This window comes from Pseudoalteromonas prydzensis (assembly GCF_001661495.1).
Classification (GTDB): domain Bacteria; phylum Pseudomonadota; class Gammaproteobacteria; order Enterobacterales; family Alteromonadaceae; genus Pseudoalteromonas; species Pseudoalteromonas prydzensis.
In genome coordinates this window covers 519,043-634,385 of record NZ_BDDT01000002.1, presented here as the reverse complement: position 1 = coordinate 634,385, position 115,343 = coordinate 519,043, and the positions used below count along the sequence as shown (strand labels likewise).

At 41.1% G+C, this 115,343-nt stretch carries 93 protein-coding genes and 2 pseudogenes (1 of these 95 running past the window's edge); 44 read left to right on the top strand and 51 right to left on the bottom strand.

Annotated features, from left to right (window positions below):
- Positions 1 to 797: the 3' portion of a flagellar assembly protein A gene (locus tag A7968_RS07150; RefSeq protein WP_064665867.1), read on the top strand. The gene continues 829 nt to the left of window position 1, outside the view; the window shows 797 of its 1,626 coding nt (coding positions 830-1,626); its start codon lies off the left edge, out of view; it ends in the stop codon at positions 795 to 797.
- Here A7968_RS07150 and rnt read toward each other — a convergent pair.
- Positions 781 to 1,476 (bottom strand): ribonuclease T, encoded by a 696-nt coding sequence (gene rnt / locus A7968_RS07145; protein ID WP_064665866.1) that lies wholly within the window; start codon positions 1,474 to 1,476, stop codon positions 781 to 783. The two genes, A7968_RS07150 and rnt, sit on opposite strands and share 17 nt — an antisense overlap.
- Positions 1,477 to 1,699: 223 nt before the next feature.
- Here rnt and A7968_RS07140 point away from each other — a divergent pair, with 223 nt between their 5' ends.
- The gene (locus A7968_RS07140; RefSeq protein WP_064665940.1) at positions 1,700 to 2,575 is read left to right on the top strand and encodes a flagellar protein MotY; all 876 of its coding nucleotides are present in this window, start codon (positions 1,700 to 1,702) and stop codon (positions 2,573 to 2,575) included.
- Between the two features lie 30 nt (positions 2,576 to 2,605).
- Here A7968_RS07140 and A7968_RS07135 read toward each other — a convergent pair whose 3' ends face one another.
- A complete protein-coding gene (locus A7968_RS07135; RefSeq protein ID WP_064665865.1) occupies positions 2,606 to 3,508 on the bottom strand; it encodes a DMT family transporter in 903 nt (300 codons plus the stop codon).
- Between the two features lie 385 nt (positions 3,509 to 3,893).
- On the opposite strand from A7968_RS07135, the gene A7968_RS07130 reads away from it, so the two are divergent.
- Positions 3,894 to 5,093: an aromatic amino acid transport family protein gene (locus tag A7968_RS07130; RefSeq protein ID WP_084448070.1), complete on the top strand. Its 1,200-nt coding sequence runs from the start codon at positions 3,894 to 3,896 to the stop codon at positions 5,091 to 5,093.
- A 126-nt stretch (positions 5,094 to 5,219) separates the two neighbouring features.
- Here the strand turns inward: A7968_RS07130 and A7968_RS07125 are convergent, their stop codons facing one another.
- On the bottom strand, positions 5,220 to 8,228 hold the full coding sequence (locus A7968_RS07125) for a bifunctional diguanylate cyclase/phosphodiesterase (RefSeq protein WP_192540387.1): 3,009 nt from the start codon (positions 8,226 to 8,228) through the stop codon (positions 5,220 to 5,222).
- A gap of 362 nt (positions 8,229 to 8,590) precedes the next feature.
- Between A7968_RS07125 and A7968_RS07120 the strand changes: the two genes are divergently transcribed.
- Entirely contained in the window at positions 8,591 to 9,748 is a 1,158-nt protein-coding gene (locus A7968_RS07120; RefSeq protein WP_064665864.1) for a chorismate mutase, read from the top strand.
- A gap of 82 nt (positions 9,749 to 9,830) precedes the next feature.
- Here the strand turns inward: A7968_RS07120 and tyrA are convergent, their stop codons facing one another.
- The 6 genes from tyrA to ffh form a co-directional block, all read right to left on the bottom strand.
- The gene (tyrA, locus tag A7968_RS07115; protein ID WP_064665863.1) at positions 9,831 to 10,964 is read right to left on the bottom strand and encodes a bifunctional chorismate mutase/prephenate dehydrogenase; all 1,134 of its coding nucleotides are present in this window, start codon (positions 10,962 to 10,964) and stop codon (positions 9,831 to 9,833) included.
- A 371-nt stretch (positions 10,965 to 11,335) separates the two neighbouring features.
- On the bottom strand, positions 11,336 to 11,695 hold the full coding sequence (rplS, locus tag A7968_RS07110) for a 50S ribosomal protein L19 (protein ID WP_002962189.1): 360 nt from the start codon (positions 11,693 to 11,695) through the stop codon (positions 11,336 to 11,338).
- Between the two features lie 33 nt (positions 11,696 to 11,728).
- Complete coding sequence (gene trmD / locus A7968_RS07105) at positions 11,729 to 12,496, bottom strand: tRNA (guanosine(37)-N1)-methyltransferase TrmD (RefSeq protein WP_064665862.1); 768 nt, start codon at positions 12,494 to 12,496, stop codon at positions 11,729 to 11,731.
- Complete coding sequence (gene rimM / locus A7968_RS07100) at positions 12,496 to 13,032, bottom strand: ribosome maturation factor RimM (RefSeq protein ID WP_064665861.1); 537 nt, start codon at positions 13,030 to 13,032, stop codon at positions 12,496 to 12,498. The genes trmD and rimM overlap by 1 nt, the downstream gene beginning before the upstream one ends.
- Positions 13,033 to 13,049: 17 nt before the next feature.
- A complete protein-coding gene (gene rpsP, locus A7968_RS07095; RefSeq protein ID WP_016708927.1) occupies positions 13,050 to 13,298 on the bottom strand; it encodes a 30S ribosomal protein S16 in 249 nt (82 codons plus the stop codon).
- A gap of 259 nt (positions 13,299 to 13,557) precedes the next feature.
- Positions 13,558 to 14,937, bottom strand: a complete 1,380-nt coding sequence (gene ffh, locus A7968_RS07090; protein ID WP_064665860.1) for a signal recognition particle protein — start codon at positions 14,935 to 14,937, stop codon at positions 13,558 to 13,560.
- Between the two features lie 271 nt (positions 14,938 to 15,208).
- Here ffh and A7968_RS07085 point away from each other — a divergent pair, with 271 nt between their 5' ends.
- Complete coding sequence (locus tag A7968_RS07085; protein WP_064665859.1) at positions 15,209 to 16,015, top strand: cytochrome C assembly family protein; 807 nt, start codon at positions 15,209 to 15,211, stop codon at positions 16,013 to 16,015.
- A gap of 61 nt (positions 16,016 to 16,076) precedes the next feature.
- Positions 16,077 to 17,345 (top strand): HlyC/CorC family transporter, encoded by a 1,269-nt coding sequence (locus A7968_RS07080; protein ID WP_157586670.1) that lies wholly within the window; start codon positions 16,077 to 16,079, stop codon positions 17,343 to 17,345.
- Positions 17,346 to 17,634: 289 nt separating this feature from the next.
- Here the strand turns inward: A7968_RS07080 and A7968_RS07075 are convergent, their stop codons facing one another.
- Both A7968_RS07075 and gshA read right to left on the bottom strand, forming a co-directional pair.
- The gene (locus A7968_RS07075; protein ID WP_064665857.1) at positions 17,635 to 18,243 is read right to left on the bottom strand and encodes a transglycosylase SLT domain-containing protein; all 609 of its coding nucleotides are present in this window, start codon (positions 18,241 to 18,243) and stop codon (positions 17,635 to 17,637) included.
- 126 nt (positions 18,244 to 18,369) lie between these two features.
- The gene (gene gshA / locus A7968_RS07070) at positions 18,370 to 19,947 is read right to left on the bottom strand and encodes a glutamate--cysteine ligase (RefSeq protein WP_064665856.1); all 1,578 of its coding nucleotides are present in this window, start codon (positions 19,945 to 19,947) and stop codon (positions 18,370 to 18,372) included.
- Positions 19,948 to 20,414: 467 nt separating this feature from the next.
- Here gshA and A7968_RS07065 point away from each other — a divergent pair, with 467 nt between their 5' ends.
- Positions 20,415 to 21,962: a methyl-accepting chemotaxis protein gene (locus A7968_RS07065; protein ID WP_064665855.1), complete on the top strand. Its 1,548-nt coding sequence runs from the start codon at positions 20,415 to 20,417 to the stop codon at positions 21,960 to 21,962.
- 68 nt (positions 21,963 to 22,030) lie between these two features.
- Here the strand turns inward: A7968_RS07065 and clpB are convergent, their stop codons facing one another.
- The 3 genes from clpB to rluD all read right to left on the bottom strand — a co-directional run bounded on the left by clpB (position 22,031) and on the right by rluD (position 26,420).
- Positions 22,031 to 24,607, bottom strand: a complete 2,577-nt coding sequence (gene clpB / locus A7968_RS07060) for an ATP-dependent chaperone ClpB (protein WP_064665854.1) — start codon at positions 24,605 to 24,607, stop codon at positions 22,031 to 22,033.
- A 97-nt stretch (positions 24,608 to 24,704) separates the two neighbouring features.
- On the bottom strand, positions 24,705 to 25,430 hold the full coding sequence (gene pgeF, locus A7968_RS07055) for a peptidoglycan editing factor PgeF (RefSeq protein WP_064665853.1): 726 nt from the start codon (positions 25,428 to 25,430) through the stop codon (positions 24,705 to 24,707).
- A gap of 12 nt (positions 25,431 to 25,442) precedes the next feature.
- The gene (gene rluD, locus A7968_RS07050) at positions 25,443 to 26,420 is read right to left on the bottom strand and encodes a 23S rRNA pseudouridine(1911/1915/1917) synthase RluD (protein WP_064665852.1); all 978 of its coding nucleotides are present in this window, start codon (positions 26,418 to 26,420) and stop codon (positions 25,443 to 25,445) included.
- Positions 26,421 to 26,561: 141 nt separating this feature from the next.
- Here rluD and A7968_RS07045 point away from each other — a divergent pair, with 141 nt between their 5' ends.
- The gene (locus A7968_RS07045; protein WP_064665851.1) at positions 26,562 to 27,323 is read left to right on the top strand and encodes an outer membrane protein assembly factor BamD; all 762 of its coding nucleotides are present in this window, start codon (positions 26,562 to 26,564) and stop codon (positions 27,321 to 27,323) included.
- An 82-nt stretch (positions 27,324 to 27,405) separates the two neighbouring features.
- Here A7968_RS07045 and glnB read toward each other — a convergent pair whose 3' ends face one another.
- The gene (glnB, locus tag A7968_RS07040; RefSeq protein ID WP_064665850.1) at positions 27,406 to 27,744 is read right to left on the bottom strand and encodes a nitrogen regulatory protein P-II; all 339 of its coding nucleotides are present in this window, start codon (positions 27,742 to 27,744) and stop codon (positions 27,406 to 27,408) included.
- Between the two features lie 195 nt (positions 27,745 to 27,939).
- On the opposite strand from glnB, the gene A7968_RS07035 reads away from it, so the two are divergent.
- Entirely contained in the window at positions 27,940 to 28,485 is a 546-nt protein-coding gene (locus A7968_RS07035) for a GspH/FimT family pseudopilin (protein ID WP_064665849.1), read from the top strand.
- A 74-nt stretch (positions 28,486 to 28,559) separates the two neighbouring features.
- A complete protein-coding gene (locus A7968_RS07030) occupies positions 28,560 to 29,096 on the top strand; it encodes a GspH/FimT family pseudopilin (RefSeq protein ID WP_064665848.1) in 537 nt (178 codons plus the stop codon).
- Between the two features lie 16 nt (positions 29,097 to 29,112).
- Here A7968_RS07030 and A7968_RS07025 read toward each other — a convergent pair whose 3' ends face one another.
- From A7968_RS07025 to murJ, 14 genes are all read right to left on the bottom strand, one after another.
- The gene (locus A7968_RS07025) at positions 29,113 to 29,529 is read right to left on the bottom strand and encodes a type IV pilin protein (RefSeq protein WP_064665937.1); all 417 of its coding nucleotides are present in this window, start codon (positions 29,527 to 29,529) and stop codon (positions 29,113 to 29,115) included.
- Positions 29,530 to 29,627: 98 nt separating this feature from the next.
- Positions 29,628 to 32,780: a pilus assembly protein gene (locus tag A7968_RS07020; RefSeq protein WP_064665847.1), complete on the bottom strand. Its 3,153-nt coding sequence runs from the start codon at positions 32,778 to 32,780 to the stop codon at positions 29,628 to 29,630.
- 515 nt (positions 32,781 to 33,295) lie between these two features.
- The gene (locus tag A7968_RS07015) at positions 33,296 to 36,382 is read right to left on the bottom strand and encodes a pilus assembly protein (RefSeq protein WP_064665846.1); all 3,087 of its coding nucleotides are present in this window, start codon (positions 36,380 to 36,382) and stop codon (positions 33,296 to 33,298) included.
- Between the two features lie 13 nt (positions 36,383 to 36,395).
- Positions 36,396 to 36,878: a pilus assembly PilX family protein gene (locus A7968_RS07010; protein ID WP_064665845.1), complete on the bottom strand. Its 483-nt coding sequence runs from the start codon at positions 36,876 to 36,878 to the stop codon at positions 36,396 to 36,398.
- Positions 36,866 to 37,852: a PilW family protein gene (locus tag A7968_RS07005; RefSeq protein WP_064665844.1), complete on the bottom strand. Its 987-nt coding sequence runs from the start codon at positions 37,850 to 37,852 to the stop codon at positions 36,866 to 36,868. Before A7968_RS07005 ends, A7968_RS07010 begins: the two co-directional genes overlap by 13 nt.
- A gap of 1 nt (position 37,853) precedes the next feature.
- Positions 37,854 to 38,414 (bottom strand): type IV pilus modification protein PilV, encoded by a 561-nt coding sequence (gene pilV / locus A7968_RS07000; protein ID WP_064665843.1) that lies wholly within the window; start codon positions 38,412 to 38,414, stop codon positions 37,854 to 37,856.
- Between the two features lie 108 nt (positions 38,415 to 38,522).
- A complete protein-coding gene (locus A7968_RS06995; protein WP_064665842.1) occupies positions 38,523 to 39,224 on the bottom strand; it encodes a LytR/AlgR family response regulator transcription factor in 702 nt (233 codons plus the stop codon).
- Entirely contained in the window at positions 39,221 to 40,261 is a 1,041-nt protein-coding gene (locus A7968_RS06990; RefSeq protein ID WP_064665841.1) for a sensor histidine kinase, read from the bottom strand. The genes A7968_RS06995 and A7968_RS06990 overlap by 4 nt, the downstream gene beginning before the upstream one ends.
- 38 nt (positions 40,262 to 40,299) lie before the next feature.
- Positions 40,300 to 41,229, bottom strand: coding sequence for a 4-hydroxy-3-methylbut-2-enyl diphosphate reductase (gene ispH / locus A7968_RS06985; RefSeq protein ID WP_064665840.1), 930 nt, complete (start codon positions 41,227 to 41,229; stop codon positions 40,300 to 40,302).
- Positions 41,229 to 41,669: an FKBP-type peptidyl-prolyl cis-trans isomerase gene (gene fkpB, locus A7968_RS06980; protein ID WP_064665839.1), complete on the bottom strand. Its 441-nt coding sequence runs from the start codon at positions 41,667 to 41,669 to the stop codon at positions 41,229 to 41,231. The genes ispH and fkpB overlap by 1 nt, the downstream gene beginning before the upstream one ends.
- Positions 41,666 to 42,166 carry a signal peptidase II gene (lspA, locus tag A7968_RS06975; protein WP_064665838.1) on the bottom strand — a complete coding sequence of 167 codons (501 nt, stop codon included), beginning with the start codon at positions 42,164 to 42,166 and terminating at the stop codon, positions 41,666 to 41,668. Before lspA ends, fkpB begins: the two co-directional genes overlap by 4 nt.
- A 9-nt stretch (positions 42,167 to 42,175) precedes the next feature.
- Complete coding sequence (gene ileS / locus A7968_RS06970) at positions 42,176 to 45,004, bottom strand: isoleucine--tRNA ligase (protein WP_064665837.1); 2,829 nt, start codon at positions 45,002 to 45,004, stop codon at positions 42,176 to 42,178.
- A gap of 25 nt (positions 45,005 to 45,029) precedes the next feature.
- Positions 45,030 to 45,956 carry a bifunctional riboflavin kinase/FAD synthetase gene (gene ribF, locus A7968_RS06965; RefSeq protein ID WP_064665836.1) on the bottom strand — a complete coding sequence of 309 codons (927 nt, stop codon included), beginning with the start codon at positions 45,954 to 45,956 and terminating at the stop codon, positions 45,030 to 45,032.
- A 118-nt stretch (positions 45,957 to 46,074) separates the two neighbouring features.
- A complete protein-coding gene (gene murJ / locus A7968_RS06960) occupies positions 46,075 to 47,604 on the bottom strand; it encodes a murein biosynthesis integral membrane protein MurJ (protein WP_064665835.1) in 1,530 nt (509 codons plus the stop codon).
- A gap of 295 nt (positions 47,605 to 47,899) precedes the next feature.
- On the opposite strand from murJ, the gene rpsT reads away from it, so the two are divergent.
- On the top strand, positions 47,900 to 48,160 hold the full coding sequence (gene rpsT / locus A7968_RS06955) for a 30S ribosomal protein S20 (RefSeq protein WP_016708897.1): 261 nt from the start codon (positions 47,900 to 47,902) through the stop codon (positions 48,158 to 48,160).
- 65 nt (positions 48,161 to 48,225) lie between these two features.
- On the opposite strand, the gene A7968_RS06950 is transcribed toward rpsT, so the two are convergent.
- Positions 48,226 to 48,609, bottom strand: coding sequence for a response regulator (locus A7968_RS06950; RefSeq protein ID WP_064665834.1), 384 nt, complete (start codon positions 48,607 to 48,609; stop codon positions 48,226 to 48,228).
- A gap of 99 nt (positions 48,610 to 48,708) precedes the next feature.
- On the opposite strand from A7968_RS06950, the gene A7968_RS06945 reads away from it, so the two are divergent.
- The 3 genes and pseudogenes from A7968_RS06945 to A7968_RS22865 form a co-directional block, all read left to right on the top strand.
- A complete protein-coding gene (locus tag A7968_RS06945) occupies positions 48,709 to 49,161 on the top strand; it encodes a hypothetical protein (RefSeq protein WP_064665833.1) in 453 nt (150 codons plus the stop codon).
- Positions 49,162 to 49,260: 99 nt separating this feature from the next.
- Positions 49,261 to 49,506, top strand: coding sequence for a hypothetical protein (locus A7968_RS23525; protein WP_064665936.1), 246 nt, complete (start codon positions 49,261 to 49,263; stop codon positions 49,504 to 49,506).
- A gap of 93 nt (positions 49,507 to 49,599) precedes the next feature.
- Positions 49,600 to 49,752, top strand: a pseudogene (locus A7968_RS22865) (Smr/MutS family protein); the annotation flags it as partial.
- Positions 49,753 to 49,786: 34 nt separating this feature from the next.
- Here A7968_RS22865 and A7968_RS23705 read toward each other — a convergent pair.
- On the bottom strand, positions 49,787 to 49,918 hold the full coding sequence (locus tag A7968_RS23705; RefSeq protein ID WP_263973403.1) for a hypothetical protein: 132 nt from the start codon (positions 49,916 to 49,918) through the stop codon (positions 49,787 to 49,789).
- Positions 49,919 to 50,005: 87 nt separating this feature from the next.
- The gene (locus tag A7968_RS06935; protein ID WP_064665832.1) at positions 50,006 to 50,926 is read right to left on the bottom strand and encodes a 2-hydroxyacid dehydrogenase; all 921 of its coding nucleotides are present in this window, start codon (positions 50,924 to 50,926) and stop codon (positions 50,006 to 50,008) included.
- A gap of 177 nt (positions 50,927 to 51,103) precedes the next feature.
- Here A7968_RS06935 and olsF point away from each other — a divergent pair, with 177 nt between their 5' ends.
- The gene (gene olsF, locus A7968_RS06930; RefSeq protein WP_064665831.1) at positions 51,104 to 52,822 is read left to right on the top strand and encodes a bifunctional ornithine lipid synthase OlsF; all 1,719 of its coding nucleotides are present in this window, start codon (positions 51,104 to 51,106) and stop codon (positions 52,820 to 52,822) included.
- 28 nt (positions 52,823 to 52,850) lie between these two features.
- Here olsF and A7968_RS06925 read toward each other — a convergent pair whose 3' ends face one another.
- From A7968_RS06925 to A7968_RS06910, 4 genes are all read right to left on the bottom strand, one after another.
- Positions 52,851 to 53,330, bottom strand: a complete 480-nt coding sequence (locus tag A7968_RS06925; protein ID WP_064665830.1) for a GNAT family N-acetyltransferase — start codon at positions 53,328 to 53,330, stop codon at positions 52,851 to 52,853.
- Positions 53,331 to 53,352: 22 nt separating this feature from the next.
- The gene (locus A7968_RS06920; RefSeq protein ID WP_227008894.1) at positions 53,353 to 53,784 is read right to left on the bottom strand and encodes a GNAT family N-acetyltransferase; all 432 of its coding nucleotides are present in this window, start codon (positions 53,782 to 53,784) and stop codon (positions 53,353 to 53,355) included.
- 150 nt (positions 53,785 to 53,934) lie between these two features.
- Entirely contained in the window at positions 53,935 to 55,125 is a 1,191-nt protein-coding gene (dapE, locus tag A7968_RS06915) for a succinyl-diaminopimelate desuccinylase (RefSeq protein ID WP_064665828.1), read from the bottom strand.
- 72 nt (positions 55,126 to 55,197) lie between these two features.
- Positions 55,198 to 56,616: an MATE family efflux transporter gene (locus A7968_RS06910; RefSeq protein WP_064665827.1), complete on the bottom strand. Its 1,419-nt coding sequence runs from the start codon at positions 56,614 to 56,616 to the stop codon at positions 55,198 to 55,200.
- Between the two features lie 241 nt (positions 56,617 to 56,857).
- On the opposite strand from A7968_RS06910, the gene A7968_RS06905 reads away from it, so the two are divergent.
- A complete protein-coding gene (locus tag A7968_RS06905; protein WP_064665826.1) occupies positions 56,858 to 57,511 on the top strand; it encodes an OmpW/AlkL family protein in 654 nt (217 codons plus the stop codon).
- Positions 57,512 to 57,549: 38 nt separating this feature from the next.
- On the opposite strand, the gene A7968_RS06900 is transcribed toward A7968_RS06905, so the two are convergent.
- The gene (locus A7968_RS06900; RefSeq protein WP_064665825.1) at positions 57,550 to 58,086 is read right to left on the bottom strand and encodes a thioesterase family protein; all 537 of its coding nucleotides are present in this window, start codon (positions 58,084 to 58,086) and stop codon (positions 57,550 to 57,552) included.
- Between the two features lie 109 nt (positions 58,087 to 58,195).
- Between A7968_RS06900 and A7968_RS06895 the strand changes: the two genes are divergently transcribed.
- Positions 58,196 to 58,690 carry a hypothetical protein gene (locus tag A7968_RS06895; protein WP_064665824.1) on the top strand — a complete coding sequence of 165 codons (495 nt, stop codon included), beginning with the start codon at positions 58,196 to 58,198 and terminating at the stop codon, positions 58,688 to 58,690.
- A 26-nt stretch (positions 58,691 to 58,716) separates the two neighbouring features.
- Here the strand turns inward: A7968_RS06895 and tyrR are convergent, their stop codons facing one another.
- Positions 58,717 to 60,273 carry a transcriptional regulator TyrR gene (tyrR, locus tag A7968_RS06890; protein ID WP_064665823.1) on the bottom strand — a complete coding sequence of 519 codons (1,557 nt, stop codon included), beginning with the start codon at positions 60,271 to 60,273 and terminating at the stop codon, positions 58,717 to 58,719.
- 256 nt (positions 60,274 to 60,529) lie between these two features.
- Here tyrR and A7968_RS06885 point away from each other — a divergent pair, with 256 nt between their 5' ends.
- From A7968_RS06885 to A7968_RS06820, 14 genes and pseudogenes are all read left to right on the top strand, one after another.
- On the top strand, positions 60,530 to 62,752 hold the full coding sequence (locus tag A7968_RS06885) for a CapA family protein (protein ID WP_227008893.1): 2,223 nt from the start codon (positions 60,530 to 60,532) through the stop codon (positions 62,750 to 62,752).
- Positions 62,753 to 62,774: 22 nt separating this feature from the next.
- Entirely contained in the window at positions 62,775 to 64,760 is a 1,986-nt protein-coding gene (locus A7968_RS06880) for a hypothetical protein (protein WP_064665822.1), read from the top strand.
- Positions 64,760 to 67,876: a poly-gamma-glutamate biosynthesis protein PgsC/CapC gene (locus A7968_RS06875; protein ID WP_064665821.1), complete on the top strand. Its 3,117-nt coding sequence runs from the start codon at positions 64,760 to 64,762 to the stop codon at positions 67,874 to 67,876. Before A7968_RS06880 ends, A7968_RS06875 begins: the two co-directional genes overlap by 1 nt.
- The gene (locus A7968_RS06870) at positions 67,863 to 70,133 is read left to right on the top strand and encodes a hypothetical protein (RefSeq protein ID WP_064665820.1); all 2,271 of its coding nucleotides are present in this window, start codon (positions 67,863 to 67,865) and stop codon (positions 70,131 to 70,133) included. Before A7968_RS06875 ends, A7968_RS06870 begins: the two co-directional genes overlap by 14 nt.
- A complete protein-coding gene (locus A7968_RS06865; protein WP_064665819.1) occupies positions 70,120 to 70,890 on the top strand; it encodes a hypothetical protein in 771 nt (256 codons plus the stop codon). The genes A7968_RS06870 and A7968_RS06865 overlap by 14 nt, the downstream gene beginning before the upstream one ends.
- Positions 70,875 to 75,176, top strand: coding sequence for a hypothetical protein (locus A7968_RS06860; protein ID WP_064665818.1), 4,302 nt, complete (start codon positions 70,875 to 70,877; stop codon positions 75,174 to 75,176). The genes A7968_RS06865 and A7968_RS06860 overlap by 16 nt, the downstream gene beginning before the upstream one ends.
- 1 nt (position 75,177) lies before the next feature.
- The gene (locus A7968_RS06855; RefSeq protein ID WP_064665817.1) at positions 75,178 to 79,290 is read left to right on the top strand and encodes a hypothetical protein; all 4,113 of its coding nucleotides are present in this window, start codon (positions 75,178 to 75,180) and stop codon (positions 79,288 to 79,290) included.
- Between the two features lie 313 nt (positions 79,291 to 79,603).
- Complete coding sequence (locus tag A7968_RS06850) at positions 79,604 to 80,827, top strand: DUF642 domain-containing protein (RefSeq protein ID WP_064665816.1); 1,224 nt, start codon at positions 79,604 to 79,606, stop codon at positions 80,825 to 80,827.
- Between the two features lie 441 nt (positions 80,828 to 81,268).
- On the top strand, positions 81,269 to 82,699 hold the full coding sequence (locus A7968_RS06845; protein ID WP_064665815.1) for a peptide MFS transporter: 1,431 nt from the start codon (positions 81,269 to 81,271) through the stop codon (positions 82,697 to 82,699).
- 213 nt (positions 82,700 to 82,912) lie between these two features.
- Positions 82,913 to 83,707: pseudogene (locus A7968_RS06840) on the top strand (bifunctional UDP-sugar hydrolase/5'-nucleotidase); the annotation flags it as partial.
- Between the two features lie 420 nt (positions 83,708 to 84,127).
- Complete coding sequence (hppD, locus tag A7968_RS06835) at positions 84,128 to 85,174, top strand: 4-hydroxyphenylpyruvate dioxygenase (protein WP_064665813.1); 1,047 nt, start codon at positions 84,128 to 84,130, stop codon at positions 85,172 to 85,174.
- 141 nt (positions 85,175 to 85,315) lie between these two features.
- A complete protein-coding gene (gene fahA, locus A7968_RS06830; protein WP_064665812.1) occupies positions 85,316 to 86,629 on the top strand; it encodes a fumarylacetoacetase in 1,314 nt (437 codons plus the stop codon).
- Between the two features lie 142 nt (positions 86,630 to 86,771).
- A complete protein-coding gene (locus tag A7968_RS06825) occupies positions 86,772 to 87,923 on the top strand; it encodes a M23 family metallopeptidase (RefSeq protein WP_064665811.1) in 1,152 nt (383 codons plus the stop codon).
- Entirely contained in the window at positions 87,913 to 88,404 is a 492-nt protein-coding gene (locus tag A7968_RS06820; protein ID WP_064665810.1) for a bactofilin family protein, read from the top strand. The genes A7968_RS06825 and A7968_RS06820 overlap by 11 nt, the downstream gene beginning before the upstream one ends.
- 1 nt (position 88,405) lies before the next feature.
- Here the strand turns inward: A7968_RS06820 and A7968_RS06815 are convergent, their stop codons facing one another.
- Positions 88,406 to 88,879, bottom strand: coding sequence for a hotdog fold domain-containing protein (locus tag A7968_RS06815; RefSeq protein ID WP_064665809.1), 474 nt, complete (start codon positions 88,877 to 88,879; stop codon positions 88,406 to 88,408).
- Between the two features lie 159 nt (positions 88,880 to 89,038).
- Between A7968_RS06815 and A7968_RS06810 the strand changes: the two genes are divergently transcribed.
- The 4 genes from A7968_RS06810 to A7968_RS06795 all read left to right on the top strand — a co-directional run bounded on the left by A7968_RS06810 (position 89,039) and on the right by A7968_RS06795 (position 93,494).
- On the top strand, positions 89,039 to 90,214 hold the full coding sequence (locus A7968_RS06810) for a multidrug effflux MFS transporter (protein WP_064665808.1): 1,176 nt from the start codon (positions 89,039 to 89,041) through the stop codon (positions 90,212 to 90,214).
- Positions 90,215 to 90,440: 226 nt separating this feature from the next.
- Positions 90,441 to 92,279, top strand: a complete 1,839-nt coding sequence (locus A7968_RS06805) for a S8 family serine peptidase (RefSeq protein ID WP_064665807.1) — start codon at positions 90,441 to 90,443, stop codon at positions 92,277 to 92,279.
- A 96-nt stretch (positions 92,280 to 92,375) separates the two neighbouring features.
- The gene (locus tag A7968_RS06800) at positions 92,376 to 93,011 is read left to right on the top strand and encodes a LysE family translocator (RefSeq protein ID WP_064665806.1); all 636 of its coding nucleotides are present in this window, start codon (positions 92,376 to 92,378) and stop codon (positions 93,009 to 93,011) included.
- Between the two features lie 18 nt (positions 93,012 to 93,029).
- The gene (locus tag A7968_RS06795; RefSeq protein ID WP_064665805.1) at positions 93,030 to 93,494 is read left to right on the top strand and encodes a methylglyoxal synthase; all 465 of its coding nucleotides are present in this window, start codon (positions 93,030 to 93,032) and stop codon (positions 93,492 to 93,494) included.
- Between the two features lie 13 nt (positions 93,495 to 93,507).
- On the opposite strand, the gene yegD is transcribed toward A7968_RS06795, so the two are convergent.
- From yegD to A7968_RS06765, 6 genes are all read right to left on the bottom strand, one after another.
- The gene (yegD, locus tag A7968_RS06790) at positions 93,508 to 94,875 is read right to left on the bottom strand and encodes a molecular chaperone (protein WP_064665804.1); all 1,368 of its coding nucleotides are present in this window, start codon (positions 94,873 to 94,875) and stop codon (positions 93,508 to 93,510) included.
- Between the two features lie 63 nt (positions 94,876 to 94,938).
- Positions 94,939 to 95,787: a DNA ligase gene (locus tag A7968_RS06785; protein ID WP_064665803.1), complete on the bottom strand. Its 849-nt coding sequence runs from the start codon at positions 95,785 to 95,787 to the stop codon at positions 94,939 to 94,941.
- A 34-nt stretch (positions 95,788 to 95,821) separates the two neighbouring features.
- Positions 95,822 to 96,478, bottom strand: a complete 657-nt coding sequence (locus tag A7968_RS06780; RefSeq protein WP_064665802.1) for an HAD family hydrolase — start codon at positions 96,476 to 96,478, stop codon at positions 95,822 to 95,824.
- Positions 96,479 to 96,538: 60 nt separating this feature from the next.
- Positions 96,539 to 96,838: a hypothetical protein gene (locus A7968_RS06775; protein WP_064665801.1), complete on the bottom strand. Its 300-nt coding sequence runs from the start codon at positions 96,836 to 96,838 to the stop codon at positions 96,539 to 96,541.
- Between the two features lie 120 nt (positions 96,839 to 96,958).
- A complete protein-coding gene (locus tag A7968_RS06770) occupies positions 96,959 to 99,250 on the bottom strand; it encodes a TonB-dependent receptor (protein ID WP_064665800.1) in 2,292 nt (763 codons plus the stop codon).
- Between the two features lie 378 nt (positions 99,251 to 99,628).
- Positions 99,629 to 101,332, bottom strand: a complete 1,704-nt coding sequence (locus tag A7968_RS06765) for a mechanosensitive ion channel family protein (protein ID WP_064665799.1) — start codon at positions 101,330 to 101,332, stop codon at positions 99,629 to 99,631.
- A 185-nt stretch (positions 101,333 to 101,517) separates the two neighbouring features.
- Between A7968_RS06765 and A7968_RS06760 the strand changes: the two genes are divergently transcribed.
- Positions 101,518 to 102,066 carry an HdeD family acid-resistance protein gene (locus A7968_RS06760; RefSeq protein WP_064665798.1) on the top strand — a complete coding sequence of 183 codons (549 nt, stop codon included), beginning with the start codon at positions 101,518 to 101,520 and terminating at the stop codon, positions 102,064 to 102,066.
- A gap of 66 nt (positions 102,067 to 102,132) precedes the next feature.
- Here the strand turns inward: A7968_RS06760 and A7968_RS06755 are convergent, their stop codons facing one another.
- Positions 102,133 to 103,002 carry a mechanosensitive ion channel family protein gene (locus tag A7968_RS06755; RefSeq protein ID WP_064665797.1) on the bottom strand — a complete coding sequence of 290 codons (870 nt, stop codon included), beginning with the start codon at positions 103,000 to 103,002 and terminating at the stop codon, positions 102,133 to 102,135.
- A gap of 180 nt (positions 103,003 to 103,182) precedes the next feature.
- Here A7968_RS06755 and A7968_RS06750 point away from each other — a divergent pair, with 180 nt between their 5' ends.
- The 6 genes from A7968_RS06750 (at position 103,183) to A7968_RS06725 (ending at position 110,491) form a co-directional block, all read left to right on the top strand.
- Positions 103,183 to 103,392: a hypothetical protein gene (locus A7968_RS06750; RefSeq protein WP_064665796.1), complete on the top strand. Its 210-nt coding sequence runs from the start codon at positions 103,183 to 103,185 to the stop codon at positions 103,390 to 103,392.
- Positions 103,393 to 103,651: 259 nt separating this feature from the next.
- Positions 103,652 to 105,784, top strand: a complete 2,133-nt coding sequence (locus tag A7968_RS06745) for a M3 family metallopeptidase (protein WP_064665795.1) — start codon at positions 103,652 to 103,654, stop codon at positions 105,782 to 105,784.
- Positions 105,785 to 105,923: 139 nt separating this feature from the next.
- A complete protein-coding gene (locus tag A7968_RS06740) occupies positions 105,924 to 107,351 on the top strand; it encodes an amidohydrolase family protein (protein WP_064665794.1) in 1,428 nt (475 codons plus the stop codon).
- Between the two features lie 94 nt (positions 107,352 to 107,445).
- A complete protein-coding gene (locus A7968_RS06735) occupies positions 107,446 to 108,285 on the top strand; it encodes a carboxylate/amino acid/amine transporter (protein ID WP_064665793.1) in 840 nt (279 codons plus the stop codon).
- Between the two features lie 74 nt (positions 108,286 to 108,359).
- Entirely contained in the window at positions 108,360 to 109,685 is a 1,326-nt protein-coding gene (locus A7968_RS06730) for a glycerophosphodiester phosphodiesterase family protein (RefSeq protein WP_064665792.1), read from the top strand.
- 71 nt (positions 109,686 to 109,756) lie between these two features.
- A complete protein-coding gene (locus A7968_RS06725; RefSeq protein ID WP_064665791.1) occupies positions 109,757 to 110,491 on the top strand; it encodes a dienelactone hydrolase family protein in 735 nt (244 codons plus the stop codon).
- Positions 110,492 to 110,517: 26 nt separating this feature from the next.
- Here the strand turns inward: A7968_RS06725 and A7968_RS06720 are convergent, their stop codons facing one another.
- The gene (locus A7968_RS06720; protein WP_064665790.1) at positions 110,518 to 111,441 is read right to left on the bottom strand and encodes a LysR family transcriptional regulator; all 924 of its coding nucleotides are present in this window, start codon (positions 111,439 to 111,441) and stop codon (positions 110,518 to 110,520) included.
- A gap of 143 nt (positions 111,442 to 111,584) precedes the next feature.
- On the opposite strand from A7968_RS06720, the gene A7968_RS06715 reads away from it, so the two are divergent.
- On the top strand, positions 111,585 to 112,268 hold the full coding sequence (locus A7968_RS06715; protein ID WP_064665789.1) for a type 1 glutamine amidotransferase domain-containing protein: 684 nt from the start codon (positions 111,585 to 111,587) through the stop codon (positions 112,266 to 112,268).
- Between the two features lie 105 nt (positions 112,269 to 112,373).
- A complete protein-coding gene (locus A7968_RS06710) occupies positions 112,374 to 112,958 on the top strand; it encodes a rhomboid family intramembrane serine protease (protein WP_064665788.1) in 585 nt (194 codons plus the stop codon).
- 1 nt (position 112,959) lies between these two features.
- On the opposite strand, the gene A7968_RS06705 is transcribed toward A7968_RS06710, so the two are convergent.
- From A7968_RS06705 to A7968_RS06690, 4 genes are all read right to left on the bottom strand, one after another.
- The gene (locus tag A7968_RS06705) at positions 112,960 to 113,997 is read right to left on the bottom strand and encodes an endonuclease/exonuclease/phosphatase family protein (RefSeq protein WP_193330416.1); all 1,038 of its coding nucleotides are present in this window, start codon (positions 113,995 to 113,997) and stop codon (positions 112,960 to 112,962) included.
- A gap of 10 nt (positions 113,998 to 114,007) precedes the next feature.
- Entirely contained in the window at positions 114,008 to 114,460 is a 453-nt protein-coding gene (locus A7968_RS06700; RefSeq protein ID WP_064665787.1) for a low molecular weight protein-tyrosine-phosphatase, read from the bottom strand.
- 49 nt (positions 114,461 to 114,509) lie between these two features.
- Entirely contained in the window at positions 114,510 to 114,725 is a 216-nt protein-coding gene (locus A7968_RS06695; RefSeq protein WP_064665786.1) for a TIGR02450 family Trp-rich protein, read from the bottom strand.
- 105 nt (positions 114,726 to 114,830) lie between these two features.
- A complete protein-coding gene (locus A7968_RS06690) occupies positions 114,831 to 115,334 on the bottom strand; it encodes a hypothetical protein (protein WP_064665785.1) in 504 nt (167 codons plus the stop codon).
- Positions 115,335 to 115,343 lie beyond the last annotated feature (9 nt).

The following is a 115,343-nucleotide window of genomic DNA, read 5'->3' as shown; positions in this document are numbered from 1 at the left end:
ATGGTAGTGTGATCATCAGCGGTGATATCAAAGATGGCATGCGCGTGCATGCCAGCGGTGATGTTACTGTGTTAGGTTTTGTTGAATCCGGCGAAATAAACAGCGCCAGTGCCGTTACAGTCATGCTTGGTGCGATTGGTCGAAAACGTGAAAATGATGAGGCGTTCACTTGTACAATCAAAGCTGCCCGTACTATTTCTATCGGCTACGCCCAATATTGCCATATCCAAAGTGAGCAAGACTTATTTATTGAACGCCAAGCGCTGCATTGTAATTTAAGTGCACGTCGGTTAATTCGCGTCGGCAAAGCCAATGATCCGCGCGGTAAAATTATCGGTGGCAATATTTTAGATGCAATGCGAATTGAAACCGGTGAGCTAGGTGCGCCGTCTGGCACTAAAACACGCGTTTCCATCGCACAAAATTGGCATGATTTGCGCCAAAAACAATTACAAATTGCTGACTTTGAAAAACTTTTAGCCACTAAATCAGCGGCATTAAAGCAAGCTCGTAAAAAAGCGGTAAAAATTCCAGTACCAGCAAAGCGGCAGTTGTTTTTAGATAAGATAGGGGCAAGTGAGCAGCAAATTGATATACGTATCGCTAACACTAAACGTAAAAAGTATTTAGTTAAACAAAGGATCGCGCAGCTTTTAGCGACAAGTCGCTTAAAAATTAATGAGCTAATGCATCCTGGTGTGGAGCTTAAAATCGCAAAAGATTCAAAACATTTTTCACGTATTTATCCGCCCCACTCAGTGAAAATGAGCGAAGGTAAAATTACTCAGTCGTTTTAGCGGCTGAGTCTTCGCTGTCATCATTTTGGTCTATTTCTTCAGGCACTTCTTCAGCCAGCGGCCAGCCACCTAGTTGCTGCCAGCGATTAACGATTAAGCAATATAGCTCTGCGGTGCGCTCTGTATCATACAAAGCTGAATGCGCTTGTTTGTTGTCAAATTCAATTCCCGCTGCACGGCATGCCTTTGCCAGTACCGTTTGGCCAAGCGCTAAGCCCGCCAAAGAGGTGGTATCAAAGCTTACAAAAGGATGAAATGGCGTGCGCTTAATATTATTACGTTCGATAGCAGCATTTAAAAACCCGTGATCAAACGCGGCATTATGAGCAACAACCACAGAACGCTGACACCCCGCTGCTTTTTGTGCCTTACGCACTACTTTGCAAATTTCTTTGATCGCTTCTTCTTCTGAAACTGCACCACGTAATGGTGAGAAAGGATCGATACCATTAAAATCGATTGCAGCTTGTTCAATGTTTGCACCCTCAAATGGCTCAACATGAAAGTGCACAGTATGATCAATACTGAGTAAGCCTTCGTCATCCATTTTTAATACTGACACCGCAATTTCTAACAGCGCGTCGGTTGCTTTATTAAAGCCCGCCGTTTCAACGTCAATAACCACCGGAAAAAAGCCACGAAAGCGTTTTGCGAAAAGAGTTTGTTCAGTATTTGCCATAGTATTCTAGGTTTGCCAGTATTAGCTGGTTATTATGACAAAATTGATGCCCTCTCGGCTAGGGGCTTTCAGGATTAATTATTTCATAAATTGTAGGCATATAAATTGCTTTAATTTAAATTAGCGTCACAATTGCAGTTGCTAGACGTGTTTGATGTTTAGCCCGCCAATTAATTGGCTCTGCTTAGTTTGATTAAAGTAAACCCTGTTGGAGAGTTCCGTGGTGAAGTTGTCATTGTTATCTATAAGCCTCACAGCAATTGGTCTATTAACTTATAATGCCAATGCCGCCATGCGTCAGTACACTGCAACAGCGGATAACTCACAATGGCAAATGGTCACAACGACTCGCTTACAATGTCAGTTAAATCATGAAGTTCCCTACTATGGCGAAGCTATTTTTAGTGCCACTGCCAGTAAAAACAAAAACGTGCTATTTAATTTAGATATGGTTGTGCGCCCCGATAATTACAGTATTGCAGGTTTAAAAGCCGTGCCACCACCATGGCGAGCAGGCTTACCTGCACGTGATATTGCTAATATGAAATTACTTCGCAAATTTGACGGTGAACTTGGTAATAATACCGCTTGGGAAATGTTGACCGAGCTTGAAAAAGGCTATCAACCCACCTTTTATTATCAAGACTGGCAAAATAGTGCCGATAAAATTGCCGTCGGATTATCTAGCATTAACTTTAAACAAGCCTATTGGGCATTTTTACAGTGCCGCGATGCATTATTACCATACAGTTTTGAAGATATCTCGTTCACAGTAATGAACTACCAGCCGAACACCAGTAAGCTAACCAAGTCATCGCAACAACGCTTAGATAAAATTGCCGAATATTTAAAATACGATACCAGTATTGCCGCGATTTCCATTGCATCGTATACAGACAGCTACGGCGGACGTTGGAATAACTTAGAGCTCTCTAAAAAACGTGCATTAGCAATTAAAGAATATATGGTGAGCTTAGGCATTGATGAAAGTAAAGTGGAAACCGAAGGGTTTGGCGAAAAACGCCATGTAGCAACTAACGACAATATATTAGGCCGCGATAAAAACCGCCGCTTAGTGATCCAAATAGAAAAAATGTAGCCAGTACTTGCTAGCTACATTTTACCAATATTAAGGGTTAAGTTTAGTAAACTTAGCCTTTTTTTTTAACCAACCATCACCAAACTGAAATACCGCTAAACTCAGTAAGATAATACCAGCCCCTATAAACAATTGCTGATCTACGGCTTCATTATTTAGCCATGCGCCTAAACCTAGCGCAAAACTTGGGGTGATCAAGGTCGTCAAAGCGACCGTACTTGCCGGTAATTTTTGTAACACATGAAAATAAGCCAATGCACCTACCAGTGAACCAAATACCCCTAAATAGCCAATTGACCATAACGATTTTGCACTCCAGGCACTGCTGTTAAGCTCACCATCGACCAGCCACCAAGTAATAAAAAACAACGGCGTCACAAATACCAATGCACCGAATGTGGTTGCCATTGGATGAATGGCAATTTTTACTCGCTTGATCATGACGCCACTTAAACTAAAAAAGCACACGGCCATAAATACGTAGGCTAAGCCTTGTATCTGCATTAATGAGCCTTGCATGTGTTTTTCACTTACCAAGAATAACCCCAATAATGCAAACGCTAACGCAATTAGTTTAACAACGCTGAATTTTGGCTCGTTGAGTAGTCGCTGTGCTAATAGACCAGATAAAATAGGCGCTAAGCCAAACATCAAAGAAATAAGCCCTGAAGGGACTGTTTTAGCAGCCATATAACTCAATAACATGCCACCATAAATGCCTATGCTTGAGTAACCATACAAAAAGCACGCGCGACGATGCCAAGGAACGCGGATATTAGCAATTGCTACAACCAATGCAGCCAACACTAAACCTATCGACATACGTAATAACACTGCGAGCGTTGGCGAGACCGACTCACTACTCCAGACAATGCCCAATGGGGTGGTTGACCAAATTAAAACCATTAAAAAATACGATGCTTTCACGCTCACACGCTTATTCCTTTAGCAAGGCGGCGATAACAAAGAGGAAGGAGTACAACACTAACCGCTTTGAAATCGCGGTTAGTAAAAACAACTTAACCGCAGCGCAGCAATGGACGCACAACTGATAGATTCAGCCATGGGCGCATTGTTAGGGCTCGGTTTATGTGTTGCATATAAATAGAATTTTTAATAATAAAGTGAAGTTATAGAAATAGCAGACCTGCACAATAAGTCAACACATTGAATGATTTTTATAGTAAAAACAGCCTTCACTAGCCTAGCTTGTAAATCATAAGTTACATTTATTTTCTTTGATTTATAACAAAACTATTTAAGTTTGTGCCAACTAGTTATATCTTGCCTGCCTCTCACGAAGTTTTAGGGGCAAAAAGTGCTTAAAAATAAAACAATCGGCAGCATGTTAATTGTTGCAGGTACCACTATCGGCGCAGGGATGCTAGCACTACCAATCGCATCTGCTGGGCTGGGTTTTACAACCGCATTAGCGTTAATTATTTCAACATGGGCGTTAATGACTTATACCGCGTTATTAATGCTTGAACTACATCAACATGCTGATCGCGATGCCACGCTAAATACATTAGCAAAATCATGGCTTGGTAAGCGTGGCCAATATTTGGCTAACTTTTCAGTGATGTTTTTATTCTATGCGCTTTGTGCGGCTTATATTGCAGGCGGTGGTGCGCAGCTACAAGAAAAAATAAACACTGGTTTTCACCTCGATATCGCTCCACAAGTCGGCTCTGTCATTTTAGCTATTGTAATTGGCACCGTTGTGACATTAGGCACCAGTAAAGTCGATAAGCTAAATCGGGTGCTATTTAGCATTAAAATTGTAGTATTGGCGAGCTTATTTTATATGTTAACGCCTTATGTTCACGGTCAACACTTACTCGAAATGCCGATTGAACAAGGGCTTATTCTATCCGCTATTCCTGTGGTATTTACCTCATTTGGTTTTCATGGCTCTATTCCATCGATTGTTAAGTATGTGGGCCTTGATATTAAAACATTGCGTCGTGTGATGATCACTGGTGCTGCCCTGCCCTTAGTAATTTATATTTTTTGGCAATTAATTAGCCAAGGTATGATGAGCCAAGCCGAATTACTAACAAGTACTGGCCTACCGGGTTTTGTAGCAAGCATTGCCAATATTGCCAACAACTCAGCGGTCGCCACTGCGGTTAACTTGTTTGCTGATCTAGCACTAGCCACTTCTTTTTTAGGGGTAAGCTTAGGGTTATTTGATTTTTTTGCAGATGCCTTTAAAAAAGGTAATGGCAATAAAGATAGGATCAAAACAGCGCTGATCACTTTTATTCCACCATTAGGGTTTGCACTCTTTTATCCACAAGGCTTTATAATGGCTTTAGGGTACGCAGCTATCGCCTTGGTGATACTGGCTGTATTTTTACCCGTTGCGATGGTTTATAAGCAACGTAACAGCGATAAAAGCGGCTATACAGTGCGAGGTGGCAATATTGGCTTAGCAGTTGCTGCGCTTTGTGGTGTGCTTATTATCGGCGCTCAGGGCCTACAAATGGCCGGCTTTATCCCTGCTATTGGTTAATACCAACCGACTTAAATATTTAACCATTCTAGCGAGCTAAATAAAGCGCTAACTGCGTTATAAATTTTTCCTGTAGAACAAAAAAAGGCACCCAGGTGCCTTTTTTATTGCTCAATGAACGTAATATTATGGGGAGAGTTCAACCCGATCATTGAGCTTTTCAAACAAGCTTGATAACTCACTCTCGGCAATCGGCGCACTGTAATAATAGCCTTGCACGATATAGCAATTATTGTTTTGTAAAAACTCCACTTGCTCTATGGTCTCAACACCTTCTGCAACAACATTTAATTTTAGCTTTTGTGCCATCGCTATAATTGCAGCTGTGATCTCCATGTCATTAGGATCATCAGGAATATCTTTAACAAACGAGCGATCAACTTTTAAAATATCGACAGGGAAACGCTTTAAGTAACTCAATGACGAATAACCGGTCCCAAAGTCATCAATTGAAATTGATACGCCAAGTGCTTTGAGCTGGTGCAACTGCGCTATTGCCGCCTCTACATTGCCCATCAACATGCTTTCTGTCAATTCAAGGTGCAGGCATTTAGCTGGCACTCTGGTTTTCTTAATGATCGATGCTAATAGCGGCACAAGTTTGGCATCTTTAAATTGTCGTGCTGACAGGTTAATAGAAATATTATTCTCTCGCCCTTGCAGCGCTAATCGAGCCGCAAACTCGCAGGCTTCTTGGAGTACCCACGCACCTAACTCAACAATTAAACCCGTCGCCTCAGCGATAGGAATAAACTTGGTTGGAGGGATCATCCCCTCTGTTGGGTGGAACCAACGGATCAAGGCTTCATAGCCCACTACATGCTGAGTGCGACTATCAACTTGCGGTTGGTAGTAAAGAGCAAACTGCTGCGCCTTAATGGCTAAACGTAGCTCATTCTCAATAAACAAGCGTTCATTAGCTGCAGCGTTAAGCTCTTGGCTATAAAAGTGGTAAGTATTACGTCCTTTTGCTTTTGCCTCATACATTGCTAGATCAGCATGTTTTAGTAGCTGATCTTCTTCTTTACTATCGTACGGTGCCATAGTAATACCAATGCTGGCACTAATAATAACCTCGTTATTACCAAGCATAATGGGGGCATTTAAGGTTTGTTGGATGGTATTCGCTACATCCATGGCGTGTTCTTGGCGTTCAATTCCGCTTAGTAGCACGGCAAATTCATCACCACCTAAACGGGCAATTGTGTCTTCAGCGCGAAGTCGTTTCTTTAAGCGATCCGCCACCTCAACCAATAACTGATCACCGGCATCATGACCAAGCGTATCGTTAATACGTTTAAACTCGTCTAAGTCAAAATAGAATAAGGCAAACGCATAATGGCCGCGCTCCGCAAGCGCCATGGATTTGCGTAACTGCATTCTAAAGAAGGTACGATTAGCAAGCCCAGTTAAGGTATCAAAATAGGCTAATTGCTCCATTTTACGTTGGCTTTCTTTTACAAACGAAATATCTTGCGCAGAAGCAACATAACTGGTGATGCTGCCACCTTCTTCACGAATAGGTGAAATACTCAACGACACCCAGATTGGTTTTTTATCTAAACCTTGGATCAAGGTATCGCCGCGCCAATAATTTCGACTACGTAAATCAATATCAATGTCATCAACTAATATCGCCATTTCGCTGGCAATAATGCTTAATAATGGCGACTGCATAAAGTGATTTTCATCAAAGCCAGTCATTTCAAGCATTTTTGGATTGACGTATTCAATAACAAAGTGTTGATCGGTGATCACCACCCCAGTACCTGAGAAAGCCACCGCTTTTGATAATCGATTAGCGGCTTTTTCAGCAATTTCTTTTTCGGTAATACGTTGGTTTAAACCATCAATAAGCTTACGTATTTCAATCGCCATATCGCGAAAAGAGCCATTTAAAGTACCAATTTCATCTTTATTTTCTTTTGGAAACTCGATTTGCAAGTGGCCTTTACCAAAGCTAGTTACCGCATGCACAAGTGAATGAATACGACGAAGCACCAATTGATACAATGCTTGATGTAGCAATAGCGCCACCAAAATAGCGTATAAAATAAACAGCCCAAAAAACTTTACTTTTAGCTCTTCAAGGGCAGAAAGTGCTGATGAGCGTTTTTTATAAATGCCAATATACCAATCTAAATGTTGAACTTTACGAATATTTATAATGTGGGTTTCACCATCTTGCACAAAAGAGTCTGCGTATTCCGGCAAGTTCATTTTTATGGTTTGCTTGATCAATTCTTGCAGATCGCCATTAACAAAATCATGGCTGCGCAGTGGCTTATTTGCTTGGCCGTAGACTTCATACAGGTTTTTAGTCAAATTTGGATGAGCAAGTAATTGCCCTTGGCTATCAAACACAAACAAGTGCTGTTCGTTATCGCCAATTGGCAATTGTGAGATCAATGAATCTAGCGCTAAATCACTGCCTGTCACCCCTAAAAATTCATTTTCAATATAAATTGGCACCAGCACGCTAACCAGCCACTTATGCCAAATTTTATCGTAATAAACTTTAGACCAGACTGCTGAGCGGGTGGGGTTAAGCGCTTCTTGCGCATAATTAAAACTTTGGTTATCGATAAATGTATGTGAACCCGCAACATTCAAGGCCCAATTAGGAGGCGCAATACGGATAAAGTTATCTTTGGTAATTAAATAGAAGTTAAAGAAATCTTGGATCAAAGTAGGCGCGACTATTTTCCAAAGCGATTCGGAATCATTAATCAGTTTTTTATAAAAAGGTGAATACTTGTCTTGTTGCATAAAAGCCGCTGATAAACCGTCTTCAGAAGCGCTACGGATACTGCCATCAGGCTCAAAACTCAGTTGCGCACTGTGATTGCTCACCAATTGCGATGAATTATGGAATAACTGACCAGAAACTACATTATTGGCTTGCTCGGCAATATTAATTTTAGTTTTCACTAAATTATTAAATTGCCGGATCAAACGCTCACTGGAATGTTTGAGCATTTCATGCTCTTCAAATACCAGCTGTTTTTCTTCTGATTTGAGCATCAACACCGCAGCGCAAATCCCAGCAATTAAACAGATAGCTGAAATCAGCAATGAGAGTTTCATACTTAACGAATTTACACCAAAACGTGATGGTGGGCGTCTATACACCACAGGACAACCTTATTTTTTAATAATTATTTTTATTTAAATTCACCTACAGAAATATACCAGATCCCTATTTAGATTTATAAATTTTTCGTTAATATTGCTTGAAAAAAACCAATATCGAAAATAAACCATCTTTTCATGGTCATAAAACCCGCTAGAGTGTTGACTTTATAGCCCACTCTCCATACATTAAGGCTATGAATATAAAATTCTCGCAGTTACACTTTTCATTTTTTAGCTTCTTTAGATAGGAGAGGCTTACCTGTTTGCGAGATTAAATCAACCGAATAGCAAAGCCTCCCAACTGGGAGGCTTTTTTGTTTTTATTACCCAAAAGGTAATTTTTTGGAATGAGGAACCCAAAAATGACAAATGATGTACTAAATTCACTCAGACACGATATCAATGAAATCGACTCTGACTTATTGGTTTTATTGGCTAAGCGTCGGCGAATTAGCCATGGCGTAGTAGAGTATAAAATCGCTAATAATAAACCAATACGAGACGAAGCCCGTGAGCTCGCTTTATTAGAGAAATTAATTGGCTACGGTAAATCACTCGGCCTAGATGCCTATTATGTGAATAATGTTTTTCAAACAATTTTAGAAGATTCAGTACTAAACCAACAAGCTATGCTACAAAAGAACTTGAACCCTGATGCAATGAGTGAAACGCATCGCGTGGCGTATTTAGGTGGTCAAGGTTCTTATAGCCAACTTGCTTGCCATAAATATTTTAGTCGTCGCCCTGGTAAACTTGTTGAAATGGGTTGCTCCAGCTTTGAGCAGATCACCGGTAAAGTTGAGAATGGCCAAGCTGACTTTGGTTTATTACCGATTGAAAACACCAGTTCCGGTAGTATTAACGAAGTATTTGATTTATTACAACACGCGCAAGTATCTATTGTCGGTGAAGTAACCCACAGTGTAGAACACTGCTTACTCGCTACACCGGATACTGAGCTGAGTCAGATCAGCAAAATTTTTGCTCACCCACAACCATTTGCACAATGTAGCCGCTTTTTACAAGGCTTAGGCGATATTCAACACGAAACCTGTGATTCAACATCAAGTGCACTGCAATCAGCGCTTGATACCCCTAACAGCGCGGCAATTGGCTCAGCACAAGCGGGTAAAAATGTCGGGTTAGAAGTGATTAAATCAGGGCTTGCCAATCAGCGCGAAAACCACAGCCGTTTTATTGTTGTCGCACGTAAGCCATTACATGTATCAAAACAAATCCCAACTAAAACGAGTTTAATCATGGCGACTAAGCAGCAAGCTGGTTCTTTAGCTGATGCATTGATGATTTTCAAAGAGCATAATATTAACTTAGTAAAACTAGAATCACGTCCTGTTCCTGGCAATCCATGGGAAGAAGTGTTTTATGTTGATTTAGAAGCGAACCTAGTTGATAACCATGTTAAGCAAGCATTGGAAGAGCTTAAAGAGCACACTCAATATGTGCGCGTGTTAGGTTGTTACCAAAGCGAATCTCTGCAGGCCGTGAGTGTAGAAAGTTAAACACTAAATAAAATATAAAAAGGGCTAAAATTAGCCCTTTTTTATTGTCTGTTTTTAGCGTGTCTTTTTCACACTACTATTATCAATCAAGTACTTTGGCGTCATTGGCTTTATTTAATAAACTGCGGCTTTGCGTTAAAAAGTGCGCGGTAGAATCAGAGAAGTACGCTTTCGCATCTGCAAACGAATCAATCAAAGCAGCTTTATCTCCAGCCTTAAGTTTTGCTAAAGTACTTGCAAACGTATCTTGATACTGCGCTAGTAGCTCTTCGACATTATCGAATTGTGCCAGCATGATGTCTGAGTAAAGCTCTGGTGATTGTGCGAACAAGCGGCCAACCATCATCAACTCTAATTGATATATAGGTGATGAGCAACTGCGTAGCTCTTCAAGAGTGTGGCTTTGCTTTGCTAAAAACTGGCCATATACAAACGTGGTTAAATGGCGCATCACCTGAATAATTTGCATCGCTTCGTCGTGCTTTTTCGCATCGAGTTCAACAAGCTGACAGCCCCACACTTGCAACTGGGATAACAAGCCTTGTGCTACCTCATGGTTACGGCCTTCACAGACCACCACAGTTTGTTTTACCCAATGAGAGATATCTGGACCAAACATCGGATGCAAGCCAACTACGGGCCCCTTATGCACCGCTTTTAATACTTTTAACGGCGCTTGCTTAACCGATGTAATATCAACTAATAAGCACTCATCATCGAGCTTAGGTAAGGCAGTGACCACTGTTTCTAAGGCATTAATAGGCACACTGATCATCACCAGTTTCGCACCTGCTAATATTTCTTGCGCGTTACTTTGCTGTTCTTTGTCGAGTATTCTAACTTCATACCCTGAGCGAATAAATTGCTGAGCAAATAACTGCCCCATCGCGCCTTGACCACCCACAATAACGATAGGTGATAATTGCGGTGCACTACATGCAAGTTTCGCTTGTTGGTTTTGGTATGCTTCACGCATCATACGACGTAGGATATCTTCGACTAATTCAGGGTTAACACCTTGGTTGATTGCTTCTTGGCGACGAGCAGCTAATAACGTAGCTTCACGATCAGGTGCATGCAGTGGCGCCCCAGTTTGTTGTTTAATTGCGCCGATCTGCTCAGTAATACTATTACGTCTAGCCAACAGAGCAACCAACTGGGCATCGCATTCATCAATGCCCCCTCTTAACTTATCTAACTCTTTTATATCCGCCACGCGACTACCACCTTGAAAACTGCAATTTCGTACATTTAAATTTACATAAAAGTAAACTAATCAATACGATAAATACTAACAGGATCAGGTAGCTGTTAAAAGGCTAAATAAGTAAAAGAATCAGGGTTTGAGTTTTAAGTACTGAGCCATATCCTTTAAGGATGACTGAAGTTAAATTCGATATATGTGTAGTACTTTTTAGAATATTGCTTGTGGGCTTCGCTGAGTTCTAATCAAGCTATGGTGATCACTAGAGCTCGATCTTTTAACTTTACTCTTTCACCTCGCTAACTTCTCTTCTCATAAAAACCAAAACGGGTTGCAACCCGAAGGCTGCAACCCGTTTTTTTTGCGTTGCTAAACAGCGCGTATTAGTTAAGTTTTTCTCTAATACGTGCAGATTTACCAGAACGCTCACGTAGATAGTAAAGTTTCGCACGGCGAACTGCACCGCGACGCTTAACTGCTACGCTATCGATAAGAGGGCTGTGCGTTTGGAATACACGCTCAACACCTTCACCGTTCGAGATTTTACGAACTGTGAATGCTGAGTGAAGACCACGATTACGCTTAGCGATTACAACACCTTCAAAGGCCTGTAGACGCTCTTTAGCACCTTCTTTTACTTTTACCTGTACAACCACTGTATCACCAGGGCCAAATGCAGGTACGTCTGTTTTAAGCTGCTCATCTTCAAGCGCTTTAATAATATTTTGGTTTACTTTTGCCATTATGTTTCTCACTTTCCTAGGTGTAACTGTCTTCTAGCCACAAGCTTTTTGGTACTCTTGCTGAAATTTCGCGAGTAATACCGCTTGCTCCTCAGTCAGAGCTAGGTTATGCAACAAGTCAGGACGTCGTAACCAAGTTCTGCCTAATGACTGCATTAGCCGCCATTTTGCTATCTCTTGGTGGTTACCGCTGAGTAATACAGCAGGAACCTGTTTGTCGTCCAATGTTTCTGGCCGTGTATAGTGAGGACAATCTAGCAAGCCATCCGAAAATGAGTCTTGCTCTGCTGATTGGTTGTGTCCTAATACACCTGGCACTAATCGCGCTACTGCGTCAATTAGTGTCATGGCTGGTAGTTCACCACCACTCAAAATAAAATCACCAATTGACCATTCTTCGTCAACGTATGACTCTATTATTCTCTCGTCTATACCTTCATAGCGACCGGCAATTAAAATCAGTTTTTCGGAGTTTGCGAGTTCGCTCGCCCCTTGCTGATCTAATTTGCGCCCTTGCGGGGACATATAAATTACTTTTGCACCATCACCTGCCGCCTGTTTGGCGTCAAGAATGGCTTGTTTCAATGGTTCAACCATCATTAACATACCTGGACCGCCCCCGTAAGGACGATCATCAACGGTTCTATGCTTATCAGTAGCATAGTCACGTGGGTTCCAGCAGTTAAAATCGATTAAACCATTTTTTACTGCGCGACCAGTTACACCTTGCGTTGTAATGGCATCAAACATGTCCGGGAAAAGGCTAATCACCCCTACCCACAACGAACTCGTTTGACTCATTAAAAGCCAGGATCCCAGTCTACGGTAATTTCTCTCGCATCGTGTTTAACTTCTTTAATAACTGAATCAGTTAAAAATGGAATTAAACGCTCTGCTTGGCCAAATGCATCTTTATTATTTGCTTTCACAACTAATACGTCATTTGAGCCTGTCTCCATCAGGTCATCAACGATGCCTAAGTCATAACCTTTATCAGTTATAACCGACATACCAATGAGATCTCGCCAATAGAACTCGCCTTGCGGCAGTTCTGGTAATTGCGCTGCATCCACAGAAATTTCTGCATGGGTATAAGCCATTGCTTCGTCTCGGTCGTTTACTTGCGCAATTTTAGCGATAAAGCCTTTGTTGTGGCGACGCCAGTCGACCACTTCTAAGGTCTGCCATTTACCTTGTTGCCCTATCAACCACGGGCTGAAATCGAAGATCCCTTGGGGATCATCAGTAAATGAATGTACCTTAAGCCAGCCCTTTATACCATACGGGGCACCGAGCTTTCCTACGACAATTATTGATGAGGTGTTCTCTTGACTCATGGTTACACTTACGCCTATTAAGCCGCTTTACGAGCGTCTTTTACTAACTTACTTACGCGATCTGAAAGAGATGCGCCCTGACCTACCCAGTGTTCTACACGAGATAAATCTAAACGTACTTTTTCTTCTTGACCACTAGCAATTGGGTTAAAAAAGCCTACTTTCTCGATGAAGCGACCGTCACGCGAGAAACGGCTATCCGCAACCACAATTTGATAGAAAGGGCGTTTTTTAGCGCCACCACGTTGCAAACGAATAGTTACCATACCGTCCTCTAAATAGATTGACTGTTTTCATTAATAAGATTTACTCCCCAGTATGGGGAGCTGGGGAATTGTACGAGTTTTTAGCAACAATGCAAGTAAGAAGTGACTCGAAATGAGTGTTAAGTTGATTAAACTATGATCTACGCGTTAATTCAGGCTATATAGTGCTTTCAATGCATAATTTATCCACAAAAAAAGAGGCTATTTGCCTCTTTTTTCATTAACTAAATGACGCTTTCATCGAATGTTAGCCAAAAACTTAGAATTTAGGGCCACCGCCACCCATCATTCCTGGCGGTAACATGCCTTTCATGCCACGCATCATTTTTTGCATACCGCCTTTGCCTTTCATTTTTTTCATCATCTTTTGCATTTGCGTAAACTGTTTTAGCAATTTATTGATCTCTTGTACTTGCGTACCAGAGCCTGCTGCAATACGTTTTTTACGCGAGCCTTTAATGATCTCTGGACGCGCACGTTCTTTTTTGGTCATTGAACTGATGATCGCTTCCATTTGAATAAAGGTTTTATCACCCATTTGCCCTTTTACTGCATCAGGCAAGTTGGCCATACCTGGAAGTTTATCAAGCATTGACATCATGCCACCCATGTTTTTCATTTGCTTTAGCTGCTCGGCAAAATCATCTAGGGTAAAGCCATCACCTTTAAATACTTTTTCAGCAACTTTTGCAGCTTGCTCTTTATCGACTTTCATTTCGACTTCTTCGATCAATGAAAGTACATCACCCATGCCAAGTATGCGCGATGCGATACGATCGGGGTGGAAAGGTTCTAACGCATCAGTGCGCTCACCCACACCCATAAACTTAATTGGCTTGCCGGTAATATGGCGAATAGATAAGGCAGCACCACCACGGGCATCACCATCTGTCTTGGTGAGGATCACACCTGTGAGCGGTAATGCTTCATCGAATGCTTTGGCTGTATTCGCCGCATCTTGACCTGTCATTGCATCAACGACAAATAAGGTTTCGATTGGGTTGATTGCATGATGCAGATTTTTTATTTCGTCCATCATGTCACTATCAACATGTAAACGACCTGCGGTATCAACTAATACAACGTCGATAAATTTCTTTTTGGCATGAGAAATAGCCGCTGTTGCAATATCAACAGGCTGTTGTGAAATATCACTTGGGAAAAACTCAACGCCAACTTCATCGGCCAGTGTTTCTAACTGTTTGATCGCTGCAGGGCGATAAACGTCGGCACTAACAACTAGTACTGATTTCTTTTTGCGCTCTTTTAAAAACTTAGCAAGCTTAGCTACACTGGTCGTTTTACCCGCGCCTTGCAGGCCCGCCATCATTACAACGGCTGGCGGTTGTGCATTTAAGCTCAGCTCTTCATTTGCTTCGCCCATGGCCTTTTCAAGTTCTTCGCGAACAATTTTTATGAATACTTGCCCTGGGCTTAGGCTTTTAGTGACTTCAATACCTACTGCGCGCTCTTTAACTTGTTTAACAAACTCGCGAACAACAGGCAAAGCAACGTCGGCTTCTAAAAAGGCCATACGCACTTCGCGTAGCGTGTCTTTTATATTGTCTTCTGTAAGGCGCCCACGGCCGCTAATATTTTTTAAGGTTTTACCTAATCGTTCTTGGAGGTTCTCAAACATGTAAAGGTTCCGATCAAACGTGATATACCAATTTTCCCATCAAGGTTATTACTGCAAGTTTACCACTTGGCGTAAATAGCGCGATTTCTAGAATCAGTATTATTAAAATTTTAATTAAAAACAGTATACCGTAAATGGTGGCGCACAATACAGTGTTCAAGTGCGCTGTTTGAGTTTCTTTTTACAAACTCTATGCAATTGCCTTGCTATAAAATACAATGTCCTTACTCTAACAAGGAATATTTGACTCAAATTGAGTGGCCCAAGCACTATGCTGATTATTAGTTTAACTATTATTGCCAGTTTATTTTATATCTTAGCAACGTCTCACGTGTTGTCTCGGTTATTTCACCAACAAGGGCCGAGCCAAAAGCTGACGATTATTCTCAGTACAGTGGCGATCTTAGCGCACATGTTATTATTGGTGAATTCAGTATTTCGCACCGATGGCCAAGATTTAAGTATTGTTAATGTGGCACTACTAACCTGCTGGGTAATTGTAGTGTCGGTCACTACTGTGTCATTAAAGTTTCCTGCAACCTTACTCCTGCCTGTGGTGTATGGCTTTGCAGCCTTACTTACTATAGCCAGCTTATTTATTCCACATCATATTTTATTGCAAAGTATTAATGTCGAAATCGGCTTAGTCACTCATATTTCACTTTCATTACTTGCCTACTGCGTATTAATTATTGCTACTTTATATGGCGTGCAATTTTACTTTATCGACAAACGTTTAAAGCGCAAAGATTTAGCCATAGTACACAGCCACCTGCCACCTTTAATGGTAGTTGAGCGTCAGCTTTATCACTTATTAACGTTAGGCACCGTGTTATTGACGATGGCGCTGTTATCTGGGTTTGTGTTCCTAGATGGCATGTTTGCAACAGAGTTTATTCATAAAACCGTTTTATCACTGATTGCTTGGGCCATGTTCGCAACTGTAACTGTAGGTCACTTAACGCAAGGCTGGCGTGGTAAACCCGTTGTACTAGCTATCATGGCTGCTGCTTTTGTTTTAACGTTGGCTTATTTTGGTAGCCGTTTTGTGCAAGAGGTGATCCTGAATAAGTTTTAACTTGACTCAGGCAGCTCACTCCCGCTTAATACACATTGGTTAAATAAAAAAGGATCCTTCTTTGGACAGCATCTCTACAAGTGTTTTGTTTATAATACTTGGAATACTTATACTTTGTTCTGCATATTTTTCTGGTTCTGAAACAGGCATTATGTCAATTAACAGAATCCGCTTACGTCACCTTGCTAAAGAAAACCATCGCGCAGCAAAGCGTGTCAACAAACTGTTGAGCCGCCCTGATAGACTGATAGGCCTTATCCTAATCGGTAATAACTTGGTAAACATTGCTGCCGCACAGGTTGCAACCATCATAGGTATTCGCTTATACGGTGATTTAGGTATCGCTATTGCTACCGGTGCATTGACCCTAGTAGTATTAATTTTTGCTGAAGTAACGCCAAAAACGTTAGCCGCCCTTTACCCTGAGCGAGTTGCCTTTCCAAGTTCGATAGTACTTAAAGGATTACTCAAAATTCTGTTTCCATTTGTCGTCATTGTAAACTGGATGACCAACGGGATATTACGGTTATTTGGTATTAGTGCTGCACAAATTGAAGAGCACAGCATGAGTAAAGAAGAATTAAAAACCGTGCTGAATGAATCTGGTGCACTGATCCCCGCTCGCCACCAAAGTATGTTGACCTCTATTTTAGATTTAGAACAAGTCACCGTTGAAGATATTATGATCCCACGTAATGAAATAGTGGCGATTGATATTAACGATGACTGGAAGCTGATCAGTAAGCAGTTAACTCACGCACAACATACACGTGTATTACTTTACCGTGATCAAATTGATGATGCGGTTGGTTTTATTCATTCGCGTGATGCGCTGCGGTTATTAACGAAAGAGCAGTTTGATAAGCCATCACTACTTCGCGCAGTGCGTGAGATTTATTTTATCCCTGAAGGCACGTCATTAAATACCCAGCTATTTAAATTTCAACAATCGAAAGAACGTATTGGTCTAGTAGTTGATGAATATGGTGATATTCAAGGGCTTGTAACCTTAGAAGATATCCTAGAGGAAGTGGTCGGTGACTTTACTACCACACAAACTCGTACGCCAAGCGAAGAAGTCGTTCCACAAGATGATGGTTCATTTTTAGTTGATGGCGGCGCGAACGTACGTGATCTGAATAAAGAAATGGATTGGGAATTCCCACTTGATGGGCCAAAAACATTAAGCGGTTTGATTGTCGAGTACTTAGAGGATATTCCAGATGCGAATTTAAGTTTACGTATTGCAGGTTACCCTATCGAAGTAGTTGAAGTGAAAGAAAACATGATCAAACTAGTTCGTATCCAAGCCAATAAACGTAGAATATAAATCTTTAAGTAGAGTAGTACTTCACTACTCTACTACTACCCCTCATCATTTACTTTCTGCAATTGTCTGCTGCTATTACTCATTTAATCTTAAATATTAAGTTATTATATACCCTACTAATTTTATAGTTTATAAGAAAAGTTTTATTACTGAACTCAGTCGCCCCTATAAAAGAAAATATCACCACCCCATTTCCACAACGCGATATGCATATACATCAATTTCCTGGAAAATAAACCGAATACTAAAAAGCCCGCAATGCGGGCTGTTCAAATAATCAGAGTTCAGGTTAACTAAATAACCTTTCTAGCCAACTTTTATCTAGATCTGCTTCGCACTTTTTAAGTTGTGCACCATAGCGACTGGCGCGGTTTTTAACTTTATTTGCCACCGCCATTAGCCATTGTTTCTTTTTATAGGTGCCACGTTTGTAGCCGCCCCAACCCTCATGATAATTAAGGTATTGCGCATAAGCATCCCACTTCGACACACCATTTACTTTATGGGTTTTATAGACAAACCACCCCATAAAGTCGATCGCATCATCAAAATCATCTCGATCTGCACCGCTGTTACCCGTCTCACGAATGTAATCAGCCCAAGTGGGAGTTTTCGCTTGTGAGTAACCATAGGCTGAACTTGCTCTGCCAGTGGGAATGATCCATAAAAAATATTCCATAGGAGGCGCAGCATCATGTCTAAAAGAACTTTCTTGGTACATCATGCTCATTAGTACATGTTTAGGCGACCCCCACTTTTCTTGAGCATCTCTTGCGTCATAATACCAATCATTTTTTTCTTCAAAAATCTTACATATATCATTAGGTTGCTTTGGAGGAGCAGTTGCGCAGCCTGTTAACGCAGCCCCCAGCGATAAAATAATTAAACTTTTTTTCATTTTTTTTGATTCTCGCTGAACTTTTTATAAAAGCGTAAGTCCTACTTTATGAATGCGCAGTTTAGCATTGTTTATCCCTGAAGAATCTTTACGCAGCCAACTTGGGCTGCGTTTTTTTTTGCCTGTTTAGTTTGCGTTAAAATACGCATCTAAAAACGCATTAAATGTCACATTATCAGCTGCTTTCAAGGTTTGCTCAGCAACAAAGGATTGCTCGGCCTGCTGCTTTAAGTAACTATCTGAGTACACATGATAAGGTGTATCCACGTGACTTTGCTGATAGTTTCTTGCAAGTGCTAATGCAAAATGACCATTATCAAGACCCGACTCTTTAAGTTGCTTAACATACCGCCCAGAATACGTTAACTCAGGATCTGCAACCCATTGGCTTAATCGCGTGATGGTTTCACTGTAGTAACTCACCCCATACGCTTCATCCATATATGCTGCAACATGGTTTAACTGGCTAAAAATATCTGAGCCCCACGTAGCTAAGCTACATGCTTCTCCAGAACGATTTAACATCACCTGCACGGCACGGCCATCACTGACTACGGTATCTAAATTCTCAGTGCTGCGTTGTTGCGAATCCCAATCCATCGTTGGTGAGTCTTTTAATAAGCAATAAGTTAAAAACACATCTAAAAAGTGAATTTGCTCAATATCGATTCCTGTCGCTGTAAATGGGTTTACATCCAAAGCACGAATTTCGATGTACTCAATGCCCCCACGTAGTAATGCATCTGTTGGCGTTTCGCCACTGTTCGCATTACGTTTCGGGCGAATTGGCGAGTAAAATTCATTTTCAATCTGTAACACATTCTTATTCAGTTGCTTTGGCTGGGCATCTCTATAATCCGCAAGCTGACCATAAATATCAGACGGTGAATTGATTGCCGCTTTTAGCCCCGCAATGTACTCTTCTAATGAGTTGTACATTACTTTTAATGAAGACTGGGCGCTATTAGTGTAGCCTAAATTACCTAAGCGTAACGCGGTGCCAGTTTCAAGATACAGTGTGCCTTTACCAAGTTTCTTAAAAGGAAGGTCGGTACTGCGGCCTTGTAAAAAAGAATTACATAATGCCGGTGAAGCGCCAAATAAATAGCTGATCAGCCACAGTTCACGCTTAAAGTTACGGATCAAACCTAAATAGCCTGACGAAATAAAATCTTGTAATGGCCCTGTATCGCCTTTAATCGTTTGTAGGCTTTGCCAAAAAGTAGTTGGAAATGAAATATTAAAATGCACGCCAGCGATTGCTTGCATCATACTACCATAACGGTTTTTAAGGCCTTCACGGTACAGTGTTTTCATACGACCAATATTAGAGTCGCCAAACTGAGCTAATGCGATGTCATCTTGATGCTCGATAAAACACGGCATACTAATGGGCCATAATAATTCATCACCCATTTGCGAAAGGGTGAACTTTTGCAAATCATGTAGCTGATTTAACGTTTCTTCAGCTGAGCCGCTAACAGGCGTAATAAACTCTAATAATGACTCTGAAAAATCAGTGGTGATATGCCCATTCGTTAATGCACAACCAACCCCTTTTGGATGCGGCTGTTGTGAAATCGTACCATTGGGTTGGATCCTTAACGCTTCCCTTTCAATACCACGTTGAATGCCTTTAATTGCGAATTTATGCTGTTCTGGGGCGAGCGCTGTTAACGCTTTAGTTAAATCATGTGTTGTCAAAAATGCTTCCTCGAGCCACGTGGCTTAATCCTAAGTCAATGGGGGCAAATTGATAATACTCAAGGTTTAATAATGGCATAACTGAAATTTCCACTATTTACCATGAAGGTCACCGTGTATTTATTAAGCACACTCGCTGCGGGCAGCTTAGTCCATACCCATATGTTTACTAATCTTGCCATTGTGAGCGCTAATATACAATTGCTTTAATTGCACTACAGTGATGCAATTTAATAGGATTCGCCTGCAGCCAACAATAATCAATTCATAGCACTAGACCGATGATAGCAATTTATATATTCAGTTATTAAAAGATTGTTCATCAGCATTTTTATATTTCTTTGTTTTAGATCATAAAAAAGTAAATTAACAATCGTTTTATAGCCGATAGCACTGAAGCTGCTATCTTTACATTGGTATGAACTTTATAATTATCACTAATAATAAAGCATGTTTAAGGACTACCTATGCGTCGGGGTCAGCAACTACTAAACGAAGAAGTTACTTTTTCACAGCAACAAGAACTTGTCTCTACCACGGACTTACGCGGTGTTATCACTTATGCAAATAAGGAATTTTGTACCATCGCAGGCTACAGTTTAGAAGAGCTGGTTGGCAAAAATCATAATATTGTCCGTCACCCTGATATGCCTAAAGCGGCATTTAAAGAATTGTGGGAAAAACTTAAACAAGGGCACTCGTGGCGCGGCATGGTTAAAAACCGTTGTAAAGATGGCCGTTACTATTGGGTTGATGCATTTGTTACGCCTATTTTTGAACATGGTCAACTGGTTGGCTATCAGTCCGTACGGACAAAACCCAGCGAACAACAAAAACGCCAAGCACAACAGCTATACGCTAAAATAAATGCAGGAAAATCCCTGTCATCTTGGCGTGAATGGGTGACGATACGCCAAACTCTGGCACTACTGATAGCTCTACTTGGTTTAGGACTGTTGGCCGCGTTTGTATCTGTTACTGCTGCACTGATCGCGGCGTTATTTTGCTTAGCTGTTGTTGCCTTAAATTACGACGAATTAATCGTAACGCCAAGTGCCTTAAAACAGCAAAAGTTACTCCATGATTCAGTGTCTCGCTATGTCTATGTTGGCCATCATCCGTTTAGCATCAGTGAATATAATATACAGATGCTGAACGCTAAATTACGGACAGTATTGGGGCGAGTAAAAGACACCACGAGCACTTTTACGGGTATAGCGGCTGATTTAGATGAACAATCCACCCTAACCGAACAAGGGATTGCATCACAAGGACAGCGTCTTAGCCAAATAGCCACTGCCATGTCACAAATGAGCGCAACTATCGGTGAGATATCGGGCAATACTCACGATACCGCTGGGAAAGTGAACCTTACTTATCAAAGTTGTACCGATATAAAACTTCACATTGCTGATAATAGCGCGATGGTCTCTGATCTTGCGCTGCAAGTTGAGCAAGCTGCAAGTACAGCTAACTCACTTGCCACCGAGGCTGATAAAATTGGCCAAGTAATGACTGAAATTGAAGGTATAGCTGAACAAACCAATTTGCTGGCTTTAAATGCCGCGATTGAAGCCGCGCGAGCAGGAGAACACGGTCGTGGTTTTGCCGTGGTTGCTGATGAAGTACGTGCATTATCATCTCGGACACAGCGCGCTACTGCACAAATCCATAGTTCTATTAAAGAAATTCAAGATACCCTGTTTAGCTGGTCTACGGTGATGAAAAACACTAAAGCGCAAGCCGACGAGTGTGTAAATACCACAGGTCATACGCAAACTGAACTGGATAGTATTTTCGCGCAGATCAGTGAAATATCGCAACTTGCCACACAAATATCTTCGGCTGCAGAGCAACAGCAAGCGGTCAGCCTTGATATTAGCGATAACATTACGCAAATAAAAAGTTACAGTGACGAGAACTTAACATTGAGTTTTAATGTCGCTAGTGGCGCTGCACAACTAGTTGAAGGCTCTCGAAAAGTAAACGATATCCTGCTTACTTTTAAAGTGTAACGACTTTAGTCCATAAAAAAAACCGCTAAGTTATGAACACTAGCGGTTTTTTTATAGGCATAAATTGATTAGCGACAGCTAAATATTAAGCCACTTTCATCAGCATCGATGACTATCATGTCACCACTTTGATATTCACCAGCGAGTAATTTCTGAGATAGCGGATTTTCAATCGTGTGCTGAATTGCACGCTTGAGTGGCCGCGCGCCATAAACGGGATCAAAACCGCTGGCAGCAATACGCTCAAGTGCTGCATCACTTATTTGCAGTAAGTACCCCATTGCTGTTAAACGCTCACGTAGCTTGCTGAGTTGAATATCAGCAATTTCTTTAATGTGTTCGTTAGCAAGCGGATGAAATACCACGGTTTCATCAATCCGGTTAATAAATTCAGGTCTAAACTCATTAACCAAAACGCCCATCACTTTTTCTTTCAACGCTGCGTAATCGTTATTACCTGTTTGCTCTTGAATAATATCCGAGCCTAAATTTGAGGTCATAATGATCACCGTATTTTTAAAATCAACGGTGCGACCTTGGCCATCGGTTAAGCGGCCATCATCCAATACTTGCAGTAGAATATTAAACACATCAGGGTGCGCTTTTTCAATTTCATCAAGTAAAATGACTGAATAAGGACGACGACGTACGGCTTCGGTTAAATAGCCACCTTCTTCGTAGCCAACATAGCCCGGCGGTGCGCCGACTAAGCGCGCAACTGAGTGTTTCTCCATAAACTCAGACATATCAATGCGCACCATCGCGCTTTCAGTGTCAAACATATAGCCCGCGAGCGCTTTCGTCAGCTCAGTTTTACCCACCCCAGTTGGGCCTAAGAATAAAAACGAGCCAATTGGACGGTTAGGATCTGCAAGTCCTGCGCGCGAGCGACGGATCGCATTGGCAACTGCCACTACAGCTTCGTCTTGACCAATGACTTTATGATGTAGTTGTTCTTCCATTTGCAGCAGTTTTTCTCGCTCACCTTGCAGCATTTTCGACACCGGAATACCGGTCCAACGAGAAAGTATCTCGGCGATTTCGTCTTCACCGACTTGGTTTTTCAATAAACTCATTTCTTGCATTTCGGCTTGTGAGGCCAAATCAAGTTTACGCTCCAAATCAGGAATACGACCATATTGCAATTCTGACATCCGCTGTAAGTCAGTGGCACGACGGGCAACATCTAAATCTAAGCGCGCTTGCTCAAGCTCCGCTTTGATCACTTGCGTGCCTTGTAAAGATGCTTTTTCAGCAGTCCATACTTCATCAAGCTCACGATATTGTGCTTCAAGTTCAGTGATCAGCTCTTGCATTTCGCTGCGGCGCTTTTGACTAGCGTCATCTTTTTCTTTAGCTAGCGCATTATCTTCAAGTTTTAGCTGAATAATACGGCGCTCTAATTTATCTAGCGACTCTGGCTTTGAATCAATTTGCAGGCGAATAGACGAGCCCGCTTCATCAATTAGATCAATTGCTTTATCTGGCAGCTGCCGGTCGCTAATATAACGGTGTGACAAGTGCGCAGCTGCTACAATTGCCGGATCGGTAATTTCAACACTGTGATGTAGCTCATAACGCTCTTTTAAGCCACGTAAAATAGCAATGGTGTCTTCAACCGACGGCTCTTCCACCAGCACTTTTTGGAAACGACGCTCTAGAGCGGCATCTTTTTCGATGTATTTACGGTACTCATCTAAGGTAGTTGCGCCGACACAATGCAGCTCACCACGTGCTAATGCGGGTTTGAGCATATTGCCCGCATCCATCGCACCATCGCTCTTACCAGCGCCAACCATAGTATGAATTTCATCAATAAATAAAATCACTTGGCCTTCTTCTTTGGCCAGCTCATTGAGCACCGATTTTAACCGCTCTTCAAACTCACCACGGTATTTAGCACCGGCTACCAAGGCACCTAAATCAAGCGATAACACACGTTTGTTTTTCAAGCCTTCAGGCACTTCACCATTAATAATTCGCTGCGCGAGCCCTTCTGCAATCGCGGTTTTACCCACACCAGGTTCGCCAATTAATACTGGGTTATTTTTGGTGCGTCGCTGCAGAACTTGAATTGTACGGCGAATTTCGTCATCACGACCGATAACTGGATCAAGTTTGCCTTGCTCTGCACGTTCCGTTAAATCGATGGTGAATTTTTTTAGTGCTTGACGAGTATCCTCCGCATTTGGGTCATCCACCTTTTGACCACCACGAATGGCTTTGATAGCGGCTTCTATTTTTGTGCTGGTCATATTTAGCGCGCGAAAAATATCACCTAGCGGGCCTTTATCTTCACAGGCAGCTAATACAAACAGTTCGCTGGAGATATATTTATCTTTACGTTTTTGTGCGTATTTATCGCATAAGTTGATCAGTGAAACCATATTGTTTGACAACTGCACGTCGCCACCAACACCTTCCACTTTAAATAGCTTTTCTATCTCTTGCGATAACTTGGTATTGAGTTCATCGGCACTTACACTGGCTTGAGCCAATAACGCACGCACACTTGAGCCACTTTGCTGCAAGAGTGAATACATTAAATGTACCGGTTCAATAAATTGATGATCACGACCAAGCGCTAATGACTGTGCATCAGAGAGCGCAGATTGAAATTTACTGGTAAATCGATCTAAACGCATAAGGGGTTACCTATTAAAAAAACTAATTACTTAATTAATGGGTATGCTCGGCACTTTGATCAAGGCTTAGGAGAAAATATACTCACTGAATAGACTATTACTTGCGCCAGATCAAAGAAGCCATCCGTCCTGTTTGACCATCGCGACGATATGAAAAGAATTGTTCACTATTGCTAACTGTACAGTACTCACCACCACTAATATTTCTTATGCCTAGGTTAATAAGCTCTGTGGTTGCAAGCAGATAAATATCTGCTAAATATTTACCATCCGCTTGTGCCACAAATGCAGTGTGATGAGTTGCTGATTGCTCACAGAAAAGTGCTTTTACTTCACTGCCGACCTCAAACTTTGCAGCACCTATGGCAGGACCTAACCACGCTCTGATCTGTGCTGGAGGGCAGCTAAAGTGACGCAAAGTATTGGCGATAATACCCGCATGCAAACCGCGCCAGCCACCATGAATAGCAGCCACCTCTTCACCACTTTCACTGGTAAGCAAAATCGGCAGGCAATCTGCTGTCATAATTGCCAGCGGTTGATTTTTTAATCGGGTATATAGTGCATCCGCATCATAATTAGCATGTGGGTCAAAATACTCATCCACAACAACAACTTCACTGCTATGGACTTGGTTAAGCCACACAGGTGCTTGAGGAAGCTGAGCAGCTAAAAGCGCGCGATTCGTTAATACCGCGTGCTGATCATCGCCCACATGTAGGCCTAAGTTTAAACTCGCAAAAGGCGCATCAGATACACCGCCCTGACGAGTTGTACTGAGAGCCCCAACATTGGGTGGCGCTGTCCAATTAGGATAAAGCATTATTAAAGCAGCTTAAAAATCGATATTTGGGTTAGCTTTAGTATCTTCACGCAGTACATGCGTCATGGCAACCATATCATCTGGAATTGGCGCTTGCCATGTCATCATTTCACCCGTAATTGGGTGAGCTATACTTAGCTTTACTGCGTGCAATGCTTGACGATTAAATTCACGTAACATTTGGAACAATTCAGGTGTTGCACCTTTTGGTGGACGTGGACGACCGCCATAGGCTTTATCACCAATCAATGGATGATTGATAAATGCCATATGCACACGAATTTGGTGAGTTCGGCCAGTTTCTAAACGAAGACGTAATCGCGTATGCGCACGGAATTTTTCAGCGACACGGTAATGCGTAATCGCGGGTTTACCCTGCTCATGCACAGCCATGTGTGTACGCTGCGTAGGATGGCGGCCAATTGGTTTTTCAACCATGCCACCCGCTGTCATTGTGCCATTACAAATTGCTTCATATTCACGCGTGAAGTTTTCACGCTTTTGCAATGCTTTAACTAAATGTGTTTGCGCCTGAATTGTTTTAGCTACCACCATCAAACCGGTAGTATCTTTATCTAGACGATGCACAATCCCTGCGCGCGGTACATTAATGATATCTGGATAATGATGCAACAATGCATTGAGCACTGTGCCATCAGGATTACCTGCACCTGGGTGTACAACTAACCCCATAGGTTTGTTAATAACCAAAATATCATCATCTTCATAAACGATGTTTAATTTGATATCTTGTGCTAGGTATTCACGTGGTGCTTCAATACTTGTTTCAACATTTACAACTTCACCACCAAAGAGTTTTTCTCTTGGCGTGTTGAAAATTTCACCATCTACGGTGATTTTATCATCCAAAATCCACGTTTTTATACGTGAACGCGAATAATCCGGGAACAATTGTGCTAATACTTGGTCTAGACGTTTACCGCCTAACTCAGTTGGCACATCGGCTTGAAGAGAAATTTGCTCTGTCATTAGTAACTTTACCCAATTTACCAGTGCAAGCTGTGCTCGACTGGGTTAGAATCGCTTTTAATAAAAGCATTATATAATAAGCATAGTTTACTCGGTTTTACCCACTTGGCCTAGCCGAAGACATCGAAGGTAACAAATAAAATGATAAATAGAATAGGGAAACGTGCATTTGCCATTGTTTTTACAGTTTCATTACTTGGTTTAGGTGCATGTTCATCAGCACCTGATGAAGAAGATATCCAACGCGTTCCTAATAAATCAGCGCAAGCATTGTATGAAGATGCTAAACAAACGCTAGATTCTGGCTTATATGCCCGAGCAATTGAGCTGTTAAGTGCGATTGACTCGCGCTATCCATTTGGTCCTATGTCAAAACAAGTGCAAATGGACTTGGTTTATGCCCATTACCAAGCTGGCAATACTGAGCAAGCATTGGCAACCATTGATCGTTTTATCCGATTAAACCCGAATCATAAAGATTTAGACTACATGTACTACATGCGTGGTTTGGTAAATATTAAAGCGGACGAAAATGCCTTTCAGGAATACTTTGGCGTTGACCGTGCTGACCGCGACGCAAACCGGACGCGTGTGGCCTTTACTGACTTATCAACCTTAGTTAATCGCTTCCCTGACAGTGGCTATGCCCCTGAAGCAAAACGACGCTTAGTGTGGTTGCTTAACAAAATGGCTCGCTACGAATTAAAAGTGGCTGATTACTACTATGAGCGTGAAGCTTATTTAGCCGCAGCAAATCGCGGTAAATACGTTGTTGAACATTACTCGCAAAGTAGTTATTTAGATGAAGCACTCGAAATAATGGAAAAAAGCTACACTAAGCTAGGTTTACCTGAATTAAGTGAGCACGCTAAGCTGACTCGCGAGCAAAATAAACGCAAATAAATTCCAAACACAAAAAAGGCGCTACTTATAATTTATAAGTAGCGCCTTTTTTAATAGCTGACTTTTTAATTCCAGATAAAAATTAAATCGCTTCTTCATCTTCTTCTGCAGTACGAATACGCACTACACGCTCAACGTCAGTGACGAAGATCTTACCATCACCAATTTTACCGGTTTGTGCTGTTTTAACAATTACTTCAATAGCACGGTCAACATTTTCATCAGCAAGAACGATGTCAAGTTTCACTTTAGGTAAGAAGTCAACCATGTATTCCGCACCACGATAAAGCTCTGTATGACCTTTTTGACGGCCAAACCCTTTCACTTCACTTACGGTCATCCCGGTGATACCAACTTCTGATAACGCTTCACGAACATCATCAAGTTTAAATGGTTTAATTATTGCTTCAATTTTTTTCATTGTTAGTTGCTGCTCTTATATTGCCAATTGGGTCGATTTTAGACAATCCTGCATCCCATAGCAAACAAAGCGATTGAATTACGGTGATTTAATCGTCAGCAATGGTATGATTGTTCCAATCAGAACAACTATACTTAAGGTAAGTTGCTCAAAGTGCACTGTTTACCCAGAGCCAATACAGTATTAGAGGCGAACATGAAAAAACAACAACATGGCTTTACACTACTTGAGTTGATGGTCACCATTGCCATAGTCGGCATTGTGGCTGCAATTGCTTTATGGGATAGCAGCGATATGCTCGAGAATAACCGCGCTGAAAACTATTTACTTGAGTTAAAGCGAAATATCAACTTTGCTCGCGCAAAAGCAACCAGTACCGATTCACTCATCGTGGTGTGCAGTGGCGAAACTTCTAAAATCGAAAATGACCAAAATGTGACATGTTTAAATGATTGGAGTGACGGCGTTGTTTTCGTATTTTATGATAATAATGGCAATGGTAATTACAACCCAGGTAATAATGACAAAATACTCCGGGTGATGGCAGAAATACCGCAAACTAGCAAATTTACATTTACCGGTGATAATTCATTAATATTTGATGCCAGCGGCCGTGTTACCACAAATTCAGGCATTTTTACTTATTGTCCTAATAAAGATAATGAAAACAACAAATCAATGGAAGTAAGTGTATCTGGCACCAGTTTATATTACGGAGATACCACAAATACCTGTGACTAAATCCCAGTTAACAACTTGCAACTACACCTAGCTCAACTACCATTAAAAGAAATACCACCAACGAGCTCTCACGGATGAGAAAAACAACCCTATCTAACCCGCACTCTGGTACGACACTTATCGAAATAATGGTGGTATTGAGCATCCTCGCTATCTTAGCTAACCTTGCTCTTTTTCATGTGCAGCCATTTTTTACCCAAACTCGGCTAGAAAATTATAGTCACCTAATAAAAAGAACACTGAGCTTAGCTCGTAATAACGCCATTTCTTTAAATAGCCAGATTACAGTATGTAGTTTAGCGTCATCGGTTTGTGATAGCAGTCATTGGCATCAAGGCCTTACTGTCTTTGTTGATAAGGATGAAGTAGGTGTATTTGGTGATAATGACACTGTCATTTTAGTCACAGAGGCAATCAATGAATCTGATATGCTTACTTACCCACGTGACGCAGTGACATATCGACCTGACGGTACGCCAAGGGGATTTGATAATGGCACGTTTGTGTATTGCGCTGAATATAAATCAGCTGAACTAGTTGGTATTGCAATTTCAGTCAGTACGACAGGAAAAACAACTTTAAAAGACACAGATGAGTGTCAAACTAACTAGTTTGAGCTCTGATTAACTATTTACCCCAACATTTACTTGCATCAGCATTACCTTTAGCGGTTTTAAGTCCAGCATCATCAATAGTAAATGAAGTACAGTCATCGTCTTGTAAAACAGGACCTGCGACCGGCGTGGCTGTTATTTCAAATGTACCCGCATCATTATCAACAATGACTGCAAGCGTGTAAAAACCATGCTCGGTTGGTGATACTACATTTAGGTTCGCTAAATCACTTGTATAAACACGATTATCAACAAAAAACTGTTCTTGTCTATTAGCCGCATCAAGTAAAGCTGTAATGGCTTCTGTACGAGCTGTCCGTTTCACATGCTCAAAATAGCTTGGTAAAGCGATTGAAGCAATGATGCCTAGTATTGCTACCGTGATCATTAACTCTATCAGGGTGAAACCATTTTTATCTGCTTTTATCATACACGCCATCTACATCTCACTTTATATCTAGGTTGGTCATAGCAATGGCCGCTATCACGTTTATTCACTATCATAGGTCCGTACGCTATTGAATGCAATTATTGAGAAATTATATCTTGCCTATAAACATAAGTTTGCTGCACTTTAAGGCCAAAAACTTGTCCTGCTGCGTTATTTACTAATTTTATTTGCCCATTCTCATCAACACTAAGTTCAGGCCCTAATAGCTCTTGAGGTATAAACGCTTTGCTCGGCTGTGATTCACTTTGCCCTTGGCTGGTATTTAGCCATGGCCCGAGGAGCAAGAACTGACTTTTCTTGACTGTTGGTTTCATGGTGTCGTCACAGAGTTGATCATTATTTTCATCTACACATTGCTCAATCGAACCAAAGTAGAGCTGCGGTGTATCAGGTATTTCCTGGTGAGTTAAGTAAGCCAACTGCTCATAAACTTTAGTACCGTAATGTAAATGAAACGCGTACATAGCCCCTTGGCCGCTGCTATTTACACATTGTTGAGCAGTGCTAGCAGCAGCGGGTGTATAGCTGGTGAAATACGCAATCCCGCCTACCACCGTTGCCGCAGCCAAAGACTTCTCGCCTAAACCAGGTAAGTTATAATACCAGCCTTTAAAACTGCCCAATTCCATCTCAAGTTGATTAAACGCATCAACATCATTGAGTTTAGTCGAAAAAGGATCAGAGCTGATATCCATTAAATCATCAACTTTGATAGGATCAGGTAAACCATTGATAAATTTACCCGTTACAGTATTTATATCTCGGATCATATAAAGTTGGTCTTGGGTGCTTGTAGCTGTTGCTGCAGCACGGTCACCACTGCCTATTAATATTGCATCGAAGGGCGTACTTTCACGTACGTTAAGCATTTTTCCATTATAAAACACACTGCTAAGTCGGCTAAATGAGGTTCTGGCAATCATAGCTTGAGTTAAAAAGCGTCGATCTTGGTTCACCCCATTGCCACCCAACTCTGCTAGTTTAAAATGTGTCCAAGAAGCCGCTTCAGGCATATCTACACGCCACACATTCCCTCCGGTATCGGCAACATAAAGGCGGTCAATATAACCATCGTAGTTTGCATCAAAAATAGCCACATCGCCGGCAATACTATCAACACCTTTAAAGCCATTCTTAGGTGTTAATGACCACACTTTTTCACCCGTGCTCGCATCAACAATATAGATCCCTCGCCCTTGGCTATCTGAGTTTGAATATTCTTTATCTTTATTTGTGTCGTAACCGGCTGCAAAAATCAGTACTGGTTTATTTTCAAATCCGGCTAACTTAATATAAGTTACAATCGGCTTTGACCATGTTTGGCCTAATTCTTTAAAAGTAGCACTACCGCCTTGGATCGGGTTACTCCAAAGTAGTTTTGGTGAATTAGGTTTGGAGATATCAAGTCCATAATAATTTCGCCCACCTCGACGCAGTCCAAAGAATGCCCAAACTCTGTCTCCCTCATTAATAATGCCATTGCTGTTTTTGTCATCAATAAATAAGCTAATAGGGCCATCAACGCCATAAATTTTGCTGTTCGCTTGATTCTCCCTCAGAGGCTTAAGAATGTGATACAAACTACGAGGAATAAACGCCCAACTTTCTGATAATGCTCCCTCCTTATCTTTAAACATATGCAAAAAGCCAGCATTTGTACCAATCAGGATCCTTACATCACCATTGCCATAATCAATAGCGACTGGTTTTGAATGAAGGGGATCACCAAAAATATTAGCGCGAGTTTCAACTCGGTCATTGTTATTGTTTTCATCATCAACATCAATGCCCCTCGCCCAGTTAATTGTCGCCTCAACTTGCTCTGGAGATTCATTAAATAGCTCATCAAGATCATCTAATTGACCTTGTAATGTGGAATATGTAAAAGGCAGTAAACCTGCAGGAGAATCTGTGTAAATAGCTCTTGGTATAAATTGTGACAACCAATAATTGACTCCCCCAGCTTTTAGCTGAGCACCATCATTGGGTTGTGACGTTGGCAGCCAAAAAGTGCGGCTAGCTTGGCTTATTTTCCCCTCGGCATCCAAAGCACTCTTCCCTGTGGCATCGATAATTTGTGCGCCAGACACTTGCAGCTTCTTAAGATTACCTTGCCAACGAGGCCCAAGATCGGGTTTAAACATGGTTAAATAAATACTATCTAGATGGCGAGTTCTATCCGCGCTATTTGCGACAATCGCAGGAGAACTAAAACTAGCATCCACGTTGCGAACTGTTTTCATAGTCGCTACTAAAGCACCGTTTAGATCATCAATAGATTCCGCTAAAAAATATTGCCCACCTCCTTGTCTTGCAGTTTCAATTAATACTTGCTGCGCATAACGAGGCATACCAAACCCAAACCCTACAATATGTACATTGACTGTATCTATCGCGGCTGTTTCTGGATACGCATCGTAATTATCAATTCCTTGACCATGTAGAAGTTTAGCCACTGTCGGTAAGTAGGTATTGTTAAATTTTACAGCAGAATAACCATACATGGTTTGGTGCAGCTGTTTGATATCATTTTCACGGCTATTTTCTAATAATGGAAGGCTTTCTGTCAGTGACATTCCATCAGTGATCAAGACAACATTAACCCGACTTTCGCAGCGTATTGCTGAATCGCTCAGTAATTTAAAAGGCGAAATATATTGCCCTTGCTTTTGAATTCGAATATCGATTAGATTTAACAAATTTAGATGATCATACCCTACTTGTTGGCCATGCAAGTAAAGCAAGGCTTCATGTAGCATTTCTGTAGCCGGACTTAGGTTAACTAAGGACAGTAATCCCCAATTATCGATAGTAGCGATAATGTCATTATGATCCGAGCCAAACCCATGAGCGACATAACCGCCTGTAGAGCCTAATAGCCCCCCTAAATTAAGGATGTTACTTAAATCTAAATTTAGCGGTCCGTTGGATTTTATAAGTGCAAAATCAACATCTGGATTTTCACTGATCAGCTTCTTCATCGCTTTTTTTGCCGCGGAGAGTCGTGTCTCAGGGCATAACTTAATTAAACCTAAGAGCCCTTTACATTGCTTATTATTATTAATAGATAAAGCCATACTGAGTGAGTTATCAAACACTAATAACACCCGTGGTTTATCATTACTCTCTAACTGATAAAGTTCGATATCATCGGCAATACAAAATTGACTGATAAAAAACAGTAAAGTGCCTAATAGAAGCCTTATAACTCCATGAGTGAACTGAGACATAGCGACCACCCCTATCCATGTGAGAATCTGTTAGATATAAAAACCCATACAGAAGACGGCCTAATATTCTTAATGAGTACTACTTTAGTACAGCATAAATTCTAGCTTTAACAAGATAAAACAATGATTATTTTGTATGAAAAAAAACCAAAACCATACTTTTTAACTACATCTATTTGATTGGATTAAAGTATTAGGGCAGCACCTGGAGCAATGTTTTTATATTAAAATTTTTACTGATAAAGTATTAATAGATATGATCTGTGCCATGCTATCCATTGAGCAAAAGTAACACGAAGGGCACAGCTTTTTGTAGAGAAGCTGCGCTCTATAACAAGGGTATGTTGGCCTTTCAGGGTTATAAATTGGCCAAGGGGGGATTTAATCGCAGTTTGAGGTTTGTAACCTAGTGGACTAAGTTAAAAAACCGAGTAAAACCACCGCAGCATGTTTTCGCTCCTTACCTACATCCATGCAGGTAAGAGTCAAACGTTTCTAGACGGATCAGCTAACCATCATTTTCGATTATCATTCACTTCACGCTTATAAATAAACGTTTGTTGGGTTTTAAAACCAAAGCCAATTGGTACAGCATCACTAACAAGTTTAATTTTTCCATCCTTGTCAAACGCAATACCTGGCCCAAGGATCTCTTTTGGCACAAATGGGTTTTTCGCGCTCAACTCTGTTTCCGTCTCTTTAGTTTTCTTAATACCGGGCCCGAGTAATAAAAACTGGCTTTGCTCATCACATTCATCCCCATCACAGGCTTCGGTACTGCCAAAATAAAGTTGTGGTGTATCCGGCACATCATTGCTCGTCACATAGCGTAATTGATTATACACTTTGCTGCCGTAATGTAGATGAAATGCATATAACCCACCACTTCCGCCGCTTAAAGAGCATTGATTAATCGTGGCATCCTCTGAAGCAGGTGTAAAACTAGTATAGTAAGCAACCCCACCCACTACAGTTGCTGCTGCAAGTGACTTCTCTCCACTACCCGGTAGATCATAATACCAGCCACTGGCTTTACTTAATGTTACTTCGGCTTTCGTGAACTCAGCTATATCATCAAGTGCGTTCGCAAATGGGTCATTATTCACATTCATAAGATCGCTTGGTGTAATAGCCACTGGTATGTCAGCCCCTACAAATGACTTAGTCACTGTATTAATATCACGGATCATATAAAGTTGATCTTGGACGACAGTCGATGTTGGTTTTGGCCTATTACCACTGCCTATTAATACCGCATCAAAAGGAGTATCTTGGCGCGTTATAGATGTTTTATTATTATCTGTCGTACTGGTTACTTTACTAAACATAGTACGTGCGACTACAGGCTTATAAAAAAAGCGTCTATCTTGACTAGCCGCAGTGCCACCCAATTTTGCTAATTCAAAATGAGTCCAAGGACTTTCACTATCTGTAGGACTTGCGCTAGGCATATCTATTCGCCACACACTACCTGCGGTATCTGTCGCATATAATCGGTCTATGTAACCATCATAATCAGAATCAAGTATCGAAACTGTTGCCGCAATGCTGTGCTTTCCTTTAAAACCTGTATCAGGTGTTAGCTCCCACACTAACTTACCATCTGAGGCATTTACAATATATAAACCTCGCCCTTTACTATCATTACTGAGCGAAACATTGTCTTTATTGGTGTCAAAGCCTGCACCAAAAATCAGCACAGGATCTTCTCTTCCCTTAATGTATGACACTGTAGGAGCAGACCACGTTTGCGCTAATTCCTTAAAATCACCACTTCCACCTTGTATTGTCCACTTTAAGCTCGGTGCATTAGGGTTAGTGATATCCAAACCATAATAGTTATTACCCCCACGACGCATACCAAAGAATGCCCATACGCGGTCATTACCATTAACGATCCCATCACGGTTTGCATCGTCAAAGTAAATTGTGATTGGTCCATCAATACCATACTTTTTAGTGTCAGCTTGATTCTTACGAATTGGGTCGATAATTTTATAAACACTACTGGGTATAAACGCCCAACTTTCGCTTACGGTATTGCCTGCATCTTTAAACATATGGAGGAAGCCTGCATTTGTGCCTATTAAAATACGCACATCATCATTGCCATAGTCAATTGTGACAGGCTTAGAATGCAAAGGGTCGCCAAAGATGTCTGCGCGTTGATCACTTGATGATGAGTCTCTATCTTCATTATCAACATCAATACCACGAGCCCAATCAATGGTTTTTTGCAAGTCATTTTTATGCACCCCAAATGCTTCCGCAGCTTTGGTGTCATTGCCATATGCTGTGGAGATTTCATTTTTTGCAAAAGTAATTAAACCGCCACCGAGAGCATCCGTGTATAATTTACGACCACTTGTTGCTGTTGTTGACAGCATTAAGTTTACACCACCATTTTCCACCGAGTTGCCATCTGCATTTGCAGTGCTTGGTAACCAGAATGTGCGTGCGCCTTTATCAATTAAACCATCAGAGTTCAACGCTTGATTATTTGTTGAATCCACAATCTGTGCACCTGATACTTTAAGTTTTTTTAAATTACCACGCCAACGAGCCCCACTATCCGGATAAAACATCGCGTAATAAATAGAATCGCGGCTACGTGTTTGATCTACGTTATTACTCGCCACGGAGGGGGACGTGAAGGTATCGTTTACTTCACGGATCCTAGTAATGGTATTTTTTAATGCTTCTGATAACTGTTCTGAGGTATCAGCATGTAAATACTCACCACCACCGAGTATGGCGGTCTCATCCAGTAGCGCTTTACCATTGTTACTCATGCCCGAACCAAAACCAATTGCATAAACACGACCAAAATCATCTACTTTAGGTGTATTTGGATATAAATCGATTTTTACATCTTTAGTACCATGGATCACCTTCGCTAATGCAGCTAAGTAGCTACTACTTACAACAGGGCCATTGCTATTATTAAAGTAATAACGATGCAAATTATTAATATCAGTATTGCGATTTGAATCATTCGATGGATCACCATCAGTCATCAAAATAATATTGACTGAATTGTCACAGCGTTCAGGTTCACCTGTTACAGGCTTAAAGGGGGATTTATATACACCACCGGATTCAGCAGTAAAATCACGCGCATTAGTGTTTGTACCGTAATAAACTGAATTTCCTGTAATATACAAATAGGCTTCCCATAGCGTTTCAGCTAGGGGGGTTGCGCCATCAGCGGGTAATTTTTTTACTTCACCAAGTACAGTTTCTCTTGATGAGCCTAAACGGGCCATCACATACCCACCATTATCGCCATTGAATCGCATTAGACCAAAATCAATATCCTCATTATCATTAACCAAGTCAGAGATGGCATTTTTTGCAACCCCTAAACGACTATCAGAACATAAGGTGTATTTGCCTGTCGTGTAGTTATAGCCACAACTATTACCTGTTTTAGTCGAAAACGCCATGCTACCAGAGGTATCAAAAATGACTAGCACTCGAGGCTTTTCATCAATTTTAACATTATGATTTACATAAAGTTCGATATCTTCAGCATCACTGCGCATACTCAAAAACGGGGTACTACCGAGTAAGATACTTATAACTAAATTTTTAAATTTCATCGTCTTTACTCGCTTACCCGCCTGTATTCAGGCTTGCCATTTCTTGGGCTATGCCTGACGTTACGGTAATAGTATGTTTGCTTTTTGAGCCGTACGTTATAGTACTGTTCACTTGCACCATGTTGCATGAAATACCCGCCGTAAAATTAAATTTTCGAGGACAAGGCAAATCTAACGCGCCATTATTTAAGTTACTCATCGTACTCGTTGTTTCGCCAATTTTATTTAACGCTATGGTGCCATTTGGTATTTGAGCTTGAGTGTACAAAAAATGGCTTGTGCCACCTTTAGTAGCTTCATCTGCAATCACTTGTTGCACATTGCCCATTAATAAGTTTTCAGCTTCTTCTCGCTCAAATGCTGCATTGGTAATTTTCATATCCACACTACTGCTACTCATGAGTGTCACCGCTATTCCTGTCACGGCAACAACCATGATCAGCGCAACGACCAATACAATGCCTTGCTGTTTTGAGATCTGTTTTAAATGCGCCATAAGTTTGCCCCTACATTATTTAAGCGGATCGTGGTGGTAAATAAAGCCCGACGGAACCGGTCATCAAACTTAAGGATCCGTTGCTCAGCATCTTCGCCTAGCGTATATGTTTGGTTTAGCTGATTTAAATCAGTATCTTCTTGTAATGCCCGCACTAAAATGAACACTTGTACGGTTAATATTCCCCGACGGTTTTCCCAATCTGTTGCTGTCATATTGCTAACACTTCGATAGGTATCCACTCGGCTGTCATTATTAGTATCTAGGCCAAATAAAAACCGCATATTTTCGACCCCTTCCATAATCGTTTCAGCGATCATGTTACCTTTTGCTGTTAGTCGACGGCGCATCAGTACCGGCACGCTAATGTTTCGCTCGTTAAATTGATAAGTCCTCTCATCAATATAATAAACATGATGGCGATAACGCCACACTGTCGCATTGCCGCTGATTGAAGCGGCTGTAAATGGGCCTTTACGAAATTCAGCTTGTTCTTGTTCAGCTATAAAATAGTAATTATTTGAATCACTATCATCAGGGTTAATTTGCAACCCCTCTAGAAATTTTACCTGTAGAATATCCGTATTTTCTTGTGCATTGGGAATGCAATTAAGCTGGGCGCCTCCTGTAGATTCAACAGCATAGACTGAACGAAAATTACTGTTTGCGTTAAAAACTGGAAAGCTGCCATTATTAAGACCCGCAGAACAATCTGCTGCAGGATTTGCTAAAGTATCCGTGTTTTGTTGTGAAAATGAGTCTTCGTAAAACGTGCCCCAAAAACCTATTTGCTCAATATCACGCTGCATTATATTCAGTGCTAAACGGCCAGTTTCTTGTAACTCGCCAATCGTCATGGTATCTCTGGTCGTGACTTTCATACTGATATAAGTGAACATTACCCCACCAAGCACTAAACCACCGATAAACAATGCCACCATCATTTCAACTAAAGTGAAACCTTGCTGCTTCATATTAGCTCCTTAAGTAAATATAACTTTTCAATACCATTACACGGCGAGTGTTACTTTCTTCACCACAGGTTATTGCTTTTGTCTCAGCATTAGCAGTTATCTCCTGACGCCCTTGCCAACTAACCACCACTTGAATATTAAACGCTTTACCATCACCGCCTGGAGCTACAGTATTTTCAATACACACAGTTGCATCATCGAGAGCGCCGGTATTTTCACGAGCTTGAATAGCTCGGATCCATTGCTGGCGATCAAGTGCGGCAATTTGCGCTGAACTACATGAACCGGTATAACAGGTACGTGACTGTTCAAGTGCCGTGTCACTGTTAAATGTGCCATTGTATTGAGTGATCACCCCTACTCTGTCATTGGCACGCATTCGCTGGATCATATCATTACCTAGGGCCACAGCAGCAGCGCGCTGCATAGAATCAAAGCTGGCCTGTTTTGCTTTTGCTTGTAATGCTACTGCACCGAGTAAGCCAAAGCTTAGGATCACAAACGCGATTAATACCTCAACTAAGGTAAAGCCTCGTTGTGATGACGAATTGGTGACTCTCATAACACACCTAATATAAAACAATCTGACTATAAGCATATGCGAACACTGTGTATATACAACAATGCTAAGGATGAACGGTTATATTTGTTGATGAATGGTTAACTAGCTTTAGAGATGATCTTTAACGGTTTTATAAGCTCGTCGGCTTACCGGTAATAAGCAGCTACAGTCGCTTAGTGCAACCACATGGCTGCCATCACCCGCTTTTTTTAACGCAACTAAGCGCGATTTATTAATTAATATTTTACGATGGATGCGTAATAACTGGGTGGGATATTCTTGCTCAAGTTGCTTTAAGCTTTGATCAAGCAGTGCTTCGCCGTGAGTGAATATCAAATGCGTGTATTTATCTTCCGCTATCACATAACATACCTCTGCTAACGCCACACTTCTGGTCACGCCTGCAAGTTGATAACTGATCATTGCAGGTCGTTGCTTGTGCACATGCGCTCTCGTTAAACGCCCTAGCTGCTCTATGGTGTTTGCCAGATTTTGCTCTGTCACCGGTTTTACTAAATAACCCGCAGCACTGAGCTGTAATGCATCTAAAGCATGCTCAGGATGAGCGGTGACAAAAATAATCGCAGGTGGTACCGGCAGCTTATTCAATTGTGTCGCAACTTCTAAACCGCTCATCGCTGGCATATCAACATCCAGAAATACAATATCTGGGGCCTGCAACTTAACTTGTTGCAAAGCCTCATTACCACTACTTGCTTGAGCTACATGCTGATATTCAGGGTAGTTAGCAAGTAACCGCAGAAGACGCGCGCGGGCTAAGGGCTCATCATCAACAATTAAAATTTTCATACTGGCACCAGCGTATTCTCAATATTTAAAGGCAGCACTAATTTAACTCGGAACATCCCCTCACGAGCTGTTACGGTTAACTTTGCTCGACCGTGATAATAAAGATCTAACCGCTGGCGAATGTTATCTAGTGCCATACCATTACCCGGGCGTTTTTGCTGCTCAGTCGAAATTGGATTCTCCACTAAAATAACTAATGAGCGTTTTGTGATATGCAACTCAACGTAAATTGTCGCACCAGTCAGCGCAGGCTCAACGCCATGACACACTGCATTTTCTAGTAATGGTTGCAGTGTTAAACATGGAATAGTGATAGCTGGTAACTGTTCAGGTAGTTGCCAATTAACTTGCAAGCGCTCTGCAAAGCGCCAGCTTTCTAACTTTATATATTGCTGAGTGAGTGTGATTTCATCGGCTAATGCGGTTTCTTTGCCAACCCGCATAGCGGCTTGTGATAATGCAGCAAGCGCTAAAATTGCTTGCTCTGCGGCTTGTGGATCATAATGGGTCAGTTCAGCGGCGGTATTGAGACTGTTATACAAGAAGTGCGGACGGATACGTGCCTGTAAGGCATCTAATTCAGCTCGAGCTAAGGCGTTGGTTTGTTGTTCTTTTTCAAAATGAATTGTTAAAAATTGAATGAATAATGCGGTGACTAAAAACACTACTAGTAGGTTTCTTAAAATAAACTCATAGCTATTTTGTTGCACAAAATAATCACCAGCAAACTCAATTAACAAACCACTAAAAACAGCTGTTGTAAGTAGTAATGAGAGCATTAAGGCAGTCAATTGCAGTGCTTGTCTTAGCTGCTGGAGTTGTGTTCGCAGTAAGTAAAGCCAAGTTAGACTAGACAAAAATGTGAGATGTACAAACAAGCTGATCCCACCGAGGCGGATCCAAATATCATCCGCAGTTGCAGGAGCGAACGCAAGTATAGTGGCGATAACTTGCGCCACCACTAACGTAGCAAGTACGCCGCGTTCTTTAAACAGCGCCGCAAAAAGCAAAGTATTGGTTTGCACCGACTTGCTCATTGCGCGCTCCTTAAAAATGTCCTGTCAGTACGCTAAGGTTAGCGTAGCTCAACGGGTACAGCAAATACGATATTTTCTTCTTCGCCTGGATTTTCAATTACCTGCTTACCGCCAAGTTCCTTAAGACGATTGATCACTTGTTGTACTAACACTTCTGGTGCCGATGCACCCGCCGTAACACCAACCGCTTTGGCATTGGTAAACCAGTTATCTTCTACATTGCTGGCATCATCAATTAAATAAGCCACAGTGCCCATTTTATCTGCCAGTTCACGTAAACGATTAGAGTTAGAGCTATTCTTTGCCCCGACTACCAATAACACATCAACTTTATCGGCTAAATCACGCACTGCATCTTGACGATTTTGGGTCGCGTAGCAAATATCATCTTTACGTGGCCCATCGATTGATGGAAACTTTACTCTCAGTGCATCAATTACATCTGCGGTGTCATCAACCGATAAAGTAGTTTGGCTGCAATAAAATAAATTATTAGGGTTTTTAACACTCAGTTTCATAACATCTTCAGGTGTTTCTACTAAGTAGATACCGCCGGCATCGTTATCATACTGACCCATAGTACCTTCAACCTCAGGGTGACCATGATGACCAATTAAGATACATTCAGTGCCTTTACGGCTCGCTCGAGTTACTTCCATATGCACTTTAGTCACTAACGGGCACGTAGCATCAAATACTTTTAAATCTCGGCGTTTAGCTTCACTGCGTACAGCTTGTGACACGCCATGGGCACTAAAAATAACAATGCTGTCGTCTGGCACTTGATCCAGCTCTTCAACAAATACCGCACCACGATTTTTTAAACCATCTACAACATAACGGTTATGTACTACTTCATGGCGCACATAAATTGGCTTTTCAAAGATATCTAAAGCACGCTCAACAATGCTGATAGCACGGTCAACGCCAGCACAAAATCCACGTGGGTTTGCTAGTAAAATATCCATTAGCCATTCACCTCTAAAATATCAACTTCAAAGGTTAAACGTTGGCCTGCCAGCGGATGATTAAAATCAATCGTTACAGACTCCCCTTGCACTTCACGTACAACACCCGGTAACTCAGTACCATCCGGTTGTGTAAAGGCAATGATAGAACCAACGGTAGCCGGTGTTTCAGGGCCAAATTTACTGCGGTCAACATAATATATGTTATCTGGGTTGGGTTGCCCAAACGCGTCTTCTGGCTCAAGCTCAAATGACTTACTGTCGCCTGGCGCTAAACCAAACAAACACTTTTCAAAGTTTGCCGTCAAGCTGCCATCGCCCATTGTTAATTTAGCAGGCTTATTATGTACTTTGGTTGAGTCAGCAGCAGAGCCATCCGATAGTTTAATTGAAAAATGAAAAATAACTTCTGACTTTTCACCGATTACAACTTGGCTCATGCTTTTTGCTCCTTAGGACTTTCGCCAGTAAAGGCATCAAATAATAATAATGCAGCACCAATACAAATGGCACTGTCAGCAATATTAAATGCAGGGAAGTTCCAGTTTTCGTAGTAGAAGTGCAAAAAGTCAACCACATAACCATAAGTCATACGGTCGTATAAATTACCCAGCGCTCCCGCAAGTACTAACGAATAAGCCCCACAAAGCACCTTGTTGGTCGCAGGTAAACGTTTTAACCACCAGATCAACAGCACACTAATTGATATTGCAATAATGCTTAAAAACCAACGTTGCCAACCACCCGCTTCACTTAAAAAACTAAAAGCGGCTCCGTAGTTGTGTACGTAAGTAAGATTAAAAAACGGTAAAATATCAATTGAATCACGTAAGTTCATGGTTTTAACAACCAGTGTTTTCGTAGCAAAGTCTACTACTAAAAGTAGTAGACTTAACCATAGCCACACTAAACCACTTTTTTGGGCTAGTTTGCTCACTTAATACTCCTATGCGAACTGACGCGTCTCGCCTTCGCCGTCAACATTGCTCACACAACGGCCACAAATTTCTTCATGAGCAGGGTTTGCACCTACATCATCACAGTAATGCCAACAACGTTCACACTTTTGTGCATCGGTTGCTGATACTGCAATATACAGACCTTCAATCTCTGTCGCTTGAGTGCCATCAGGCTGTGCATCAACCGCTGTTACCGTAACTTTAGAAGTTAAGAACACAAAGCGTAATTCATCACCCAGCGCGGCCAATTTTGCAGCTAGCTCAGCATTAGCATAAAGAGCTACATTGGCTTGCAATGTTGCACCTATTACGTCTTCTTTACGAGCACCTTCAAGGACGCGGTTTACTTCATCACGCACAGTAAGAATAGTTAACCAATCATCGTTACTAAACTGACCTTCGCTAACAGCTTTTAAGCCATCATACCAAACTGAAGTAAATACATACTGGTCACGTTCACCTGGTAGTGCTTGCCAAATTTCTTGTGCTGTAAAGCTCATGATTGGCGCCATCCAACGCGTCATCGCTTCTGCAATATGATACAGCGCAGTTTGACACGAACGACGGGCATGACTATCACTTTTAGCTGTGTATTGACGGTCTTTGATCACGTCTAAGTAGAATGAACCTAACTCACCAGTACAGAAGTTCATTAGCTTTTGCGTTACATGCAGCATTTGATAGCTTTCGTAAGCTGCTAAAATTTCATCTTGTAACTGTGCTGCACGGCCAACAATCCAACGATCCAGTTCAACCATATCGTCGATAGCAACTTGGTCAGTTTTTGGATCAAAACCACTTAAGTTAGCTAATAAATAACGGCTAGTGTTACGAATACGACGGTAGCGATCCGCTGAACGGTTGAAAATTTCATCTGATACAGTCATTTCTGCTGTGTAATCAGTTGAAGCAACCCATAAACGCAAGATATCTGCGCCTAATTTATTCATCACATTTTGCGGCGAAATAACGTTACCTAACGATTTTGACATCTTACGGCCGTTTTCATCCACAGTGAAACCATGCGTTAGCACTTGACGATAAGGCGCATGGCCATTAATTGCCACTGAAGTCATCATTGATGACATAAACCAACCACGGTGTTGATCTGAACCTTCCAGGTATAAATCAGCTGGGCCAACTAAATCTTCACGGGCATCAACCACACACGCGTGTGTTACACCTGAGTCAAACCATACATCTAACGTATCTTGTACTTTCATGTATTGTTGAGCGTCAGCTTCACCAAGTAAAGTCGCAGGCTCTAAGTCGTACCATGCTTGAATACCTGATTTTTCGACCAGCTGCGCCGCTTTTTCAATCAATGCTTGTGTATCTGGGTGAAGAGCACCAGTGTCTTTATCAACAAATAAAGCAATTGGCACGCCCCAAGTACGTTGACGCGAAATACACCAATCAGGGCGACCTTCAACCATGTTCGCAATGCGGCTTTCGCCCCACTCTGGTAACCACTGCGTGTTTTTAATTTCTTTTAATGAATCTTGACGCAAATTAGCTTGATCCATACTCACAAACCACTGCGGCGTAGCACGGAAGATAATTGGCGTTTTGTGACGCCAGCAATGCGGGTAGCTGTGCGTAAGTGCATGGTGATGCATTAGAGCATTACGCTCGATAAGCACTTCAACTACGCTAGCATTTGCTTTAAATACGTGTTGACCTGCAAAAAGCTCAGTATCAGGCAAGTACACGCCGTTTGCGCCAACAGGGTTAGCCACTTCTAAGCCATACTGTAGACCTGCCACGAAATCTTCTTGACCGTGTCCTGGCGCCGTATGCACGATCCCGGTACCTGAGTCAGTAGTAACGTGTTCAGCAACAATCACTGGTACATTAAAGTCATAAAACGGATGCGCTACTTGTAAATTCTCAAGTGCTGAACCGGTTACATACCCTAATACGTGGTAATGATTAAAACCATAACGATCCATGGCATCTTTAACCAGCTCTGAACCTAAGATTAAACGTTGTTGTGCGCCTTCATCATCCACTTGCACTAGTGCGTATTCTAAATCAGCATGTACAGCAACTGCGCGGTTAGCAGGCAGGGTCCAAGGTGTCGTAGTCCAGATCACAGTGCTAACGGTGCCTGTGCCTTGATGATCCGCTTTTAAATCAAATGCGCTTACCACCGCAGCTTGATCAACAAACTGAAAACGTACATCAATTGCTGGCGACTGTTTATCTTGATATTCAACTTCAGCTTCTGCTAATGCTGAGCCACAATCTGTACACCAATGCACAGGTTTTGCGCCTTTGTGTAAGTGGCCATTTTTGATAATACGGCCTAGTACACGAATTGCATTGGCTTCAAAATCAAAGTTCATGGTTAGATAAGGCTTATCCCAATCAGCAAAAACACCTAAACGTTTAAAATCAACTTTTTGACCTTCAACTTGTTTTTTCGCATAGGCACGGCATTTTTCACGAAATTCTGCCGCCGTAACTTTTACACCCGGCTTACCTACTTTTTTCTCTACCATTAATTCAATTGGTAGACCATGACAATCCCAGCCCGGTACGTACGGTGCATCAAAATCAGATAAAGTTTTTGATTTTACGATAATGTCTTTTAGAATTTTATTTACTGAATGGCCTAAATGGATATCGCCATTTGCATACGGAGGGCCGTCATGCAAAATAAAGGTCTTTTTACCTTTTTTAGCGTTGCGAATTTGACCATATAGGTCGTCTTCATACCATGTTTTAAGCATTTTTGGCTCACGTTGTGCCAAATTGCCGCGCATTGGAAATTCTGTTTCCGGTAAATTCAAAGTATGCTTGTAGTCGCTCATTAATCCTAGTTTCCGTATCGGCTACCTAATTTAAACCAAAACACTGTTTAGCGGCAGCAACATCAGTTGCTATTTGTGCCGTCAATTGTGTTAATGTCTCGAATTTTTTCTCATCGCGAAGTTTTTTAATTAACTCCACGTGCATAAACTGTCCATAAATATCTTGCGCAAAGTCGAACAAATGAACTTCTAATAATGCGCGTGTTCCATTAAATGTGGGTTTGTTGCCAATATTTGCAACCCCATACACTGTTTTATCGTTTAACGTTACTTGCACAGCAAACACCCCATTTACTGGGCATACTTGCCGTTTTAATGCGATATTCGCAGTGCGAAAACCAAGTTCTCGGCCGCGCTTCCAGCCATGGATCACTCGCCCTGATATTGCATAATCATGACCGAGCATCGCTTTGGCGTGCACGAGTTGACCATCAGCAAGTGCTTGACGTATCAATGTGCTACTTACTCTAGCATTTAATTGTCGAAAACTCGCGGTGCTTTTTACATCCATCTGCGCCGCTTGGCCCATTTTAGTGAGGAGATTAAAATCCCCTTGGCGCCTTTTACCAAAGCGAAAATCATCACCTACTGTTAACGCTTTCACACCAAGTTTATTAACCAGTATTTCTGTTACAAACTGCTCTGCTTGCATATTGGCGAATTGTTGATTAAAACTAATGCAAATAACGCGGTCTACGCCCAATTTAGCTAATAAAAGTAGCTTGTCACGTAATCGCGTTAGTCGAGCTGGTGCATTGTCTTTAGCAAAAAACTCCTGCGGCTGCGGCTCAAATAACATTACCGTGCTGGGTAAGTTATATTTCTTAGCGTCATTGAGTAACCCATTGAGCACTGCCGTATGACCTAGATGCACACCATCAAAATTACCAATGGTCAACACACAGCCATAGTGCTGCGCACGAATATTGTGAATACCTCTAATTAACTCCATGCCACCTAATGCCTTAATGCGCGTTATGTACCGAGTAAAATTTCACTTGGGTTACAGAACCACCGATTATACCCAAACCACCTCAAGATGCGAGTTTCAGTTAATTTTTTTAGTCCAATTATGCAGTAATAACGTTTTTTATGGTATTTAGTCGCACACCGAGTAAAAACAATACAAAAAAGTACACAACGCCTGCCAACGCAAGTAAGCCTGAAAGCAATACAACTTGCTCACTAAAATGCCATTGACGCCATAAAAACTGCGTTGCAGCATACCAAACAACACCTCCCATGATTAAAGCAGCGGCAGCACATTTGCAAGTAAACAGTAAACTAAAATGCGAAAATTGATAAACCTGCTCTTTACTTAATTGACGATAAAGTAGGTACGCATTACAACTGGCTGACATCGACGTTGCAAGAGCTAGGCCTAAATAGCCAATAAACGGCGCCAACATAATGTTAAACACCATATTGAGCACTAAGGTAATAATACCAATACGCACTGGCGTTTTGGTATCTTGGCGAGCATAAAAGCCAGGCGCTAACACTTTGATCAGCATAAAGCTGACTAACCCTACCGAATAGGCCATAACCCCCAAACTAACAGCCTGTACATGGTCAATCTCACCGTCTTTAAATGCGCCATGATCAAATAATACTGAGATAATTAGTGGGCTGATGATCATTAAACCAACCATTGCAGGTAAGCCTAAAAAGATCACAAACCGCACCCCCCAATCTAAGGTGTGCTGAAAGTCACTATTCTTTTTGCTACTGTGTAATTTTGATAAGGCAGGCAAAATTACGGTCGCAATACCGATACCAAATAGACCCAGCGGGAACTCAATGAGTCGATCAGAATAATATAACCAAGCAATTGAGCCGGTCATCAACAACGACGCAATCACAGTATCTAATAGTAGATTAATTTGACTAATTGAGACCCCAAATAACGCAGGCAACATTAACTTGCGCACTTTTTTGACATTGTCGTCCTGCCACGCCCAGCGCGGACGGCTCAGCATTTTTGCACGATACAAAAACGGCAATTGAAATAATAACTGCACTATACCGCCGACAAAGACACCGATAGCGAGTGCATAAGCACCCACTGAAAATTTATCATGTAAGAAAATGGCACAGGTTATAATCGAAATATTGAGTAAAACAGGTGTAAATGCAGCTACAGCAAAACGATTATAAACATTCATCACCGCGCCACTGAGCGCAACGAGGCTTACAAAAAATAAATAAGGAAAAGTGAGCTTAAGTAAACTACTGGCTAAAACAAATTTTTCCCCCTCTGCGCCCCCTTGCCACCACTCAATAAACCAACCGGTTCCAAACAACGCAGCAATAACCGGCGATGCAATAACACCAAAGAGGGTAACAACCAGTAAGATAGTCCCTAAAGTGCCTGCTGCTTGAGCCACAAATAACCTGACTTTATCGTCGCCTTGCTGTTCTTTAATTTCCGACAACACAGGGACAAAGGCCTGTGCAAATGCACCTTCGGCAAATAAGCGACGTAAAAAATTGGGGATCCGATTAGCGAATAAAAAAACATCTGCGGCAGCACCTGCGCCGAGTAAGTTCGCAACCACAGCATCTCGTACTAAACCTAAAATACGCGATATCATTGTCATACAACTTACAATCATACCGGAACGAAATAATCCTTTAGCCACTTTAAACCTGCTTTAAAACCAACAATAAAGCCGATTATGCCACAGTCTTTTTTATAAATCGCTCTAAAGCACTAGGCTGAACTCACCGCCTTTGTTACAATAGCGTCATTAACTGCTAAAGCGGCAAATTGATGTTCGTTATAAAGGAGCAGTTTTTCTTGTTATGTCAAATTTTTATTGACATTCATGATTAAAAAAGGCATATTCCACGGCCTTTAAATTAAGCTTATTTTAAGATTGTTAGGAGCAAACCTTGGCTAACATCAAGTCTGCAAAAAAACGCGCTATCACTAGCGAAAAAAACCGTCAGCATAACGCAAGCCGTCGTTCAATGATGCGTACATACTTCAAAAAAGTAGTTGTTGCTATTGAAGCGGGCGACAAGGAAGCTGCACAGCAAGCTTTCGCAGTTGCTACACCTATTTTAGACCGTTATGCAACTAAAGGTCTAATTCACAAAAACAAAGCAGCTCGTCATAAGAGCCGTTTAGCAGCTAAGATCAAAGCGCTATAATTTGTTTTTGCTAGAATATAAAAAACCGGCCTAGGCCGGTTTTTTTATATCTGCTATTTACCTCATCACACGACTTCTAAATCTGGGTAAAACTTTTTCAACATAGCGGCAATTTTTTTAGGGGTGAACGGCTTTACAACAAACCCTTTAGCACCTTTTTCAATTGCATCTTTAACGTTTTCAACCGTTGAATGAGCCGAGACCATTACCACATTGGTTTCAGGGTTTATCTCATTGATCTGGGCAATAATCTCTTTACCGTCGCCGTCAGGCAATTCTATATCTAAAAAAATAATATTATAATCAGCCGCCTGACATGCACTGATGCATTGTGCAGCTGTTGATGCTTCTTTAACTTTTTCAATGCCTAAGTGCATGAGTGTTTGATTAAGAAAGCTACGCACTGTTCCCACATCATCCACTATTAAAATTGAAAGCTGCGTATTCATAGTTGATCCCCGTAGGTTATGAACTAGGTTTAAGTTATTATGTATATAATTTAATAATCTCATTATAGAGAGCTCTGCTTAAAAGGCCAGATTTGCTTTATGTCGAACAAAATAAAAAAACAATCCTTGTTAGGAAAAACCCCACAACGAAAAAAACCAGCGGCATCAACTAACAAGCGCAAAGCCACCAGCCAAACTCGCGCAGCTCCCCAGCCAACGTCGAGTGCTGTTAGTCCTGAGTTACCGGTAACCAAAAAAAGCCGTACCGGGCTTATCGCTGCCATTGTCGTTGTTTGCACTATTTTAATTATTCCTAAACCGCAATTATTAACCTATGAAAAACTAGGGCTAGTTACACAAAGTGTGTATTGGCCCGGAGTATTTGGTTACGGTGCAATGCTATTTGATTCAAATTTACAACCAAATGCCGATTTAGCACGTAATAGCCTGTATTTATGCCAAAACAATAAACAACCTGAGACCTGTCACAAATATCGAGTAACTGAACAAGCTGGCTTTTTTTCAGCTTTAAATAAATTAATTTTGGATTAAAAAAACTAATCTGAAAATATAAAATTACTTGGTTGAAAGGTGCGCAATTTATCACCATAATGGCGCTCCTTTTTTCAACACATGAACACTGATACAACCATGCTAAACGAGCTAGATTGGCTTTTAAATTTTATACTGTTAGCCCTAGGATTAGGGGCATTTTTTATCAATCAATTAACAATATTGCGTGTCGCGGCGATCAGCGCCTGCGTACTACTGTTTTTATCATTTAGCTTGGATTTAATGTCATCGAGTGTTATTTCAAACATGAGTTTAGTGTTGATCAACACCTTTTACCTGTTCAAAGTTTATACTTTTGGCCAGTTAAATGTGCCGCAGAATTAATATCTCTCCCAAGATAATTTTATATACCCTACTGAGTTTTACTCAGTAGGGTATTTTTTTGCGCAGGAAGAACTTGGGCAGAAAAATGAACTAAGTTATACCAACAAATGGCTACAGGAAATTGATTGCGTGTTAGCTTTTCATAGTGCATTGAGACACCATGGAGGAAGTGGCGCAACCTATGTATTGATAAAGAAAAGTGATGAGAAAAAGAGTGAAAACCGGGAGCGTCACAGTAAACGCTGACCCGGTGTAAATAATGAGCGCTGAGTAAAGCTTATTATTGTGTTTGCTCTTGTATAACCTCAGCTTGCTCATTCGCACCAGCTTGGTTAAACCATGCGGACACGCCCATTAAAATAATAGAGATCACAATAATACTGAGTTTTACACCACCCTGTTGCTGTTTCATAATAAACCTTATTGTTATTTTTATTATAAAGATACCTACCTAGGTTAACCAAAATAACATATGTTAACAATATGTATTCATCAATTATTAATAACCTTTTGTTCTATCAACCTTATTAATTAGTTTATTGCCTGTTTGCAAGCGCTGTACATTTTCAGCAATTTGCTGCGTCACACTGTCAACATCAGAGAGTGCTGCGCAATGCGGGGTGATAGTAATTGCTGGGTGGTGCCAAAATGGGTGTTCGGCTGCTAAAGGCTCATCCTCGAAGACATCCAACGTTGCTGCACGAATAACCTGATTGTCTAATGCCCACAGTAAGTCCTCTTCGACGACATGCTGCCCACGGGCTACATTTATTACCACCGCGTGTGGCGGTAATTGTGCTAATAAATCACGATTAATAAACCCTTTGGTTTGTGCTGTAAGTGGCAATAAACACACTAAATAATCAGCTCGCGGTAGCGCTTTCGCCAAGTCACTGCGTTGATGAATACTATTTACCCCAGCAATATCTTTAGGGCTTTGCGAAAAGGCAGTGACGCTAAAATTATTAGCAACTAAGCGTTGAGCGCAACGTTGCCCCAACTCACCAAAACCAAGCATAGCCACATGTTGATGTTTAAAAGCGCGCTTAGGCTGCCACAACTGGTTTTGCTGTTTAATAAAGTACTCTTTAAGCCTGAGTTTGTGCGCTAAAGTATGAGTAAGTACATATTCGGCCATATCTTCAGCTAAGTTATCATCCACTATCCGTGTTACAGCAACGCTATCAGGGATTAAATTCATATCGATGCTATCAACGCCTGCGCCAAAAGAAGAGACAGCTTTTAGGTTTGGCAGCTGCGGCCACATCTGTGCTGGCGCAAGCCAAGCAATCACAAACTCAACATCGGTTAAGTTTTCACAATCAGGCCATTGTGAAATAGTTATATCCGGTAATTTAGCTGCGAGTGCTGCAATAATTTTACTGCAATCTCGCCCACTTATAGCCACAAGAACATGCATGTTGATACTTTCATCGTTGTTAATTTTGAACAGTATAACCTTAATCAATACTGTTTATCTAACTAGAAAACAATGTGTTGCCGCGACTATTTAAACAGTCACACAACTGCAACCTAACTGTCATAGCAAGCTTTTATGCTGAACACAGATTGAACGCTAGATGACGATGAGGTAATTATGATCAGTGTTGATAAAGTAATCGCAGCAAACCTACCACAGTTAGAAAATTCCCCTAAAGTAAAAGGGTTAGTGAAAAAGGGCTTAGGTTATTTACTTCATGAGCAAGAATTTGTTGCCTTTGGTGATGCATACCCACATTTACAAGGAATAGAATTTGTTGAGCAAGTACTTGATGAACTCGATTTTGATACACGTTATAAACCAAAACAAATCGAGCATATTCCAAGTGAAGGTAAGTTAGTTATTGTTGCTAACCACCCTATTGGCTCTTTAGATGCACTGGCATTAATTAAAGTATTATCAAGTGTACGTAAAGATTTAAAAGTCGTCGCAAATCGCATGCTGATGTCAGTCACACCAATGCATTCATTATTATTACCCGTGGATAATTTATCTGGTACGAGCAAGAAGCAGGAGTTGACCAATATTCATCAACACCTAAGGGATGAAGGAGCACTTTTAATTTTCCCTGCGGGGGAAGTATCACGACTAAGCCCAACAGGTATTAAAGACTGTAAATGGAACAGTGGCTTCTTACGGATCGCCAAAAAAGCGAATTGCCCTATTCTGCCCATTTTTATTAAAGCCAAAAATAGCCCACTATTTTATGGTACCTCGATGATTTACAAGCCGTTAGCGAGTTTATTACTGGTTAAAGAAATGTTTAAGCAACGACAAAAGTCATTAGAGTTTGAAATTGGCGCGTCTATTCCGCCAGAATCTTATTTAATAGAAAACCTAAAAGACAAAGAGGTGGTAAACCTTATCCGTAAGCAGCTGTATATGCTTACTTCAAAAAAAACCTTACCACTGAAAACTCAAACCCCTATTGCCACGCCTGAATGTCGCAAAGAACTTAAAAAAGCCATAGAGCAATGCGAACGTTTAGGGAGTACCCAAGATGGCATGCAAATATACCTTTATCAATATCAAGGCAGCTCACCGATTTTTAGAGAGCTTGGCCGATTGCGAGAGATTTCGTTTCGTACCGTTGGTGAAGGCAGTGGTAAGCGTCGTGATATTGATAAGTACGATATGGATTATCAGCACTTGGTTTTATGGGATGGCTCACAACTTGAGCTGGTTGGCGCGTACAGACTAGCCTGCGCGCAAGCTATTATTGATAAACACGGCCGCAAAGGTCTATATACTGACAGCTTATTTGCCTACAGTGATGAAATGACCCCCTATTTCAAGGCGGGTATCGAGCTTGGCCGCAGCTTTGTGCAACCTAAATATTGGGGGCGTAAAAGCCTTGAATATTTATGGTATGGCATCGGCGCATTTATTCAAAACTATCCACAATATCGCTATTTATACGGTGCGGTGAGTGTTTCAAACGCCCTGCCAGAGCAAGCTAAAGCGCTGCTAGTACATTACTATCAACATTATTATGGTACTGCGCAAAAACTCGCCACCCCTAACAATGAGTTTAAACTGACTGAGCAGCAGTTTAAACAATGCCAAAACCTATTTTGTGGTGATGATGTTAAAGAAGACTTTGTTGAGTTGAAGCATATTCTTGCCAATATGGGCGCACAAGTGCCTACTCTATTTAAACAATACACCGAACTATGTGAGTCTGGCGGCGTACAGTTTTTAAGTTTTAGTGTTGATCCAGATTTCAACAACTGCATTGATGGCTTAGTACTTGTTGATCTTGAAAAAGTAAAAGAAGGCAAAGCAAAAAGATACTTAGGCAAAGAATCAATTTAGCTTCATAGCAGTACGCTTAACCCCTAGATTAATAAAGTTTTGCCTGCATCAAATAGGCATCCGTACCATAGCTGCTACTGATACTTTGCTCTACATACTCAAAGCCTTGTCGCTGCCAAAATCCCACTGAGTTTTGTAAAGCCACAAGTCTGATCTGCTGGTATGCCGATAATAAAGCATGCTGATGCAAATGTTGGTACATCAATGTCGCTACTCCACGACCTAATGCACTTTTAGATACAGCTAGATCATGAAGAAATAAAGTACTACCTGTCGTCTCTCTTGGTAATGGCTGAAATAATTTTGGCGGCGCGTCACTATGCCAAGCATGTGCTAACAAATAGCCAACAATGCTTTCGTCTTGCTGGTAAACAAAACAGCTTTCGGGCGAGTTATACCATTTACTTTTCAGCACAGCTAAACTTTCAGGCTCAACACTTAAGTATGCCTGTGCTTGAATTTTTAACACTGCAGACCAAGTTTGATCATTGATCAATTTTATTGTCATTTTTACATCCAACCTTTCTAAGCTATAAGGTTGGTTTAATTACAAAGCCTTTTTCAATACCGGCTTGAAACCCGACTGACTCGTATAAAGCGTGTGCTGCTGTTAGTTTTTCGCCTGATAACAGCATAACCTTGCAGCAATTTTGTTGCCATGCTGTACTAATTGCAAATTCTAATACTTGGCGACTCAAACCTTGTCTACGAAATTTTTTTGCCGTAATTACATGCTCTATCATTGCAAATGGTCTTGCGCTATTGGCGATGCTTTTATTGATAGTCAAAGTACATGTTGAAGTAAGCTCGCCCGCTATATCTGCAACGATCAAAAAGGTTTGAGGGTCTTCGATCATCGCCTGCCATGCTTGTTTGGCAAGATTACTGTCTAACTCTGGATCTGCTGGGCGCAGCTCTTTATATAATTTTAAAACTGCCGTTAAATCATCTTTCTTAGCCATTCTTATCATTAATTTATTATTCCTTAAATAGACCAAACTAATCACGAAATGGAGTACCTAAAATATACTTTAATGCATAAAAATACCACTGAGAAACTATTTTTCTAGCAAAAAATATGGTTACCTGAATAAGAAGCAAACCACATTAATTCACCTCTCAACTAAAATGAATATTTGCTCTAATAAGCGCGTATAGATCTGCTCTATTTTAAGTAAATCATTAATTGCTACATGTTCATTTACTTGATGAATAGTATGGTTTCTCACACCGCATTCAATGACTTGCGTGTATTGGTTAGCAAAAAAACGCCCATCAGAAGTTCCGCCACTGGTACTTAATAACGGGTAACTCCCGGTTATATCAAAAACCGCTTGCTCTACTTTTGCTAATAAACAATTATGTGTTTGATGACTGGTATAATAGGATTCACAAGGACGCTGCCACTGAATATCTATATTGTGCTGTAAATCAGCGAGCGAAAGTTGAATTTCATTTTTTATATCACTGCTTTTGTAACCATGGCTATACCGGATGTTAAATGTCATTTCACACCATGCTGGCACCATATTATCGACCACATTTGCAACATTAATTCCAGTGACTTGCACACTGGTTTTAGAGCCGGGCTCATCACGTAGCCAGTTAATCGTAGTTAAGCGCTTTACTACATCGGCACTTAGGTGAGCTGCATTTAAGGTGTTTTCAGGGTATGCAACATGACCAGCCTTACCTTTAATTGTTAACTGCGCTGAAAGCGCCCCACGACGGCCATTTTTGATCGTATCACCCACCTGCAAGTGACTGGTTGGTTCACCCACAATACAACCCGCTAATTGCACACCTTGTTGTGCTAAACGCTCAGCAATAAGCAGTGAACCATATTCGGCTTCACCTTCCTCATCTGAGGTGATCAACCAATAAAAAGTACCTTGCTTATTCGCCGTATGGCTTACTAAAGCGCGACTTGCTGATAACATAGCTGCAACGCCTCCTTTCATATCAGCGCTACCGCGACCATATATAGCACCGTCAATGATCTCCCCAGAGAATGGCTCTACTCGCCACGGCCCACCAGAGGCTGGCACAACATCTATATGACCTGAAAAAGCATAGTTAGGCCCATCACCAAAGCTAATTTTGGCAATGAGATTAGTCACTTTATTAAAGGTAAATTGGTCACAATCAAAACCTAGTGCATTTAACTGCGCACTAAGCCAATCGATTGCGCCTGCTTGCTGAGGCGTCACAGATTTGAACTTGATCAGCGTTTGTAAATCGTCAACCACAGCATTACTTTGGGTTGCTCGCTGGAGAATGTGAGGTTGGGCTGCAAAGGTCATAATAAACACACCAATTAAAATAAAGTGTACTCATTACAACCTGAGATTATGACCGCTTTATGAAAACGCGGATTAGTGTGCACCTTCTTCGATAAATGCTTCTTGGGTGACTTGAGCGATGTCTTTATCGTCTTTAGTGAGCTTTGTTTGCTGCCAACGGCCACGCACAAACCACAAGTATGACACCACAGCAACGAGCACATTGGTTACTGCAAACGAGTACCAAATCCCTTGATCGCCAAGTGCCGTGTGTTTTGACAAAATATACGCCGCAGGGAATTGCACCACACATTGAGAAAACAATGCCAATAACATTGCATTAAGCATATTCCCCGATGCTCTAAATGCAGCAACGACACATAACTGCACCCCAATACCACCCCAAGTTAAGCACATAACCCGAATAAACTCGGCTCCTTTACTGATCACAGCTTGATCATCAGGAATAAAAAATGCCACTAAGTGAGGCGCAAATAGATAAGCAAGTACACCAATAAAAGATAGGCCACATAAGCCCCACAGCACTGCCAGTTTAGTAATTTGTTCAGCTCTGTGTGGATTGCCAGCCCCCATGTTTTGCCCAACCAAGGTAGAAACAGCCATAGACAACCCCATTGCTGGGATCATCACCATCTGCAAAATATTAGAGCCAACACCATAAGATGCAATGGTCTGAGTGCCAAAACTGGCCACCAAGAACGACATAATAATAAGCCCAAATGCACGCGCAGAGAGCTCAACAGAGCCTGGCGCGCCTAAATAAAATGCCTGTTTTATATAACTGTAATCAGGGGCGAAACTTGATAGCTTAAGCTTAATACCATGACGACCACGTAAAAATATAATAATCCCAGCAATGGCCGCTAAGCTTTGTGTCACTAAGGTGGCTAATGCCGCTCCCATTACGCCTAAGCCTTCAAAACTGCCATAGCCAAAAATAAATAGCGGATCGAGTACAAAATTCAACAGCACGGTCACTGTCACTATGATCAAGGGCACTTTTGTTTGCCCAATCCCGCGCATTAAGGCCTGAAACATGGCATAAATAAATACAAACACCACACCTGCAAACGACACATGCATGAATTTTAAAGCATCGCTATAAACCGCATCCTCAACACCGAGCAAGTGCAAAAAGTAAGGTGATAATAAATAGCCAATTACCCCTAATATAATCGCTGTCACTGTCACCATCAGTACGGTTTGTGCGGCAACATGATTCACTTTATCTTGCTGGCCTGCGCCCATATATTGCGCGGATAAAATAGCGCCAGCCATCGCAAGTCCAGAGCCTATTGCGATCACTAAAAAAGTTACCGGCATACTGACAGACACAGCCGCCACTTGCGCTGCGCCTAAGCGGCCAACCCAAAAAGCATCGGTTAATTGATAAGCTGATTGCAAGATATTGATAAGAATAATAGGAACGGCAAGTTTTAACAGTGCTTTGCTGATAGAGCCAGATAAAAAAAGGTGGTTAGTATCGTTCATTTTATGCCCTTGTATTGAACCACAAGTATACCTTATTTCTATGACCTCTTGATGAATTGCGCAAAAAAAAAGAGTCCCATGTCAATAAGTTTCAGTGCTCAAATAAGCAAAGCTTAATCTACATCAAATAAACGCAACAGCACTAAATGCAGGGTGATAAAGCTTGATCTAGAACAGCTTTTTATTTTTCGATTAATTGATAATAGCGTCAATTCAAAAAATAGAGTTCTCGGAGAACAGCATGAAAAAACAACTTAGCGCAGCGTTACTCACTTCACTTTTAATAGCCTCTCCTTTTGCTAGTGCAAACTTTAGCGTTAATGTAGGTGCTATTAGTGTTGACCCTGACAACAGTAGCTCAGCAATAAATGAAGCGCCTACTCTTGGCTTAAAAGGCGGTGCGGATACCCAACTAGGTGTCACCATCGACTATGCTTTTAATGACAAGTGGGTACTTGAGCTAGTTACAGCCACACCTTTTGACCACAACGTAAATGGTACCGGCGGTTTAGCAGGCAATAAAATTGCAGATATTAAACAATTACCACCGACATTGTTTGCCCAGTATCACTTCTTTGATAACAGCTATGCGTTTCGCCCGTTTGTTGGTGTAGGTATTAACTACACGGTGTTTTTTGATGAGCAACCAACGGATGCACTCAAAGCAACATTAGGCACTGATAACGTAGAAGTTAAATTAGACAATTCTTTTGGCTTTGCAGCCCAAGCAGGCTTTAACTATATGATGAATGAAAACTGGGGCTTACATGCCATGGTATCAGTTATCGATATCGAAACTGATGCAACTGTTTACGCAGATGGCGCACAAGCTTTAACGTCAACAGTGAAAATTGACCCTGTTGTTGCAATGTTAGGGGTAAAATACGCTTTTTAATTAGCCACTAAAAAAGGCCTAACGGCCTTTTTATATTATTAGCTGGGAAGGTTTGTTATTTTTTTCTGCTCTAACATTTCTTTCCAGTGCATGATCTCTGGCGGCAGAATTGGCGCAACACCATCAAAGTTAACCGCCTCTAACATTTCTTCGACACTGACCACACCACGCTTACGTTTAAATACGCCTCTTACATACGCAATCGCATGTAAACCACGCGCAGAGTGAAATTTTTGCTCAATATAAAAATACTTATGATCCCAACCAACTAAGCGAGTGCTGATAGTGTAACGCTGCATGGGCTTAATATCTCGGATATAGGTAATGGCAGTGGCATTCACAATAGGAAACCAACGCTTTTTCATGATGGTATTAAGCAGCCCAACGCGCTCAGTCATCCATGTACGCGCTAAATCCATCATTGCTAAGTAACGTGAATTGGTCAGATGCAAATTAATATCACAATCACTAGGCAGTGCTTTGTATTCTATGTCTACTGTCTCTAACAATGATTGGTAATCACGGTTACGTTTGATTTTAAAAAACAATAATAAAAGGCGAAAATATAAGTTCACAATAAAGGTCTTACCAGTTAACAATTGACCAAGTGTAGCATAGCGTATTGCATTGGAGAATATTCTGCTCTAATCTCACGGTTCATAATCATAAAAAGTAGCAACAATAATGAATAAAGTGATTTTCTCTGTTGGGTTTTTACTACTGCTATGCTGCAACAGTGCGTGGGCTGACTTTAACTACCCAGGAACAGGCACCATAAGCTACCCAACAGGGGCTGAGAAACCATTTAAGTTTGGCTTTAATTGGCAACAAGCTGATGAGCAATTTACCATTGGTAGCAAAACATACTCAATGGCGTTACCAGAATCGTATTCCATCGCGATAACGCTTGCCAAAGATGACCAACAAGTGTGGGTGCAAGAGTTTAATAATGGCTTTTTTGAGGGCTTTATTTGGCAAATTGGTGAACACACCATCAAACTAGAAAAGCGCCAATTTAAAGAACCCGTGAAAGGAAATTATGTTATTAGCCTTGATAATAAAGACTACTTTTTTGCCCGCAATAACATCAGCATTATCATTAAGTTTAACCCTGACGGTAATGGTATTGATAACATTGCCATCGATGGCGTTACGAAAGACATGGGCACCAAACAGTAGCCCATGCTTTAATGTTTATCAGTAAGTTAAACCTTTACTGTTTTGCGATTAATGCCATAGTCGCGAAGCTTGTTCGCCACGGCAGTATGACTTAAGCCTAACCGCTTAGCTAACTGCCGAGAGCTTGGATACGCAGGATAGAGCTTTCGCAGTAAAGTCGCTTCAAAGCGTTTTACCGCTTGATCTAACGACCCTTCAAAATCAGATTCTAAATAACCTAAATCATGAGTAAAGGTAGGTAATTGTAAATGCTCAACGCGCAGCTCATTATCATCTAATAATGATACAGCACGATAAATTGCATTTTCTAACTGACGAACATTACCAGGCCACGGATATTCTTGCAGAAAAGACAAACACTCAGCTGATAGTTCCGGAATAGCATGACCATTTTGCTGCGCATATTTTTGAATGAAGTGCTCAGCTAATGGGCCAACATCTGCTTTTCTATCTCGTAAAGGAGCGATTTCCAATGTGAGTACATTAATACGGTAGTATAAATCTTCTCTAAAAACGCCCTCTTGTACCATTGCCGGCAAGTCTTTTTGTGTTGCAGCAATGATCCGCACATTCACTTTTACTTCGTTTTCATCGCCAACTTTACGAAATGTACCGTCTTGCAAAAAGCGTAGTAACTTAGTTTGTAGCTGGGTAGACATCTCGCCTACTTCATCTAAAAATACCGTGCCACCATCTGCTTGCTCAAGCACACCGCGTTTTGGCGCAGCATTTTCTTCATAGCCAGCGTAACCAAATAACTCAGATTCAGCGACATCATCAGGTAATGACGCACACGATAACGCAATGAACGGTTTTACCGAACGGTTAGACGCATAATGACACGCACGCGCTAATAACTCTTTACCAGTGCCGGTTTCACCAGTTATTAAAATGGGCGCTTCAAGTTGTGCCATTTTTCGCGCTTCACGTACCACACGACGCATCGCAGTACTGAAGTTATGAATGGTTGCAAAGCTTTCTTGTCCGTAACGGCGAAACGCACTGACTTGCTGACCTAAACGGCTTTGTGATTTGATATTGATCACCGCACCAGCGAGTACATCACCTTCATTTCCTTGTGGCACTGCAATTGGCAATATGTCAGCAATAAAATCTTCACCCGCAACTTCTACTCGGGTTGTTTGCCCTAATACTTCTTTACTCTCTAACCAACGCGTAAAATTAAAGCCTTTGAGTAGATTATTAATGTTTGCGCCAATTACTTCTTTTTCGCTCAACTGCAAGTCTTTACACGCAGCATCATTACATAATCTCACCCAGCCTTTGGCATCAATTGAGATCACCCCATCTGGTAGCGCACGCAATAATGTATTGAGCTCATTATGCTCACGTTCAGAAGGTAAAAAAGCTGTGGTACGTACATCCTGCACACCATCAATTAACCGAATTGAAGGCATGATTTTTTGAAATTGCTCAAATTCAATCGGTGGAAAACTCACATACATACGACAGTTTACAGAATCTACTTCAATACCTTTAAGATCAACTTGGTAGTTTACTAAAATATTGAGTATTTCTTGTGCAATACCAATACGATCTGCACAATGGATATCTAAACGCATTACACCCTCAAGAAAGAGAAAACCTATATGTCGCGAATAATACGCGAACTCCACTATTGAGGATAGTCTATTGTAAAGATTTTTGGACAAATGAAATAACAGTGTCAATAAATACCTCTATTTGCTGCACAGTGGCTATAGTTTAGTATGAATAATGAAAGGAAAACTCAAATACTTGGCTAGTATATTTTAGACAAAAAAATAAGTATAATGAAAAAGAACTAACAAATGTAACCGATATGATAATGAGACCTACTTGAAAATCAAAAAACATATACTTTTTTCTGTTATCTTAGTCCTAGTTATCGTCGGCTGTAAGGTCGAAGACCCTTATGATGCGGGAGATACACAAGCTCAGAAAGATGAAACCCAACAGCGGGATGATTATTTACAACAAACCTTTAATGGCGCCATTACAATAACTGATGAGCAAGGAAACCCGGTTGCTGCGATCACAGTTGATTTTGCAGGAAAATCGTATCAAACAGATATTAATGGTCAAATAAACTACTCAGCTATCACGATTGGTAACCATCGCTTATTGATCAATGATGGCAATTACTTTCCTATCACGGCGACGATTAGTGTTATTAGCAATAACAACCCCCAAAAGCTCAGCTTAGTGACTAAAACGAGCAATGCTGCCAGCTTACTTTTTGCTGGTGACACCATGTTTGCACGCCGCTTTTTAGACCCTTCGCTGGCGACCATGACAGCCAATATTCCCGATGTTGAAGGCGCACTTATTCGCCCAGCGACTGCCAGTGAAAACGCCCAAGCCTTAACCCAGTTTGTTGCCCCTTTTTTTAAAGCCGCAGACTTCTCATCGGTCAACTTAGAAACTCCAATTACAAGTAGTCCTGAAGCAGCGCACCCAACCAAAGAATTTAGCTTTTTCTCACTGCCTGAGACCCTTGATGGCATAAAGGCTATCGGTATTGATTATGTGGCGCTTGGTAATAACCATGTTTACGATTTTTTAGAAGATGGTTTAGACGATACTTTAATTGAAGTAACCAGTGCTGGGATTGCACACAGTGGCGCAGGAAAAACTATAGCAAGTGCTTATCAACCTGAATATATGAACGTAGCAACGCTAAAATTAGCGCTCTTTTCAGCAACTTCTATCACAGGTAAAGAACACCAAATTAGCTATGTTACTGATGCAACTAAAGGCGGCGCCGCTGATTTAACCGAAACAGAATTAGTGACTAATTACCTAAATGAGGCTGCGCAAAATAGTGATTATGTAATAGCTCAAATGCACGGTGGTGATGAATATACTTATGAGCCAAGTGGATACATAAAAGGCCGTTTCAATGCTTTATCCAACCAGCAAACCAATTTGCTTATTGCACACCACCCTCATATTGCCCAAGGATTTGCCTCGTTTAACGGCGTGCCCGCTATTTTAGGCCTAGGAAACTTTGTATTTGATCAAGACCGTTTAGAAACATTACTCGGAGTCGCGGTATTAGTTAGTGTAGATAAAGATGCAACCCCAATGACCACCCGTGCATTCGCTTACCCTATCTATGTTGAAGGTTACCAGCCTAAATTTATCAATGGCTTTTTAAGTGATTACTTGTTACGCCGCCTAGGTGAATTTTCCGATGACAACATCACGCTGATCCCACGTAATGGCTATGCTGATGTGTTTTTCAATAAAAACCAAGCCACCGTCAGCGAACATACTGAAACTATTACCATTCCCCCGGAGCAAACCATTATTGATTTACGTAACTTTGCGCCATCAACAAACGCATTTTTATCTAAAATAGAAATCGTTGACGGTAATGCTAATGACATAACATTAGGCCGTGATTTAATGATCTTCGGAGACTTCGAAGATTGGGATAACGATGACGAGCAATTAGAAGTGGCACGTTGGGATCATACTGGCGACAGTGTTACACCCTGTATTAGCAAAGCACGCTCAGGCCAACAAGCACTATGCTCCGCGCGTAGTCAATTCGATAACACGCCATCGCTTATCCCATTTAGACAAACTATTCGCGCCATGGAATTGCCTAACGATGCTGGCTCGATTGATGTATTTAAAGACTTCAGCTTATTTGGTTATAGTAAAGCTGACAATGCTGGCAAGCTGGATGTAAAAATGGTGTATACCACCGCCGAAGGTGGCTTTGAGTTCTCAAGCCAACTTATAGATATTCAGCCAGCAGGCAGCCACGATTGGCAAACACTAAGCTATGATTTTTCATTGCCTTCTGATGAACTCACCTTAGGACCTGATCAATTACCTCCACGGGGTATCAAAGTTACTTTTCGTCATTTTCCGCCTAGCAGCGGCGAAGCCAGTTTAGCACTGGATGATTTAGCTATGATCTCATGGCAGCAAAAAGTCACCTTAACAGAGTCTATTTGGCGTACAGAGAAACTCCATGGCTTTGATTTTCTACGTTTAAATTCAGTGTCTCCTACTACACTTAAACTAACGTACAGCACTTATAACTAACCGTATTTTTTTGGAGCTTACAGTGGCTTTTAATCAGCAGTTTTTTTTACTAAAGCGACAACGTACTTTTTGGTTAATTATTTTATTATTTATCATAGTAATAATTGCAAATGCAGGCTCTTTTTTTAACTCTGCAGATGCATTTTTTTACAGTCGTTTAGCAAATTTGAGTCAAAGTCAGCAAAGTAATGTTGTGATCATCGAAAGTGATCATCTCAGCAAAGAGCACCATGAATTAGTACAACAACTGTTGAGCTATCAGCCTAAAGCCGTGCTCGTTTTTGCCAATGAGCAGTTAAACGCCACTTCAGCCAGCAGTGCTATCGCCGGCGATAATGTATTTTATCCTCACCCTAAGAACAGCTATTGTCTACCACCAATTAACGATTGGTCAGGGTATAACGTAGAGCTTGCAGCGATGACTGACAGCCAATGTCAGGCTATTTGGCCTGTTGTATTTTCTCATATTGATAGTAGTAAAAAAGTGTTACTTAATTTTGCATTATCCCCTGCTGCGTTACCAAAATTTTCTGCGTCTCGGTTGATGGCAATGGATCTGATGGCGAGTCAATTGCAAAACAAGATCATTATTGTTGGCCAGCACAATGTCGGTTTGGGCGTAAAACTTAATGCGCCGAAATTGCAACAAAGCACGGATTATTTATTATTAGCAGCCTATATTGCTGACACCCTTGATAAACAAAACAGCGTGATCACTCTCAATATATGGCAAAGTACATTGTTATTACTGAGCATTACTTTGCTACTGTTATTTGCATTTCAAAAATTATCAATTAGTTACAGTATCGTGCTGGCAGCTTTGACTGGTATTGGTTGGTTTGTATTAGGTTATTTTGTATTAATTTGGCAACAGTTATTTTTACCTGTTGGTCAAATGACCATTTTTACCTTCATCACTTTATTATGGCTTGTCTTGGTTAGGAAACTCAATGAAGACGGCGAACTTATCAGCCTGATCGGTAATATTCAGCAAAAAATGGCTGGCCGCTATTTACCAAAGTCATTTATCGCTCAACGTTCACCTTGGGATGCCATTATTCGTTTAGTTACTCAGCAACTCGCGTTGAACAAATCGATTTTTTTAGCCCGCAAAGAAGGCGAACATAGACTCACTGAAATAAGGGCCGTAAATTGTCAACTCAGTGATATTAAAGAAATGCGCCGCGACTACAAACGAGCGCCTTACTCTGATGCATTGAAAGAGTTTGGCGTAGTACCTATTAACAGGTCATTTTTTACTGAACTCAGTGATGGTGAATTACAGTATATTGTGCCACTCATCTATGCAGGTGATGTAAGAGGTTTTTGGGCGATGACGGTTATTCCGGATAGTCAATTTAACCAACAAGCATTTGAACGTAATGTAAATGCCTTTGCAGGACAGGTAGGAGAGCTACTGTTTCACTATCGAATTTATGAAGCACAAAGCACTGCCAATGCCAGTGTGTTATCACAACTACTGACATTAAAGTTACAAGAACCTTTGAGTCAACAAGTCAAAACATCAATATCTGAAATGGAACAAAAACTCACTACCTTAGAGCATGTATTTAATAACATTCGCTCTGCAACTGTGTTATTTAATTTATTTGGTCAAGTGGTACAAATAAATCAATCTTTAGAAAAGTTAGCCGCAATGCATCAGTTTTCTATTTTTGATATGACCGCACTCGATTTACTTTGCTTAGTTAGCGATTTAGATATAGAAGCTGCTAAAGGAAAATTGCGTTTTATTACCTTACAAAAAGGTGACATCTACCTGCAAGCCAAGCTTGATAATAAAACTTACATCCTCAATGTACGAGCGCTGAACTCAAGCCAAGTTCAAAGTGCCTCTGGCGAACCTTTTCAAGTGTCAGGTATTTTATTTGAATTTATAGATATTGCATTTTTCATTGAGCAAATGCCTAACAGCAAACAACTCTGTGATTCATTATGTGAGCAACAGCAATTTTATGCAGATAATTTGATGGAGCCATCCAACTAGTGGGCGACTTTATCTTACAGTTATTCCCAGCCGGTGGCGGCTTAGGTCAGTCAGTTATCACCACGGTATGGATCGGTATTGCCGTGGTGTGTTTGTTGAATTTACGCTTTGGCTTCCCACTTACCGGGCTTGTAGTACCTGGTTATTTAGTGCCATTACTCATAGTAAGCCCAACTTCTGCCGCCGTTATCTTAATTGAGGCTGTGGTGGTCTACACAATAATGCTGTTTTGCGCCAAATATATCATGGAAAAGTTTGGTTATGCCGAAATGTTTGGTCGAGATAGGTTTTTTGCCATCATTCTGATCAGTATCTTAGTACGCGTAATTATGGACACTTTATTCTGGCCGTTAATTGCCAATATCCTCAGTGGCTGGGATATAACCTTTGATTACTCATCGCAACTATATTCTTTAGGTTTAGTGATCATTGCCCTAACCGCTAATGTAATGTGGAATGGTGGCTTTAAATATGGCATGAAAGTAACGATTGTGCAGTTGCTTATCACCTTCCTACTGGTTCGCTTTGTGCTAATGCCAACGACAAATTTTAGTATCGCCAATTTAGCGATTATGTATGAAGCAGTTGCCGCATCGATTATAGCAGCACCCAAAGCCTACATTATTTTAGTGATCACCGCTTTTATTGCTTCGCGCGCCAATATTAAATATGGCTGGGAGTTTAATGGCATCATGCTTCCTGCGTTATTAGCCTTGCAGCTAATGCAGCCAACTAAACTGCTCACTTCATTTGCAGAAACAGCGATAATTTTGATCATTGGCGCTTCATTATTAAACTTCACACGACTACGTAATGCCAATATTGAAGGGGCACGATTGCTGCTGTTTTTTTTCAACATAGGCTTTATTTATAAGTTATTTTTAAATTACTTTGTAGTGCACTACTACCCTGAAATAAAAGTCACTGATACGTTTGCCTTTGGTTATATGCTATCGACCTTGCTAGCGCTGAAAATATACCAAAAAAGTGCATTAGGCTTAGTGATCCGTGCCACCTTTCAAACCTCTATTGTCGGAGGCGCACTGGCAATTGTGATCGGCTTTATCATTATGTTTATTCCGTCTTTATTTGTCACAACCGACATTAAAGAGCTACAAAACACAGCTAAAGTAAACGCTCTTGGCCAGCAAATCAGTGAGTATAAGAGTTACCTTCATACCAATAATAAAGGCCAGATTGACATCAGTAGCTATCAGGCAAGCCAAGCTAAAAATCACTTTAAACAAGCAATTTACCAACTTAACAAAGCACCTGACTCACTGGAAAACCTGCAATTATACACGCAACGCTTAGCAAAACTCGACTTCCAATTGCAATATGATGAACACTATATTTATATACGCGATGCTCGTAAAAAATCTCAACGAGGGCTCTTTATTGTTGCCCGAAAACCAACCACTGAGTTTATTGTTACCGTACCATTTCCAACCTCTGAAAGTTTAGCGAGTGATTCGGCGGGGCTTATTTTTACCCATTTTAACAGCCGAGCGCTGGTATTTGGCACCAGCGCAACACCCAATACAGAATTAACTCATAATAATGAGCAAAGCCCCTATTACTTAGCTTTTATTGAAGCGATGGGAGGTAATCAGTTATTTCAAATACGTGAAGTTAATAACCGCACTAGCCGTTTATTAGCAAAAACCAGTATCGGTGCCACCAGCCAATATTGGATTTACAACCAATTACCAAGCTCCTTAAGCCAACGTTTGATCCAACAATTACTAGGTCATCAAGACACCTTTTTTGGTCAAGCTACCAGCAGCTCTTTACCCGCGGCCACATTCAATGGGCAACTCTTTGAGGCGTTTTTGGATAGTGATAATTACACTACCCTATTAGCGAATGTATCTCGAGAGCAAAATAACGATGAGAGAAATGTAATTAGTAAATCAACACAAAGTCTTAATGAGGTTGTCAGTTTATTTTCGCAAAATATTACCGCTAAAGGCAGTGGCAATTATCAACCATTAACAATTAGTCAAACCGCGTTGTGGGAATTTGAAATACTAAAACCTCTGTATCGATTAAAAGCGACGATAACAGAGCAAACGGTTGATAGCGACATACTCAACCAATTAAACCAAGTTAATGCTACGGCCAAACTAATGGGTTACGAACTGACGTTATTAACCAATTCACAAGGTCGATTCTTACTAATAGCACCGGATTTAGATGGGCCAGCGATAAATTATGGACAAGGTTTTTATGTTATCAACCTAAACCAGAGTACCCAGCTCAACATTGAAGTTCCTCGGCCATTATTTGAAAGTAATACTTTAAAGTTTGCCACGGAGTTGTTTATTAATAGCAATGCGGAACACCTATTAATAGCTGGAGCTCATCCTTATGCGCACCCACAGGCAAATGTGTTATCGCCTAACAATGTTGATTCATTATTTAACGTGGTACATCAAAGCTATTTACGCTTTAGCCAAAACCAAAACATTATGAACTTACAGATCCGCAGTCACAGCGCCCCTTCTTGGATAAGACCCAGTGCGCTTGCCTTCGAGTTTACGCAATCAAATAACAAGCACCAATTATTACTGGACACTTTGCGTAATAGCTTACAAAACTTAGCGGTTGATTTCCAAATCGTAAGTGGTCAAACCGCAACAAGAGGACTTGAACTGGGTACTTCAGCGCAATCAGGCTATCAACTATTTGCTCCACACAGTGAATTGGCAACCTTGTGGCTTGCCTCTGATTTTAAGCAGCAGTTTTCAGTTAACCAACAAAGCTTATTACAGCGTTTGCTGGCTATTTCAGCCAAACCGACACTTAGAGTAATGAATATCACTACATTGTCGCCTGCCGAATGGCAAGAGTTAAGTCCGCAGCAACAAAGCCATTTTGCAAAATCGATTGAGCATTACGCCAGCTCACAACGTTTAACTGCACTGGCGCAACTTTGTAAACCATTCACTGACTGTACGTTACAGACAGTCGTGTTTGAAGGACGCCAAGAATATGCGTTGGCAATTCGACAACACAATAAACTATTAGCAATTTTTAATCCGATCACTAATCGACTCACTGACCAAAACCGTTTTAACACTATGATGATTGAGGGCTCGAATGCAATTTATTAAACGACTCTTAAAATTACTCATTTTGCTGGCACTGGTTTTTGGATTAGCTTTTGCTGCCTTTAGCTTTTATTTGTGGGTAAAATCGGCTGAGCCTATTACCAACCGTTCGGATCAAGAAACCCGCTCTAATGTACAATGGTTAAGCACTGAACAACCATTAATATTTTCGTTCTCTCCCTCTAGGACGCATGCAATTCGAGTGTTATCAAACGCCATTTTTGCTGAGCCTTTAGCGCTAGACAAACCCATTAATTATGCCATTGAATACAACTTCTTAGATGAGCAAAAACAAGTGATAAGCAGTCATATCTATCATCATGCGTCAAAATTAACACCTACCGATAATGAGCTGCAAATAAAGCAAATTATTGAAGACCGCCAAGCTTTGTTGGTCTCATCTGGGCAGTCTTTTTATCTAGATCAAAGGCAATTAAATAACGTCGCGAGCGTATCATTAAAACTCATTCCCGAAGATACACAAGTAATGGGTGTTGTGGTCAGAGTCCATGCTAAAACCCTTAACAATAATAATGATAGATACAGTGCTTGGCTGAAATTACCACTGGAGCGCAGAGAACGAAGTAGTGCCTATCATACCGTTGGCGTTAACGCTTTATCCACTACCGAAATAAATAATGCTGTTACTTATTCATGGCTAAAGCTGGCTCCGCAAGGGATCCCGGGGATCGACTTTAAGGCCGATATTTTATACGAAACACTGCCTTACAATGTTGTTACGTATGATTTTTCACAGCAACAGCTGAATTTAAATGACTATTACACCGATGCGACATTATGCGCGAGCATCGTCCTCGAGCAGCCAGATTCGCTTACTTTTAGTCTCAATAGTGAAACAAAAATCAACCTTACTTGGTACGATTTAAGCCAGTTTATTGCGCCGCGGGCGGTCAGTTATAAAGCAACAACACAGCCACTGAGTTTTATCACAGAGCAATTAGACAGTGGTTTAGTAACTATCTGCAGTAGCGAACCACTATTAAGTAATTGGTCTTTTAGTTCACAGCAACCGATGCTTACAACACAAGACGGCTATTATCAAATAAGTGAGCTTTTAACTGCTCGCTACACAATTGAAGCTAATAGCGATATCAATATCGACCTCAGATCCGCAAGTAGAGGACATGCCAACGTGATTGTTTTTGATCACGATAACCAACCAATTGACACCTTTAGCATTGCTTATAACGATGAAATATCAGGCTTTGACCGTGTTATTTTAGATTCCACACAACGTGAGAAAGTACCTAAAGCTAATCACTTTTATTTACGTGTTAATGAACGCGCAAGCGCATTAGAAATTGCCACACTGCAACCATCGCTCGTACGGGTTAAATCTCGAAATAGTCAATTTAACTATCAACGTACGTTATGCCATACTGTGTGTTTAGAAAGCTCTGACTTTTATGATATTGCAGCCTGGTATGAACAACAAGCCGATAACCATTATGCGTTCACCGAGCAAGGCAGTTATATCAATCTTAGGGTGTTTCAAGAACCACCTGAGGTGTTAATTGAAGACACCTTCTATCAGTCTCGAGAACTATTTAAACAATTGCCAATTTCCAACGTCGCTTTGGTGAATAGTCCTGCAAAATACTTTACGCCAAGTACTGAGCCAAGCCCTTTTAATTATGCACCACTGACTAAAACACAATTAGTCCAGATGGCTGCCAATGCACCAAGCACAACACCAGCCAGTGTGGTTTATCAATTAAATACTCATTCTGCCAAAGAAATTACTCTAAAAGAGGCTGAGCTTGAACAACTAGCAATTATTGAAGACAGCGCACAAAAAATATATCAAAACTGGCAAGGGCAACGCCCGTGGATAAAGCAACGTTTATACGAACTTACCGCCAATAGACCGCTGCAATTAACATATCCAACACTGCGACCACACAGTATCGTATTGAAAGCATATAGCCATGATGCTGATCAGCCGATTATTATCGATGTTACACAAAACGCTAAATACCATGGCGGTTTAACCCATGAATACAGTATTGCTAATAAACGCTTGCAACTACAGCCAAGCACTTTAAGCGAAGCGTTTTTAATTCATCCTAAAGACAGTCTGTTATTTGCTTATCCAGCCATCACTCAACAAATTAATGCTGATACTCGCGCACTAAATAGTGTCACCTTCACCAGTAATAAGACCGTGTGGATAGCTATATTAGAAGAATATGCCAATGAAGAAGTAAAAATAAGGTGGTGGAACGATGATGCCTTATAAATCCCTATTTGCGTTCATTTTAGTGTCGCTCACCGGCCAAGCTACTCATGCTCAGCAAGTGAATAGCAATGAGGCTTATACAGCCACAAAAAATCAACTTGCACAGTGGTTGCACGTACAAAAAAGCTTAGCGCAAAGTAATGACTTAGTGTCATCTTTAACACTTACAGACAAAAATAACCTAATCGTTGCTGGTGAAATACACTATCAACCGAGCGGTAAACAGTGCATTGCCTACGCACCACATCGCTTTTATGACAAACACACGTATGCTATTGCATTAGCATTACTGGGTGACTGTCAGGTTTTTTTGGCAAATACTGTACACCGTCATACAAGTACTCATGATGGACAAAAAAGTGATCTTGGCAAGTACCGCTATAGTGTTACTAATGCCTTTATTGAAACCTATGCAAGTATGGTTGAGCGTGTAATGATTTATCAAATTCATGGCTTCGATGCAAAAAAACGCCACACTCAACAAGCGCGCAGCAGTGATGTCATTATTAGTCAAGGGAGTAAGCCTGCAACCGCCCAATTGCAGCGCATAAGCCAATGTTTAACGCAGAAGTTAAAGTTAACCAGCAGGGTATATCCGTTAGAAGTCACCGAGCTTGGTGGCACAAAAAATATTTTAAACCAAATAGCACTAAAAAACAGTGAGTTTTTTCATATTGAGTTGAGTTACACCTTACGGACACAACTTGTGCAACAGCCTAATTTAATGAGTCAGTTCAAAACATGCATTACGCTATAATTGCTTTTATATTCAGTTTATTAGTTACGCTTAGCCCAACGAGTTTAGCCAGTAATGATAACATTTTAAGCTCACCACGTTGGCTTAACCTCACGCCGCAAATTCACTTGGCTGAAGTTCAGCAAGCACGGTATTTTGAAGCGAAACAAACTCAGTACCTTTGGCTTGCCAAAGGACAGTGGCTCGAACTTGACAGCAATACGTTTAATTCATTTATTTATAGCTCAGGAACAAGTCACCTTGCGCAACAAAGGCTCTATGTTAATCGCGATTTTATTTGCGAAAAATCAACCTGCCAATTACCAAGTGCACCCTACAACCGTATTTTAAAGATCACCAATCACCTTGATGAAGGCGCAACTTTAGCGGCACTTGTTGGCGAAGTAAATCGCCATCGCGATAGCTTTCGCCGTGCAATTAAGCTACCAAGAACAGCGACGCGCTTACAATACGGTCAAAACGTTGAGCACTATTATCACTTTAAAGCGGGAGAGACTGTAAAACTGTACTTCCCAGATGCCAAAAAATTAAAGTTATCGGTGCGTAAAGATCTACTCAATAAAGACAGCAACGGCAAAGTATATGCGTATATTGATGACCAACCCGCCAGCATTATTGGTGTTATTGCGAGCCGTGCTAGCGAGTATCAGAGCCTACAAGTGGGTCTTGCAAATGCTGATTATTTAGCGATCGGCAAAGGTGAATACCTAACGATAAGAAGCGAAACTAATGCTTTCATTAAACTCGAGCAGAGTCACAGAGCCATTTATGATGATCAAGCTATGGACAAGCTACAAGAGCGCTTATTTCAACCTTATTGGGTCAACAACCTAGATAACACACTAAAACAGATTTACCTACAGCACGATTTATCACCACTGATCAGTGAGGCTTATTTACAAGGCGATTTACTTGCACAACGGCGTTATCAAGATTTGTTGAAAACTATTTCAGCCAGTGATTTTCTCACCCCGAATACACACGACAAAGTAACTATTAATAGTCATTTTAAGCACTTTGATAGCTTAGCCGGTCTGCGCTTAGTCGACGATATAAGCTACCCAGTGCTATCAGAAGAATACGCACAAGTTCATACTTTAGCGAAGCAGCAACATCACTTCTCGCTTAATACCAAGCAACGGGTAAGAACAACCATTACCCTGCATGCTCGTAGTGATGTTGATACACAACTATTAGTCACTAGCGGTAATTTAGAATGGCACTTAACCTTACGAAAAAGCGAAAACTTCGCTGCTTTTGAGTTACAGGTGCCGTTAACAAGCACTCAATTAAGCATTCAAAACCTACAACAGCAACGCCAGACGATAGAATATGCACTGCAAAGTGATCAACTTTTAGCGTTGCCTAATAATGAGCTGCTTTATGCCCAAGCGGGTACTTTAAAAGAAACCAGCACAGTTATTGATACTCTTGTCGATCAGCAAATTAATCAAATCGGTAATGAGTTTATTGATTCATTAATGCCGTATAACCCACAGCAAGAAATTGTGCAGCTCAGTACAACAGACACAATGCACTGGCAACATCAACTTGGTGAAGCCGAATACTTAATGACTGAAAGCCCACTAAAAGCACTGCAGATAGTAAAAAAATTAGTGAATGTGTCAAACACAGATATTGCCATTAAAGCGTGGCAGCTACGAGTTAAAATATTAGACGTTCAAGGACGTGCAGCACTTGCAAAAAGCTACCTTGAAGGGCTGTATAAAAGCACTCAAAACATAGCGATTAAACGCTATGCTGGTAATGCGCTGTTATTACAATATCAAGCATTACAGCAAGACTATAAATTGCAAGGTTTATGCGCAAATGCGTTACAACTACTCGCGCCTTGTCGCAATATTATGATTTCGCTTGCTATCAAACAGCAAAAAAACTTACTCGCATTATGGTTAAGCCATGATTTATCAAATACTGCCACATTACACACTAGCTTTGCCCAATTAAACTGGCGGAACTATAGCCAAACAATACTACAACAACCTGAATATGAAATTGAGCATGCAGGTATTCAAACACTCGTCAGCCCAACGGGTAGATTATCTGCAATGGCTGTAAATAAAAGCCAAACTTTAACGTTTAAAGCAGCCTCGCAGCCTTTAACCATTGTGCTTAGAGCACGCAGTACCAGCGTACAAAATGGTCAATATAAAATGACTTGGTTATTTGCAAAGCAAGGGAAACAACAAAGCCTGCTGCCAATTTTTTCTGATATTAGCTCCACAAATAGTTTACTCAATGATGCTCAACCATTATCCATTGCCAGTGATGCAGTACTTACCTTAAAAGCCGGTGAATCAGTGAGTTTACATAGCAATCAACAAACATATATTAGTTACCAAGTACTAAGGCAATCGCAAGCTGAGACTTACAATTATCAAAATATGGCTAGCTCTTATTATTGGCAAACTCCCTTTATGGATCTTTTGTATGACGCTAATATCAGTATGCAGGATTTATTAAATAACACGCTGTTCAAATTAGCCAATAAAACACTGACTCTTAATGAGTACACGCAAGTATTAGCAAAGGTAAATGAACTGAGTTTACCGACACAACTTGAGTCATTATTTTCTCGGGTGCAAAGTTATGGTGAATGGGCTCCACTGGATAGCTATTTAGATTTTGCTGGCACACAGCTCATTATCGTTGATGCGCAGGCGCAAACCAGTTATAGCGATCAGTTAGTGAGCGCCAGTACCCAACAAGGCTATCTGCAAGGGTTGGTAATTCGGCCACACCATCAGTTACACCTTGATTTAAGCAAAACTCGCTCGCAACAAATTCGTTTAAACTTTAACTTTTCGGTGGCAGAGCTGTCACAAGGTAACATTGCAAATGTGGCAATTAAGTTAGGAGCAACAGAAAAAGTCTGGTCCGTACAACCGGGAAAAATAAACTCGTTTGGCTTTAGTAAAACCGAGCTTACCGATAACCTTGTTTCATTACTGTGGCTTAACCCCTACTTATCGCAGGTGGTTACGCTCACAGCGCAAGAGTATCGTAATAATCGCTGGTATGACTTACCACTGACCAATAACTTATTGTTTTATACTGTTCTGCCTGATCACCATTTAGTCGCGCAATTACCTGCAGACAGATTGGTTAAACTCGAACAAATGCTCGCAAGTAAGGAGCCTGGTAGTTTTGAGCAACGAGTTGAACGCAGCTTTTTTCACCCAGCAGGTAAAGTTGAAGTCAGCACCGATAAGATAAAACACGTTAGGTTATATACCTGGCAGCTGAGTGACAGCAACAATAAAGTATCTAGTTTCCACAGCGAGCAGCGCCCTCCTGTAGAGGCCGCAGTATACCAACTGCCGCAGCAGGTTACAGCACTGCAACCAAGTACAGCTCAATTTCACCCAGAAGACCTTAGTTGGCAAGCATTTATAAACTATGACCGCCGCGGTATTTTTGAATCAAGTGAAGCAATTCCCACAAGACATAGTGTTGATATTGGCGCACGATTTCGCTTAACAGATGATGAAAATTGGTATCGTCTTGATCTCACCTATTCCCTGAGCGAGCAAGACAATGAGCTACTCTCAGTTGACGCTTATCATTCATGGCAAGATCACGATACCCCTTGGTATGTCGACAGCGCTCTACAAACAACTTGGCAACCAAGCCAAGCAGGCAATGACAGTCAGTATGCGTTAAATACATATGTGCAAGTTGGTCAGATCTGGCGAATTGATGAAAGCCATCGACATCAATGGCAAATAAGTCCGTTTTACAGCTACAGCAGTGCTGATATTGAAGACTTTTTATTTGACTCTAAACTCAATTCAGATATTTATAATTTCTATCGCGAAGATCATCCTTCAGGCTGGCGCGGGGAATACCAATATCGCTATCAGCCTTGGGTTGATAGCTATTTTAACTTCCTCGCCGGTAGCACCTCAAATGCCGATTGGACTAGCTTCGACATGTTACGTTTTGGTGCGTCTTGGAATCAATATTATCAAGGTCATATATTCCAAGCTGGCATAACCAGTTATTATAAATTTGCTGACGAGGACCGCCCTATTAGTACTTGGCAATATATCAGTAGTATTGGCTGGCGAAAACAGCTGCACCTTGGCAACTTCTCACAAGGTTGGATCAAATTGCGTTGGGATCAAGACTGGTTTAGAAATGACCATAACGTTAGCTTAGAGTTTTCTACCGGCAACTTAGCCGAAACTGGTTTTGCTGTTTTTTCCCACGACGAAATAATTTTTGAGTCACTCCAACTCAATCACTTTTTAGAGCAGAATTAATATGGCAAACGCAAAGAAAGCAACGATCCAAAGTAAGCTAAAAAACCGCTTAGAGCATTTATTGTTTGCTGATATTGCCAACTTTTGGCTGGATCTCTATCGTCAAAAATATCGTCAATTAGTGGATGACTTAGCGCAGTGGGAGTTGCTGCAAAATATGCCCGATGGCGAAGATCAAGATATCTGGCTATTAGGCCAGGCAATCGCATTCTTACGTCATCAAGTAGAAAATAAACAGCACAGTTTACAAAAGCTAGATGCGAGTTATCAGCTATTTATTGAAAGACTTAGCCACGCTGAAATAAGCGCTGAACGTGAGTTTCACATTTTAGATTATGCTCAACAACTCGGCGCTAACGCGGAGCAATTGCGCCAAGATAAGCTTGCCTTTAATCGTTGGTTTGACGAGGGAGCCGTGATCAACCGCTACCAAGATGCAGTGGCCGATATTGAACAAACACTTAAGTTTTTAATTGGTAAGCTTGGTGATTTAAGTAACCGTTATTTAAAAAAATCAGCTAAGAACATCACAAAAGCGTGGCAAACTCTTAATTTAGAAAACTTCTTTTTACAGTTATTAGCAAAAACTGAGAGCGAGCATGTAAGAAATGCCTTATATCGTGCGCTCGCAAACCAAGTGCAACTGATCCATAACCATAATAGTGATCCTGAGCTTAATGCTAATTTAATTGAAACCTTAGTGCTTGCATTAGAGCATAGCACTACTCCCCATTTAGCCCGTTTAGATATCTTAGAGATTTTGATCCACCAACGGCCAACCTACATTCGCGCCTTTATGCAGCAGTTGATTTATCAAACAGATAATTGCCAACTCAACCAGCAACAGCGATTATTTATATTAGCAGCCCTACCAAAAATTTTGATAAGCCAAACTAAGCTTACGCAATTTTGTGAAAAGCTATTAATGCTGCTAGCCGAACACAGTTATCCGCGTGTCAGACAAAGTGTTATAGAACAAGCAAATAACTTTTCGGTAATTTTTTTACAGCAACTACTTACTGAACGATTAAAAATAGAAACTATTGATGCGGTACGTTTTACCTTAGTTAAACAACTCAGTAACCCTCGCCTTAATCGTGATAACTTTGCATTCGAATTATGGTGGCAACTGCTCAAAGGCGATGAAAGTATCGCAATAAAACGCTTAGCACTAGAGCTCTGTGCTCGTATGATGCTTAATCAGCAGCTAGAAACGACTGAGCCAGATACTGTATTTATTACCTATATCAACTGCCTTAATGAACGATTAAGCTGTGAGCCTCAGCTTGCTATTCGTCGCTTTATAAGCCGTACCAGAGAACAACTTGTTTCATTTCAGCATCAAAATGTCATGGCGCAGTTAGAGCAAACATTGCCCAGCACAGCGACTATATCGCAGTTTAATAATGACTTGGATGAAGAACTACTAGGTCGCTTATTAAGTCGCAAAGCTCAACAAAGTGAAGGTTACAATGTTAGTAAAGACAAACTAACTTGGCAGATCCGCAGTGGTTATCACTATGCCTTTCGCACTTGGCGCTTTCTTCATGAATGGCGCAATCCAAGTACTGACAAACGGCAAAGCTTCAATCATAGCAAAGCACGCAAGCCTTCGGCCTTTATGCATGTGCCAAGCTGTTCTGTTGCAGAGATCAGTGCCACTAATGTGCCCGGCGAACCGCTATTCGATAGTGATGAATACTCAGCACGTCCGCATTTACCACTGCCTGACTTTTTACTCAGTGTACTAAGCCAAGATAATTTAAAGCAGCCCGCAAAAACCTATACACCAGATGGTATTTTATTAGTTACGCCACCAAAGTCATTAGTACAACGTATAAAGAGCTACTTTTGGTTAACCATCAATATTGATAGTTTAGATGCCCTACGTAAAGGCAATGAGATTGAGCAAAACAATTATCTAGAAGCCCTTAGCAAGCACGGTTTCAATTTTCAGTTTAAAGCCTATGGCGAACAACTCGGCTGCGCATTTGCTGTAGAGCCTGGCATCAGTAAACTGTTTAATAAGCTCAGTGTTTCGCCGTTACTAGTCAGTGTTTGGCTAAACTTTAAAGAATATCTTTACTCCATCTATCAAAATAGTATTGGTCAGTTGATCTTCTTTGTGGCTGGTTTTATGGTTTACTTTTGGGGTCGTCACATTCGTGTTAGTCAGCGCATTAAAACAGACCGCCGCGCCATTCCTGTTAGCATTGGCGGCTGGGGCACGCGAGGAAAATCCGGCACAGAGCGTCTCAAAGCCGCTTTGTTCAGTAGTCTTGCACTTAAAGTAATAACAAAAACAACAGGCTGCGAAGCAACACTGATTTATGCACGCTCCAATGGCGAGCAATTTGAAGTGCCATTATTTAGGCCATTTGATAAAGCAAGTATTTGGGAACAAAGTGATGTACTGCATTTTGCAAAAAATGTAAAAGCAGATGTATTTCTTTGGGAATGTATGGGATTGACACCTCGTTACGTGAAAATACTCAGGCAATGGATGCAAGATAACTTTTCGACTATTACGAATGCTTATCCGGATCATGAAGATATTTTAGGGCCAACAGGCTTTGATGTAGCCAAAGAAATGGCTAACTTTATTGCCCCAAATAGTCAGGTTTTTACCAGTGAACAAACCATGTTCCCTATTTTGGATAAGGATGCAGTACAAAAAAACAGTACCTTAATTCAATCGCATTGGGGGGAAGGCTATCAGATAACACCTGATATAAAAGCGCTTTACCCTTATGAAGAGCACCCAGATAACATAGCATTGGTGTGTAAAATGGCGGCCCATATCGGTTTAGGCAAAGATTTTGTGTTTAAAGAAACCTCGCAGCGTATTGTACCTGACATTGGTGTGCTACAGCATTTTAGTGCAGCCCCATTTACCGATTTTAACATGTCGTTTGTTAACAGTATGTCCGCCAATGAACGTTTAGCAACGATTGAAAATTGGCGACGGTTAGATTTATTCAGCCTTAGCAATGATCCAAATAAGCAAACAATTGCTTTGATCAATAATCGCAATGACCGCGTGGCACGCTCAAAGGTATTCGCTCATATTCTCGCTGAAGATTTACCATTTGATAAGATGGTTGTGATTGGTACCAATGTCGATGGTTTTTATAGCTATTACTTGCAGGCATTTAGTGAGCGTTTCCAGCGTATTATTACTAATGACGATTTACAAGAGCTGGAGTTGTTGTGCACCCAGTTGCACTGTATTAAAACGACCGATGTGCTGACTACTATCATAAGTGCCGCACTTGGGCGTCAATGCACTGAAAGTGAATTTACTGCTCTCGTAAATACTGCGCAATTTACTAGCTGGTTAAATGAACATGCCAGCACACTCAATACACAGCAACAAGCAAGTTTGCTGGATATTTTTAATCACTACTTAAGCTATCAGCAAATTAAACCTTTATTGGGCGAGCTGCAAAACAACCAACAACAGCTAGAAAAGATTTTACTCCAATTAGTGAAAAGTAAATGCATATTAATCACCAACCCTAAAGTTACTCCGGACCAGTTAACTCTAAAATTGGCTTCACTCGCTAGACCGAACAGCCATCAAGTTATTATCGGGATGCAAAATATAAAAGGAGCGGGTTTAGGTTATGTGTATAGTTGGCAGCAATGGCAAAAAATCCACGACAGTGTTAATACCTTATTAGATAACAACTGTTCAGCTAGCCTGTTTAAGAAAACCTTAACGCGCTTATCATTGATCAACAGCTTTAGCCATCTTGAACATGCCTATTTAAACACTGCATTATTAGAGATCAAAAAAATGCACCATGCCCAAAATGAGCTGAGTCAAGCCGAACTAGTACATATTAGTGAGCGGTTGAATAAACATTTGCATCATGGCGATGGGCAAGCCGATGGTAAGCAACAAGGTCCACTCGCACGGTTTGCTATTCAAGTTGCCGAGTCTTTCTTAGACGCAGGTGCCGCAGTAAAGCGTAAAAAGATTGCCAACCAAGTGTATAAAGATATCGCTGCGCAGCGTATTACACTTGAGAAAGCCATTAGTGTTTTAGGTAAGCTCAACCGCAATCAAAAACCAGGGTGGTTAACATTTTCAAATAAAGATAAGCGCTGATTTTTATCACTACTAGAACCTGTAAAGCCTTAATTACTAGGCTTTACAGGCCATCCTAAACAAATGTATTAACACCAATTCTGCAGTTATAACTCAACTAAAATAAATTGAAATTATTTTAAAAAATAATTAAGCAGCCAAGTTGCTGTTTACCAATAAGTTGTTTTTAAAATAAGAACAAATCCCACAATTATTGCAAAAACAGTCATGTTCAACATTTGACCGAAAGGCAACGAACACAGTACAATAGTACCATAAATTGTTAAATTAAATGTTAACAAAAACAAATTAAACCTTTTGGTAGGAGAGATAAATGAAAAATTCATTCTTTAAGCTTGCAACATTACCTTTAATAATTGCGTCTGGCTTTGCGGCAGCATCAACAAACTTAGTAACAAATGGCTCTTTTGAAAATACTCCAACAGTGACACATCACTCTGGCCAATGGCAGCTTTTTAACAATATTACAGGTTGGCAACGTAGTAACCATGCCCAGTTTGAAATCCAAACAAACAAATTAGGCCTGATCACTGCACAGCATGGCTCACAATATATAGAGCTAGATTCAACGGCTAATTATAGTGTGATGCAATTACTTGATACTGAAGTAGGTAACAGCTACGAAATCAGCTTTTACTATTCACCACGTGTAGATGGTGATTCAACAACCAATAAAGCAGATGTTTACTGGAATGGTGAGTTATTAGCTAACTTAAACGCAACGACTCGCGGTTGGCAGAAGTTTACTTTCCCTGTAAAAGCCAGCTCAACGTCAACAGAACTTAAGTTCGTTGGTACCGGTAAGTCAGATAGCTTAGGTGCTTTTATTGATGACGTTAAAGTAACTGCTAAGTGTGCATCAGGCTTATACGGCATCAATAACTTTGGTTCAAATGAAGATGGCATTGTTTATCATTTTGATACACAAACAAACAGCTATTCGACGGTTGCAGGTTTAAGTAATACAGCGTCAAATATTGCGTCAAGCAATGGCGTGCTTTACTTGATGGAACAATTAGATGCAAGTACAAATGAATCGCAAATTCTGTCATTCAACCTTGCTGATAACCAACAAGCTTTAGTCACAGCAACTAACTCATACCCTATCTACCGCTCTGTAATGAGTGCTGATGGCACTAAGCTTCGTGCAACAAGCAAAACCTATATGTATGATTTTGATATAGCAACAGGCGATAAAACAGTATTAGGCAAGTTAACTTTCCCTGGCGACTCATTTGCTGATGGTGATATTGCCTACTCTGCTGATAACAACGTACTATACGTACTTACTGGAAAAGCGCTTTATACAATTGATGAAGGCTCAATGGAGCTAACTAAAATTGGGGAGCATAATGTTGCCCAAGCATCAGGTATTGCAATCGCAGCTGACGGCACAATCTATGTATCAGGACGCGTTAAAGGCGAGAATGCTAAAATTTACATGTTAGATCAAAATACTGCAGCAGCAACATTCGTAATGGATGGCCCTTCACATGTTAATGATTTAACCTTCGTTGATAGTAACTACTGTAACTAATCATTCAGTTAGATAAGCGTTATTGAATAGCCGAGTAAATTATTACTCGGCTTTTTTAGCTTGGATCACGCTGACTTTTATGAACCTAACTATGCCCAATTATATTTTAGGTATTACTTTAAGCTGATTTATAGCGAAATGATTTTCCCTGGTAGCCCCGTAGTCCCTTACGCTGACTATTAGTCACTGTTTTAAAACCAGAGTAAAGTGAACTATCGCAAGCACTTCCCCTGAACATAAGGTGTATGTATACTTAGCCGCAATTGTAGCTAGGATAAGGGTGTGACTCTTACCCGCTAAGTAAACAACTTAGTAAGCAAACCATTACCTTAGCTGCATTAAAACAATTCATGGCCATCCGTTCAATTAGTGCAATTAGCACGAACGACCAAAGCAAAAAATATAAGGCCGCTATAACAAACTTTGAGTTAGGAAGTAAATATGAGTTCATTACCTAAAGCAGGTGATTTTTTAGGGCATCCTAAAGGATTATTTCTGCTGTTCGGCACAGAAATGTGGGAACGATTTGGTTATTACGGCATGCGTGCCATTTTAGTATTATATCTCGTTGCGATTGTTCAAGAAGGCGGTTTTGGTTGGAGTAATGCCGACGCACTAAGCCTTTACGGTACTTTCACGATGGCCGTTTATATCACCCCATTATTTGGCGGTTGGTTAGCCGATAACGTACTTGGTCAACGTAAAGCAATTATCATCGGTGGTTTATTAATGGCTGCAGGCCATTTTACTATGGGTATTCCTCATAGCATGTTAGCAGGTCAAGAAGAGAACGTATTTTATATTGGTCTAGCCTTGCTGTGTATGGGTAATGGTTTATTTAAACCAAATATCTCAACTATGGTTGGCGACTTATATAAAGAAGGTGATCAACGTCGTGATGGCGCATTCACTATCTTCTACATGGGTATAAACTTAGGTGGCGCATTAGGTCCATTAGTTGCGGGGTTTGCTGCAGCGTCTATGGGGTGGCAATATGGCTTCATCGTTGCTGGTATTGGTATGCTTATCTCTGTAGCAATGCAAGTCATCTTGAGTAACAAGTATTTAGGCGATATTGGTGTTGTTCCTTCAGCTAAATTAGCGCAATCACAAGCTAACTCAGACGTAAAAGTACCGTTAACTAAAGTTGAAACAGACCGCATTAAAGTTATTTTCACAATGAGTGTATTTAGTATTATCTTCTGGATGGGTTTTGAGCAAGCCGGTGGCTTAATGAACTTATTCGCCAATGATTATACTGATCGTATGTTGTTCAATTTTGAAATTCCAGCATCGTGGTTTCAATCATTAAACTCTATCTTTATCATCATTTTTGCACCTCTCGTGGCTATTATCTGGTTGAAACTAGATAAACGTGAGCCAAACTCACCTGTTAAGTTTGCCATCGCGTTAGTCTTTTTAGCACTTGGTTTTATCACTATGATTTTAGCACTTATGACCCAAGGTCAAGGTGAGACACTGCAAATCAGCATGATGTGGTTAGTATTATTCTACTTATTCCACACCTTAGGTGAACTGTGCTTATCGCCAATTGGCTTATCTATGGTAAGTAAATTAGCACCACTGCGCTTAGCATCAATGCTTATGGGTATTTGGTTCCTATGTACAGCCGTTGCTAATAAGATTGCTGGTTTCGTAGGTTCATTCTTAGGTGAAGGTGAAGAAGCGCTTGATAATGCATTAGGTATCTTCATTGGTTTAGGCGCAACAGCGGTACTTTCAGCAGTGATCATGTACTTACTAAGCGACAAGCTTGTGAAGTGGATGCATGGTGCAGAAGGCCAACACGAGCCACAAACTCAAGAACATATTTTAGCTGAAGAACTAGAAATAGTCGCTGAAAAACCGTAACAGAGTATTTATCCATTCTCCGCAAGCAGCCTTGCTTGTGGAGAACTTCTAAGCAAACTCCTTAATATCACGTCCCTAAATACTGTTATTATACTGGCCGTCAATTTGCATCTCTGTACGGACTGCAGTGTTTTTTTCAATACACAAAAACTCTTTAGTAAGCTTCCTGCTCTGCTTTTTAAATGCCTGCGGCGTAAAGATACTGCGTCTGCTGTGCGCGTAGTTGGTAATCATGACTATGCATCGCAATTACTCGACTACGCCAATGATGATAACGCCATCGTGTTAGCCAGTAACACGCGTTATACAGGCGATAATCCGCAAAGTTTTAACGCAGTTGATTTCTCGATTGTACAAGTCGGTTGCCTCAAGGTCGGTTTTATCGGGATGACATCTGTACCGTGGAATGAACTTGCTCAACCCATAGAGACCGCACCAATCCCCGACTTTATCGCTAACTTTAAAATGAATTGGCAATGGCAAGATATTGCCAAAAATATTGTCGAGCAATATAGCCAAGATGTCGACTACATGGTGATGTTGAGTCATTTAGGTGAAGGTGCAGATACGCAAATTGCACAAAACATTGCTGGTATTGATCTAGTGCTTGGCGGCCACACCCATGGCGGGGAGAGTTTTCAGCAACTCGATAATGGCAGTTTAGTGATCCAACCAAACTTTTTTGCTCAAGGCCTAACTGATTTAGAATTAACCTTTGATCTAACTACAAAAACTGTTGCTGATATCAATTATTCTACGTTAGCAACGACGCAGATCAACACCTTTGATGAAGCACTGCAAACACAAATTGACTTTTTGATGGGTAAATATGCCCCCGATGCCAATACTGAAATCGCTATTTCAGAGAATTACCCGACTACCGCACAGATAATGAATATTACTGCGCTTGCAGCAAAACAGCTACACCAAGTTGATGCAGCCTTATTTGATACAAACCTAGTACAACAACGATGGATACTGGTAACGCTCACTCAAGCACACGCTCACTAAATCAGGCTGTTGAGCGTCATTACCAAAATGCTCCGGCTATAAAAGCGAACCTATGGTTAGAGCAGCGCAGCAAGTTTTTTAACAAACGCGGCGCTAGCGTAAACAATTAATTACAATGCGTCCATTTAATTGAGGGAGGAAACTCCCTTAATTTGCTTAATTTACATCCGCAATAAAAACAAATTAACCATTAATATCAATCAACTAAGTAACAACCTACACCGTTAAAATTTGATTATCGAAGACTAACAGCTAAAGCTCCTCCTCTACCATCATCATTTTCAAATGATCGTCCCATTTAATTTACAAATAGCCGCTTAGCTAAATAGATGCGGGCTCTTCCCCTTTTACTCGTTATGGTTAATTATCTGCGCATCAGACACAACAAGACGCAGTGTTTATTGCGGGAGAATTATAATGAGTGAAGTAACTAACCCTTTAGGTTTGGTAGGTATCGAGTTTACTGAATACGCTACACCTGATGCAGATTATATGGATAAAGTGTTTACCGATTTTGGTTTTTCAAAGCTAAAAACATTTAAAGGTAAAGACATTGTTTACTACAACCAAAACGATATTCACTTTTTACTAAATAATGAACGTGATGGTTTTTCAGCAGAATTTGCAAAAAGCCATGGTCCTGCAATTTGCTCTATGGGCTGGCGTGTTGAAAATGCACAACTGGCATTTGATACTGCAGTAGCACGTGGTGCAAAACCTGCCACAGATTCAACCCACAAAGACTTACCTTACCCAGCTATTTACGGTATCGGTGACAGCTTAATTTACTTTATCGAGCAATTTGGCGATAAGGGCTCTATTTATGAGCAAGATTTTGAAGACTTAAGCGAGCAAAATATCGTTGCAGATAAAGGCTTTATCCGTATCGACCATTTAACAAATAACGTTTACAAAGGCACTATGGAAACATGGGCTAACTTCTACAAAGACGTATTTGGTTTTACGGAAGTTCGTTACTTTGATATCAAAGGGCAAAAAACAGCCCTGCTTTCTTACGCACTTAAATCACCGTGTGGCACCTTCTCGATTCCGATCAATGAAGGTAAAGGCAACGATAACAACCAAATCGACGAATATCTTGGTGAATACAATGGTCCAGGCGTACAGCATTTAGCATTCTTAACGGATGACTTAGTTAGCTCACTTGATAAGCTAGACAAATCAACTATTGCCACACTTGATATTATCCCTGAGTACTACGACACCATTTTTGACCGTGTACCTTGGGTAAAAGAAGATAAAGAAAAGATCCGTGAACATCAGATCTTAGTAGATAGCCAAAGTGAAAATTGCTACTTATTACAAATTTTCTCGAAAAACTTATTTGGCCCAATCTTTATCGAGATGATCCAACGCGTTGATGACGGTGGTTTTGGTGAAGGTAACTTCCAAGCACTGTTTGAATCAATCGAACGTGACCAAGAGCGTCGCGGCGTTTTATAAACACTCGCGTATAGATTTAAAAAGCAGCGTATTTCGCTGCTTTTTGTCGTTTCACCAATTTTATAAATTTCACTGTTTAAATCGCGCCATTCATCACCATATCCACTGTAAAGCGCGACTGACTAAACCAAAGGAAATGTAATGAGTTTAATTAACGAAACCCATGATATAAATTTAACTAGCTGGGTTGCCTCAGCGAATGTTGCAAATTGTGACTTCCCGATCCAGAACCTACCATTTGCAGAAGTACGCCGTAAGAATTCTGACGAAGCTTTTCGCGGTGCCGTTGCCATTGGTGATCAAGTTATCGACCTTGCCAAAGTAAACGAACTAGCAATTTTCTCAGGCGATGCCCAAACTGCCGTAGCAGCAGCAAGCCAAGCAACACTGAATGAATATATGGGCCTTGGTCAGCAATACTGGTCAGCGCTACGTTTAGCACTATCTAAAGCATTGCGTGAAGGCGCAACAGAGCAAGCAAAGCTAAGTGAAGCACTAATTGCCCAAGCAGACATTGAGTTTGCATTGCCATGTCGTATTGGCGATTATACTGACTTTTATACATCTATCTATCATGCAACTGCAGTGGGTAGCCTATTTCGCCCAGACAACCCATTGCTGCCTAACTACAAATGGGTACCAATTGGTTACCATGGTCGCTCTTCATCAATCGATGTATCAGGACAAACATTCCACCGCCCAAATGGTCAAACTAAAGCGCCAGATGCAGAAGTACCATCACTTGGTCCATGTAAACGCTTAGATTATGAATTAGAGCTTGGTATTTACTTAGGTAAAGGTAACGAGTTAGGCGATGCGATTGCTATTGAAAACGCTGAAAACCATGTATTTGGTTTTTGTGTATTCAATGATTGGTCAGCACGTGATTTACAAGCATGGGAATACCAACCATTAGGTCCATTCCTTGCGAAAAACTTTGCTTCAACGGTTTCGCCGTGGATTGTAACAACTGAGGCGCTTGCACCATTTAGAACATCATGGACTCGTGATGAAAATGACCCTCAGCCATTAGATTATCTAGAATCAAGCCAAAACCGTGAGCTGGGCGCCTTTGATATAAAAATGGACGTGCAAATTGAAACCGCAAAAATGCGTGAGCAAGGTGCAGCTCCTTCATTAGTATCAAAATCAAGTTTTAAACACTCGTACTGGACAGTTGCGCAAATGGTTACTCACCATACTGTAAATGGCTGTAACTTTATGCCTGGTGATATGCTAGGTTCAGGTACACAATCAGGCCCTACTCACGAAGAAGCGGGTTCATTACTCGAACTTTCTCGTGGTGGTAAAGAGAAAATCACTCTTAATAATGGTGAGCAACGTAGCTTTTTAGAAGATGGCGACAACGTTATTATGCGTGGTTGGTGTGAAAAAGCAGGCTTTGCTCGTATCGGTTTCGGCAGCGTTGAAGGAACAGTTCTTCCTGCTAAGTAACTAAATTGTAAACATTTATTAAATGTATTTCTTATAAGGAGGCGACCAACGCCTCCTTTTTTGAGATTAATTACAATTTTTTACTGGCTTTTTCAGCTCAGATTGCTATCTTGATTCGGTTAATAGCAAGTATTTATAAGCCATGTCAGCATTTATTAAGTCTTTTTATCACAAATTATTCCCAGCTAGACAGCTGTTGATCCGCCAAAATGGTGAGGTTAAACATGTGATATTAGCACCTTGGTTACAAGTTTCAGCTGTAGCGGTTGTTTTAATTGCTTTAGGCTGGTTAACGGTATCTACCTTACAAATTTATTCGCAAACCAACAAAATCTCCGATATTGAGCAAAGCCAACTATCAAAACAACAACAGTGGCAACTGCAAAAGAAACAGCAACAACAGCAGAATGATAAACAACTAGCACAGCTTGCTGAACTAGAACAAAAACAAGCTTTATTACAAAGCATGATCGACTCTTTACCTGAGTCGATGAGCAACCCAATTGAAGATGCCGCAACAATTGAAAATATCGATGCCAAAGAACAACAAGGTGATTTTCATGAGCCGCTCGTTGATGAAAAAAATCCAGATAGCGCTCAAGCCAATGTACTATCAGTTGAACAACGCTTTGCTCAACTCGACGCCCACTACTTGCAAAGTTTTTTACAAATTGAACAACAAATAGAGCGACGTCACCAAGATATTTTAACCATGCTCAAAGGGGCTGGGCTCGATAGCGCATTAGCACTGCATCTTCATAGTGAAATCACAGAAACTGCACAAGGTGGTCCGCTGGATTTATTTGACGAATCAAAAATACCTGCTGAATTTTTACTGATCGCCGACAAACTACTGGCGTTAAATAATCTTGAAAATTTACTTAGCGAACTACCACAAACTCTACCAGCGGCTAATTATTATATTTCGAGTAGTTTTGGCTTGCGTAAAGACCCTGTAAATAATCGCCATGCTTATCACAAAGGTGTCGATTTAGCCGGTTGGCATAAAACCGAAATCTTTGCCCCTGCTGACGGTACTGTGCTGCGTGCAGGACGTAATGGTGGCTATGGTAACTTTATTGAATTACAACATAAAAATGGCTTTGTAACGCGCTTTGGTCACTTAAATAAAATCAACGTAAAAAAAGGCCAAACAGTAGCTAAAAATGATGTTATTGGCTTAATGGGCAGCACTGGCAGAAGTACCGGTACTCACCTACACTATGAAGTATTACTTAACGACAAACATGTCAATCCTGTCAAAATAACAAAGGCGCTTTCTCGTGTTCGGTAAAAAAAAATCAACAGTAAGTAGTTCTTCTGATTCACAATTAAAAAGAACCAATCACACGCCGTCGATCATTTCTGAAGATGTTCGCTTAACAGGCAGCTTGGTCAGCCAAGGCGAAGTACAACTTGATGGACGTATTGATGGTGATGTGCGCGTCAATCACTTAGTTATTGGTAACACGGGCTGTGTAGAGGGCTCTGTAGTTGCTGAAAGCGTGATTGTAAAAGGCAAAATCATTGGCTCACTCAATGCCAGTAAAGTGGTTATTGAACGCTCAGCGCAAGTACATGGTGATGTTTACCAAGACACGCTCAGTATTGATGCAGGTGCTATTATTGAAGGTAACTTAAAACAACGTCATGAAGCAGAAACCGTTGAGTTAGTTACGCACAATACAGACGCAAAAGCCGAGCTTAGCTCAGTATTGAGTGAAGGCGATAACGACTTGTCGTTCTTCAATAAACAAGCCGCAGAAAAAGAGTAAACTACTTTTTCTTAGTAATGTACATCGTAATATCAGCAGTGAATACCAGTTCACTGCGGGTATTATAAAGTTTAACCGGCACAACTAAATCTTCTTTATCTTGCCATTGTCTTGGCATAGCAATCTCAGCTACCGCGGTCACATCGGTATCCACTTTTGCTAAGTACTGCACGGTCATGCCTTTGGGTATCCAACGATGGGTTTTATATGGCACTGTTGCATCAACCATTACGCCAGCACACAACTCAGCTAAATTACATTGAGCAATGGCATGAATAGTACCAATATGATTATGCACACTGCGGCGGTTTTTCACTACAGCACTGCAATACCCCTCTTTTACGTCCAAAATAGTAGGTTTCATCGAGCCAAAATAAGGTGCTTTAAAGCACACTACTTTGCTAAATAGCCAATTACCTAGCGGTAAATTTTTTAATTTTAACCATGTTTTTAAAACCACTGATTTGTCACTCATAACTTTCTTAATGAAAAGGCATATGCATTAAAATTAACACATCAGACCAGATAGCAGAAGTGTATTAATTTATCTCACTGATAATATTCTTGCGGGTCGGCCATATGGCCTTTCTTTTTTATTTCTACAGACTTAAAATACGCGGCAAAAGGAGCCTTCATGCCAACAACCGATCACCGTAGTCAGCTTAGTGTTATTTTAATTCTCGCCCTTTTGGTTATATTTTGCCCATTAGCAATTGACATTTACCTACCTGCGTTTCCAACCATTGCGGAACAATTTCAAGTCGGCGAAAAACAGGTGCAACAAACCGTTGCTATTTTTATGCTCACGGTTGGCTTGGGGCAATTAATTGCTGGCCCTCTAGCTGATAAGTTTGGCCGCAAACCTGTTGCACTTAGCGGTATCATACTTTATGCCGTTGCTTCGCTTGGCGCTTATTACGCACCACATTTTAACGCTATGTTGCTAGCACGTGCAGTGCAAGGTCTGGGCGCATGTGCAACATTTGTGGTTGCTTTTGCCATCGTACGGGATCGTTTTGGTAGTGAGCGCAGCGCACAAATGATCACCTACTTAAACGGTATTGTTTGTTTCATTCCTGCCTTAGCGCCCATTTTAGGTGCATGGCTTACACTGCAGTTTGGTTGGCGAATGAATTTCCTGTTTTTAGCTGGCTTTGCGTTATTGGGCCTATTGGTTACTTTATTGATGTTCAAAGAAACACGCCCTGCCGACAGCGTATATCATGGCCATATTCTCGATTTAAGGCGCTTTATTCCCATCATTAGCACCCCACTATTTCTTTTTAATAGCTTAATTTGCATGGTGGCTATGTCGGCAATATTAGTGTTTGTAACACTCGCTCCTGGTTGGCTTATCACTAAACTCGGCGGCTCTGTAGGTAGTTTCACCTTTTGGTTTACTCTCAATGCCGTACTGAGCATTGTCGCAAGTTTTATCACGCCGCTTTATATTAAGCGTCAACCAAAGCGTGCCCTTAAGGTAGGATTATTACTGCTTGTATTATCTGGTGTGCTGATGCTTAGCCTTAGCCAATATAAAACGCCACTGGCTTTAATGGCGCCCATGTTTATTGCTGCCTTTGGTTTTGCATTAACCTTAGGCTCAGCCGCAGGCAGAGCATTGAGCTTATTTCCACGACAAGCAGGAACAGCGTCAGCACTCATTGGCGTTATGCAAATGAGTGGTGCTAGCTTACTGGTTTTTATTACCCAATTTCTCAATTTAACCACGCCTTTGTTAATTGGCCTGCATTTTCTTTTGCTAGTCCCTTTTACTTACTTTGCATTTATCAATCATCGTATATCATAAAAAAGGACAGTAACACTTTCTCACTACTTTCTAGGTAGTGAGAATCATTATATTTTATTTACCCACTTAGACATCCACTTATACCCATTAGTTATAAAGAAGTGATAATAAGATTATTTTATTCCTTTTTTATGGACAATCTTCCCTTGCACTGCAGTGAATATTAATTTAATGTCAAATTTCGTTAACTAAAAGTTAACCAAATAACATTCTAGGGATACATAATATGAACACGAATAAACTCGCATTGGCACTCATCATCAGTGGTTTGTGTACAACTGGCAGCGTTGCAGCAGCGAACGATCGCTATATCATCCAAGTTGATAACAATAAAAAAGGCGTCGTGAAAGCACTCGCTAAAAAACTCGGTGGTGATATCAAAGTTGATGGTAATGGCTTCATTGCCGCACAATTTACTGGCCATGATTTAGCAAGCATTAAAGGCCTGTTAAACAACCCACATATCAAGCTAATTGAAGAAGATCAAAAACGTGTGCCGATGTCTACTTACAATGATGACGCCGGCAATGCAATGGTGCAACAACTTACACCGTACGCTGTATATCAATCGCAAGCAGATCAACTGACCTTTGATGCCAACGCAGGTATGAAAGTTTGCGTGATTGACTCAGGCTTAGACAGTTCAAATCCCGATTTTATTTGGGGTAATATTACTGGCGACAACAACAGCGGCACTGGTAATTGGTTCGATAATGGCGGTCCTCACGGGACTCATGTCGCAGGCACAATTGGTGCGGCAGATAACAATGTCGGTGTTGTCGGTATGGCACCCGGTGTCGCCATGCATATTATCAAGGTATTTAATGCTGAAGGCTGGGGTTATTCATCTGATTTAGCACACGCGGCAAACCTATGTTCCCAAGCGGGTGCTAACATTATTAGTATGAGCTTGGGCGGTGGTGGCTCCAACAGTACCGAGTCAAATGCATTTGCAAACTTTACTCAAGCTGGTGGTTTAGTCGTTGCAGCTGCTGGTAATGATGGTAATAATGTGCGTTCTTACCCTGCGGGCTACCCTTCTGTAATGATGGTTGGTGCCAATGATGCTGACAACCAAATCGCTGATTTTTCACAATTTCCAAGCTGTACAAGCGGACGCGGTAAACGGGCAACAACTGACGAAACGATTTGTGTTGAAGTAACAGCCGGCGGCGTAGATACGTTATCAACCTACCCAGCTGGTATGGCTACAGCCGCTGATTTATCAGCAGACAACACATCATTTGCATCCTCTGCAATGGAAAATTCAGGCCAAGCAACCGCCAGCGCATATTATATGGGCACAGCAGAAAGCATCGATACTGGCGCAGCCGGAAAAGTATGCATGATTGACCGTGGTAACATCTCATTTTATGACAAAGTAGCCAACTGTGAAAATTCAGGTGGCACGGGCGCGGTTATTATTAATAACGAAGCGGGTATGTTATACGCTACACTCGGTGAAACGAACGATACTACGATTCCCGCTGTAGGCGCTGCATTGGAGGATCGCAGTGCGTTGCTTGCCAGCACGAACATCAGTATCAATATTGGTACCAGCGATTATGGTTATATGAGCGGTACATCAATGGCTACACCTGCTGTATCTGGTATTGCCGCGTTAGTATGGTCATTACACCCTGAGTGTACAGGAACAGAGATCCGCGATGCTCTCAAAGCAACTGCACAAGATCAAGGTGCTGCTGGGCATGACGTTTACTTTGGTCACGGTATAGTTAAAGCAGTTGATGCTGAAGCTTACCTCAGTGCCAACGGTTGTGCAGGTAATAATGGAGGTGGCACGCCTACACCAGGTAATGACGATATCAGTCTTGGTGCAACAGGTTACAAATCAAAAGGCGCAAGTTTTGCTGATTTAAACTGGAGCGGCGCAACAACCAGCCAAGTTGATATCTATCGTAATGGTAGCAAAGTATCAACAGTTGCAAATACTAATAGCTACACCGATGCAATTTCTACAAAAGGTGGCGGCTCTTATACTTATCAAGTATGTGAAGCACAAAGCACAACCGTATGCTCAAACAACAGCACCGTTAATTTCTAATTGTTTAATCCAACCTAGCTAAGCGGGCAAATGCCCGCTTTTTCTTTGCCTGTAAGCTTGTTAAGATCAGCCATCTATTACTAATAAATTGCGCTGATGATCAATCCAGAATTTTTACTGTCGTTTTTAGCGGCCAGCTTTTTAATCGCTGTGGCGCCGGGGCCATCAAACGCTTTTTTAATGGCGCAAACCTTTGCTAATGGCCGCACTGCTGGCTTACAAAGTGCGTTTGGCTTTGCCCTTGGTGGTGTAGTGCATACTTTTTTTGCTGTGGTTGGCTTAACTGCAATTTTAAAAGCATCTGCGGTTGCTTACGCGACAGTGCAGTATGCTGGTGCCGCTTATTTATGTTACTTAGGCATAATGATGCTAAAAAGCACCTTTGTGGTAGTAAATGACGACTGTGATGACAAGCCTCATGTCAGTACCAGTAAAAAGAAAAATGTGATGTTCCAAGCAATGATGACGGAAGTACTCAATCCAAAAGTTGCGCTGTTCTTTATTGCCTTTATCCCGCAGTTTGTGGATCCGAGTTTATCCAGCTCTACCACATTTCAGCTGGCTTTTTTTGGCTTGCTCTACCCTATTTTCGCCTTCCCCATTGATTGCACTTATATTTTTTTTGGCGATAAAATTGCCAGTTATTTCAGGGACAACCCAAATACGCAATTGTGGATAGACCGAATTACAGGTATTGTGTTTATAGCACTTGCTATCAACCTTTTAGTGTAAAAAATAATAAGAGTCAGCATGGAACAAAAACAGCAAACATTACCCGCTAAAAAAAACATCGCGCTAGTCGCACATGATGGAAAGAAAACTGCATTACAAGCATGGTGTAATAAGCACCGAGACAATTTGAGTCAGCATACCTTGTATGGCACCGGCACCACAGGCCATCTAATTGAGAAAAATACTGGGCTTGATGTAATAAAACTGCTGAGCGGCCCAATGGGTGGCGATCAGCAATTAGGCGCTAAAATAGCCGAACACGAAATTCATATGTTGATTTTCTTTTGGGATCCCCTCGCCTCTCAGCCACATGATCCTGATGTTAAAGCGTTACTACGTTTAGCAGCAGTGTGGAATATTCCCGTGGCGTGTAATGAAGTCAGTGCTGATATGTTGCTAAGTTCGTCATTAATGAATGTGGAGCTTGAGCGCAGCTTGCCAGATTACGATAAATATCTGGCAACCAGACAAGTTACGCTATAAAGGCAACCGTGTTTTAACGATAAAGCATATTAGCCCATTTAGTGAGTCCAGCGGTGACACTACCGAAGTGATCACCGTTCACCATTTTTATGTCTCCTAAATGCTCAACTAATGCCGCTTTGATCAGCGGTGATTGGGCACTACCACCAGTAAGATAAATAACATCAGGTACGGCGCCAGCATCTTTAATCGCTTGTTTTGCTAAGCTCACTATTTGCATAATAGAATCATCAACCGCCAATGCTAAATCATCGCGTGATAACGCTTTGTGTAATTGTGGCGCTAAAAATTCGAGCTCACAATTAAACTCAGTGGCTGACGATAAAGCAATTTTTGCCGCCTCCCCTTGCTGAACTAGCTGATGGCCCTGCTTATTTTGTTGCAAATCGATCAGTCGTTGAAATAACTCGGGCGCTTGAACTTCTCGTAGTTGAGTAAGTAACTCGCGAGTATGCTGCTGACTATAAAACTGGCTTTGTAAATTCACATCATTGATTTTACAGGCTTGCCAAAATGGCTGATTAGGTAAAGGCAAACCCGATTTAAACTTACTGCCTAACCCGAGCAAAGGCATAAGCGCATGGTAGCTCAGGGCAATATCAAGATCATTACCGCCAATACGTTTACCTGTATGAGCCAAAAAGTCATGATCACGCTCACTGCTGTTACGAAAGCTGGGGCCCATTTGTACAAACGAGCAATCACTCGTACCACCACCAATATCGATAACTAACACTTTTTGATCGTGCTGTAAGTCACTTTCATAATCAATTCCCGCTGCGAGCGGTTCATACAAGAACGCGACCTCTTTAAAGCCTGCGCGTTTTGCTGCACGCTCTAAAATTCCTAATGCTTGTTGGTTTGATTGCTCTCCACCCACGGCTTGAAAATTTACCGGGCGGCCAATGACCGTTTGTGTTAACTCTTTTTGTAGTGATGTTTCAGCACGCTGTTTGATTTTTAAAATCATCGCGGTGGCAATATCTTCAAAGAAGTTGATTTGTCCTTGCTTTAAGCCTATTGCCCCAAAAAATGATTTCGGGGATTTAACAAAGTAGCCTTCTTCAGGAAACTGCACATATTCATTAATGGCTTCGCGGCCAATAAAGAGATTTTCTTCACCGGGAGCAAGGTCTAAATCCGACTTGATCCGCACCATGGTATTAAGTAATGCCTGACGCTGGCTTTTAAAATCACTTTCATATGCGCTGCCAGTTAAATGTTGGGCAACAAAATCAACGACTAACGCACTATGATGGGTGTACAAAGTAGAGGGTAAGTAGTGCTTTCCTTGTTCTAACGGTACTAGCTCGACAGCGTTTTGTGCATTCATTACACCCATTGCACAATTAGAACTACCATAATCAAAACCAACAAACATCCCGCCACCACTACTTACTCAAAAGGCCGCGCAATTTAGCATACTTACCGGCTTTTTTAAACGTTATTCAGCTTTACGCTCGCGGATAAAACTGGCAAAGCGTGGCAGGCCATTTTTGGTAAAGCCATGATAGCGATAAGTGATCGTAGCCCCAATGGCCGGTGGGGTTTGCCGTTGTTGATCAGTAAAGCCTGTGCCAATAGTAAATTGTAAACCTTCAGCGGTTACTACCCGCAGTGCTCCTAACATATTTTGGTATTTGCCTTTACCAGGTAAATGCTCGATCACGACCGCTTCATTATCCATATAAGGTTTTAGCTTTAACAATGCATCGCTACGGCCACTTTTGTGTATTGCCGTGGCTAAATGTAGCATCACGCCTTCACCACCTTGTTCAATTACCTGCTCAAAAAAAGTGGATAGCGCTTGCTCTGTGGTGAAATGATGTTGCTGTACCGCCCGAATATGTGAACGGTTTATCCGATTTACTAAGTTAAGGTAATTTTGATAGCGTTCTTGAAATGGGCTTGTTTGATCTGGCATATCAAAAACCTGATAGGTTACTGTTTGCCAGTCACTGTCTAACGGTTGTAGAGTACGCACAATACCGCTAAGTGCTGCAAAATCGCCGCGTTTAGTCCACAGCTCCCCATCTAATCGCAAGCTAGGTAAGTCAGCTACAAACCATGCAGGAGCATGGATCACATTATCGTTACGGGTTATAAACTCAGTGCCAGTCCAAATAGCCCGCACTCCGTCAAATTTTTCACTTACTAAATAATTACTTATGGCGGGGGCTTTGTCTTGCTGATACACCTTAGCAAGTTGTGCATTTGCAGTTAGTTGTGGTTCGGTTGCCCAACAACTAAACGCTGTGAGCAACAACCATATTGTGATTAGTCCGTTTCGCATGTCAGTCCCTTGTTTTTATCCAAGCAGACTAAAACTATAGCTTAGTTTGTACCCATTGCCATAGTTGCTGTAAATTATCCATGCGCGAAAATGCCAAACTTAAATCATGCTCTAAAGTATGTTTATTCGGTATTGCCACCACAGCGACTTTTGCATTCGTGGCAGCGGTTACACCAGTATGGGTATCTTCTACCGCAATCGCTTGCTCGGCTGAAATACCTAAGGTAGAAAGTGCCAGTAAATAAGGGTCACCTGCGGGCTTTGGGTTTTGCACATCATCTTTAGTAACAACGCAATCAAACAACTCATAGAAGCCATACCCTTTTAAAATCGGCAACGCTTCAAGGCGAGCACTGCCTGTCACCAGTGCCATCTTTAAACCACTTTGTTTAACCTTGTGTAAAATCTCTTTAGCAAAAGGCATCAGGGCTGGCAGTTGTGTTAGTACAAATTCTTCAAAGGCATCATATTTAGCTTGTGCTAACCACTGCGGCGTTACTGATAAGTTGTATTGCTCAACCACTTCAATTGCGGCTTCTAACGTGGGTCGACCTGAAAAGCGTTGGCAAAACTCATCTTCATCATAACTTACACCAAACGGCGCTAAAATATCATTCCAGCAGGTAAAATGGACACTTTCGGAATCGACCAAGGTGCCATCCATATCAAATAGTACTGCTTTTAAAGTCATCCTCATTCCTTTATTTTAACAATCAAAAAAGGCGCACAAGGCACCTTTACACTATATCAATTACTCAGTTAATCCCGCAGGCGGCTCGGCAAAAGCCTCTTCGCCCGTTGCAACGTCAACCAGTTCATAACCGCGCTCTTTTCTAACCACTTTTAAAACTGGTTTTTCAAACGCTGTTTTTAAACGACCTGCATCGGCCTGTAATTCTTCAACGGTGTTACCAAAAGGCGCGGCACCGGTTTCTGACCAATTCGTTACTTTACCATTTAGGTTATATTCAACTTCATGAATTTGATATTGCGCCGCTTCATCTTTGGTTGCTTCACAAAAAATCACTCGGTAGTTCCAAAATCCAGCCATGACTATTCTCTTTAAAATATAATTAGCGCTACTTTAGCAGCTCTAATAGGGCTTTTCACTAAGCGAAAACAAAAAGCCCGCAAATAATGCGGGCTTTAACCTATTTAGTTAAAGTTTAGTTTAGTAAAACTTAATTTTAAATTCAGCACCAATATAACGCTCTTCGTTAACCATACCAGTGTTATTATTGAAGTCGATAGCACCAATAACTTGTTGCTCGTCAAACATGTTACGAACAAAAGCAGATACTTCGTATTCATAATCACCTTCTGCCCATGCATAACCTGCTCGCAGACCTGTTTCTAATAGTGATTTACCTTCAAACTCAACTGACTCATATAAGAAGAAGTCAATTTCGCTGCGGTATGAAATATCGGTATAAGCGAAGAAGTCGCCACCAGCCAGCTCTTTAGTATAACGAAGCGTTAAGTTAGAGATCCACTCTGGCGCATGTGGAAGGCTATTACCATCTAAAATAGCGCGATCTTCAGGGCCAAATGCACCAGGAACTTGGAATGTTGGATCTTTCACAGTGCACTGCGCACATACTGCAACAGCGAGATCATTATCTTTCAGCTCAGTTTTGTTGTAGCTTAAGTTAAATGTGGCATTTAACTCATCAGTTAATACCCATTCAGTATCTAACTCAAAACCATAACCGGTCGTTTTATCAGCATTCACTAAACGGTTAAAGTTGGCGCCACCACCAACAGCCGTTAACTGTTGATCATCCATTTGATAGTAAAAAACAGTCGCATTTACACGGCCACGACCATCTAATACGTCTGATTTAATGCCTGTTTCGTATGATGTAACAGTCTCTGATTTAGCAACAGTGACTTCATCACCAAATAAAATACGACCTTGAATACTTGGTGCTCGGAAGCTATTAGCAATACGCGCATACCAGTTAACATCGTCGTTGATTTTATAGTTTGATGAAATATCCCAGCTGATATGATCATCGCTTGGGTTTTCAGTTAAAAACAATGCTCCACCGCCTGCAGGGCTTAATGTACGATTTGCTGAAAACTCTTTTTCATCATCAGAATAACGAAGGCCAGCAGTTACTTTAAAATCATCAGTGAAAGTGTAATCAACTGAGCCGAATACAGCCCATGCTTTAGTGTCTTGCTGCTGTATTACGTAGCCGTTTAGTGCTCCATTAGCTGCCGTGTCATAGCTATAATTCTCAATAGTTAGCGCTTCATCAAAGTAAAATAGACCCACTTGATAATTTAAATCGCCAGCAAAATTGCTTGATAAGCGAAGTTCTTGCGTATACTGATCATGTTCTGGAATACCATCTGCACTTTCTGAAGAGAATGGAATAAAACCAGGACCCATAGCAACAGGTACGTCATTGATTGAATAACCGCCGTAACCGCCGTCGATATCTGCGCGAGAATAAATTTCAGCGCTTTCCCATGCTGAGATAGAGGTAATTGTATGGTTCGCTAAATCCCACTCAAGCTTTAAACTTGCACCTTGAGAGTCAACTTGTTGAGTTGCACGTGATGCTGCATCATGAAAAACCACATCATGCTCATAGCCATCCACTAAGTCATTACTGCCTTGCTTGATAACATTGGCACGGAACGCAATTGGAGAACCATCCATATCACGGATATGGTAGTTAAATAAGCCAGTGAAATCGTCACCTTCGTACAAAAATTGAATACGAGCAGCTTGATCTGTGTAACCACCTAAAACATCTTTTTGCTCAAAACCTGGAGCACGATTATCAATGTAATCGTCTTTGTCTTGCCACAATAATGAAACACGTGTTGATAAGCGATCTGTTAAAGCGCCGCCTACTGCGCCTTCAAAATCAACTGCACCACGGCTACCGTATGATACTGAACCATAACCATCAAAATCTTGGCTTGGTTTAACTGTATCAAACTTAACTAGGCCCGCAGGCGTGTTACGACCAAATAAAGTACCTTGAGGGCCGCGTAAAACTTCCACACGTGCAACATCAAATACTGGGAAGCCCTTTAAGATCGCATTTTCTTGAACAACTTCATCAACCACTAGTGATACCGGTTGTGAGGCGTTTAAATCGAAATCGGTATTACCTAGGCCACGAACATAAAAGCGTGGGAAAGAACGACCAAATGAAGATTCAATAGATAAGCTTGGGATTTTCGCATTCATAAAACGAATATCCATACCAGCTGAGCTGTATGCATCTAAGTTATCACCTTGTAGAGCAGAAACCGCTACAGGTACTTCCTGTGCGTTCTCTACACGTTTACGTGCAGTGATTTGAATAACTTCGAGTTGTTTGCTTTTTGCATCTGGAACTTGCTCATCAGCTGCAAGAGTAGAAAATGAAGTACCTGCTACGGCAGTGAACAACGTTGCATTGATTAGGGTTGCTAACGTAGATCTTTTCATTGCTTTCATGTCGGGGTTTAACCTTTTTAGTGCACTCTTGTTCAACGGTTGGTGTGTTGCGCCAAATTCACTCGGCGGGCTCAATCAATTTTTCGCGCCTTGAAGTAAGCTGCGCGGACCTCTTTGTCGAGAGTGCAAAACAAAGTAAAGAGGCTGAATGAACGCTGAAGATTATAGCATTGTGTGACAGTTTTGCTGCATAAATATGTACAATAAAATAAACTTTTTACAACAAATAACGACATGATAGACGAACTTTAACGACTTTATGCAAATATATTTATTTTATGCGGACATTTGTCCTGTCATTTTAATTGCTGCGAATATAAACAACTAACATAAGTGAGGTTAATTCGCATTTGCATATCAGCCTCACTTATCTTTAAGTTAACTAGTTAACTGAGCTAACTCTGGCTTCGCCAATTCGCAGTTATGTTCATTAAGTAATCCAAGGATTGCCATATTTAATTCCTCGATTACTTCCATATACAATGCAAAGTCGGTGGTATTTACATAACTTAATACATCTATCTGTAACGCCCATGGCGTAAAGCCTTTAAATTTCACTCGACATGGATCTGCACAAATGTGCTCATGGTCATCTAATAATTGCTTGCATGCATTTATAAATGATTGTAAATCGACCTGTTTAGTTTGTGCACTGAGCATTAAATTGGGTCTAAAGGCAATACGCTCTCGTTCCGAAATATTTTCTAAATGCATATCGACAAATTTGGCATTGGCAACATAGATAACAGAGCGGTCTAAGGTGCGTATCCGAGTAGCACGTAAACCAATTTCCTCTATCGTCCCCACATTTGCACCAAATTTACATAAACTACCAATACGCACAGGCGCAGATACATATAAGGTAATTGCGCCAATTATGTTCTCAACTGTTTTTTGCGCAGCCAATGCAATAGCTAACCCACCAATACCTAAACCAGCGAGTAAAGTCGTGGCACTAAAACCTAGGTTTTCAAACCATAATAGGATGGCAATGATCACAATAAGCATTTTAATTACTTTACTTGCAGGACGTAATAAAAATACTGCTTGTGGTTTTTCTTGTGCAATAAAGCGCTCTGATAGGCGATGTTTAGCAATATCAACACTACGTAAAAATACCCAGGCCCATGCAATTAGCAATACGGTACTGCCTTGGGCAAGCGCCACAACCGCAATCGTCACATTCGATACGTCATGCAGTGAGCGAGCTAACAATACTGCCAACAGTAAACAAATTGGTCCTTTTATAAAGGCTAAAACATCATCAGGGGTTTTCGCTCTAAAGCGATGTAAAGTTGCCGCAAAAATACGTGTGATCAATACCGATATCAAAAAGAAGGCGGTAAATGAGCCGGCAAAGTAAACCCACTGCCAGAGCATCACGCCAAGTAATTCAGCTTTAGGAAGATGATTGTATAACCATTCCCCCACCACGTTATAACCAAACTCATCAATTAAGAAGGGAATTTTACTGACCGTTGCGTTGGATATTTTCCAAACTTTATTCTCACCTTTCTCATCGGGGACACGCTGCAATAATATTTGTACTGGCCCTCGTGAGGTGGTGATCTCTGCTACTAAATCCCGATAACTGGGTACCGCTTCGTTCTTTTTACCCTCTGGCTTTTTGCTTAAGGTATCTATATCAATCCACACTGTGCGATCAAATACCAAAGAAAGCTGCTCAGCTAAAAGCTCTGGAGCAATCACTTTTACTTCAGGTGGTAAATTTCGGTAATCTAAATAGTTGGTGGCAAGGGCGTAATCTCGTTGTCGTGCCGCACGTAAATAAGCTTGCATCGCAGAGCTTGGGGTGATGCGGTGAAATTCATCAAATGGCAAGGAGTCAATATCAAGCTCGCCCCCTTGCTCTTTTACGGCTGTGGTGATTGCCGTCGCTTTTACAGCTTGTTTTAACTCTGCCCCTTTTTCTTGTGCTGCAGCATGTTGCTCCTGCTCTTTACTTTCTTTATCGATCAGAGATTTTACTGTCACCTCAGGCTCTGCAAATGAACTGAGGCTAAAACTAAACAAAATGGACAAGCCTATTAGTTTTAAGAGTGAAATAAAGTGCTTACCCATTAATTAGTTCCTTGGTATATTTTGCTTTAAGTGCGTATTAGTTATTAACTATAAAAGCGATATCTCGTATTTAAAAGTTAATAACCCTATTTTTAACAATAAATTTCTTCCTCATCTTTAATCAGTTTGACCTGTGTGTCGACACAGGCTAACGTATATATTCTACGCTATCACTAAGGAATAAGATGGATCTCACCTCAACACTTTCAAAAAATTGGTCAGTACTGTTTATACGCGGCTTAATTGCAATCATTTTTGGTGTGATCACTTGGTTTGCGCCAAGCGCTTCACTGAGTATTATGTTGTTATTTTTTGCCGGCTATTTTTTATTCGATGGCATTCTGAGAGTCTGGGTTGCTTGGAATTCTAAGCAAAATAACCCTTACTGGCGCTGGTTATTTGTCGGTGGTGTGTTATCAGTGATCGCAGGACTTGTTACTCTATTTGCGCCAAACGTTACCACAATACTTTTACTTTACTATGTTGCTGCATGGGCCATTGCCATTGGCGCGGTTGAAATTTTTGTCGCACTTAAATTACGAGCTGAAATTTCAGGTGAATGGCTGTTAATTATTACCGGTGCTCTATCGGTATTATTTGGTTTATATTTAATTTTTAATCCAAGTGCTGGGATCCATACCCTACTTTGGTTAGTCGCCACTTACGCAGTGCTTTTTGGTGCTTTAATCGTACTGTTCTCGTTAAAGCTCAAAAAACTAGCACAACAGCAATAACTCAAACTAAAAAGTCGTTTAGTGCACTTGGCAATAAACGACTTTTATACACAGTAATAGATGTAGTTATTTCAACGTGCGTCTCGTTAAAGCAATTTCACCATCAATATGAATATCGCGCTGCGGGAAGGAAATCGTGACGTTATGTTCTGCAAACACTTTATAAATACTAAAGCGAATATCACTGCGCACTTGCCGTAGCATAGTTTCAGACTCCGCACAGACCCAAAATATAGCATTGAACACTAATGAGCTGTCAGCAAAGTCATCAAATAATACTGAAGATGCTGGAGTTGGTAATATTGCAGGGTGTTCACTTAATACTTGTTTAATTAGCTTTTCAACTAGCAGTACATCCGAGCCATAGGCAACGCCAACACTCACAGATGAACGTGCATTGCGATCTATCAAGGTCCAGTTAGTCACTGTGTTTTCAAGTAATTGACTGTTTGGGATCAACATATGCACACCATCATTGCGACGAATACGAGTTGATCGGGTATTAATGGTCTCGACTACGCCTTTTGCAGTCCCCACTTCTAAAAAGTCACCAATACGAATTGGTCGCTCCCACATTAAGATCCAGCCACTGATGAAGTTATTAATAATATTTTGCGCGCCAAACCCCACCCCAATTGCAATAGCACCCGAGACAAAAGCAAATGCTGTAAGGGGAATATTTAGCACTTCTAAAGACGTAAAAATCAATATCGCAATACTTAATACTAAATAGATACGGGTAAATAACAGCACCGCATCAGGGTTCATTTTCCGCGCCAGCAGGGTTTTACGAATTAAACGGCCAATGCGAGTGACCACAAACCACATCGCAAAAAGTATCAAAGGGACTTGAATAACTTTAGCGACGGTAATTTCAATGTTGTTATAACTAAAAATTACATACGATAAATACTGAAAGACTAACTCTAACGTCATACTTTTTCCAAAATAAATAAAACAAGACACCTATTCAGGGTTAAGTAAGTTTAGCACGCCATAATGGCATTTACGGAGAAGTTAAAGTTCAATATGTTTTTTATGAATAAATTATTAACAATTCCTTACAACTGATGCTATAAATATATTGTAAGGTAAATAAAGCGTGAGGAGAGATCGATGTCACAACTAACCTTAAATCAAAAGTTAGCCACTTTGCAGCCTTTGGTTGATCTAGAACTATTTGAGTCTAGCTTAGATTACCGAAATAAAATTTTGTCTGTTCTTGCAGAGCAAGAGCAAACTTTAAACTTAATTAACAAAGAGTTCGGTCACCAGCAGCCAGCCAGCTTTGGTAGTGAAAAGAAGTTTGTATTAGGTTACAACTAATTTTGCTGTGCATGATTAACTATTTAGTAAATTACCCATTAAGTAATATGACAACAACCTAACAGTAGCTTTTATATTAGTAATTATATTTTAGCTACTATTTTCAAGTTTTCCGATATTTTATCCGTAAAGCTCGTATTTTGCGCTCAATCCCCCCATTAAACCGATAAACTTTATTGTATATAATCTAAAATTTGCTAAGTTAAGATGCTTAATGCCTTACCTGTCTTAAAAGGCTTATTTTTTTATTGGAGCTCTTATGCGCAAATCTCTCATCGCTAGCACTATTGCTAGTGTTTTACTATTATCCGCTTGTAGTTCACAACAAGCAGAAGACTCATCAGCACAAGCATCTCAAGTACAAACAGTTAATATTGATAATGTATTAATGAAGCCAAGCCCACTGCAATACATGGCACCAGAATTTGATAAGTTTGGCACTAAAGATTACGAGCCAGTTTTTGACGCCGGTATTGCCGAGCAAAAAGCACAGATCGCAGCAATTGCTAACAACCCTGCTCCTGCAACATTTAAAAACACATTGGTAGAGCTTGAGTTATCAGGCGAGTTACTTGACCGAGTATCAACAGCGTTTTATAACTTATCTGGTTTAATTTCAGACAGTGAATACCAGCGTATTGCCGCTAAAATGGCACCGGTACTATCGGCCCACTCTGATGACATTTACTTGAATAAAGCATTATTCTCTCGCGTTGAAAGCATTTATAACAACAAAGCAAGCCTAAACGCTGAAGACCAACGTCTAGTTGAGTTTTACTACACTAAATTTGTCAATGCTGGTGCAAAACTTAACGAAGCACAAAAAACCAAAATGCGTGAGATCAACGCAGAGCTTGCTAAGTTATCAACTGAATTTTCGCAAAATATCCTAAAGTCATTTAAAGAAGATGTGATCTTAGTGACAGATAAAAGTGAGTTAGCGGGTCTGTCTGATGGCGAAATTGACAGCTTAGCCGCAGCTGCTAAAAAAGCAGGCAAAGAAGGCTACATGATCACGCTAGTGAACACCACGCAACAGCCAATTTTAAGCAGCCTTGAAAACCGTAAATTACGTGAGCGTATTTTTAAAGCATCCGCAACGCGTGCACAAAACACTAACGGCCCTATCATAATCAAAGAAACCAACCTACGTGCGCAAAAAGCAGAGTTACTTGGTTATAAAGATTGGGCATCGTATGTAATGACTACGCGTATGGCTAAAACCACTGACAATGTATACGGCATTTTAGATGACCTTGCACCAAAAGCAGTGAACAAAGCCAAAGCTGAAGCGGCTGAAATCCAAAAAGTGATTGATGCATCGGGTGAAACCTTTGCACTACAACCTTGGGATTGGGCATTTTATACTGAAAAAGTACGTCAAGCTAAGTATGACCTAGACCCAGCGCTTGTTAAGCCTTATTTTGAAATGCAATCAGTGATCCATGACGGATTATTCTTCGCGATGAAAAAACTGTACGGTATTACCTTTAAAGAGCGTAAAGATTTACCGGTTTATCACGAAGACGTCATGGCATTTGAAGTATTTAACGCAGATGGCAGCGCCATTGGTTTATTTTATATGGACCCGTATGCGCGTGAAGGTAAACGTGGCGGTGCTTGGATGAGCTCATACGTGGGTCAAAGTGGTTTAAAAGGCACAAAACCGGTAATTTACAACGCACAGAATATTCCAAAGCCTGCAGATGGCCAGCCTACATTAATGACCTTCTCTGAAGTAACGACTATGTTCCATGAATTTGGTCATGCGGCGCACGGTTTATTCTCAGACGTTAAATACCCAAGCCTTGCAGGTACTGCAACAGCGCGCGACTTTGTTGAGTTCCCTTCACAAGCAAACGAAGATTGGAACATCGAACCAACAGTACTTGCTAACTACGCTAAGCACTATAAAACCGGTGAGCCTATTCCGAAAGAGCTACTAGCAAAAGTACTTGAGTCACAAAACTTCAATCAAGGTTTTGGCACCACTGAATACTTAGCAGCCGCATTGCTTGATATGGAATGGCATTCATTTGGTTCTGATGCAGATATCACTGACGTACAAAAATTCGAGCACGAAGCGCTTGAAAAACACGGTATAGCTTATTACCCAGTACCACCGCGTTATAAGTCTTGTTACTTTAGCCATACTTTTGCCGGTGGTTACTCAGCAGGTTACTACGCATACCTTTGGACTGAAGTATTTGCAGCCGACGCGTTTGCGCACATGACCGAGCAAGGCGGCCTTACTCGTGAAAACGGTGATAGCTTCCGTAAAGAAATTCTATCAAAAGGTAACAGTCGCGACTTAATGCAAAGCTACATTGAGTTCCGTGGTCAAAAGCCAACCACCGACGCGCTGCTGAAGCGCCGTGGTTTAGTTGAATAAAGTAAACTAATATTACTGGGAGCCCGCAATGGGCTCTCACTTTTCATCGCAATCAGCCTGTGTTTTTGGCTTTCTAACTCAAATTAGCTCCCTCTCGTTTTCTCTGTGCTAGTCTGAATAAAAAATTCAGGACTACTCTATGAAACATACACTTATATTTTCAACCTGCTTAGTACTAGCTGCATGTTCGACTCAACCAACAGAGCGCGCCGATATCGTGATCGCTAATGCCACGGTTATTGATGTAAAAACAGGGCAACTTAGTGCCGATCAATCTCTTGCCATCCGTGATGGTGTGATCATTAAACGCAGCAACCAGTCGCTAAAAAATAACTTCATTACCGATAATTACATTGATGCTAATGATCAATTCCTAATGCCAGGGCTTTGGGATATGCATGTCCATTTTGGTGGCGGCGAAGAACTGATAGAAGAAAACAAGCAACTGCTACCGTTATATTTAGCATACGGTATTACCACTGTGCGTGATGCAGCTGCGGATCTAAGTGAGTCAGTTTTAAATTGGCGAGCGCAAGTAAATAGTAATCAATTAGTTGGCCCAACAATTTATACCTCAGGACCAAAACTTGAAGGTAAAGGCTCAATTTGGCCTGGCGATTTAGAAGTAGAAACCGTTGCAGAAATGAACGCAGCGATAGATAGCCTAGATGCTATGAATGTGGACTTTATCAAAATCACCGACAGCGCATTAACACCTGAGCTGTATTTAAAAGCCGTGCAAGAAGTAAAAAAACGCGGTTATCAAATATCAGGGCATATTCCATTTTCGTTATCGGTTACAGACGTATCTAATGCAGGGTTGGATGCCATAGAGCACATGACTTACTTATTAAAAGCCGCCGCAAGCAACGAGCCTGAAATATCAGCAAAAGTAGCTTCAGGTGAGCTAAGTTACCGCAGTGCTTTGCCTATTATCACCGCACATATTGATACTCAAACGGCTTTAAATAAATACGCCGTATTAGCTAAAAATAACACCGCAGTCGTACCTACTTTAATTGGTGGCCGAATTACCGCGTATATTGATGAAGATAACCATCAAACTGATGAGTTTTTAAATTACCTTGGCAAGGGCCTGAAAGCCACTTATCAATGGCGTGTAGATAGAGCTAATAAAGATACACCAGAGCAAATAAAGCAACGTAAAGAACGTTTTGTAAAAACCGCACAGTTACTGCCACTGGCGCAACAAGCCGGTGTGCCAATTATTGCCGGAACCGATGCTGGCTTTTTAAATTCATATATTTATCCTGGTATATCACTGCATCAAGAATTAGCTATTTTTAGTGACTACGGACTAACGCCACTGCAAACACTGCAATCAGCAACCCTTGCAGGGCCAGAGTTTTTAGGTAAAAGCGAACAGTTTGGAGAGCTGACTGAAGGTAAAACCGCCGATATTATTTTGCTAACTGCTAACCCATTGCTTGATGTGCGTAACACCCAAAAACTCAGCGGGGTTATTTCGCATAGTCGTTATTATAACAAGGCCGCGCTTGAGCAGCTAAAAGCCGAAGCCAAACAATTTGTTAGTTCACAACAATAAATTAATCAACGGGCTCAGGTTACTTCACTGAGCCACTCCCTTTAATGCTCGTTGTAGTATACACTCGCGTTTTTAGTTTGGAGTAAGCAACACTATGGGCTACTTATTTGCCGTCACTCTATTATGGGCGTTTTCATTTAGTTTAATTGGCGTATATTTAGCGGGTCAAGTTGATGCTTGGTTTAGTGTATTAATTCGCGTAGCCCTAGCCACACTGCTATTTTTACCGTTTTTAAAACGTACACCTCCCCCACTTGCGTGCAAACTCATGCTGATAGGCGCAGTACAACTCGGGATTATGTATAGCTTTTACTACCACTCATTTTTGTTCTTAAGTGTACCTGAAGTACTGCTATTTACCGTAATGACCCCGCTTTACATCACGTTATTAAACGATGCATTTAACAAACAATTTAACCCACAGTTTTTTATCGTCGCATTTATTGCTGTCTTAGGTGCCATTACTATTCGCTATGAAAACTTAGACAGCAACTTCTTAGTCGGGTTATTACTGGTACAAGGCGCGAATATTAGTTTTGCTACAGGGCAAGTAACCTATAAACGCTTAATGCTGGATAAGCAGCTTGATGATAAAACTGTATTTGGTTGGTTTTTTATTGGCGCACTCATTGTTGCAAGTAGCTGCTATGTCTTATTTGGTGATGCAAACAAATTGCCTAGCACGTCAACACAATGGGGCATACTGATTTATTTAGGAGTTGTGGCATCCGGTATTGGCTATTTTATGTGGAATAAAGGCGCAACTATTGTCAATGTGGGCGCACTGGCGGTGATGAACAACTTGCTTATTCCTGCGGGCATTGTTGTTAATGTGCTTATTTGGAATAGAGATGCAGACCTACTTAGATTAAGTATTGGCGCGGGAGTGATACTTTTTGCATTAGTGGTAAACCAAATAATGGCGAAAGAGTAAATTAATTACTCTGTAGTGAAACTGTCACTAATAATTAGTAAGGTAGCGTCCACTTTGATTTTTAGGGACAAATAATGAAACACACACCTATACTAGCTCGTTGTTTATTATTAATTACACTCACTGGCTGCGCTGACGATACAGAAATAGTCGAAAAAGAAGTGGTTGTCACCAACACTGAAGTTGAAATTGTTAAAGTTCCTACCCCTGTTATTGTTGAAGTAGCGCAAGGTACAAATATTCAACTCGGTGCTCGTCCTGACTACTTAATTGACGATATGACTACCAGCGCTCTAAAAACAAAATTAGAATCATGCAAAGACGGCCCTTTTTATCGTACTGATTTTTCAATTGGTCATCGCGGTGCACCGATGCAATACCCTGAGCATACTCAAGAATCTTACATTGCTGCAGCTCGAATGGGCGCGGGCATTGTTGAGTGCGATGTGACGTTTACAAATGATAAAGAGCTGGTATGTCGCCATTCACAATGTGATTTACATACCACCACTAATATTTTAGCGATCCCAAAACTTGCCGCTAAATGCAGCGTGCCATTTACGCCAGCGGATCCTAACAGTGGTACACCTGCTACAGCTAAATGTTGCACTAGCGATATTAGCCTGGCTGAATTTTTAACCCTTGAGGGTAAAATGGATGGCGCGAACACCAATGCCACGAATGTTAGCGATTATATGCAGGGTACACCGAGTTGGCGCACTGATTTATACGCTACCTCAGGTACACTCATGACTCACAAACAAAGTATTGCACTATTTAAAGAATTGGGTGTAAAAATGACCCCTGAGCTTAAATCTCCTCAAGTGAGCATGCCTTTTAATGGCATGACCCAAACACAATATGCGCAAAAAATGCTGGATGAATACACACAAATGGAGGTGCCCGCAAACCATGTTTATCCACAATCATTTAATTTAGCCGACGTAGAATATTGGATTAACACTAATCCTGAATTTGCAGCACAAAGTGTTTATTTAGATGGTCGCGACAGCAATGCAGGGTTTGATCCTAATAACGCAGCAACATGGCAGCCAAGCATGGCAGAGCTCGCAACTGATGGCGTTAAAATTATAGCGCCCCCTATTTGGGTGCTACTGACTATAGATAACGACAACAATATAGTGCCCTCGCAGTACGCCATAGATGCTAAAGCAGCAGGGCTTAATATTATTGCATGGAGCCTTGAGCGCTCTGGCCCTCTAAATGAAGGTGGCGGTTATTATTATCAGTCTATTAGTGATGTTATAGATAATGATGGCGATATGTTCACTGTGGTTGATGTTTTAGCACAAGAGGTTGGTGTAATGGGCATATTTTCCGATTGGCCAGCAACCGTAAGTTACTATGCTAGCTGTAATAAAATGCCTGCAAGTATTTAAACTTTAGGACGTGTTTATTTTATCGCGCTCAGTTACCATATATTTTATATACTATTTAATTGAGCGCTTTTATGATCATCCAACACCATAACGCTGACTTGCCTACCCCAACAGGCACTATGCGCACCACTGTTTACCGCCCACAAGCCGACGGGCAATTTCCGACAATAATTTTTTACTCTGAAATTTTCCAACAAACCGCGCCAATCGCGCGCAGTGCCGCTATTTTAGCAGGCCATGGTTTTGTGGTGTTAGTGCCTGAAGTTTTTCATGAGCTAAATCCGATTGGTACAGTGCTGGCCTACGATGACGCGGGTAAAGACAAAGGCAACGCTGATAAATGGGCAAAACCGCTTGAGTCCCACGACAGCGACACGCAAGCATTAATCGACTTTGCCCAAACGCAAGCCTATTGCACTGGCTCTGTGGGCACTATGGGGGTGTGTATTGGTGGTCACTTAGCTTATCGCGCGGCGTTAAACCCAGCAATTAAAGCCGCATTTTGTTTATACGCGACCGATATTCATAGCGATACACTGCCTGCACAAGCCAGTAATAACTCGTTTGAACGCATGGCTGATATTCAAGGTGAAATTCACTTTATTTGGGGCAAGCAAGACCCTCATGTACCACAAGAAGGCCGCGCTAAAATCTATCAGCAAGTGGTGGCCACAGGCATTAACTACCAATGGCAAGAAGTAAACGCGCAACATGCGTTTATGCGCGATGAAGGGGAGCGTTACGATCCCGCCCTTGCTATTGCCATGTACCAGCAAGCGGTAGCGTTATTTAGCCGTACTTTGTAAGCGAGTTTTAAGCTCGCACGACTAAGTTAGTTACTTTTAAGCATACCCAAAGCGGTATGCTTTTTTATAAAATAATCTTTTAAGTAATCAATAAATAAACGCAGCTTTTTAGATCCCGCACCGCCTGGTGGAAACACCCCATACAGTTCGATGTCTTTACTTTTGTAATCATCTAATACCGTTGCTAACAACCCGGCTTGCACTTTTGGCCAAGCATCATAAAGTGGAATGCGCCCAATTCCATGCCCGGCTTCAACAAAGGCTGTGCGTGCCGCGGCGTTATTAGTACTTAACCCCCCCTGCATAGTTAAACTGTGCTTTTTACCGTCTTTTTGTAGGGTTAGTGTTTTACTGCCTAATTGATACACCACCCACTTATGTTCACTTAACTGCTCAGGTGTTTTAGGTTTGCCAAAATGTGCAAAGTAATCAGGCGATCCACAAATACAGGTGCTCATGGTAGTGAGTTTAGTGGCTTGTAAATTTGAGTCTGTAAGCGCCACACCACGGATCGCAAAGTCAAAACCATTTTTAATAATATCAATCACTTCATCACTGAGCTGTAAATCAATATCGATTTTGGGATACTGACGTTTAAAATCATTGATTGCAGGCACTATCAATTGCATACCGACATTCACTGGGCAGCTAATTTTCAACAAACCTTGCGGCTCATTCTTAATGTTCTCAATGTGTTGATTTGCAGCATTTGCTTGCTCAGTGATCACGCGACAACGTTCATAGTAGGCAATTCCCGCCTCTGTTAACGCCATAGTACGGGTGGAGCGGCTTAATAAGGTTACTTCAAGCTGGGTTTCGAGCTTTTTTAAATGATAGCTTGCCACAGCACGGGTCAAGCCAAGCTGTTTTGCTGCCGCCGTTAAGCTGCCTTGCTCAACAATTTGTGCAAAAACCACCATGCTTTTTAGCTGTTCAAACGATACCTTCATGCCACCTCCTTAATTCAACTGCGCAATTGTATCAATTTTTAAATCAATAAAGTTAAATTTATCATCGTTGTATAAAGTTAGCTTAATGCATATAGTAATTACAGACCCGCTTAAAAATTTAATTCATCAGAAGGAATACGGTTATGGCTAAAAAAATACTTATGGTTCTTACCTCGCATGCAGAGCTTGGCGATACAGGTCATAAAACGGGCTTTTGGGTAGAAGAATTTGCCGCCCCATATTATGCATTTATTGATGCCGGTGCCGAAGTTACACTCGCATCAGTAAAAGGCGGGCAACCACCGATTGATCCAAACAGCGCGGCACCTGATGCAGCAACCGATGCTACTAAACGTTTTGATAACGACAGCGCAGCACAAACCCTGATGGCCAACACCAAAGTACTTAGTGAGGTAAATGCCAGCGATTTTGACGGCGTATTTTACCCAGGCGGCCACGGACCACTGTGGGATTTAGTTGACAATACTGCCTCAATTGCACTGATTGAAGACTTTATCAAAACAGAAAAGCCAGTTGCGGGTGTTTGCCACGCAAGCGCAGTATTTTTAAATGCGAAAAACCCGGATGGCACAGCGTTGGTTGCAGGTAAAAAAGTAACCGGTTTTAGCAATAGCGAAGAAGATGCCGTACAACTGACTGACATCGTGCCTTTACTCGTTGAAGACGAACTCATTAAAAAAGGCGGCAATTATCAAAAAACCGATGATTGGGGGGTACTGGCTTTAGAAGATGGCTTACTGATCACCGGTCAAAACCCTGCCAGCTCTGAACTTGCAGCTAAAAAACTATTAACTAAGTTAGGTTAAATTCAATTTAGCATATAGCAAAGCCTTGCCCTTTGGGTAAGGCTTTTCATTTTAGCAGCAAGATGGGTATACTCTGGCAAACCCATTTTCAATTTAAGCTTATGTATGGCAAACCAAAAAAGTTCTTTAAGCATTCCTCCTCTGGCCAGTAAACGCTTTACAATAATTGGCATTATTTTACTGTGTACCTTACTACAAGTTATTAATAGCTTACCGGGCATAAACTTAAATGGCTTAGGTATTTATCCGCGCAGCTTAAGTGGCTTAAGCGGTATTTTCTTCGCGCCTTTTTTACATGGCGGCTGGGCACATTTGATCAGTAATTTAATACCATTTGCAATACTCGCCTGGCTAGTCTGCCAATATAGTGTAAAGCGCTTTTGGGTCGTATTTATTTTCACCGCTCTGGTTGGCGGCTTGCTAGTTTGGCTATTTGGCCGCGGCAATATTCACGTTGGTTTAAGCGGCGTATTGTATGGCTTATGGGGATTTTTAATTTGCTACGGTATTATGCATCGCTCATTTAAAGCAATCGCGATTAGTGTTGTGGTGTTGTTTTTATATAGCGGTTTGATTTGGGGTGTACTACCTCAGCGCCCCCATGTATCGTTTGAAAGCCACTTTTTTGGTGCGCTAGCAGGCATTCTTATTGGCTACTATTTAGCGAAAAAAGATAAGAAAATATCATAATTCAACAGCGCAGCGTTAAAGTGATCATCACCACGCCATGGTCGGTACTTTGGTCGTCACGCTCAAATTCAGGGTTGATCAAGTGACGATCATACGTGTGATAGTCACTGACCTCATAAAAGCTGTCGTCGTATTCTGTATCAAACTCACAAGATAACAAAATATAATCAAGGACAGAGCTGCTAGCACCAAAATAATGGGTAGGCGTAGGGATTAAGTTTTGTGTTGCTGGTTCTTGCATACTAGTTTGTAATTTTACAAACAGCTGCCACGCATCATTCAAACAATATTTTGCAAGGTAAGTTTTACTATCAAACGCAGGGGCAAAGCGCAGTGAGTCGGTGAGTAAATGGCTCAAAACACCATCAGTTAGGTTGTTATTAAAATCCCCCATTAGCAGCATAGGGTTTTGTGACGTTTCACGGCGCTTAATCATTTCCAGCATCAATAGCGTTGCTTCACTGCCACGCTGAATAGTCGATCCCCAGCCACCCGCAATATCTGCTTTTAAGTGCGCAATAATATTCTGCTCTGGCGCTAACTGGCTGGTTTGTTCAACTTCGAGCATCGGCCGCTTAGATTTAAAATGCACCACATAACAATCTACATCGCCAATGTGCGGCATGGCGATAGTGGCTCTGAGTACTTTACGGCTAAACGTAAAGTCTGCGCCAAGGCCAATGAGTTGGGCAAGTTCTTGGTCATGCTCTATGGCTGCAACCTCATTGATTGCAAAGCGAGAAGCAAGTGCAACCACTGGGCGTTTATAAATAAACTCGTCAATCACCTGAGGCTCATCAACCACCGCAAAGTAATGATAGCCCGCTTTATGTAAAAGTGTTTTTAGTGATTCAATACTAAATACTTCTTGAAAGCCAATCACGTCAGGCTGATATTCATTAATGTAATCAACAATCCAGCGCTGTTTTTTAGCCCACTGCTGCGCGCTATAAATACGCTCAAATTCATAAAATGCATTTGGCGGTTCAAGGTAATTAAACAGGTTAAATGTGGCTATTTTTAATTGGCTATGTTGCATCAATTTAAGTTCAGTGCTGGCTCTTTATTATTTCATCACAGGCATCTTCAATTAAATCGAGTACCTGCTCAAAACCTTGCTCGCCGCCATAGTAAGGATCGGGAATTTCATCAATTGCAGATGAGCCATAACTTAAAAACAGCGATAGTTTGTACTGTAAATGTGCAGGACATTGCGCCATTAAGTCTGCAAGGTTTTGTTTGTCGGCCGCTAAAATCAAGTCAAAATATTCAAAGTCATGTTGCTGTACTTGTCGAGCTTGGATCCCTTTAAAACTGTAATTACGTTTTAACGCAGCAGCTTGAGAGCGTTTATCCGGTGGATTGCCACAGTGGTAAGCCGCCGTCCCGGCGGAGTCAACTTCAAGGGTAACCCCTTGTTGCAATGCTTTAGCACGAAGCACAGCTTCAGCCGTTGGTGAACGACAAATATTACCTAAACACACTACCAATATTTTTTTCATTGTTAAATCCTAGTTAGGCTCATGCCTCAAGCTTTACTGAAAACGCTCGTTATTGCCAGCCTTGTAACCAACGTTGCTGATCTTTTAAATCCTGCCAATTAATTGCAACTTGGCGCTTAGACATCACGGCTTCAATCACACAGCTTATCACAACGCCCTCTTCATCAAAGTCCATTTCTATAATGATAAAATGCTTTTCTTTATTAACGGGTGAAACAGCAGTCCATTTACTGTTGAGCAGTTTTTTTGGCGTTATTTTATTCATCAGCAGCACTATAAATGTCGTTAAAGTTAGTTGACTATATTATACGTTTATAGTGCTGGTTAAGTTTATGTTAGATAGGATTATTTTATAAATCTAAGCGAGGGATTAAAATTGATAGCTCACACTCACACCACCGTCAGCACGCTTTTCATTACTTATACTGCCTTCACCATAGCCAAGATCAAACCGTACTCGCCAACCAGATTCATTCAAACCACTGAATAAGTAACTGTAACTTAGACCAAGCCCATTGGTAGTCTCATCATCAAATATTTCAATAAAACCACAACCGATTATATTGCCTAGAGAATCTTCAGTGCCGCCACATTCATCGTCATCCTCTTGAACACCTAAAGCGCCTATAACTAAGCCTAATGCATGTTTTTTATCTGTTGTTAAAGCGTGTTCAAAGCCCACAGAAAAACCATCATCGAAGCCAATGTTATAATTGGCGTACCATCGTTGCGTGCCTGCATTAGTGGATAACGAGACTTCAGGTATAACAAAGTAGGGATAACCTCCCCCGATAGAAAAACTAACATCATTGGCACTAACTGAAAATGTACATAACGTTAATAAGCTGGCTAAGCAAAACGAGTTTACTTTCATGAAATTTCC

Coding starts and splice junctions, on each gene's coding strand:
- rnt (WP_064665866.1), bottom strand. CDS start 1,476: ATGGCAAATACTGAACAAACTCTTTTCGCAAAACGCTTTCGTGGCTTT.
- A7968_RS07120 (WP_064665864.1), top strand. CDS start 8,591: ATGACAAATGATGTACTAAATTCACTCAGACACGATATCAATGAAATC.
- rplS (WP_002962189.1), bottom strand. CDS start 11,695: ATGGCAAAAGTAAACCAAAATATTATTAAAGCGCTTGAAGATGAGCAG.
- trmD (WP_064665862.1), bottom strand. CDS start 12,496: ATGAGTCAAACGAGTTCGTTGTGGGTAGGGGTGATTAGCCTTTTCCCG.
- rimM (WP_064665861.1), bottom strand. CDS start 13,032: ATGAGTCAAGAGAACACCTCATCAATAATTGTCGTAGGAAAGCTCGGT.
- rpsP (WP_016708927.1), bottom strand. CDS start 13,298: ATGGTAACTATTCGTTTGCAACGTGGTGGCGCTAAAAAACGCCCTTTC.
- ffh (WP_064665860.1), bottom strand. CDS start 14,937: ATGTTTGAGAACCTCCAAGAACGATTAGGTAAAACCTTAAAAAATATT.
- A7968_RS07085 (WP_064665859.1), top strand. CDS start 15,209: ATGCTGATTATTAGTTTAACTATTATTGCCAGTTTATTTTATATCTTA.
- A7968_RS07075 (WP_064665857.1), bottom strand. CDS start 18,243: ATGAAAAAAAGTTTAATTATTTTATCGCTGGGGGCTGCGTTAACAGGC.
- A7968_RS07065 (WP_064665855.1), top strand. CDS start 20,415: ATGCGTCGGGGTCAGCAACTACTAAACGAAGAAGTTACTTTTTCACAG.
- clpB (WP_064665854.1), bottom strand. CDS start 24,607: ATGCGTTTAGATCGATTTACCAGTAAATTTCAATCTGCGCTCTCTGAT.
- pgeF (WP_064665853.1), bottom strand. CDS start 25,430: ATGCTTTATCCTAATTGGACAGCGCCACCCAATGTTGGGGCTCTCAGT.
- rluD (WP_064665852.1), bottom strand. CDS start 26,420: ATGACAGAGCAAATTTCTCTTCAAGCCGATGTGCCAACTGAGTTAGGC.
- A7968_RS07045 (WP_064665851.1), top strand. CDS start 26,562: ATGATAAATAGAATAGGGAAACGTGCATTTGCCATTGTTTTTACAGTT.
- glnB (WP_064665850.1), bottom strand. CDS start 27,744: ATGAAAAAAATTGAAGCAATAATTAAACCATTTAAACTTGATGATGTT.
- A7968_RS07035 (WP_064665849.1), top strand. CDS start 27,940: ATGAAAAAACAACAACATGGCTTTACACTACTTGAGTTGATGGTCACC.
- A7968_RS07030 (WP_064665848.1), top strand. CDS start 28,560: ATGAGAAAAACAACCCTATCTAACCCGCACTCTGGTACGACACTTATC.
- A7968_RS07025 (WP_064665937.1), bottom strand. CDS start 29,529: ATGATAAAAGCAGATAAAAATGGTTTCACCCTGATAGAGTTAATGATC.
- A7968_RS07020 (WP_064665847.1), bottom strand. CDS start 32,780: ATGTCTCAGTTCACTCATGGAGTTATAAGGCTTCTATTAGGCACTTTA.
- A7968_RS07015 (WP_064665846.1), bottom strand. CDS start 36,382: ATGAAATTTAAAAATTTAGTTATAAGTATCTTACTCGGTAGTACCCCG.
- A7968_RS07010 (WP_064665845.1), bottom strand. CDS start 36,878: ATGGCGCATTTAAAACAGATCTCAAAACAGCAAGGCATTGTATTGGTC.
- A7968_RS07005 (WP_064665844.1), bottom strand. CDS start 37,852: ATGAAGCAGCAAGGTTTCACTTTAGTTGAAATGATGGTGGCATTGTTT.
- pilV (WP_064665843.1), bottom strand. CDS start 38,414: ATGAGAGTCACCAATTCGTCATCACAACGAGGCTTTACCTTAGTTGAG.
- A7968_RS06995 (WP_064665842.1), bottom strand. CDS start 39,224: ATGAAAATTTTAATTGTTGATGATGAGCCCTTAGCCCGCGCGCGTCTT.
- A7968_RS06990 (WP_064665841.1), bottom strand. CDS start 40,261: ATGAGCAAGTCGGTGCAAACCAATACTTTGCTTTTTGCGGCGCTGTTT.
- ispH (WP_064665840.1), bottom strand. CDS start 41,229: ATGGATATTTTACTAGCAAACCCACGTGGATTTTGTGCTGGCGTTGAC.
- fkpB (WP_064665839.1), bottom strand. CDS start 41,669: ATGAGCCAAGTTGTAATCGGTGAAAAGTCAGAAGTTATTTTTCATTTT.
- ileS (WP_064665837.1), bottom strand. CDS start 45,004: ATGAGCGACTACAAGCATACTTTGAATTTACCGGAAACAGAATTTCCA.
- ribF (WP_064665836.1), bottom strand. CDS start 45,956: ATGGAGTTAATTAGAGGTATTCACAATATTCGTGCGCAGCACTATGGC.
- murJ (WP_064665835.1), bottom strand. CDS start 47,604: ATGACAATGATATCGCGTATTTTAGGTTTAGTACGAGATGCTGTGGTT.
- A7968_RS06950 (WP_064665834.1), bottom strand. CDS start 48,609: ATGAATACGCAGCTTTCAATTTTAATAGTGGATGATGTGGGAACAGTG.
- A7968_RS06945 (WP_064665833.1), top strand. CDS start 48,709: ATGTCGAACAAAATAAAAAAACAATCCTTGTTAGGAAAAACCCCACAA.
- A7968_RS23525 (WP_064665936.1), top strand. CDS start 49,261: ATGCTAAACGAGCTAGATTGGCTTTTAAATTTTATACTGTTAGCCCTA.
- A7968_RS23705 (WP_263973403.1), bottom strand. CDS start 49,918: ATGAAACAGCAACAGGGTGGTGTAAAACTCAGTATTATTGTGATCTCT.
- A7968_RS06935 (WP_064665832.1), bottom strand. CDS start 50,926: ATGCATGTTCTTGTGGCTATAAGTGGGCGAGATTGCAGTAAAATTATT.
- olsF (WP_064665831.1), top strand. CDS start 51,104: ATGATCAGTGTTGATAAAGTAATCGCAGCAAACCTACCACAGTTAGAA.
- A7968_RS06925 (WP_064665830.1), bottom strand. CDS start 53,330: ATGACAATAAAATTGATCAATGATCAAACTTGGTCTGCAGTGTTAAAA.
- A7968_RS06920 (WP_227008894.1), bottom strand. CDS start 53,784: ATGGCTAAGAAAGATGATTTAACGGCAGTTTTAAAATTATATAAAGAG.
- dapE (WP_064665828.1), bottom strand. CDS start 55,125: ATGACCTTTGCAGCCCAACCTCACATTCTCCAGCGAGCAACCCAAAGT.
- A7968_RS06910 (WP_064665827.1), bottom strand. CDS start 56,616: ATGAACGATACTAACCACCTTTTTTTATCTGGCTCTATCAGCAAAGCA.
- A7968_RS06905 (WP_064665826.1), top strand. CDS start 56,858: ATGAAAAAACAACTTAGCGCAGCGTTACTCACTTCACTTTTAATAGCC.
- A7968_RS06895 (WP_064665824.1), top strand. CDS start 58,196: ATGAATAAAGTGATTTTCTCTGTTGGGTTTTTACTACTGCTATGCTGC.
- tyrR (WP_064665823.1), bottom strand. CDS start 60,273: ATGCGTTTAGATATCCATTGTGCAGATCGTATTGGTATTGCACAAGAA.
- A7968_RS06870 (WP_064665820.1), top strand. CDS start 67,863: ATGCAATTTATTAAACGACTCTTAAAATTACTCATTTTGCTGGCACTG.
- A7968_RS06865 (WP_064665819.1), top strand. CDS start 70,120: ATGATGCCTTATAAATCCCTATTTGCGTTCATTTTAGTGTCGCTCACC.
- A7968_RS06860 (WP_064665818.1), top strand. CDS start 70,875: ATGCATTACGCTATAATTGCTTTTATATTCAGTTTATTAGTTACGCTT.
- A7968_RS06855 (WP_064665817.1), top strand. CDS start 75,178: ATGGCAAACGCAAAGAAAGCAACGATCCAAAGTAAGCTAAAAAACCGC.
- A7968_RS06850 (WP_064665816.1), top strand. CDS start 79,604: ATGAAAAATTCATTCTTTAAGCTTGCAACATTACCTTTAATAATTGCG.
- A7968_RS06845 (WP_064665815.1), top strand. CDS start 81,269: ATGAGTTCATTACCTAAAGCAGGTGATTTTTTAGGGCATCCTAAAGGA.
- hppD (WP_064665813.1), top strand. CDS start 84,128: ATGAGTGAAGTAACTAACCCTTTAGGTTTGGTAGGTATCGAGTTTACT.
- fahA (WP_064665812.1), top strand. CDS start 85,316: ATGAGTTTAATTAACGAAACCCATGATATAAATTTAACTAGCTGGGTT.
- A7968_RS06825 (WP_064665811.1), top strand. CDS start 86,772: ATGTCAGCATTTATTAAGTCTTTTTATCACAAATTATTCCCAGCTAGA.
- A7968_RS06815 (WP_064665809.1), bottom strand. CDS start 88,879: ATGAGTGACAAATCAGTGGTTTTAAAAACATGGTTAAAATTAAAAAAT.
- A7968_RS06810 (WP_064665808.1), top strand. CDS start 89,039: ATGCCAACAACCGATCACCGTAGTCAGCTTAGTGTTATTTTAATTCTC.
- A7968_RS06805 (WP_064665807.1), top strand. CDS start 90,441: ATGAACACGAATAAACTCGCATTGGCACTCATCATCAGTGGTTTGTGT.
- A7968_RS06800 (WP_064665806.1), top strand. CDS start 92,376: ATGATCAATCCAGAATTTTTACTGTCGTTTTTAGCGGCCAGCTTTTTA.
- A7968_RS06795 (WP_064665805.1), top strand. CDS start 93,030: ATGGAACAAAAACAGCAAACATTACCCGCTAAAAAAAACATCGCGCTA.
- yegD (WP_064665804.1), bottom strand. CDS start 94,875: ATGTTTGTTGGTTTTGATTATGGTAGTTCTAATTGTGCAATGGGTGTA.
- A7968_RS06785 (WP_064665803.1), bottom strand. CDS start 95,787: ATGCGAAACGGACTAATCACAATATGGTTGTTGCTCACAGCGTTTAGT.
- A7968_RS06780 (WP_064665802.1), bottom strand. CDS start 96,478: ATGACTTTAAAAGCAGTACTATTTGATATGGATGGCACCTTGGTCGAT.
- A7968_RS06775 (WP_064665801.1), bottom strand. CDS start 96,838: ATGGCTGGATTTTGGAACTACCGAGTGATTTTTTGTGAAGCAACCAAA.
- A7968_RS06770 (WP_064665800.1), bottom strand. CDS start 99,250: ATGAAAGCAATGAAAAGATCTACGTTAGCAACCCTAATCAATGCAACG.
- A7968_RS06765 (WP_064665799.1), bottom strand. CDS start 101,332: ATGGGTAAGCACTTTATTTCACTCTTAAAACTAATAGGCTTGTCCATT.
- A7968_RS06760 (WP_064665798.1), top strand. CDS start 101,518: ATGGATCTCACCTCAACACTTTCAAAAAATTGGTCAGTACTGTTTATA.
- A7968_RS06755 (WP_064665797.1), bottom strand. CDS start 103,002: ATGACGTTAGAGTTAGTCTTTCAGTATTTATCGTATGTAATTTTTAGT.
- A7968_RS06750 (WP_064665796.1), top strand. CDS start 103,183: ATGTCACAACTAACCTTAAATCAAAAGTTAGCCACTTTGCAGCCTTTG.
- A7968_RS06745 (WP_064665795.1), top strand. CDS start 103,652: ATGCGCAAATCTCTCATCGCTAGCACTATTGCTAGTGTTTTACTATTA.
- A7968_RS06740 (WP_064665794.1), top strand. CDS start 105,924: ATGAAACATACACTTATATTTTCAACCTGCTTAGTACTAGCTGCATGT.
- A7968_RS06735 (WP_064665793.1), top strand. CDS start 107,446: ATGGGCTACTTATTTGCCGTCACTCTATTATGGGCGTTTTCATTTAGT.
- A7968_RS06730 (WP_064665792.1), top strand. CDS start 108,360: ATGAAACACACACCTATACTAGCTCGTTGTTTATTATTAATTACACTC.
- A7968_RS06725 (WP_064665791.1), top strand. CDS start 109,757: ATGATCATCCAACACCATAACGCTGACTTGCCTACCCCAACAGGCACT.
- A7968_RS06720 (WP_064665790.1), bottom strand. CDS start 111,441: ATGAAGGTATCGTTTGAACAGCTAAAAAGCATGGTGGTTTTTGCACAA.
- A7968_RS06715 (WP_064665789.1), top strand. CDS start 111,585: ATGGCTAAAAAAATACTTATGGTTCTTACCTCGCATGCAGAGCTTGGC.
- A7968_RS06710 (WP_064665788.1), top strand. CDS start 112,374: ATGGCAAACCAAAAAAGTTCTTTAAGCATTCCTCCTCTGGCCAGTAAA.
- A7968_RS06705 (WP_193330416.1), bottom strand. CDS start 113,997: ATGCAACATAGCCAATTAAAAATAGCCACATTTAACCTGTTTAATTAC.
- A7968_RS06700 (WP_064665787.1), bottom strand. CDS start 114,460: ATGAAAAAAATATTGGTAGTGTGTTTAGGTAATATTTGTCGTTCACCA.
- A7968_RS06695 (WP_064665786.1), bottom strand. CDS start 114,725: ATGAATAAAATAACGCCAAAAAAACTGCTCAACAGTAAATGGACTGCT.
- A7968_RS06690 (WP_064665785.1), bottom strand. CDS start 115,334: ATGAAAGTAAACTCGTTTTGCTTAGCCAGCTTATTAACGTTATGTACA.